The following is an 87712-nucleotide window of genomic DNA, read 5'->3' on the forward strand; positions in this document are numbered from 1 at the left end:
CCCCGGCGTTTCCGCCCCGGGCGCCCGGCCGCGCACAGGAATCACTGACGGGGAGGAAACAACCCGCCGGGAACGATGGGCCCGACGCCCCGGACGCGCGGGGCGCGGGGCGCAGGGACGGGGGGGGGACACCCATGCGGGTGCTGGTGGTGGAGGACGAGCCGCTGCTCGCCCAGGCCGTGGCCCAGTGGCTGCGGGGCGAGGCGCACGCGGTGGACGTCGCGCACGACGGCGCGGCGGCCCTGGAGCGCATCGAGGTGAACGACTACGACGTGGTGGTCCTCGACCGGGACCTGCCCGCCGTGCACGGGGACGACGTCTGCCGGGCGGTCGTGGCGTCGGGGGCCGCGCCGCGGATCCTGATGCTGACCGCGGCGGCCGGTGTCGGCGACCGGGTCGCGGGGCTGTCGATGGGCTCGGACGACTACCTCACGAAACCGTTCGCGTTCGCCGAACTGTCGGCCCGCGTGCAGTCGTTGGGCCGTCGCTCGCGCCCGGCCGCGCCGCCGGTGCTGTGCCGCGCGGGCATCACGCTCGACCCGGCGCGCCGCGAGGTGTTCCGCGACGGCCGCTACGTACCGCTGGCCCGCAAGGAGTTCGCGGTCCTGGCCGAGCTGCTGCGGGCGGACGGGGCGACGGTCTCGGCGGAGCGGCTCCTGGAGAAGGTGTGGGACGAGCACGCGGACCCGTTCACCGGCGCCGTCCGCCTCACCGTCCTCAAGCTCCGCAGGAAGCTCGCCGATCCGCCGGTCGTCCACACCGTCACGGGCGTCGGGTACCGGATCCCGTGAACCGGCGCCCGCGGCGGCGCCGCGTCAGCCTGCGCACCCGGCTCACCCTGATCTACGGCGGGATGTTCCTGGTCGCGGGGGTGGTGCTGCTCGGTGTCACCTACGCGCTGTTCAGCAACCAGCTCACCGGCGTCGGCACCAAGGTCTACAGCAACCAGCGCCTCCCCGGCCCGGTCTCCACAGCGCCGTCCGCCTCCCCGGATGCCACGCCGTCCGCCACTCCGGACAACCTCGTCGTGATCACCGCCGACGGAAAGCGCCTGACCGGCCCCGCCGCCGAGCGCTGGATGCGCGCGCAGCAGCGGGGCCTGCGCGCCGCCGCGACGAGTTCGCTGATCACCCAGGGCGGCATCGCGCTCCTCGTGGTCGGCGCCGCCGCCGCGGGTTTCGGCTGGCTGGTCGCGGGCCGGGTGCTCGCCCCGCTGCACCGGGTGACGGAGACCGCGCGGCGGATCGCCGGGGCCCCGGCCGCCGACCGGGGGCTGCACGAGCGGATCGCGCTGCGCGGCCCGCACGACGAGGTGAAGGACCTGGCGGACACCTTCGACACGATGGTCGAGCGCCTCGACCGGTCCTTCGACGGGCAGCGCCGCTTCGTCGCCAACGCCTCGCACGAGCTGCGCACACCCCTGACGCTCGGCCGGGCCCTGGTCGAGGTGGCCCTGCACCGCGAGAGCGCCTCCGCCGACGTACGGCAGCTCGGCGAGAACCTGCTGGAGATCAACTCGCGGCACGAGCGGCTGATCGACGGCCTGCTGCTGCTCGCGGGGTCGGATCAGGAGATCGCCGTGCGCTCACCCCTCGATCTGGCCGATGTCGTCGAGCACGTGACGGCCCGCGCGGCGGCCGAGGCACGGGCGGCCGGCGTCACTCTCACGGCCACCACGTCGGAGTGCCCCACCACCGGCGACGCACTGCTGCTCGAACGCCTCGTGCACAACCTCGTCGAGAACGGCATCCGCCACAACGCGGGCCCCGGCGGCTGGGTACGGGTCAGCTGTCACCCGGAGAGCGAGCGGATCGTCCTGGAGGTCTCCAACACGGGCCCGACCGTGCCCCCGTACGAGATCCCGTCCCTGTTCGACCCGTTCCGGCGGCTGGGCGGCGACCGCCTGGTGTCCGCCAAGGGCGCGGGCCTCGGCCTCTCCATCGTGCGCTCGGTGGCCACCGCACACGGCGGCGAGGTCACCGCGACATCGCGCACCACCGGCGGCCTGACCGTCCGCTCGACGCTTCCGTCCGACCTGCGTTGAGCCCTTCAGGCGTGTGCTCTCGGCCATGCTTTCCCAACAATTCCAGCACAAGCGGAAGGCCGTAGTCGGCGCGTCCCGCCCCGGGCAACGCGTACACCAGCCGTAATACCGTTGGCCATGGGTCAAGTTCGGCTCTGAGGGCCCGTCAAACGCCTGACCGAATCCACATTGCTGCCACTGTGAAGTTTTCGCGCCCGCTCATACGCTCCGGACGAGGGCGGAACCACGCACCGTGTCCGCCCCTCGGATTCCGCCCCATACGGAAACAGCGCCCCGGACCCCGGCGCGGCCCCGCGTGCACCCCCACGCGACCACGCAGAGGATTCGGTTGGACACCCACAGAGGCACCTCAGTCGGCCCCGCCCGATTCGGCGTCGCCGAGGGCCAGTTCGGCCCACACCACCTTCCCGGTGGGCGTCGGCAGCACACCGACGGCGGAGGCGTAGGCCGAGACCAGGAACAGGCCCCGGCCGCCGGTCTCGAGGAAGTCCGGCGGCTCCGTGGGGATGACCAGGAGCTCGGGGGACGTGTCCGTCACTTCGAGGCGGACGCCCCTGGCGATGCGGGCGATGGCGAGCTCGAAGGTGCTGTCGTCGCAGTGCCGCACATTGCTGCACAGCTCCGTGGCCACGAACGAGGTCTCGTACACCAGCTTGTGCAGGCCCCAGCACCGCAGGCGGGCACCGACGATCCGGCGGATCTGTTCCAGGCGGTGCGGGCTGTACTCCATACGGATCGAGCACGGCCGATCGAGCATCTCCAGCACCTCGATCACATCGATCTCGTCCGTCGACTGGTCCTGCATTACCCCTCCGGGGGTTCCATGGCAGTGAACTCGCTTGTGGACAAAGGGCGTTGCATCGCCATCCTGACGCCGAAACTATGCCTTAGGCAAGTATTACGCACGAGTCGGCATATTGCTGGAGGGGTGAGGCATATGACAGTTGTGTGGCCTGAAGGCGCGGGACATCATGTGCCCATGCCCCAGAGCGAGATGCCCACCATGCGCAGCCGTCGCCTAGGAGCCGAGCTGCGACGACTGCGCTCCGAAGCCGGCCTGAAGGTCAATGACGCGGCGCTGGCACTCGAATGCGGGCAGCCGAAGATCAGCCAGATCGAGACGGGAAGACGAGGCATCCGTCAGCTCGATCTGACAACACTCCTCAATCTCTACGGAGTTGACGACGACCGGCAGCGCACGAATCTCAAACGGCTGGCCCGCGACATCCACAAGGTGGACTGGTGGTCGGGCCAAGGGCCGCTGCTGAGCGACGACTTGCGCGACTACCTCACCCTTGAGGCCGATTCCTCACTCGTGCGTTCCTTCGAGCCCTCGGTGCTGCCGGGGCTTTTGCAGACCGAGGAATACATGCGCGAGATATTCACGGTGGGGGCCGCGGAAGCCCGCGTCGAAACCCTGGTGCAGACCCGGATGCGGCGCAAGAACCTGCTCGACGGGCCGGCGGAATTCCGCCTGAGAGCGGTCGTCGACACGCCCGCGCTGCACCGCATCCCGGGCCCGCGGAAACTGATCCGTCAGCAGTTTGAATACCTGATGGAAGCAGGTCAGCTGCCCAATGTCAGCATTCAGGTCCTGCCGTTGGACATCACCCTGCCGCTCGCGCAGTACGCTCCGTACACGCTGTTCACGATGCGCGGCGAGCCGTCCGTACAGGTCGCGTGGCTGGAGCACATGACCGGCGGCACGCTCCTCGAGCAGCGTCCCGATGTAGAGATGTACGCAAAGGCCTGGGACGACCTGACGGCCGCCGCGCTGTCCCCCGCTCAGTCCCGCCGGTACATCAGTGACCGAATCAAGCAAGAAAGCGGGTCGTGATGCCCCCCACCTACGCCCCCACCGCCTCGCTCGCCGAAGTCGGGTCAGCGGTCTGGCGAAAGAGCACCTTCAGCGGCGCGTCCAACGGATGCGTCGAGCACGCCGAACTCGCGTCGGGCCGGCGCGCGGTCCGCGACACCAAGCACCGGGAATTCGGCGCGATCGTCTTCGATTCCCCGGCGTGGCAGGCATTCGTTTCGAGCCTCAACTCCGGGGCCCTGCCGCTGTGAAGGAGAAGGAGCGGCTCTACGCGCTCGACATCTCCGAGGCGCAATGGCTGAGCGCCCCGGGCACCCCTGCCCAGAGCGGTCCCGTGGAGGTCGCCGCGCTCGGCGGCGGCGCCGTGGCCCTGCGCAATCCGGCCGACCCGCGCGGTCTCGTACTGCGCTTCACCGCCCGCGAATGGGAGGCGTTCAAACTCGGGGCGCTGCACGGCGAGTTCGACTGAAAGCGAAACGCCCCGGCCCGCCGTGAGAACACGGTGGGCCGGGGCGTTTCGTGCGCCGGGGGCCGGTCAGCAGCCGACCAGGCGGCTGGCCAGGTAGCCCTCGATCTGGTCGAGGGAGACGCGCTCCTGCTTCATGGTGTCGCGCTCGCGCACGGTCACCGCGTTGTCCTCGAGCGTGTCGAAGTCGACCGTGACGCAGAACGGCGTACCGATCTCGTCCTGGCGACGGTAGCGGCGGCCGATGGCGCCGGCGTCGTCGAAGTCGATGTTCCAGTTCTGCCGGAGCGCCTGCGCGAGACCCTTGGCCTTCGGGGAGAGCTCCGGGTTGCGGGAGAGCGGGAGGACCGCGACCTTCACCGGGGCGAGGCGGTGGTCGAAGCGCATGACCGTGCGCTTCTCCATCTTGCCCTTGGCGTTGGGCGCCTCGTCCTCGACGTAGGCGTCCAGCATGAAGGCGAGCATCGCGCGGCCGACACCGGCCGCCGGCTCGATGACGTACGGCGTGTAGCGCTCGCCCTTCTCCTGGTCGAAGTAGGAGAGGTCCTGGCCGGAGGCCTTGGCGTGCGCGGACAGGTCGTAGTCGGTGCGGTTGGCGACGCCCTCGAGCTCGCCCCACTCGCTGCCGCCGAACTGGAAGCGGTACTCGATGTCAGCGGTGCGCTTCGAGTAGTGGGAGAGCTTCTCCTTCGGGTGCTCGAACCAGCGCATGTTCTCCTCGCGCATGCCGAGGCCCGTGTACCAATTCCAGCGCTGCTCCATCCAGTACTCCTGCCACGCCTCGTCCTCGCCGGGCTTGACGAAGAATTCCATCTCCATCTGCTCGAACTCACGGGTGCGGAAGATGAAGTTGCCGGGCGTGATCTCGTTGCGGAACGACTTGCCCATCTGGCCGATGCCGAACGGCGGCTTGCGGCGCGAAGTCGTCTGCACCTGGCTGAAGTTGGTGAAGATGCCCTGCGCCGTCTCGGGGCGCAGGTAGGCGACGGAGCCGCTGTCCTGCGTCGGGCCGAGGTGCGTGGAGAGCAGGCCGGAGAACTGCTTGGGCTCGGTGAACGTGCCCTTGTTGCCGCAGTTGGGGCAGGAGAGGTCGGCGAGGCCGTTCTCGGGCAGGCGGCCCTTCTTCGCCTCGTACGCCTCCTCCAGGTGGTCCGCGCGGTAGCGCTTGTGGCAGGAGGTGCACTCGGTGAGCGGGTCGGTGAACGTGGCGACGTGGCCGGAGGCCTGCCAGACCTCGGTCGCCAGGATCACGGACGAGTCGAGACCGACGACGTCCTCGCGCGAGGTGACCATGTAGCGCCACCACTGGCGCTTGAGGTTCTCCTTCAGCTCCACACCCAGCGGCCCGTAGTCCCAGGCGGCACGCTGACCACCGTAGATCTCGCTGCAGGGGTAGACGAAGCCACGGCGCTTGCTGAGGCTGACGATGGTGTCGATCTTGTCGGCGGCCACGGTGCTCTCTTCATTACGACGACGGTGAGCGCGCTGGATACGCGCTCCGGGAGCGAATGCCTCAGGTTACCGGCGGGCCCACCCCCCTAACCAAATCGGTTGTGGGGACAGAGCGGGACCGAGCGTGACGAAGACCTCGATGATCGCGTTGTTGACAACCGTTTCCAGTTTTGTTGAAAATGACTGTCATGAACGTACGACGATCCCGCAAGCTCATACCCGTCGCCGCCGCCACCGCCCTCGGTCTCGGCGCCCTGACCGCGTGCGGCAGCTCCGCCGCCGAGGACAAGGGAAGCGGCGGCAAGCTGAGCGTCGTCGCGTCGTTCTACCCGATGCAGTACCTCGCCCAGGAGATCGGCGGCGACCACGTCGACGTCACGAACCTGACCGAGCCCGGCCAGGAGCCCCACGACCTGGAAGTCAGCGCCAAGCAGCGCGCCCAGCTCGAGGAGTCCGACGTCGCCCTCTCCCTGAAGGGCCTGCAGCCCTCCGTGGACGAGGCCATCGACCAGTCGGACATCAAGACGAAGATCGACGCCGGCTCCCTGACCTCCCTCGAGAAGCACGGCACCGAGGTCGACGGTCACGACCACGGGCACGGCGAGGAGACCCACGACGAGGACGCCGCCGACCCGCACATCTGGCTCGACCCGGTGAAGTACGCCGAGGTCGCCGAGGGCGTCGGCAAGGCCCTCCAGAAGGCCGACCCCGACCACGCGGCCGACTACAAGAAGAACACCAAGGCCCTGGTCGGCAAGCTCGACGAGCTGAACACCAAGTTCGACAAGGGCCTCAAGGACACCAAGTCCTCGACCTTCATCACCACGCACGCCGCCTTCGGCTACCTCGCCGAGCGCTACGGCCTCACCGAGGAGGCCATCAACGGCCTGGACCCGGACAGCGAACCCAGCGCCGCCCGCGTCAAGGAGCTCCAGAAGACCGCGAAGCACGACGGCGTGGGCACCGTCTTCTACGAGACGCTCGTCAGCGACAAGACGGCCAGGACCCTCGCGGGCGACGCGAAGCTCAAGACCGATGTGCTCGACCCGATCGAGGGCATCACGGAGAAGTCCAAGGGCGACGACTACATCTCGGTCATGGAGTCGAACCTGGCCGCGCTGCAGAAGGCGCTGGGCAGCAAGTGACCTCGAAGGAGGGCGACATGGGTGTACGGGACGCCGTCATCTCGCTGAGCGGGGTGACGGCCGAGCTCGGCGGGCGCCCCGTGCTGCGCGGCATCGACCTCGCCGTGCACCGCGGCGAGGTCGTCGCCCTGCTCGGGGCGAACGGGTCGGGCAAGTCCACCGCCGTCCGCAGCGTCATAGGGCAGGTCCCGACCACCGGCGGGGACATCGAGCTCTTCGGCACGCCGCGGCGCCGCTTCAAGGACTGGGCGCGCGTCGGCTACGTACCGCAGCGCACGACCGCCGCGGGCGGCGTGCCCGCGACGGTGGCCGAGGTCGTCTCCTCGGGCCGCCTCTCGCGCGCGCGGTTCGGCCTGCTGCGCAAGGCCGACCGGGACGCGGTGACCCGCGCCCTCGAACTCGTCGGGATGGCGGACCGCGCCAAGGACTCCGTGGACGCGCTCTCCGGCGGCCAGCACCAGCGGGTGCTCATCGCGCGCGCCCTGGCCTCCGAACCCGAGCTGCTGATCATGGACGAGCCGATGGCGGGCGTCGACCTGGCGAGCCAGGAGATCCTCGCGGCGACGCTGCGCACGCAGGTCGCGGCCGGCGCCTCCGTCCTGCTCGTGCTCCACGAGCTGGGCCCCCTGGAGCCGCTCATCGACCGCGCGGTCGTCCTGCGCGACGGCTGCGTGCTGCACGACGGCCCGCCCCCGAAGGCCGTCGGCCAGCACGCGCTGCCCGGCCACGACCACGTGCACCCGCACACCCCCGTGGACGCCGAACCGATCCGCACCGGACTGCTGAGCTAGAGGGCTGGCCACACACTCATGGAACTTCTCTCCTACGACTTCATGCAGCGGGCACTGCTCGCCGCCGTCCTCGTCGGCATCACCGCCCCCGCCGTCGGCATCTACCTCGTGCAGCGCCGCCAGGCCCTGATGGGCGACGGCATCGGCCACGTGGCGATGACGGGCGTCGGCCTCGGCTTCCTTCTCTCCACCTCACCGGTGTGGATGGCGACGGCCGTCTCCGTACTCGGCGCCGTGATCATGGAGTTGATCCGCTGGTACGGGAAGACGCGCGGCGACATCGCGCTCGCGATGCTCTTCTACGGGGGCATGGCGGGCGGCGTGATGTTCATCAACCTCGCGCCCGGCGGCTCCAACGCCAACCTCAACTCGTACCTCTTCGGCTCGCTGTCGACGGTGTCGCAGGACGACGTCCTCGCCATCTGCCTGCTCGCCGCCTTCGTGGTGCTCGTGACGGTGGGCCTGCGCAGGCAGCTGTTCGCGGTGAGCCAGGACGAGGAGTTCGCGCGGGTGACGGGCCTGCCCGTGCGCTTCCTGAACCTGCTGATCGCCGTGACGGCGGCGGTGACGGTCACCGTCGCGATGCGTGTGGTGGGCCTGCTCCTGGTCTCCGCCCTGATGGTGGTGCCGGTCGCCGCGGCCCAGCAGCTGACCCGCAGCTTCAAGGCGACGTTCGTGATCGCGGTGGCGCTCGGCGTCGCCGTGACGCTCGGCGGCACGGCGACCTCGTACTACCAGGACGTGCCGCCCGGAGCGACGATCGTGCTCCTGACGATCGCGGCCTTCATCGTCCTCGCGCTCCTCGCGAAGCCCCTTGCCCGGCGCAGGGCGCGCTCCGTCCCGGTGCCCGCCGGGGACCCGGCCGAGTGCCCGATCCCGGAGCAGGCCGGCGCCAAGGTCTGAGCCACCTACGGCGCCGCCTGGCACAATGGCCGCCGTACGTACGTGGCAGGGATGTGAGGAGAAACCCGTGGCAGCCCCGGTTCGAGGCAGGTCGACCCGCCAGCGCGCGGCCGTGGCGGCGGCGCTCGACGAGGTGGACGAGTTCCGCAGCGCCCAGGAGCTGCACGATGTCCTCAAGCACAAGGGGGACTCGGTCGGGCTGACCACGGTGTACCGGACGTTGCAGTCCCTCGCGGACGCCGGCGAGGTCGACGTGCTGCGGACGTCCGAGGGCGAGGCGGTGTACCGCCGGTGCTCCACGGGCGAGCACCACCACCACCTGGTCTGCCGCGTCTGCGGCAAGGCGGTCGAGGTCGAGGGCCCGGCGGTGGAGAAGTGGGCCGAGGCGATCGCCTCGGAGCACGGCTACGTGAACGTGGCGCACACGGTGGAGATCTTCGGCACGTGTGCGGAGTGTGCCAAATAAGCCCCGCCGGCGATTGAGGCGCGGGGTCCGGGGCAGAGCCCCGGAACCGCAACGCCGTCCCACCGATCCCTACTTACCGGCCTCCAGCTGAAGCAGCACCTCGTTCGGAGTCGCCCCACCGAACCGCCGGTCACGGGAGGCGTACTCCACGCACGCCCGCCACAGGTCACGCCGGTCGAAGTCCGGCCACAGGACGTCCTGGAAGACCATCTCGGCGTACGCGCTCTGCCACAGCAGGTAGTTGGACGTGCGCTGCTCGCCGCTGGGCCGCAGGAACAGGTCCACGTCCGGCATGTCCGCGTAGTACAGGTACTTCGCGAACGTCTTCTCGCTGACCTTCGACGGGTCGAGCCGCCCCGCCTTCACGTCCTCCGCAAGCGCCTGCGCCGCGTCGGCGATCTCGGCGCGGCCGCCGTAGTTCATGCAGAAGTACAGGGTCAGCTTGTCGTTGTCCTTGGTCTGCTCCTGGGAGATCTCCAGCTCCTTGGCGACCGACTTCCACAGCTTGGGCATCCTGCCCACCCAGCGCACCCGGACACCGAGCTCGTCGAGCTGGTCGCGGGTCCTGCGGATGAAGTCCCGGTTGAAGTTCATGAGGAAGCGGACCTCGTCGGGCGACCGCTTCCAGTTCTCCGTGGAGAAGGCGTACAGGGAGATGGCACCGACGCCCATCTCGATGGCGCCCTGAAGGACGTCGAGCACACGCTCGGCGCCGACCTTGTGACCCTCGGTGCGCGGCAGGCCGCGATCCTTGGCCCAGCGTCCGTTGCCGTCCATGACGATCGCCACGTGCTGGGGCACCAGCTCGCCGGGGATCTTCGGCGGCCGCGCGCCCGACGGGTGCGGTTCGGGCGTTGTGTACTCACGGCGGTTCCGTCCGAGGATTCCGCGACGTGCCATGTTCCGGGCCTCTCCCCTAGCTCAGTGCCAGCTCTCGCTAGCTTTTCTCTACGTAGCGCAGCGAGCGCAGTCCGCGCTCCAGGTGCCAGTGCAGGTAGGCCGACACCAGCCCGTTGCCCTCCCGTACGAACCGTGCCTCGCACGTGTCCGCCGTCTCCCAGTCTCCCGTGAGCAGCGCACCGAGCAGGTTCAGGGCCTGCGGTGAGGGTACGACGCTGCCCGGTACCCGGCAGTCGACGCAAACCGAGCCGCCCGCGCCGACGGAGAAGAACCGGTTGGGGCCGGGCATTCCGCACTTGGCGCAGTCGCCGAAGCTGGGGGCGTAGCCGTTGACCGCGAGGGAGCGGAGCAGGAAGGCGTCGAGGACGAGGCCCGGCGCGTGCTCCCCGCGCGAGAGCGTGCGCAGGCCGCCGACGAGGAGCAGGTACTGCTGCACCGCGGGCTCGCCCTCGTGGTCGGTGAACCGTTCCGCCGTCTCCAGCATGGCGGTCCCCGCGGTGTACCGGGCGTAGTCCGTCACGATCCCGCCGCCGTACGCGGCGATGGTCTCACTCTGCGTGCACAGCGGGAGCCCGCGCCCGATCAACTCGCTGCCGCGGGCGAAGAACTGCACGTCGACGTGGGAGAAGGGTTCGAGCCGGGCGCCGAACTTGGACTTGGTGCGCCGCACGCCGCGGGCGACGGCACGCACGCGTCCGTGGTTGCGGGTGAGCAGCGTGATGATGCGGTCGGCCTCGCCGAGCTTCTGCGTGCGCAGCACGACCCCGTCGTCACGGATCAGACTCATGCCACTCATTGTCCCTTACGGCCGGAGCCGGTTTGCGGGAACGGGGGCAGGGGCGCCGCCGGGTCCGCCAGCCACGCGCGGCCGCGCGAGCGCACCGTGTCGCTCAGGCCTGCGCTCAAGTCCGCGACCGTCACGGCCCGCAGCGACTCCCGCCAGGCCCGGTCCGCGTCGTACATGACCTGTGCCACTCCGCAGGGGCCCGTGCACCGCTCGGGCGGGATCGCGCACGCGCCGCGCTGCCGGATCTCGCCGCAGACGAAGGCGGGCGCGGAGCCCTCGACCGCCTCCACCACGTCGAGCACCGTGATGTCCTTCGGGTCGCGGCCGAGCCGGAAGCCGCCGCGCGGCCCGGACGTGGCGATCAGCACACCCGCCGAGGCCAGGGACTTGAGGTGCTTGGCGAGGTAGGCCTCGGGGAGCCCGTAGTACCCGGCGAGGGTGGCCCGGCGCACCGCCGCGCCCGGCTCGGCCTGCACGAGCAGCACGCAGCAGTGCACGCCCCACTCGACGCCCTGCGACAACTTCATGGGACCCGAGATTACCCCTCCATCCACTTGATGGACATTGAATGTCGATGATATCGATGTGGGTCATGGCAGAGACTCGGATCGACACCGGCCCGGCGCAGGCCGCCCCCGCGGGCCCCTCCCCCGCCGACCGCCGCATGCTCGCGGTCGCGCTCACCGCCACGTTCATGGCGAGCTTCGACCTCTTCGTCGTGAACGTCGCCACCGAGGCGCTCCGCGCGGACCTGCGGGCGAGCGACGCGGCGCTGGAACTGGTCGTGTCCGGCTACGCGTTCGCGTACGCGGCCGGGCTGATCACGGGCGGCCGGCTCGGGGACCGGTTCGGCTACCGGCGGACGTTCGTGGCGGGAATGGCCGCGTTCACAGTGACGTCGCTGCTGTGCGGGCTCGCCCAGGGGCCCGGGGAGCTGGTAGTGGCACGGCTGGCGCAGGGACTTTCGGCGGCGGTGATGGTGCCGCAGGTGCTGTCGCTCGTGACGGCCCGCTTCCCGGCGGCGCACCGGGGCCGGGCCACCGGCTGGAACGGGGCGGTGGCGGGCATCGGATCGATCGCCGGTCAGCTCGTCGGCGGCGTACTCCTACAGGCGGACATGCTCGGCCTCGGCTGGCGGGCGGTGTTCCTGGTGAACGTCCCGGTGGGCGTGGTGGCATCGATCGCAGCATGGCGACTGCTTCCGGCCCAACTGTCCGGCCCCCGGCGCCGTTTCGACGCACTCGGCGCGCTGGGAGTCACCGCGACACTGGCGCTGCTCCTGCTCCCACTGACACTCGGCCGGGACGAAGGATGGCCGGCATGGACGTGGCTGTGCCTGGCGGCGGCCGCCCCGGCTGCCTGGGCGACACGGCGATGGCAGCAAGCGCTCCGGGCACGCGGCGGGGACCCGGTCCTCAACCCCACCCTCTTCGGCAACCGCCCGTATCTCACGCTGCTCGCGGCCCTGGGCGCCTTCCAGCTCTACTTCGGCGCGTACATGTTCACGCTCGCGCTGCTGCTCCAGGCGGGCCTGGGCGCGAGCCCGCTGACGGCCGGCGCGGTGTTCGTCCCGCAGGCGGTGGCATTCACGACGGGTTCGCTGCTCAGCGGGCGCCTCACGGCGCGGCGGTGGCCCGTGGTGGGTGGGGCGCTGGTGGTGGCGGGCCTGACCCTGACGACGGTCCAGCTCACGGTGCCCGACGGGGCGATCGACCCGTGGTCCCTGACACCCGCCCTCCTCCTGACCGGCCTCGGCAACGGCCTCCTGATGCCACCGATCATCGGCGCGGCCCTGTCACGGGTGACGCCTTCGACGGCAGGCTCGGCATCCGCAATGCTCAACACGACCCAACAGGCAGCGAGCGCCTTCGGCGTCGCCCTGCTGGGCACGCTCTTCTTCACGGCGTCGGGCCCGTCCCTGCGGGACGCGCGGACGGGGATGGCGACGGTCTCGGGGGCGTTCGCGGTACTGGTGGTGATCTCGACGATCCTGACGTGGTCGACGCGGCGTCGGGCGACCGCTCCCTAGCCCTTCAGGACCTCCTGGGCGACGCGGGTCAGGTCCTCCTCGGTCGGCAGCAGAGCGCGCATCTCCGGGGTGAGGCCGCCGAGCGCGTAGGTGCTGACGGCGAGGGGGCGGTTGCTCGCCCGCATGGCGAGCTGCGAGGCGGCCTTGTTGTGCCGCTTGCAGACGAGGATGCCGAGCGTCTCGCCGTCGAGCGCCGGGTCGCGCACCAGCTCGTCGACGGCGGCCGCGTAGAACCCGAGCATGCCGAAGTGTTCCGGCCGGGCGTCCTTCGTCTTGAGTTCGACGACCACGTACCGCCGCAGCTTGAGGTGGTAGAAGAGCAGGTCGATCCGGTACTCGCGGCCGTCGAGCACGAGCGGGTACTGGCGGCCCACGAAGGCGAACCCGACGCCCAGCTCGGTCAGGAACCGGACGATCTGTTCGACCAGCGCGTCCTCCAGCTGCCGCTCCGAGTGCTCGTCGTCGAGGGTGAGGAAGTCGAGGCGGTACGGGTCCTTGGTGATCTCCTCGACGACGTCGGCGTCCTCCGGGACGGTCGCCGTGAAATTGGAGGGGGCGGCGCGCTTCCTGAGGTGGAGTTCCTGGGCCAGGCACCGCTCCAGACGGTCGCGCGACCAGCCCTCACGGGCGGCTTCGGTGACGTAGAAGTCGCGCTCGGCAGCGGTCTTGGTGCGGCTCATGAGGAGGGCGATGTGGCCCCACGGCAATTGTGCAACGGGCTGTTGCACAATTGATTCCGGCCAGGTGCGGGCCATCTGCTGCATGTACATGAGGTTGCGGCGCGAGAAGCCACGCTGGTTCGGAAACGTCGTCTTCAGGTCGGCGGCGAGCCGCGCCACGACCTTCGTCCCCCAGCCCTCTTCGGCCTGCCGCCGCAGGATATGGGTCCCGATCTCCCAGTACATCTGGACGAGTTCGGTATTCACGGCCCGCTGGGCGCGCAGGCGCGCACCGTCGACCGTCTGCTTGATGTCGCCGAGCAGCTCCCCGTACCAGGAGGGGAGCGACTGGGGCTGGGCCGGCACAACTGCCTTTTTGCTGGTGTCACTTGACATGAGTCGGAGTTTTGCCGGGAGTCGGACGACCGGACCGGGCAATCGACCGTGCGTCGTTCGAACGGGTGAGGGAGTTACGTTCCTTCGTACGCAGGTGGGAGGCGGCCACCCTGCCAGGCACGCGCGTGCCCGGCACCACCCCTGCCGGGCACTTCCCACCCGCTCTACGGCACCTCGCCCCGGCTTCTTCTGTTCTCGTACGCCGTCGCCGCGCTCACCCGCTCCGTCGTCGACGCCACGCGCAGCACCTCCGGCGGGCAGTCCCACTCGCGCCCGCCGCCGAAGGGCCGCAACTGTACGTACGGTCCCTCGTGCCCCATCACTCGTCCCACCTGACCCGTGCTCGTGTCGACCGCGTACGAACCGATCGGCGGTTTCATGGCGTAGCGCTCCTGTCGTCCGTCCCTGCGAGGAGTACGGCGGCGAGCCGGGCCGCCGCGTCAACCGGACAACGCCCCAATTCCACCAAGGGACACGGGGCACTCCGTGCGATTGACCCGGGATCGAGGCCGAGCGAGGGCAGCACAATTCCCGCTCCGGCGAGTGCGGCTCGCAATGTCTCCACCATTTCCTCGGCTTCCTCCACGCACAGCGCGGCGTGCTTCGATTGTCCCGTCACGTGGCTCCCCTGCCTCATTGAATTTCACGCTTTGCACCTCCACGGTGACGTGCCGTCCCTAGAGTGGGGAGAGGTCTGCGCACTACAACTGCGGGGCTTCACTTGGGGGTTGGCCATGGCCAAGGGTTCGCGCCAGGCGGCGTGGGAGTTCTTCGGGATCGAGCTGAAGCGGCGCCGCGAGGACGCGGGGCTGACCCAAGTGGAGTTGGGGATACGGGTATTCGTTTCCGGTGGCTACATCGGCCAATTCGAACAGGCAATTCGCAAGCCGCAGTTGGATGTAGCCCGCAGGATCGATGAGGCGCTGCAAACCGACGGTATTTTCGAGCGGATGTGGCGGGGCCTGATCGACGACCATCGCTACGCGGGGTATTTCGCGGAAGTGGTCGAGCTTGAGCGGCTCGCGACCCGCATCTGTGAGTTCGCGCCGATTGTGGTGCCGGGCCTGCTGCAGACGGCCACGTACGCGCGGGCCGTCACACTCGCGGCGAACCCGTTCGTCACGGACGAATACGTGGAGGAGAAGGTGACCGCCCGCCGGGAGCGGGCGAACATCCTCCGGGACGCTACAAGGCCCGAGTATTGGGTGGCGCTGCACGAGAACGTACTGCGCACGCCGGTAGGCGGGCCGGACACCATCGCTGAGCAGTTGGAGCACATCGCCGACGTGATACGTCGGCGGGTGGCCTTGGTTGTCGTGATCCCGTACGCGGCAGGGGTGTTCCCCTGCATGGGCGGGATGCTCAAGCTTATGGAGTTCGAAGACGCCCCACCGGTTGCCTATACAGAGACGGAGTATTCGGGGACGCTCATCGACGATCCGGCCGTGGTGAAGCATGCGTTACGCACATACGATCTCCTCAGGGGCACCGCGCTGTCGCCGGAGGTCGCCCTGGCCCTGATCGAGTCGGCGGCGGAGGACCACAGACGATGCGCGACTACGACCTGAGCAACGCCCGCTGGCACAAGAGCAGTTACAGCAACGGCGGGGGCGGTAACTGCATCGAGGTCGCCTACGACTTCGCCGGAGCGGCTCGTTGGCGCAAGTCGACGTACAGCAACGGCCAAGGCGGTGACTGCCTCGAAGTCGCCGACGGAGTCCCCGGTGTCGTGCCCGTACGGGACTCCAAGGTCGTCGACGGCGACGTCGTCGTGATCGGCGCGGCGGCGTGGTCCGCGTTCGTGACGGGGGCCAGGGCGACGACCTGAGCGAGGGGCCACCCCGCGGGGCCGAAGCCCCCGGAGGGGGCGGGCGGATGGGAGAAGGCGTGGGCGAATAGCGGCCGGCGCCCGCGCGACGGCCTGCGGCGCGACGTCACCCACAGCCAAGCCGGACCCCGTACGGCCCAGGACGTGACCGGGTCCAGAACGACGCCCCGAGCCAGGCGCCACCCCGCGGGGCCGAAGCCCCCGGAGGGGGCGGGTGGGTGGGAGATGGCGTGGGCGAATAGCGGCCGGCGCCCGCGCGGCGGGCTGCGGGCTGCGGGCTGCGGCGCGGGATCCCCACGGCCGAGCCGGACCCCGTACGGCCCAGACATGACCGAGGCCAGGACGACGCCCCGAGCCAGGCATCACCCCGCGGGGCCGAAGCCCCCGGAGGGGGCGGGCGGGTGGGAGATGGCGTCAACGACGGGTTATCGGGGCCCCGGCGTCGGACGAGGGCCGGCGGATACCCGTGGTGTCCGCCACGCCGTGAGTGCCGCCAGAGCCGCCACCCCCGCCAGCACCGCAGGTACCGGTGCCACGCGTGACGTCAACGTAATGACGTACGGCGTGAACATCCCCACGTACGCCGCCGTCCAGAACCTCGCCGTCCACCCCGCCAACTGGTGCGGCGGAGCCAACGCCACCGTCCGCGTCAGCCCGTACGTGAGCGTCAGCCCGTACCCCGCCCCGAGGACCGCCGCCGCCGGCAGCGCCAGCACCGCGCTCCCGGCCCCCGCCGCCCCCGCAGCCATCGCCGCCCCCACCGCCACCGTCAGCAGCCCCGGCACCGGGGACGCGACCGCGCGGCGCGCCGTCAGCAGCCCCGCCCCGGGGACCACGGCCGTCGCGACCCCCGTGAAGATCAGCCCCGCGTGCAGGCTCCCGGGCAGCGTCACGAAGCCGATGGTCGGCGCCGCGAAGATCCACGGGGCGACCGTCAGGACCTCGCGGCGGAAGGCCCGGCTGGGGTGCCCACCCACGGGCACCGTCACAGCGGCGGGCACGGTCCGCGTCTCCGGCTCCCGTACGGCCATGAGGCCCGCCACCACGCCCAGCACCACATGCGGAACGTACGCCGTCACCATCGGCCACGGCGCCCACTCGGCGATGAGCGCCGCACCGAGGCCACCGGTCGCGAAGCCCGCCGAGACGAAGAGGCCCGAGCGGCGCGGCGAACCGGAGAGTTCCTTGATCCACGCACTGCCCGCCGCGAGCAGCGCCCCCGCGCTGACCCCGGTCAGGAAGCGGCCCGGCAGCAGCAGCCACGTGGCCCCCAGGCCTCCGGCCATCAGCAGGAGCGTGGAGAGGACGTTCAGGGCGAGGGCCGCGAGCGCCACCGACCGCCGCCCCCTGCGGTCCGCCATCGGGCCCGCCACGAGGAGCGCCGGTATGAGCCCCACCACGTACACGGCGAACAGCCCGGTCACCGTCGACTCGGTCAGTCCGAGATTGCCGCGGTAGGCGCCGAGCAGCGCCGAGAACTGGTTGGCGCTCCAGCCGGACGCCAGCATGATCCAGGCGGCCCGGCCGCCTCGGGCCGGAGTCCTGGTGGGTCCGGAGGCGGGCGCCGGCGCGGTCGAGGCGGAGGTCACGGGTCGGGTCATGCCACCAGTGGTACGTGCCCCGCCGCACGGCACGCACCGCACGTTCATGAATCGTGAACGGCCCGTGCCGCCTGCCCGGCTCTCCGCCTACGCTGGATGTATGGCGCTTGACCTGCGGCTTCTGTCGTCGTTCCTGGCGGTCGTCGAAGAAGGGCACTTCGGGCGGGCCGCCGGCCGGCTGTTTCTGTCACCGGCCGCCGTCACCCAGCACCTGCAACGCCTGGAGGGCCAGGTCGGCGCGCGGCTGCTCGACCGGACGGCGACGCCCGTCGTGCCGACCGCCGCCGGGGTGCGCCTGGCGGGGCACGCGCGCGTGCTGCTCGCCGCCGCGAACGCCGCGCTCGACGACATGGCCGAGGTCACCGCCCGGGAGCCGGAGACCGGCCGCCCGCTGCGGGTGGGGATCATGGGGCACGGCTCGGCCGAGCTGACCCCGGCCGCGATCAACGCCTACCGCCGGGCCCGCCCCGAGGTGCGGGTCGAGATCCGCCAGCTGAACTTCACGGAGCATGTGACCGCGCTCCTGGAGGACCGGGTCGACGTCGCGTTCGTGCGGCCGAGCCCGGACGACGAGCGGGTCGTCGCCGATGTGCTCACCACGGAGCAGCGGATCGTGGTGGTGCCGGAGGGTTCGCCCCTGGCGGCGGCCCGCGCGACCGGTGTGGGCGTCACGGACGTGGCCGACCTGCCGTTCTTCCGGGTGCCCCGGCACACCCCGCACACGTTCACCGACTACTTGTACTTCGACGACCGGGCGCGGCGCCGCAGCACCGAGTGCGCGCTCACCCCGCAGGAGGTGCTGACGGGCGTCGTGACCGGGCGGTCCGCGGGGTCGGGTCTGCGGTCCTTCGCGCGGTACTACGCGTGGCCGGGCGCGGTGTTCGTGCCGGTGCTCGACGCCCCGTGGGAGAGCAGCTATCTGGCGGCACGGGCCGACGAGGACAACCCCGAGGTGCGGATCTTCCGGGCGCTCGCCACGGCGCTGGCGAAGGATCTGGGCCCGGTCATCAACTCGCGTCCGCTGTCCGGTGCTTGACCGTCACCGGGCGACCGGGGCCGGGCGGGGTGCCGGCCACCCCGCTCTCGCACAGGACCATCGCCATGTCGTCCCGCAGCGGTCCGCCGGTGTGCGCGGTCACCTGCGCGTACAGCTCGTCGAGTGCCTCCCACGGCAGGGCCTGGGACAGGGCCTTGTGGGCGCGCTCGAAGAGCGGGAACTCCCGGCCCTGCCCGTCCCGCGCCTCCACGAGGCCGTCCGTGTAGAGGAGCAGCCGGTCGCCGGACTGCAGCCAGTACCGGGACTGGGCGGGCGCGCAGCCGAGGCCCAGGGGCAGTGAACAGGTCACCGGGTCGAGGAACTTGGGCCTGGCGCCCATCCGCAGCGGCGGCGGATGCCCGCAGTTGACGAGCCTGACCTCGCCCGGGGCGAACTCCGCGAACACGGCCGTGACGAAGTCCTCCGGGCCGAGCGCGGGGGCGATGCGGGCGTCGAGGCGCCCGGCGAGTTCCGTGAGGTCCGCGGTGACGTAGGCGAGGTCGCGGAAGCCGTCGGCGACCGCCGCGTTGACGCACACCGCGTCGAGCCCGTGCCCTCGTACGTCGCCGATGAACACCCGCAGTCCGTACGGGGTGTCCGCCACGGCGTAGACGTCGCCGCCGACCGTGGCGGAGGCGACCGCGCAGTGGTGGCGGGTGTGCACGTCGATGTCGCCGAACCGCGCGTCGACCGGGCGCAGGAGCGCCGCCTGGGTCGCCTGCGCGACGGCCCCGAGCTGGCGCAGGCGGGTCGAACGGGCCGCGGACACCCGGGCGATGCGGACCGCGGCGAGGCAGCCGACGAGCAGCACCAGGTACTCGACCACGAGCTGCGGCCCCGCGTCCGCACGCCGGACGACGCCCACCGCCACGGCGAGGGCCAGGGCCCAGGCCGCCGTGCCGAGCGTGGCCCGCACGCCGAGCCGGGCGCAGGCCAGGACCGGCCCGATGAGCAGCACCGATACCGCCGGATGGGCGGGATGCCAGGCGCCGGCGCAGGCCGCGAGCACCGTGCACAGGCCGAGGAGGGCACCGCACGGCATGTGGGCTCCCCATCGCCTACGTAGCATTTCCCGACCTCGCCGCTCCGCCCGCCCCGCGTGAGTGAACGGCCCACTATGACCCACCGCACCGCCCCGCACGCGCCGTTGACCCGCACCGGACAGGAGCGGACCGGAATTGGTCACTCTCCGTCGCATTCCGTCCGGTATCCGGGGTCGGCCGCCCTGTAGGCGCTCAGCTCATCGGATTCCCGCGAGTCCGGCCCCCGGGCGGAGCAGACTGTGACCGTGGAGAACCTGCCCGTCGAGGCCACCCAGTTCATCGGCCGTGAGGCCGAACTCGCCTACCTGGAGCAGGAGCTGAGCGACCATCGGCTGCTCACGCTCACCGGCGTCGGCGGCGTCGGCAAGACACGGCTCGCCGCGCGCCTGGCCCTGCGCACAGGACCGCGCCTCGCGGACGCCGTGTGCTTCGTGCCGCTCTCCCCGCTGCGCGACCCGACGCTGCTCGGCAACGTACTCCTGGAGGAGCTGCGGCTCGCCGACAACTCGAACGAGGACGCCACCGACGTCGTCGCCCAGTGGCTCGCCGACAAGCGGGTGCTGCTCGTCCTCGACACGTGCGAGCACCTGCTGGCGGACTGCGGCCGCCTGATCCGCAAGCTGCTCGACGTCGCGCCGGGCCTGCGCGTCCTGGCGACGAGCAGGCAGCCGCTGGGGATCGAGGACGAGCACCGGTTCACGGTCGCGCCGCTGCCCGTCACGGCCGAGGGCGACGCGGGGCGGCCAGGCGACGCGGTCGCGCTCTTCGCCGACCGGGCGGCGCTCGCGGCCCCCGGCTTCCGGCTCGGGCCCGCCGAGCGGGACGTCGCCGAGGCCGTCTGCCGGCACCTCGACGGCATCCCGCTGGCGATCGAACTGGCGGCGGCCCGGCTCACCGAACTCCCCCTGGAGCGGCTCGGCTCGCTGCTCGGCGACCGCCTGGACGCGCTGACCGCCGCGGAGGGCCACACCGGTCCCCCACGCCATCGCACGCTGCGCGCCACCATCGGCTGGAGCCACGAACTGTGCACGCCGCTCGAACGGCTGCTGTGGGCCCGCCTCTCCGTGTTCACCGGCGGCTTCGACCCGGCGGGCGCGCGGGCAGTGGGCCGCGGCGGACCGCTGCGCGAGACCGAGGTGTCCGGGGCCCTCGAAGGCCTCGTGGCCAAGTCACTGGTGCGGCGCAGGCCCGGCGGGCGCTACGACATGCTCGACACGGTCCGCGAGTTCGGGGCCTCGTGGCTGGAGCAGCTCGGCCCCGAGGAGGCGACGGGCGCGCGGCGCAGGCACCGGGACTTCCACCTGGAGCTCGCGCGGCGGGCCGACGCGGGCTGGATGGGCCGCGAGCAGGAGCAGTGGTACGAGCGCCTCGTCACCGACCACCCCAACTTCCGTACGGCGCTGGACTTCTGCCTGGAGACCCGCGAGGGACCGGCCGCGCAGCAGCTCTGCGGGCACCTGTGGATCCTCTGGTTCCCCTGCGGGTTCGCCCGCGAGGGCCGCCGGTACGCGGAGGCGGCGCTCGCCCTGTCGGAGCGGCCGGGCCCCGAGTACCTGCTCGGCCTGTGGGGCTGCGCGACGGCGGCGCTCTCGCAGGGCGACACGGAGACGGGCCTGAAGTTGGCGGGGAGGTTCCGCGATCTGACGCAGCCGGACCCGTCGCCGGCCCAGGTGATGGCGGTGGCCTACCTGGAGAGCACCTCGCTGTGTCTGATGGGGCGGCTGCGGGAGGCCGCCGATGTCATCGACGCGGCACCCGACCTGCGCGGCTACACCGGCCCCTACGACTCGGCCTGGTGTCTGACGACGGCCGGACGCGCGCTCGTGCACGTCCTGTCCGGCGAGTTCACGGAGGCCGCCGTGGTGGCGCGCAGGCTGGAGGAGGAGTGCGGCCGGCGGGGCGAGCGGTGGTCGCACACCTGGGCCAGCTGGGCGGCGGCCCTCGCCGCCAACGGCCAGGGCCGCCCCGACGAGGCGGCGCGGCAGGCGCTGGCCACCATCGCGGGCAAGTCCCGGTTCCGCGACCGTGTCGGCGTCGCTCTGGCGGTCGACGCCCTGGCCTCCTCGCTGAGCACGCTCGGCACTTCCCACCGCGCCGCACGGCTGCTCGGCATCGGCCAGCGCATGTGGGAGGGCCTCGGCCGTCCCCAGTTGGGCTCACCCGAACTGGTGGCCACCCGCAACAGCACCGAGCGCCGCATCCGGGAATCCGTCGGCGACAGCGCCTACGAGGCGCAGTACGCGGCGGGCCTGGGGATGGAGACCGCGGACGGCATCGCCTACAGCCTGGCCACGGAAGCCGGTGTCGACACCGGCTGACGGCGCCCCCGCCCCACTACGCTCGCCCGCATGATCACAGGCGCGCACACGATCCTCTACTCCACCGCCGCGGACGCCGACCGCGCCTTCCTGCGGGACGTCCTCGGCTTCCCGCACGTCGACGCCGGGGGCGGCTGGCTGATCTTCGCGGCGCCGCCCGCCGAGATCGCGGTGCACCCGACGGACGGCCCGCCCAAGCACGAGCTGACGCTGATGTGCGACGACGTGGACCGCACGATCACCGAACTGACCGCCAAGGGCGTCGAGTTCACGTCCCCCGTCCAGGACCTGCGCTGGGGCCGCCTCACATCGCTGCGCCTGCCGGGCGGCGGCGAACTGGGCCTGTACGAGCCACTGCACCCGACGGCGCACGGCTCCTAGGGTCTGTCGCCCTGGCGGGACGGGGCCACGAGCCCCGACTCGTACGCGGCGATCACCAGTTGCGCCCGGTCCCGGGCCGCCAGCTTGCCCATGATCCGGCTGACGTGGGTCTTGGCGGTGAGCGGGCTGAGCCCGAGGGCCTCCGCGACCTCCGTGTTGTTGAGCCCCCGCGCGACGAGCGCCAGCACCTGGCGCTCGCGCTCCGACAGCTGCCCCAGGGCGTCGGCCGACGACGGCGCGGGCGCCTCGGGGGCGCGCAGCACCCGGGCGATGAGCCGGGCGGTCGGGCCCGGCGACAGCAGCGAGTCGCCCGCGGCCACGACCCGGATGGCGTCGAGGAGTTCGGCGGGCCTGGTGTCCTTCACGAGGAACCCGGAGGCCCCGGCGCGCAAGGCCTCGACCACGTGCTCGTCGGTGTCGTACGTGGTCAGCACCAGCACCTTCACCCCGGCCAGGTCCTCGTCGGCGGCGAGCAGCCGGGTCGCCTCGATCCCGTCGAGCTCGGGCATCCGGATGTCCATGACCACGACATCGGCCCTGCCCTCCCGGGCCAACGCGACGGCCTCCCGCCCGGTCCCGGCCTGCCCCACCACATCCATGTCGGCGGCGGACTCGACCAGCATGGCGAAGGCGGCCCGCACCAGCGCCTGATCATCGGCGAGCACGACCCGAACAGCCGTCACCGACCGCTCCCTTCAAGATCAAGCCCCTGCGGCGATTGAGCAGCGGGGTCCGGGGCAGAGCCCCGAGGCCGCAACGCCGGTTGGGCGCGCTCAACACCCGACGACGTCAACGGCAAGCTGGCCCGGACCTCGAACCCGCCGCCCCCGGTCCGCGGCCCCGCCTCCAGCACACCCCCCACGCTCCGCACCCGCTCCCGCATCCCCACCAACCCGAACCCCGGCTCCGCCGTACCCGAACCCGTACCCACCCCGTCGTCCACCACGGAAACCTCCACCGCCCCCGGAACCGCGCGCAGCGCGACCCGCACCGACAGGTCCGCCCCACCGTGCCGCACCGCGTTGGTCAACGCCTCCTGAACGATCCGGTACGCCGCCGCCCCCACCGCCGCCGGCACCTCGGGCGCCTCCAGTTCGCACCGCACCGACACCCCCGACGTCCGCGCCGCCTCCGCCAGCTCCGGTATCCCGTCCACGCCGGGCAGCGGCTCCCGCGCCTCGTCCGGCGACGACCGCAGCACCTCCAGCGTGGCGCGCAGCTCCCCGCGCGCCGACCGGCACGTGTCCGCGATGTCGTCGAGCGCCTTGGCGACGGCGGCCCGGTCTAGCCGCTCGGGGTCCGCGCTCAGGACGTGCGCCGCGACGGACGTCTGCACCCCCACCAACGTGATGCTGTGCGCGAGCAGATCGTGCAGATCGCGGGCCACCCGCAACCGCTCCTCCGCGACCCGCCGCCGCGCCTCCTCCTCCCGCGTCCGCTCCGCCCGCTCGGCCCGCTCGACGACGGAGGCGAGGTACTGCCGGTGCACCCGCACGTACACACCGAACAGGACGACGGTGACGATCCAGCCGGAGACCCGCAGCGCCTGCGCCCCCTCGGCCATGCCGTGGCTGAACTTCACGAGGACCATCAGCCCGATGACGGCGGAGCCGACCAGCACGGACCGCAGCGGCCGCCCCGTCCGGGCGACGGTGAACAGGGCGACCAGGGAGACGGCCACCGGCGCCGAGTCGGTGAAGCCCATCGCGTGGTACGGAACGACGAAGGCGGCCACGCCGAAGAGCGAGCGGAGCGGGGCGCGGCGCCGCCAGATGGCGGGGACGTGCGCGGCGAGCAGCAACGCCCAGCCCACCGCGTCTGGTTGGCGGCCGTCCGACCGCACGGAGAGCGCCAGCGCCGCGGCACCGGCCGCAAGCAGCGCGGCGAGCACCGCGTCCTGGCGGAGCACCCGGCCGGGGTCCGGCGGTCCGGCCGGACGCGCGGGCCCCGGGGTCACCCCGGGCAACAGGAGCAGTCGTTGGACGTCCACCGGTTCATCTTCCGTCAGGAAGGCGCCCCTCCGGGAGGGAGGGGCGCCCTGATGTGCGTTCAGGGGGTGCGGGTGAGGGCGGGTTCCTCGGCGGGCGGCGCGGCGGGCGCCGCGGGCCTTCGGGACAACGGCCCTGGCCACCACACCTTCCGGCCGAGCGCGTAGGACGCCGACGTCACGAGGTACGTCCGTACGAGGAAGGTGTCGAGCAGCACGCCGATCGCGATCACGAAGCCCAGCTCGACGAGTTGGACCAGCGGCATGCTGGTGAGCACGGCGAACGTGGCCGCGAGCACCAGGCCCGCCGACGCGATCACCGCCCCGGTCGTCCGCAGCGCGGTGAGCGCCGCGGCCCCGGTCGGCGCCCCGCCGAGCACCTCCTCGCGCATCCGGTGCATCAGGAAGATCCCGTAGTCCACACCGAGGGCGACGAGGAACACGAAGGACAGCAGCCCGAGCCCGGGGTCGGTGCCCTCGAAGCCGAACAGCGGCCCGAAGACGAGCCCGCCGATGCCGAGGGCCGCTCCCCATACGGCGACCACGGCGGCGAGCAGCAGCAGCGGCGCGACCAGGCTGCGCAGCAGGACGACCAGGATCAGCAGCACGGCGGCGAGCACGATCGGCACGACGACGAGCCGGTCGCGGGCGTTGGTGTCCTTCAGGTCGAGCTGCTCGGCGCTCGGCCCGCCGACGTAGGAGCCCTGCCCGTCGAGTCCGTCGCGCAGCGCCTCGATGGTGGCGGTCTCGGCGGCGGTCTGCGGGACGGCCTTGGCGACGACGTCGATCTCGGTCCAGCCGCCGCCGCTGCGCCCGCGCGTGGCCTCGGTGACGCCGTCGGTGCCGCGTGCGGTCGCGAGGGCGCCGGCGGCCCTGCCGGTGGGCGCGATGACGGTGATCGGCTGGCTGCTGGCCTCCGGGTAGGCGGCGGCGAGGATCCGCATCGCGACGATCGAGTCCGGCCGGTCGGTGAAGGAGTCCTCCTGCTTGAGGCTGCCGGGCAGCGCGAACGAGCCGAGCGCGAGCGCCCCGAGCAGCACCGCCCCGACGCCGAGGACGGTGCGCGGCCTGCGCCCCGCCGACGAGCCCATCGCCGTGAACAGCGACCTGCGCTGCTTCGGCCGCGAGCCGAACGCGGGGACCAGCGGCCAGAACACCCGCCGCCCGAGCAGCACGAGCACGGCCGGCAGCAGCGTCAGCATGGCGACGAGCGCGCACAGCACGCCGACGGCACCCAACGGGCCCATGCCGCGGCTGGAGTTGAGGTCGGCGGCGAGCAGGCACAGCAGTCCGGCGGCGACGGTCGCGGAGGAGGCGAGCACGGCGGGCCCGCAGCCGCGCAGGGCCGCGCTCATGGCGTCGTACGGCCGCTCGAACCTGCGCAGCTCCTCCCGGTACCGCGACACGATCAGCAGCGCGTAGTCGGTCCCCGCGCCGAACACGAGGATCGTCATCACGCCCTGGCTCTGCCCGCTGATCGTCGTCCCGAAGGCCTGGTTGAGGCCGTACGCGACGCCCATCGACAGGAAGTCGGCGACCCCGGCGACGGCGAGCGGCACGAGCCACAGGAACGGGCTGCGGTAGATCAGGATCAGCAGCAGCGCGACGACGGCGACGGTGGTGTAGAGCAGTGGCCCGTCGAGCGACTGGTACACCTCGGACGCGTCGGTGGCCAGCGCCCCGGGCCCGCCGACGTCGACGCCCATCCCGCCGGTGTCGTGCGCGATGTCCCGCACGTCGTTCACGAACGCGTCGCGGGCCTTCTCGTCCGTACCGGGCCCTGTGCTGGCGACGGGATACATCACCGTGTCACCACTCTTGGACGGCACCGCTTCGGGCGCCCGTACGAGATTCAACTCCCGGTCGATGTCCGCCACTTGCTCCGCGGCGGCCGCGCGATCGGCCGCGCCGAGCCCGCCGTCCCGGTGGTACACGAGCACCAGCTCGGTGGTCTCGCCGCCCGGCAGCCGCTCCTGGATCTTCGCGACCTGCGTCGAGTCGGCGCTCGCGGGCAGGTAGTCGACGGCCCGGTTGTGCTGTACGTCGCCGAGCTTGCCCGCGAACGGCCCCGCGAGGGCGAGCACGGCGACCCACAACGCGAGCACCCCCCAGGCAACCGCGATCCGCCTCATGACTTGACCCCTCTCAGGTCCCGAAATCCGATGCGTCCAGATTCCGACCCGGAGGGGCCCGATACGTCGACCGAGGGACCGACTTGGGGGGTACTGCGGGGGGCGTCAGAGGCGGCCCACTACTCCCTGGGGAGTATCAACGGGACCCGACAGCGGAAGTCCGTATTTCAAGCCCCTGCGGCGATTGAGCAGCGGGGTCCGGGGCAGCGCCCCGAGACGTAGCCCCGCCTCAGCTGGGCGTCCGCGCCGCCGCAACCAACAACTCGCCGACCTCATCCGTGCACAAGGTCAGCGCCGCGCCCACCGTGCCGAGCACGTCCCGCTCCCCCGCCGCGTACATCCCGTCCGCGAGCGCGATCCGCGCCCCTTGCAGCAGGATCGACTCCCGCCCCGCCGGAGCGAGATGCTGCGCCAGCGGGTCAAGCGCCTCGTGCAGCTCTATGGCGAGCCCGGCCCCCGCCCCGCACTGCTCGGCGACCCGCCCCGCGTCGGTGACCAACGCATCGACGAGCGCGGCGAGTTGTTCCTCGGAGGTGTTCTCGAACCCGGCGTCCCGCAGCGTGCCCACCGCGCATTCGAGCGCCGGCGCGGACGTTCCGCCGCCCGCGAGGACCGCAAGGACCACCGTGTGCACGGCGTCCCGCAGCATCGCCGAGAAGCGGTGCGTGGTCGGGTGGTCGAGCGCGTCCGTGCCGAACCGGCCCTCGCAGGCCGCGCATTCGACGACCGGGCCGTCCTGTCCGCGCGGCACGACGGGCACACCGAGCAGCACAAGGCGGCGCTTCCCGGTCCGCCGCTGATAGTTGCGATCGCCGCCGCAGCCAGGACAGAAGAACTCGCCGTCACCCACGGTGGTCCATATGGTGTGCACCCCGAACACCCGCGAGAGCCCGGTCAGTCCCATGCGTCCATGATTCGGCAGCACGTCGCACACCTCCCGTCGTGGCGCCGCATCATCGCGGCGTTGGCGTGATGTTAGCCACATTGTTGATGCGGCGTCAGTACCTTGGTCACGCCGAGGTCACGGAACTTGTCGTTCCTGGCCTGGATGCGACGCGGCCCCGCACACCCACAAAAGGTGCGCGGGGCCGGAAAACCGCAGATCAACTGCCTCAGCGGCTCGCGCGGTTGACCGCGGAGACGACCGCCTTCAGCGAGGCACGTGTCGTGTTCGCATCGGTGCCGATGCCCCACAGAACCTTGTCCTCGATGGCGACCTCGATGTACGAGGCGGCGACCGCGGAGGCGCCCTCGCTCATCGTGTGCTCCTGGTAGTCCAGCAGCCGGGCGTCGATGCCGATGCCCTGCAGGGCGTGGAAGAAGGCGGAGATCGGGCCGTTGCCGGTGCCGACCAGTACCTGCTCGACGCCGTCCACCTCGGCCTCGACGGTCAGCGTGTCCACGCCGTCCGTGTCGGTCGTGGTCTGGCCCGTCTTGACCTGGATGCGGCCCCACGGGTTGGACGGGTTGGGCAGGTACTCGTCCTGGAAGACGGCCCAGATGTCCTTCGGCGTGACCTCGCCGCCCTCGGCGTCCGTCTTCTGCTGGATGACCTTGGAGAACTCGACCTGCATACGGCGCGGCAGGTCCAGGTTGTGGCCGTCCTTCAGGACGTACGCGATGCCGCCCTTGCCGGACTGCGAGTTGACGCGGATGACGGCCTCGTAGGAGCGGCCGACGTCCTTCGGGTCGATCGGCAGGTACGGGACGGCCCACTCGATGTCGTCGACGGTGACGCCCTTGGCCTTGGCGTCGGCCTCCATGGCGTCGAAGCCCTTCTTGATGGCGTCCTGGTGGGAGCCGGAGAAGGACGTGTAGACCAGGTCGCCCACGTACGGGTGGCGCGGGTGGACCTCCATCTGGTTGCAGTACTCCCACGTGCGACGGATCTCGTCGATGTCGGAGAAGTCGATCTGCGGGTCGACGCCCTGCGAGAACAGGTTCATGCCCAGGGTGACCAGGTCGACGTTGCCGGTGCGCTCGCCCTGCCCGAACAGGCAGCCCTCGACGCGGTCGCCGCCCGCCATGACGCCCAGCTCGGCGGCGGCGACGGCGGTGCCGCGGTCGTTGTGCGGGTGGATGGACAGGCAGACGTACTCGCGGCGCGACAGGTTGCGCGACATCCACTCGAAGCGGTCCGCGTGCGTGGACGGCGTCGAACGCTCCACCGTGGCGGGCAGGTTGAGGATGATCTCGCGGTCCGGGCCCGGCTGGTAGACGTCCATGACGGCCTCACAGACCTCCAGGGCGAACTCCAGCTCGGTGTCCGTGAAGATCTCGGGGCTGTACTGGTAGCCGAACTTCGTCTCCGGGCCCAGCAGCTTCTCCGCGTACTTCATGACCAGGCGGGTGCCGTCGACGGCGATCTGCTTGATCTCTTCCTTGGAGCCGCGGAAGACGACGCGGCGGAAGACCGGCGCCGTGGCGTTGTAGAGGTGGACCGTGGCGTTCTTGGCGCCCTTCAGGGACTCCACGGTCCGCTCGATCAGGTCCTCACGGGCCTGGGTCAGCACGGAGATCGTGACGTCGTCCGGGATCGCGGCCGGGTCCTCGATGATCGAGCGTACGAAGTCGAAGTCCGTCTGCCCCGACGCGGGGAAGCCGACCTCGATCTCCTTGTAGCCCATCTTGACCAGCAGGTCGAACATCGCGCGCTTGCGGGCGGGCGACATCGGGTCGATCAGCGCCTGGTTGCCGTCACGCAGGTCGGTGGAGAGCCAGCGGGGGGCGGTGGTGATGCGCTTGCCGGGCCACGTGCGGTCCGGGATGTCGACCTGGTCGTACTGGCCGTACTTGTGGATCGGCATGGAACTGGGCTGCTGGCGGTTTGCCATGATGCGTGGGCTCCTCGGAGGTGGCCTTGAAGGCGGCCGACGGCGCAACACCAAACTCCGCGGGGAGGGAGCCGGCCTTGTCTACAGGCCCTCGCCGCGGCAGCTAAGGAGAAGCAGCCCGAAACGCATGATGCACCGCACCTTAGTCGAGTCTCGTCGTTCGCGAAGGCCCGTATCAGTATGCGGGACCGTGGACAGGTAACGGGTAAGAGGTGATCAATACCTCTATTTCGTTAATCATGGTGGCAGGTAGTGACAGCGGCATGACCCAGTGCCACATTGCCTCGCATGACCGCGAAAACCACGGGGAACCCAGCGGGGTTCGAGCCCGTTTTCTGCACCATCGTGCCGCCCCACGTCCTCGACAAAGCAGCTCGCAGCGAGGACTCCGCGATCGCCGCCCGCGCCCGCCGCTCCCTGGAGCGCGACGCCTTCGAGCGCACGCACCGCCGGATGACGACCGTCATCGGCGCGCCCTCCGTCGCCCCGCCCGCGGGCCTGGAGGGCCAGAAGCCGCACCGCACCATCTACGACGCCCGGCACCGCACGGAGCTGCCGGGGCGGAAGGTGCGCGGCGAGGGGGACAAGCCGGGCAAGGACGCGACCGTCAACCGCGCGTACGCGGGGCTCGGCGCGACGTTCGAACTCTTCCTGGAGAAGTTCTCCCGCTACTCGATCGACGGCGACGGTCTGCCGCTGAACGCGACGGTGCACTACTCCGAGGACTACGGGAACGCGTTCTGGAACGGCGAACAGATGGTGTTCGGCGACGGCGACGGCGAGCTCTTCCTCGACTTCACCATCCCCGTCGACGTCATCGGCCACGAGCTGACCCACGGCGTCGTCCAGTACACGACGAACTTCACGTACTTCGGCCAGCCCGGCGCCCTCAACGAGTCGATGGCGGACGTCTTCGGCTCGCTGATCAAGCAGCACACGCTGGGCCAGACCGCGTCCGAGGCCGACTGGCTGATCGGCGCCGGGCTGCTCGCGCCGCGCGTCACCGGTGTCGCCCTGCGCTCCATGAAGGCCCCGGGCACGGCGTACGACGACGACGTCCTCGGCAAGGACCCGCAGCCGGCCGACATGGACCACTACGTGAAGACGGGCCGTGACAACGGCGGCGTGCACATCAACTCCGGCATCCCCAACCACGCGTTCTACATCCTGGCCGAGTCGCTCGGCGGGCACGCGTGGGAGCGGGCCGGGCAGATCTGGTACGACACGCTGACCGCGGGCGGCCTCAAGGAGGACTGCCTCTTCCCCGACTTCGCCAAGGCGACGGTGAAGGCGGCGCAGGCCCGCTACGGCGGCGGCGAGGAGTACCAGTCGGTGCTCAAGGCCTGGGAACAGGTCGGCGTTCCTACCCAGTAGGCGCGGGTTGGAGTAGACAGGGACCCATGCGTATTCACGTAGCGCGCACGGGCGGATTCGCCGGCATCGACCGGCACGCCGAGGTGGACACGGCGGGCCGGTCCGATGCCCACGAGTGGCACGCCCTCGCCGAGAAGGCGATGGCCGCCGGCCGGAGCACACCGCCGATAGGGGTGCCCGACGGCTTCAGCTACACGATCACGGTGGACGACACCACGGTGTACTGCGCGGACCCCCGGCTGACGGAGGAACAGCGCAGGCTGATCTCGCGGGTGCTGAAGGAAGGGGCGTAACAGGCCCCGGCCGCACGGGCGTTGACTTCCTACCGACGGGTACGGATGATCGCGCCCATGACCGCGACCGAGGCACCGCTCCCCGCTTTCCCGCCCGGTTTCCTGTGGGGCGTCTCCACATCGGCCCACCAGATCGAGGGCGCCGTCGACGGGCGCGTGCCCTCGGTCTGGGACGCGTTCGGCGCCGAACCCGGCCGGATCAAGGACGGCTCGACGGCTGAGGTGGCCTGCGACCACGTGGCCCGCTACCGGGAGGACGTGGCGCTCGTCCGCGACCTGGGCGTGGACGCGTACCGCTTCTCCGTCTCGTGGCCCCGGGTGCTCGCCCCGGGCGGACTGGACTTCTACGACCGGCTCGTCGACGAGCTGTGCGCGCAGGGCGTACGCCCCGTCCCGACGCTCTTCCACTGGGACCTGCCGCTGTCCCTCCAGGAGGCGGGCGGCTGGCTGGAGCGGGACACCGCGTCCCGCTTCGCCGAGTACGCGGCGACGGTCGCGGCCCGGCTCGGCGACCGCGTCGGCAAGTGGATCACCCTCAACGAACCCGCGGAGCACACCCTGCTCGGGCACGCGCTCGGCGAGCACGCCCCCGGCAAGAAGCTGCTCTTCGACGCGCTGCCCGTGGCCCACCACCAGCTCCTCGCCCACGGCCTCGCGGCGCGGGCGCTGCGCGCGGCGGGCGCCCGCGACATCGGGATCGCCAACTCGCACGGCCCGACCTGGCCCGCCTCCGCCGACCCGGCCGACACCGGGGCCGCCGACCTGTACGACATCATCCTCAACCGGCTCTTCTCCGACCCGCTGCTGCTTGGCCGGTACCCGGACGGGTTCGGGGAGCTGATGCCCGGCGCCGACGTGGCCGCCGACCTGAAGGTGATCTCCGAGGACACCCTCGACTGGTACGGGATCAACTTCTACCAGCCGACGAAGGCGGGCGCGCCCGGCGCCGCCGACGTGGACTTCGCCGGCATCACCATCCCCGCCGAACTCCCCTTCTCCGTAAGGGAGATCGAGGGCTACCCGACGACGGACTTCGGCTGGCCCGTGGTGCCCGACGCGCTCACCGAACTCCTCGTCGGCTTCCGCGAACGCTACGGCGACCGGCTGCCGCCGCTCGTCATCACGGAGAACGGCTGCGCGTACGAGGGCCTCGACGACCAGGACCGCATCGCGTACCTCGACGGCCACATCCGGGCGGTGCACCGGGCCGTCACGGCGGGCGTCGACGTGCGCGGCTACTTCGTCTGGTCGCTGCTCGACAACTTCGAATGGGCGGAGGGCTACACGAAGCGCTTCGGGCTCGTGCACGTCGACTATGCGACGCAGCGGCGCACCCCGAAGGCCTCGTACGGCTGGCTGCGGGACGCGCTGCGGGCGCGCCGGGCATGACGGCCCCCGCCCTTCAGGAGCCGGGCGAGCGGGTCGGACGCGGCTGGACGGCGGCCCTCTCGCTGGCCAACGGGGCGATCTGGGTCGGCTGGTACGGGCCGCTGCAGATCCTGCTCGCCCGGCAGTCCGAGCACTTCGCGCCGGGCACCGGCCTGTCGAAGGAGTCGCTGCTCGCGTGGGTGACGGGCGTCGGCGCAGTGGTGTCCCTGGCGGCGAACCCGCTCTTCGGCGCCCTCTCGGACCGCACGGTGTCCCGGTACGGGCGGCGCACGCCGTGGATCGTGGCGGGCGCGGCGGGCGGCGCCCTGTCGCTGCTGCTGCTCGGGGGCGCGGGCGCGGTGTGGGTGCTGTTCGCGGGCTGGTGCCTGGTGCAGCTGGCCCTGAACGCGGCGTTCGCGGCGGTCACGGCCGCCGTCCCCGACCGGGTGCCACGGCGGCAGCGGGGCGCGGTGGGCGGCTGGCTCGGGGCGGCGCAGATCCTCGGCGTGGTCGTCGGCACGGGGCTCGCGACGGTGGCGGGCGGGGTGGGCGCCGGGTACGCGGCGTGCGCCGCCTTCACGCTCCTCGGCGTGGCCCCGTACGTGCTGCGCCACCCGGACCTGCGGCTCGCGCCGCACGACCGCCCGGCGTGGTCGTGGCGCCGGTTCGCCGCGGGGTTCTGGCTGAGCCCGCGGCGCTACCCGGACCTCGGCTGGGCGTGGCTGACCCGCTTCCTGATCAACCTGGGGAACGCGCTGGTCCTGCTCTACCTCTACTACTACCTGCGCGACCGGCTGCACCTCGACGACCCGGACTCGGGGGTCCTCGTGCTGACCGCGGTGAACGGGGTGACGCTGCTCGCCACCGTCGTGGTGGGCGGCGCCTGGTCGGACCGGGTGGGGCGGCGCAAGCCGTTCGTGCTGTGGTCGGGCGTGCTGATGGCGGCGGCGACCGGGATGCTCGCCGGCTGGCAGACGTGGACCGGCGCGATCGTCGCGGCGGCCGTCCTCGGCGTCGGCTTCGGCGTGTTCACCTCGGTCGACTTCGCGCTGATGACCGATGTCCTGCCGAAGGCGCTCGACCGCGGCAAGGACCTCGGTGTCATCAACATCGCCAACTCCCTCCCCCAGGTCGCCGCCCCCGCGCTCGCCGCTCCGCTGGTGAACCAGCTGGGCGGGTACCGGGTGCTGTACCTGGTGGCGGCGGGGGTGGGGCTCGCGGGGGCGCTGCTGGTGCGGCGGATCAAGGGCGTGGCGTAAGGCGCCGCCCGCGCTACATCACCCCGGCGTCCCGAGCCGTCCACACCGTCGGGTGGACCGGGCGGAAGCCCAGCTCGTGCCGGATGCGGCCCGTCGACATCACGGAGTGCCACGGGTCCGGGGTCTCCTTCTCGTACACCTCCGGGGGCACCGGGAGATCGCCGAGCTGGAACAGGTCGACCGTGGTCACCGGGGCGTCGTCGGCGATGTTGTAGACGCCGGACGCCCCGGCCGCGTACAGCAGGCGCCGCAGGCCCTGGGCCACATCGGCGTGGTGGCCCATGTGGAGGCGCTGCATGGCGGGCCAGGACGGCGCCCACGCAAGGACGTCGTCCAGGTGCGGGTCACCGTCGCCGTACACGAAGGGCAGCCGTCCGATCCGCAGGTCGTCGAGCCCTTCCATGGCGCCGAGCGCCCGCTCCGCCTCCCACTTGGACTGCGGGTAGGCGCCCCACAGGTGCCCGCCCGGCCGCGTCTCGTCGTCCTCCACCAGCGGCCTGCCGCGCCCCGCCCCGTACACGAGCCCCGTACTGACCTGCACGAACCGTCGTACGCCCGAGGCCGCCGCGGCCCGGCCGAGCTCGATCGCGGCATCCCGGTTGACCGCCTGCGCCTCCTCGTCCGGCACTCCCCGGAAGGCCGCGGCCACATTCACCACGGAATCCGCCCCGGCCGTCGCCTTGCCCAGCGCGTCCACGTCCCGCAGATCGCCGACGACCACCTCGGCGCCCAGCTCCGCGAACCGCTCGCCGCGCGCCGCGTCCCGTACGAGCACCCGCACCCGGTCGCCCTGCGGCGCGCCCCGCAGCAGCCGGGGCACGAAGCGCCGCCCGACCTGTCCCGTCGCACCCGTCACCAGTGTCAGCATGGCCGCCTCCTCGATAGCGATGTCGTAGCCATGCCTGAAGCCTGTGCCGACGGCGGCCGCGGCGGGAGAGACGCGTTCATCCAGGGACCGGCACTCCCTGGGTACGCACTGGATCGCGGCCCGGCGCCGGGCGATCCTGGAGAGGTGAACCGATCCGAGCTCGCCGACTTCCTGCGCCGCTGCCGCACCCGGCTGAACCCGTCCGACGTGGGGCTGACGGCGGGGCCGCGGCGCCGCACGCCGGGGCTGCGCCGCGAGGAGGTGGCGCAGCTCGCCGGGATGTCCGCGGACTACTACACGCGGCTCGAACAGCGCCGGGGCTCGCATCCGTCGCGGCAGATGCTCACCGCGCTGGCCCGCGCGCTGCGCCTGACCGACGCCGAGCGCGACCACCTGTTCCATCTGGCCGGCGAGGAGCCGCCGCGGCCGGGCGGCTCGTCCGTGCACGTGCGGCCGGGGCTGCTGCTGATCCTGGACCGGCTGCACGATCTGCCGGCGAGCGTGCTGAGCGACTGGGGCGAGATGCTCGCGCAGAACACGATGTCGGTGGCGCTGACCGGCGACCACACGGGGACCAACCTGATCCGCCGCTGGTTCACGGACCCGGCGGGCCGCACCCTGGCCCCGGCCGAGAAGCACGCGGAGCACAGCCGGGCCCACGTGGCGAGCCTGCGGGCGGTCAGCGCGGCCCGCCCGAACGATCCGGGCCCTGCCGCGCTCGTGGCCGAGCTGCGGGCCGCGTCGCAGGAGTTCGAGGAGCTGTGGGCCTCGCACGAGGTGGTGGTGCGCCGCCCGTCACCGAAACGGTTCCTGCACCCCGTGGTCGGCGCCCTCGACCTGGACTGCGAGGTCCTGGTCGGCGACGGGCACAGCCAGCAGCTCGTCGTGCACTCGGCGCGGCCGGGCACGGAGACGTACGAACGGCTCGAGCTGCTGCGGGTGATAGGGCTCCAGGACCTGACGCCGAGCGACCCGGTCCAGCCGTAGAGGGTCAGAAACCGAGCTTGCGCAGCTGGCGCGGGTCGCGCTGCCAGTCCTTGGCGACCTTGACGTGCAGGTCCAGGTAGACCGGCGTGCCGAGGAGCGCCTCGATCTGCTTGCGGGACTTGATGCCGACGTCCTTGAGCCGCTTGCCCTTCGGGCCGATGATGATGCCCTTCTGGCTGGGCCGCTCGATGTAGACGAACGCGTGGATGTCGAGGAGCGGCTTGTCCTTCGGCCGGTCCTCGCGCGGCAGCATCTCCTCCACCACGACGGCGATGGAGTGCGGCAGCTCGTCCCGCACGCCCTCGAGCGCGGCCTCGCGGATCAGCTCCGCGACCATGACCTGCTCGGGCTCGTCCGTGAGGTCGCCCTCCGGGTAGAGCATCGGCCCCTCGGGCAGCATCGGGATCAGCAGATCGGCCAGCAGGTCCACCTGGCCTGCCCCTCTCCCACCACCGCCCTTGTTCGAGGAACTACGTTCCACCCCTTCTTGATGGCCGACCGCCGACACCGGCACGATCTCCGCCCACTCGATGCCCAGCTCCTTGCCGAGCTGGTCGATCGCGATGAGCTGCTCGGCGAGCGCCTTGCTGTCGACGAGGTCCGTCTTGGTGACGATGGCCACCTTCGGCGTCTTCTTGATCGACGCGAGTTCCTTGGCGATGAACTTGTCACCGGGGCCGAGCTTCTGGTCGGCGGGCAGGCAGAAGCCGATCACGTCGACCTCGGCCCACGTGGTGCGCACCACGTCGTTGAGGCGCTCGCCCAGCAGGGTGCGCGGCTTGTGCAGGCCGGGGGTGTCCACCAGGATCAGCTGCGCGTCCTCGCGGTGCACGATGCCGCGCACGGTGTGCCGCGTGGTCTGCGGCTGGTCGGCGGTGATGGCCACCTTCTTGCCGACCAGAGCGTTCGTGAGGGTGGACTTGCCCGCGTTGGGGCGGCCGACGAAGCAGGCAAAGCCGGCGCGGTGCACGGGCTCCGAGGAATTCGACGACTGGGACTGCTGGGTACGAGCGCTCATGGCGCCCATTGTCCCCGATGGCGGGGGTGCCGCAGCACAGTGAGGCCCCGGTAACCGCCCGGCAACAAGAAACACGGCGGAAACCCGAGCGTGCGGTTCCGGAAACGCGCACCCGTGACGCTGATCCGCATGCCTGCCACGACCGTGCCCCTGGCCGCCCCCGCACTCGACACCGGCGACACCGCCTGGCTGCTCGCCGCCACCGCGCTCGTCCTGCTCATGACACCGGGGCTCGCGCTCTTCTACGGCGGCATGGTCCGCTCGAAGAGCGTCCTCAACATGCTGATGATGAGCTTCGTGTCGATCGCCCTCGTGACGGTGGTGTGGCTGGTCGCGGGCTACTCGCTCGCCTTCGGCGACGACGCCTTCGCGGGCCTGATCGGCGGCCTGGAGCACGCGGGCATGGTGGGCATCGGCCCGTCCGACGTGACCGGCACGGTCCCCACCTTCCTCTTCACGACCTTCCAGCTGACCTTCGCGATCCTCACCGCGGCGCTGATCAGCGGAGCGGTCGCGGACCGTACGAAGTTCGGGGCGTGGCTGGTCTTCGTACCCGTCTGGGCGCTGCTCGTATACGTTCCCGTGGCGCACTGGGTGTGGGGCCCGGGAGGCTGGATCAGCACGCAGCTCGGCGCGCTGGACTTCGCGGGCGGGCTGGTCGTGGAAATCGCGTCCGGCGCCTCCGGTCTGGCCCTCTGCCTCGTCCTCGGCCCGCGCATCGGCTTCAAGAAGGACGCGATGCGCCCGCACAACCTGCCGATGGTGGTCATGGGCGCGGGCCTGCTGTGGTTCGGCTGGCTGGGCTTCAACGGCGGCTCGGCGCTCGGCGCGAACGGCATCGCGGCGGCGTCCCTGTTCAACACCCTGATCGCGGGCTGCACGGGGCTGCTGGGCTGGCTGTTCGTCGAGCAGCGGCGGGACGGGCACCCGACGACGTTCGGCGCGGCCTCGGGCGCGGTGGCGGGACTGGTCGCGATCACCCCGGCCTGCGGGGTCGTGGGCGTACCGGGCGCGGCGGTCGTCGGACTCGCGGCGGGTGTCGTCTGCTCGTACGCCGTCGCCTGGAAGCTGCGATTCCACTACGACGACTCCCTCGACGTCGTCGGCGTGCACTTCATCGGCGGCGTGATCGGCACGGTCCTCATCGGCCTCTTCGCGACCTCCGCGATGACCGGCTCCGCCACCAAGGAGGGCCTCTTCTACGGCGGCGGGTTCGGGCAGCTCGGCAAGCAGCTGCTCGCGGTGGTCGTGGTCGCGGCCTACACCTTCCTCGTCACGTACGGGATCGGGAAGGCCATCGACAAGCTGATGGGCTTCCGGGCGGCGGCCGACGAGGAGCTGACCGGGCTCGACCAGACGGCGCACGCGGAGAGTGCGTACGATCACGGCGTCCTGAGTGCCGCCCCCGTCTCCCGAAAGGTCGCGTCATGAAGCTGATCACCGCGGTCGTGAAGCCGTTCCGCCTCGACGAGGTCAAGACCGCGCTGCGGGAGCTGGGAGTGGACGGCCTGACCGTGACCGAGGCCAGCGGCTACGGCCGTCAGCGCGGGCACACGGAGGTGTACCGGGGGGCCGAGTACCAGGTCGACCTGGTGCCGAAGGCGCGGATCGAGGTCGTCGTCGAGGACGCGGACCTCGAACCGGCGATGGACGCGATCGTGCGGGCCGCGCGGACCGGGAAGATCGGCGACGGCAAGGTGTGGGCGGTCCCGGTCGACACGGTCATCCGCGTCCGCACGGGCGACCGCGGCCCGGACGCGATCTGACCTCCGGTCCAGCGCAGGTCCGGTAAATCAAGCCCCTGCGGCGATTGAGCAGCGGGGTATGGGGCAGAGCCCCAATCTTTCGCCCCGTCGGGGTTGACGTCTCGGGGCTCTGCCCCGGACCCCGCGCCTCAATCGCCGGCGGGGCTTAAGTGGCCCCGGTCAGAGGCCCGCCTTCGCGCCGCAGACCGGCCACGCGCCCGGGCCCTGGTCCGCGAGGACCTTGTTGGCCACGGACATCTGCTCCTGCGGAGTGGCCTGGTGCGCAGCGGACGCGTACTGCGTACCGCCGTACGCCGCCCACGTGGAAGGCGTGAACTGGAGCCCGCCGGAGAACCCGTTCCCCGTGTTCGCGGCCCAGTTCCCACTGGCCTCGCACTGGGCGACGGACTGCCACTGGGACGCCGACGCCCCGGTGGCGGCCGACGCGCTGCCGGTACCGGCGAGCACCAGCATCCCGCTGGCACCGGCCAGCACGGCGGCGGTGCCCAGACGGCGGGTACGGGACATACGGGCGGTGGGACGACGAAGCGCGGCGGAGAACACGAAGCAGAACCTTTGTTTGGGGACGTGGTGGGTCGCCCGGCACGGCGGCCGGTCGGTCGGCTGCCGCAGCGGGCGACCTCTCCACCGTGAGCCACGCCGAACCCCCGTCCCATGGGCCGCCCGTCCCACCGGACCGCCCTTCGGTCCCCGCCCGGGGCCCCGCCCCGCCGGGACCTGCGCCCCGGGCCGAACGTCCCGCCGGCCGCTCCCCGGGCCCCCGCGCCCCCACGCACGACGCCCGCCGCACCGGGCCGTCGGACCCGGGTGTGCGGCGGGCGTGAGCGTGCTCACAAAGCCTTGCGCGGCAAGGGAGTTCAGCCGGCCGGCAGCGTCTCCTTCACGGCGCCGTCGCCCCCGGCGAGGAACACCGGCGTACCGGCCCCGCCCAGGTCGCGCACGGCCGCGAGGTCCTCCGCCGGAAGCTCGTCCGACGCGGAGACGACGGCCGCCGCCTCCAGGGACTGCGCGCCGGACGCCACGGCCATGGCGACGGCCGTCTGCAGCGCGCTCAGCTTCAGGGAGTCGAGGGCGACGGTGCCCGCGACGTAGGTGCGCCCCGTCTCGTCACGCACGGCCGCACCCTCGGGCACGCCATTGCGGGCCCGCGTGGAGCGGGCCAGGGTGACGATCTTGCGGTCCTCGGGGCCGAGGTCGGTGCTCTCAGTCATGGGGTGAGCATATGGAAGACGCCCACCAGGGTGTTCACCCGGCCACCGGATACATCGCGCCGCGCCGCCCCTCCGGCGACGCCAGCCACTCCAGCTTCGCCGCCGTGTCCGCCTCGGCAAGCGGCGTGTGCAGCACGACCGTCAGGTCCGGCCGCGCGGGGATCTTCATGGCGGTCGACTCCAGGTGAAGCAGCCCGGCCACGGGATGCGTCAGCTCCTTGCGGACCTGCCCCTGCGCCTTGATGTCGCGGCGCTCCCACAGCTCCACGAACTCCGGGCTCACCGCCTTCAGTTCGGCGACCACCTCCTGGAACCCCTCGTCGTCCGGGCACTCCGAGCAGGCGGCACGGAACTGGGCGACGACCGTCGCCGCGTTCTGCTCCCAGCTCTCGCTGCGGGCGCGGTAGAGGGAGTCGGTGAAGAAGTCGATGACGCAGTTCTGCCGGTTCTCCGGGCGCATCGCGAGGACGATCGACGCCGCGTCGTTGTACATCACGCAGTTGTAGTACGCGTCCATGATGTGCGCGGGGAACGGCATCCAGGCGTCGATGAGCCGCTGCAGCCCGTCGCACATCTGCTGATCGCCCGGCTCCACCTCGTACGCGGGCGGGTTGAGCCCTGCGAGCACATACAGGTGGCGCCGCTCGGAACTGCTCATCTTCAACACCCGCGCCACGGCGTCGAGCACCTGCGGCGACACCGAGATGTCCCGGCCCTGCTCCAGCCACTGGTACCAGGAGGCGCCGACGCCCGCGAGCACCGCGACCTCCTCGCGGCGCAGGCCCGGCGTCCGCCTGCGGGCACCACCGTCGGGCAGGCCCGCCTCGGTGGGCGAGACCCGCGCCCGACGGCTCATCAGGAACTCCCGCAACTCGCTGAGCCGGTGCTTCTTGAGCGCTGCGCTCTCGGCCACGTACAACTCCCCCCGCTTGCCTGGTGGTCCGACCACCAGCATAAGTTCCCACTCTCCACGGATATTCCGGTCGTACGAGGCTCTCGACCATGGCGATCGACACCGCAACCTCCACGGCTCCCCTGCCCCAACCACCCACCGCGCCCCGCCTCTCGGGCCGCGACAAGCTCGTCCTCTTCGTCCTGTGCGCCGCCCAGTTCATGGTGGCGCTCGACTTCTCCGTGCTGAACGTGGCGCTGCCGGTGCTCGGTCCCGACCTCGGCATGAGCACGTCCGCACTGCAGTGGGCGGTGACCGCCTTCGCCCTGCCGTCCGGCGGCTTCCTGCTCCTCTTCGGGCGGATCGGCGACCTGTACGGACGGCGCAGGATCTTCCTGACCGGGCTCGCCCTGTTCGGCGCGGCCTCGCTGCTCGCGACGTTCGCCTGGGACCCGGCGTCCTTCCTCGCGGGCCGCGCGCTGCAGGGCGTGGGCGCGGCGGCGATCGTGCCGACCGGCATGTCACTGCTGACCACGACGTTCCCGGAGGGCCCGCAGCGCGACCGCGCCCTCGGCATCTCCGGAACGCTGCTCTCCCTCGGCTTCACCGTCGGCATGGTGCTCGGCGGCGTCCTCACCGACACCCTCGGCTGGCGCTCCACGATGGGCCTGCTGACGGTCTTCGCGCTGATCGTGCTGGCGCTCGCCCCCGGCCTGCTGCCCGAGTCCCGCACCCCGGACCGGCCGCGCCTCGACGTCCCCGGCGCCGTCACGGTCACCGGCGGGCTGCTCGCCCTGATCTACGCGCTGTCCACGGCGGCGGAGGTCGGCTTCGGCCGCACCGACGTCCTCGTCACGCTGGTCGCGGGCCTCGCCCTGCTCGCCGCGTTCGGCCGCATCGAGTCCCGCAGCGCCCAGCCGCTGGTCTCCCTGCCGATGCTGCGCCGCCGCACCATCGCGTGGGGCAACGTGGGCGGCCTGATCACCTTCTCGATGATGACGACGGTCGTCTTCGTCCTGACCCTCTACCTCCAGGACGTGCTGCACCTCTCCGCCTTCGAGACCGGCCTCGTCTTCGGCGTCCAGGGCGTCCTGTCGGCGGTCGCGGGCGCCTACGTCCCGAAGGTCGTCGGCCGCTTCGGCGCCCGTCGCACCCTGGTCGGCTCGCTCGCCGGACAGGGCGTGCTCGTCGCCGCACTCCTCGGCATCGGCACCGGCGGCGCCTCCGTGTGGCTCGCGACGGCCGCCGTATCGCTGGCCAGCATGTGCCACCTCGGCGCGATCATCTCGTACGGACTCACCGTCACCTCCGGCGTCCCGGACGCCGAGCAGGGCCTCGCCACCGGCCTGGTCACCTCCACCCAGCAGCTCGGCATGACGGTCGGCATCCCGCTCCTCGGCGTCCTCGCGACGACGTCCACGGACCTGCTGACCGGAGTGCACACGGTGATCGCCCTGGACGCGGCGCTCATCCTGGCGGCGGCGGCGCTGGTGGCGCTGGGGCTGCGCACGAAGCGCGCCCAGCGCGCCTAGGACCGGTCGAGGCGCAGCCGCTCGGCACGCGGCAGACCCGCCACCACCAGGTCGTACGAGTCCTCGATGAGCTCCCGGACCACCCGGTCCGGGAGCTCGGCGGGCCGGTCCACGGTCACCGTGTTCCAGTGCCGCTTGTTCATGTGCCAGCCCGGCACGACGACCCCCTCGTACTCGCCGCGCTGCCGCAGCGCGTCCTCGGGGTCGCACTTGAGGTTGACGGTCAGCGGGCGGCCGTCCAGGTGCGAGAGCGCGAACATCTTGCCGAGCACCTTGAAGACGGAGATCTCCGGACCGAACGGGAAGTCCTCCACCGCCGCGTTGAACGACAGGCAGAACGCTCGCAGCTCCTGAGGAGTCACCCGGTGACCTCCTCCTTGTCCTCGCCCACCGGCTCCGAGAGCACGGTCACGATCTTGTTCCGGCGGCCCGCCGCGGCCTCCGCCGTCAGCCGCAGCTCCCGCCCGTCGGGCAGCGTGACCAGTGATGACGCCCCGGCGATAGGAACCCGGCCGAGCGCCTTGGCGAGCAGCCCGCCCACCGTCTCCACGTCCTCGTCGTCGAACTCCTCGATGCCGTACAGCTCACCGAGGTCCCCGATGTCGAGGCGGGACGTCACCCGGAACCGCTCGTCGCCCAGCTCCTCCACGGAGGACACCTCGCGGTCGTACTCGTCGGTGATCTCGCCGACGATCTCCTCCAGGATGTCCTCGATGGTGACGATGCCCGCCGTGCCGCCGTACTCGTCGATGACGACGGCGACGTGCGTGCGCAGCTGCTGCATCTCGCGCAGCAGGTCACCCGCGTTCTTGGTGTCCGGCACGAAGGTCGCGGGCCGCATCGCGGTGGACACCAGCTCGGCCTCGGCATCGCGATTGATGTGCGTCTTGCGCGAAAGATCCTTCAAATACACGACGCCGACGACGTCGTCCTCGCTCTCGCCGACCACCGGTATACGGGAGAAACCCGACCTGAGCGCGAGCGTGAGCGCCTGCCGGATCGTCTTGTACCGCTCGATGACGACGAGGTCGGTGCGCGGCACCATCACCTCCCGCACGAGCGTGTCACCCAGCTCGAAGACGGAGTGCACCATGCGGCGCTCCTCGTCCTCGATGAGGGACTCCTTCTCGGCGAGGTCGACCATGGCCCGCAGCTCGGCCTCGGAGGCGAACGGGCCGCGCCGGAAGCCCTTGCCGGGCGTCAGCGCGTTACCGATGAGGATCAGCAGCGGCGGGATCGGCCCCATGATCCGGGCCAGCGGCAGCAGCACGTACGCCGCCGCCGTCGCGGTGTTCAGCGGGTGCTGCCGGCCGATGGTGCGCGGCGACACCCCCACGGCCACGTACGACACCAGCACCATCACGCCGATGGCGACGAGCAGCGCCTCCCACGTCTCGGGGAACTCCTCCAGGCACGCGTACGTGACGAGCGCGGCGGCGGCCATCTCGCAGGCGACGCGCACCAGGAGCGCCACGTTCAGATAGCGCGTCGGGTCGGCGGCCACCTGCGAGAGCTTGGCGCCGCCGCGCCGCCCGGACCGCACGGCCTCCTCGGCACGGAAGCTCGACACCCGCGCGAGACCGGCCTCCGCGCAGGCCGCGAGCCAGGCGATCACGACCAGCGCGACGGCCCCGGCGATCAACGAGAAACTCATGACACGGTCGGCGCCGGCGACGGCCCCGTCAGCCCCTTCTCCGCACGCCAGCCGTCCACGATGCCCGCCTGAAGCCCGAACATCTCGGCCTTCTCGTCGGGCTCCTCGTGGTCGTACCCGAGCAGGTGCAGCACCCCGTGCACGGTCAGGAGCTGGAGCTCCTCGTTCATGGAGTGCTGCGTCGGCGCGTCCTCACCCTGCTTCTTGGCGACCTCCGGGCACAGCACGATGTCACCGAGCAGACCCTGCGGGGCCTCCTCCTCGTCCTTCATCGGCGGCCGCAGCTCGTCCATCGGGAACGACATGACGTCCGTCGGCCCCGGCAGGTCCATCCACTGCACGTGCAGCTGCTCCATGGCGTCGGCATCCACGACGATCACGGACAGCTCGGACAGGGGATGGATCCGCATCCGGCCGAGCGCATAGCGGGCGATGTCGAGGATCGCCTGCTCATCGACCTCGGTTCCGGACTCGTTGTTGACGTCGATCGACATGGCGCTGTTGTTCTACTTCCCTCTGGGGCGGCTCTTGCGGGAGCCGTTCTCCGTACCGTGCTCGGTGTCGTACTTCTCGTACGCGTCGACGATACGGCCGACGAGCTTGTGCCGGACGACATCCTGCGAGCTGAGCCGCGAGAAGTGCACGTCGTCGACCCCGTCCAGGATGTCCTGCACCTGCCGCAGACCACTCTTCGTGCCCCCCGGCAGGTCGACCTGCGTCACGTCACCGGTGATGACGATCTTCGAGTCGAAGCCGAGGCGGGTGAGGAACATCTTCATCTGCTCGGGGCTGGTGTTCTGCGCCTCGTCGAGAATGATGAATGCATCATTCAACGTCCTTCCACGCATGTATGCCAGCGGCGCCACCTCGATGGTCCCCGCCGCCATCAGCCGCGGGATCGAGTCCGGGTCGAGCATGTCGTGCAGGGCGTCGTACAGCGGGCGCAGGTACGGGTCGATCTTCTCGTAGAGCGTCCCCGGGAGGAATCCCAGCCGCTCCCCCGCCTCCACCGCCGGGCGAGTCAGGATGATGCGGTTGACCTGCTTGGACTGGAGGGCCTGCACCGCCTTCGCCATCGCGAGGTACGTCTTTCCGGTACCGGCGGGGCCGATGCCGAAGACGATCGTGTGCTTGTCGATCGCGTCGACGTAGCGCTTCTGGTTCAGCGTCTTGGGGCGGATGGTGCGGCCGCGCGACGACAGGATGTTCTGCGTGAGGACCTCGGCCGGGGTCTCCTGGCCGTCACCCCCGCCGTTCTGCGTCGTCTTCAGCATGGCGATGGAGCGCTCCACGGCGTCCTCGGTCATCGGTGCCCCTGTCCTCAGGACCAGCATCATCTCGTCGAACAGGCGCTGGATGAGGGCGACTTCCGCCGGCTCTCCGGTCGCGCTGATCTCGTTGCCCCGGACGTGGATGTCGGCCTCCGGGAAGGCCTTCTCGATCACTCGCAGCAGCGCGTCCCCGGATCCCAGCACCTCGACCATGGGGTGCTTCGGCGGAACGGTGAACTGTGCGCGGGCGCTGGATGGTGTCTGCGTCATGAGCCGGGCCGGTGGCCCTTGCTTCCTCCCCGTACGGGACTTTCTCAGCGGTGTCTTCTGCGGTGCTGTCCTGCACCGTCAAGGGTACGGCGCGGGTACGACAACGCCGAGTGGGTTTCGGATACGGGTGGGGCCTGGTGGCAGGTGCCGGCTACGCCGACCGTCCGAAGCCGATCGTGGGGACCGCGCGGCGCAGGGGCCAGGCCCGGGAGGTGTCCGGGAGGACGGGGTCCAGGAAGGTGTAGCGGTCCAGGGCGCAGCTGTTCTGGTGGTCGTTCGAGCGGGCCTCCTTCCACCAGGCCGCGATCTCCGACCAGCCCGGCGCCGACAGGGAGCCGCCGAACTCCTGGACGGAGAGGGCCGCGGTGAGGCCGGCGAAGGCGAGGCGGTCGGCGAGCGGCCAGCCGGCGAGGGTCGCGGTGACGAAGCCGGCGACGAAGACGTCCCCTGCCCCGGTGGGGTCGAGGGCCTCGACCTCGATGGCCGGGACGGAGGCCGTCTCGCCGGTCCGCCCGTCCACGGCGTACGCACCTTCGGCGCCGAGCGTCACCACGGCCACCGGCACGTGTTCGGTGAGCGCGTGCGCGGCGGCGCGGGGGCAGGACGTGCGGGTGTAGCGCATCGCCTCCTCGGCGTTCGGCAGGAACGCCTCGCAGTGCCGCAGGCCGGGCAGCGCCGCCAGGTCCCAGCGGCCGGTGTCGTCCCAGCCGACGTCGGCGAAGATCTGCGTCCCGGAGCGCGCGGCCGTCGCGACCCACGGTTCCTCGGTGCCGGGGACGAGCGAGGCGACGGCGGCCCTGGCGCGCGGCGGGCAGTCGGGCGCGGGCTCGACGGGTGGCGGCTCGTGCCCGTGGCTCACCATCGTGCGTTCGCCCTCGTACGCCATGGACACGGTGACGGGCGAGTGCCAGCCGGGCACGGTCCGCGCGTAGCTGAGGTCGATGCCCTCGCCGTGTTCGAGGGCGTCCCAGCAGTACTCGCCGTAGTGGTCGTCGCCGAAGGCCGCGGCGAGCGAGGTGCGCAGGCCGAGCCGGGCGAGCGCCGTCGCCATGTTCGCGATCCCGCCGGGGCTCGACCCCATGCCGCGCGCCCACGACTCCGTCCCCCGCACGGGCGCGCTGTCGAGGCCGGTGAAGATGATGTCGAGGAAGACGGTGCCGGTGAGATAGACGTCGTAGGGCGGGTCGGCCGTGGTGCGCAGCGCCGCGAGGGGGTCCGTTCTGGGTCGTGTGGAGGTCACGTCGCGCTCCCTGCAGTGGTACGGGTCCGGACAGTGTGCACGACCGGTCCCCGTACCCCGGGGGACGACATCAACCTGTCACGAAGCGGCTCCAGGAGCTCGCCGACGAACTCGCGGTGCCGCGCAGCTCCATGTACGCGCTGCTGCAGACGCTCATCGAGCGCGGCTGGGTGCGCACGGACGTGACGGGCTCGGCGAGACGATCCACCTGGGGCGGCTCGACGGCTTCGACGTGGCGTATCTGGCGACCCGCGAGTCGCACGAATACCTGCGGACGTTTCGTCGGGTGGGCCACAGGAAAAACGCCACTCCTGCCCGGCGAAACACCCCCCAAACCAAATGTGTCGCGCGTCACAGGATCCCGCCTTCATGTACCCCTCATGGACTTGATACAAATTGGCCGCGCCCACGTCCCCGGTTCGGTCCCGTTCGCAAAGACGTCGCGCTCCCAACTCCCCTGCCGTAGCACCCCCTTGCCCAAAACAGCGTCCAAGGCAAGGGGCCGTTCATAGGAACGCCCGTGTCCTCGCGTACGTCCCGGCCCGCGCTCATAGCCCTCTTCACGGCCGGCTACCTCGCCGCCTATCTCCTGCCCACCATCGTCGGCAGAGTCGCCGCCGACCTGCGGCTCTCTCCCACTCAGGCCGGTCTCGTCGGCAGTGCGCTGCTGCTGAGCTCGGCCGCCGCGGGGCTCACCCTCGCGGCCCGCGTCGAACGGGTCGGCGCCCGCCGCGCGGCCCGCGCCGGACTGCTGCTCGCCGCCGTCGGCTACGGCACCGCGGCCCTCGCCGCCACCACTCCGCTGGTCGTCGCGGGTGCGATGCTCGGCGGCTTCGGCTCGGGCACGGCGACGGCGGTCGCGGCCACCGGGATCGCCGCCCAGAAGGACCCGCACCGCGCCTCGACGCTCGGCCTGCTGACCGTGTCCGCGCTCGCGTGCGGCCTGTACCTGACCATCCCGCGGATCAGCGAGGGCAGCGCCCTGCCGTTCGCCGCGCTCGCCGCGACCGCGCTCACCGTGTGGCCCGCGACGGGCCGGCTCGACGGACCGGCCACCCCGGACAACCACGCCGCACCGGCCCCCAAGTCGCCGCTCCCCCACGCCCGTTCGGGCCTGGTCCTCGCGGTGACGCTGGTCTGCTGGTCGATGGCGCAGAACGCGCTGTGGGGCGTCAGCAGCCGCATCGGCACCGAACAGGCCGGCCTGTCCGAGGTCGCGGTCGGCTCGGTCTTCGCGGTGGCGCTCGGCGTCGGGCTGCTCGGAGTGATCGGCGCGGGCGCGGTCGGCGTCCGCCTGGGCCGCGCGCTGCCCATCGGCGTGGGCACGGCCGCCATCGCCGCTTGCGTCCTGATCAGCGCCCGCGCGGACGACCTCGCGTCCTTCGCCACCGGCGAGATCGCCTGGAACACCCTCTACCCGGTGGTCCTGTCGTACGTCCTCGGTCTCGCGGCCTCCCTCGACCCGCGCGGACGGTGGGCGGTCCTGATGGGTTCGGCGTCCTCGCTGGGCACCGCGTGCGGTCCCCTGGCGGGCAGCCTGCTGGCCCAGTCGGCCGGCTTCCCGGTGATGGGCGCGGTGCTCGCCGCCGCGCTGCTGCTGCTCGCGGTGCCGCTCACCGCGGTGACCCTGCACACCGGTGGCCGCCCGCTGTTCGCGGGGGCGGTACGGCGCCACAGCGGCGCCCCGGTCGGCGCGACGGTGCCGCCGTCGGGTGTGCTGGAGCAGCCGGTGGTCGAGCTGTTCGACATCGAGACGACCGTGGAGACGCCCGCGTACACGGCGTTCACGGCGGTGGGCCCCGACGGCGTCGAGCCGGAGCCCCTCGCACAGGATCAGCCGGAGATGTCGTCCAGCTCGTACGCCTCGACCTCGGCGATGTAGCGCGCCCGGAGCGCTTCCTCCGCCTCGCTGCCGTCGAGGAAGGACGCCACGAACGAGTTGCGGGCCAGTTCCCGCACTCGGTCGTGGTCGAGGCCCAGCGCCTCGTGGACGGCGTGGAAGGTGTCTCCGACGTAGCCGCCGAAGTAGGACGGGTCGTCGGAGTTCACGGTGCACAGCAGGCCCGCGTCCATCATCTTGACCAGCGGGTGGTCCTCCAGCATGTCGATGGCGCGCAGCCGCACGTTCGACAGCGGGCACAGCGTGAGCGGGATCCGGTCCCGGACGAGGCGGGTCACGAGCTCCGGGTCCTCAAGAGAGCGCAGGCCGTGGTCGACGCGCTCGACACCGAGGATGTCCAGGGCCTCCCACACGTACGAGGGGTCGCCCTCCTCGCCCGCGTGCGCGACCTTGCGCAGGCCCAGCGCGTCGGCCGCCGCGTACACCTCGCGGAACTTGGACGCGGGGTTGCCGACCTCCGCGGAGTCGAGCCCGACGCCGACGATCCTGTCGAGGTACGGCTTCGCGGCCTCCAGGGTCTCCATCGCCGACTCGGCCGACTGGTCCCGCAGGAAGCACATGATGAGCTTGGTCGAGATCCCGTGCCGCTCCTCGCTGCGGGCGAGCGCCCGGTGCAGCCCCTCGACGACGGTCCCCATCGCGACGCCGCGCGCCGCGTGCGCCTGCGGGTCGAAGAAGATCTCTGCGTGCCGCACGCCCTGCTCGGCGGCGCGCGCGAGATAGGCGTCGGCGAGCGCCTCGAAGTCGTCCTCGGTGACGAGGACGGCCATCAGCGAGTAGTAGAGGTCGAGGAAGGACTGCAGGTCGGCGAAGAGGTACGCCTTGCGCAGTTCCTCGGTGTCGGCGTACGGCAGGGTGATGCCGTTGCGGCGGGCGAGTTCGAAGGCGAGCTCGGGTTCGAGGGTGCCTTCGATGTGCAGGTGGAGCTCGGCCTTGGGGATGCGCGCGAGTGGTGCGAGTGACATCCGACCAGCGTACGGCGGGCCCCGGCTCAGCGGCGCTTCGGCACGGGGACGCGGTCCAGGTCGCGGGCGACCGTCAGCTCGCCCTCGAACCCGGCGGCGCGGGCCTGCCGCGCGAACTCCTGCGGGTCGGTGTAGCGCTGGCTGAAGTGGGTGAGGACGAGGTGCCGGACTCCGGCGTCGCGGGCGACGCGGGCGGCCTGGGACGCGGTCAAGTGGCCGTGGTCGGTGGCGAGTTGCTCGTCCTGGTCCAGGAAGGTCGACTCGATGACGAGCAGGTCGCACCCTTCGGCGAGGGCGTCGACTCCTTCGCACAGCCGGGTGTCCATCACGAACGCGACGCGCTGCCCGCGCCGCACCTCGCTCACCTCGTCGAGGGTGACCCCGTTCAGGACCCCCTCCTTCTGGAGCCGGCCCACGTCGGGCCCCTTGATGCCGTGCGCGGCGAGCCGTTCGGGCAGCATGCGGCGCCCGTCGGGCTCGACGAGGCGGTAGCCGTACGACTCGACGGGGTGCGACAGGCGGCGGGCCTCCAGGCGGTACGCGGGGGTGTCGGCGAGCACCGCGCCCTCCCCGTCCACCGGTTCCTCCGCGATGTCGACGGTCTCCTGGTACGCGGTGGAGTACCGCAGCCGGTCGAAGAACCGCTGCCCGGACGCCGGGTAGTGGGCGGTCACCGGGTGCGGCACCCGGTCGAGGTTGATCCGCTGGATGACGCCCGCGAGGCCGAGGGAGTGGTCGCCGTGGAAGTGCGTGACGCAGATCCGGTTCAGGTCGTGCGCGGCCACACCGGCGCGCAGCATCTGCCGCTGGGTGCCCTCGCCGGGGTCGAAGAGGATGCCCTCGCTGTCCCAGCGGAGCAGGTAGCCGTTGTGGTTGCGCTGCCGGGTCGGCACCTGGCTCGCGGTGCCGAGCACGACGAATTCACGGACGGACATGAGGAATCGACTATCCGGGGGGCCACTGCAGGCCACGGCCGCCGAGGACGTGGGCGTGCGCGTGGAAGACGGTCTGGCCCGCGCCGCTGCCGGTGTTGAACACGATCCGGTAGCTGTCCAGCTTCTCGTCCTTGGCGACCTCGCCGGCCTCGCGCAGCACGTCGGCGGCGATGGCCGGTTCGGCGGCGGCGAGCGAGGCGGCGTCGGGGTGGTGGACGCGCGGGATGACCAGGACGTGGGTGGGGGCCTGGGGGTTGATGTCCCGGAACGCGACGGTGGACTCCGTCTCGCGGACCAGGGTGGCGGGGACGTCCCCGTTGGCGATCTTGCAGAAGAGGCAGTCATCCATGCCCGCATCGTATCGATCAGCTGAGCCTGATCTATAGAGCCCCTGCGGCGATTGAGCAGCGGGGTCCGGGGCAGAGCCCCGAGAGCGCAACCACTACTCCGCCGAAGCCCGCGGCAGCGCAGGCGCAGCCTTCGCCGGGTTCTCCGCCAGCGCCGCCAGCGCGATGCGGATCGCCTCGTCCAACTGCGGGTCACGGTCGGCCGCCGCGTCCTGCGGGGTGAGGACCACCTCCACGTCCGGATCCACCCCGTGGTTCTCCAGGCCCCAGCCGTAACCCTCCATCCAGGTCGCGTACTTGGGCTGCGTGACCAGCGTCCCGTCCACCAGCCGGTACCGGCTGTCGATGCCGATGACCCCGCCCCACGTACGTACGCCCACCACGGGCCCGATACCGAGCGCCTTGATCGCCGCGTTCACGATGTCGCCGTCCGAGCCGGAGAACTCGTTGGCCACGGCGACGACGGGCCCGCGCGGCGCGTCCATCGGATACGTGAAGGGGCGGCTGCCGCGCGGCAGGTCCCAGCCCACGACGCGGCGCGCCAGCTTCTCCACGACGAGCTGCGACGTGTGCCCGCCCCGGTTCTCCCGGACGTCCACGACGAGGCCCTCCCGCGCGACCTCCACGCTCAGGTCCCGGTGGATCTGGGCCCAGCCCGGCGCCTGCATGTCGGGGACGTGGAGGTAGCCGAGCCGCCCCTGCGACTGCTCGTGGACGTACGCCCGCCGGTCCGCGACCCACGCGTGGTAGCGCAGCGGTTCCTCGTCGTCGAGCGGCACGACGACCACATGGCGCGGGTCGCCGCCCCCGGCCGGCGAGACCGTCAGCTCGACCGGCTTGTCGGCCGTGCCGACCAGCAGCGGCGCGGGCCCTGTCACCGGGTCGACGGGCCGCCCGCCCACCGCCACGATCGTGTCCCCCGCGCGCACCGCGACGCCGGGCGCGGCGAGCGGGGAGCGGGCGCGCGGGTCGGAGGTCTCGGACGGCAGCACCCGGTCGACGACCCAACCGCCGTCCGCGTGCCGGGAGATGTCGGCGCCGAGCAGCCCCTGGCGGCGCGCGGCGGAGCCCCGCCCGCCCCTCGGCGTCACATACGCGTGCGAGGTCCCCAGCTCCCCCTGCACCTCCCACAGCAGGTCGACCAGGTCGTCGTGCGTGGCGACCCGGTCGAGCACCGGCCGGTACCGTTCGAGGACCCCGTCCCAGTCGACGCCGTTCATGTCGGCGCGCCAGAAGTTGTCCCGCATGAGGCGCCCCGCCTCCGCGTACATCTGCCGCCACTCGGCCGCCGGGTCGACGCTCTGGCTGACCCTGGAGAGGTCGACGGTGATGTTGGTGTCGCTGTCGTCGTCGTGGGCCGGGCGCCGGTCGCTGGGGACCACCTTCAGGACCTCGCCCGTCCACAGCAGGACCCGCTTGCCGTCGCCGCTGACCTCGAAGTGGTCGGCGTCGGAGCCGATCTCCTCGATGCGCTGCTGGACCAGGTCGTAGCGTTCCAGGCGGGTCTTGGGCTCCGGCGCGTCGAGCCCGGCGCGGGAGTCGCCGAGCACGCCGCGCACCGGGTGCCGCAGCCACAGCACGCCGTCCTTGGCCGTCCGCAGCCGGGAGTAGCGCGCCGCCTCCACCGGGAACGGCACGATGCGGTCGAGCAGCCCCTCCAGGTCGACGCGGGTCGCGGGCGCGCCCTCGCTGTCGGGCGTCTCGTCCTTGTCGGGGGCATCGAAGGGGCGGCCGTGGCGCTGCGGCCCGAACGGCGACGGGGTCGTCGCGGCGAGCGTGATCAGGTGCGGCCGTGAGCCGCTGAGGAACGCGAGGTCGAAGGCGTGCTCGTCGTAGACCGGGTCGAAGGAGCGCGCCGACAGGAAGGCCAGGTGCTTGCCGTCGAGCGTGAACGCGGGCGCGTAGTCCCGGAACCGCAGCGGGGTCGCCTCGCTGACGGAGAGGTCGGTGGTGTTGGCGAGCTTGAGCTGGCGCAGGTCGTGCGGTCCCGGGTGCGACCAGGCGAGCCACGCGGAGTCCGGGGAGAACGCGAGGCCGTTCGCGTTCCCGTCCTCGCTGCGGTCCACTTCCCGTACGTCGCCGCTGTCCCGCTCGACGAGCAGCACCCGGCCGTCGTGGGAGGCGACGGCGACCCGGCCGCCGTCGGGCGCCACCGTCAGGGCGAGCACCCGGCCGAGCCGCCCGGCGCCGAGCCTGCGCGGGGTGGCGCCGGGCGCGGCGCCGGTGGCGGGCGCGAACTCCAGGGCGTCGTCGCCCTCGGCGTCCGTCACCCACACGACGTGTTCCTCGCCGTCGACGCGGAAGGTGTGCGGGAGCCGGGCGCGTACGCCCGGTTCGGCGGCCAGCGCCCGGGCAGGTCCTGCGCGGTGGGTCACCCAGTGCACGGCTCCGCGCACGTTGACGGCGCTGCCGCGGCCGGTGTGGTCGGGGGACGCGGCGCCGAACCAGTTCGCGGCGTCGACGGGCCGCGGTTGCAGGTCGACGCGCTGGCCACCGAGGCCGATGTCGAGGCGGCGCGGCTCCACGCCCTCGTCGAGGCCTTCGACGAGCCACAGTTCACCGGCGCTCGCGTAGACGACCCGCTCGCCGTCGGTGGCGGCGTGCCGCGCGTAGAAGCCGTCCACGGCGCTGTGCCGCCGCAGGTCGGAGCCGTCGGGGAGGGACGAGTAGAGCGCGCCGACGCCCTCGTGGTCGGACAGGAACGCGACGCGCTCCCCCACCCACATCGGGCACTCGATGTTCCCGTCGAGCTCGGCGTGCAGCCGCCCGAACTCGCCTTCGCCGCTCCGGTCGACCCACAGCTTGCCCGCGGTGCCGCCCCGGTACCGCTTCCACCAGGCGGCCTCCCGGCCCATCGGCGCGGACAGCAGCAGCACGTGGGACTGCGGCCCGAACGCGACGCCGCCCACGGGCCCGTACGGCAGCGTCTCGGCCGGTCCGCCGTCGAGCGGCACGGCCCGCGCCCAGCTGCGGCGCAGCGAGGCCTGGCCGTACGCGGAGGTGGCGAGCACCCGCCCGTCGGGGGTCCAGCCGCGGACGTTCGTCGTCCAACTCCCCCAGTGCGTCAGGCGTTTGGCGGGGCCGCCGGCCAGCGGGGCGATGTGCACCTCCGGCGCTCCGTCGCGGCGCGAGGTCCAGGCGACCGTCTCGCCGTCCGAGGAGAGCCGGGGGTGTGCGACGGGCATGTTGTCGGCGCTGACCCGCCAGGCGCGGCCGCCGTCGAGGGGCGCCGCCCACACGTCGTCCTCGGCGGTGAAGACCACCAACTCGCCTTGCAGGTGCGGGAACCGGAGGTACGCAGGAGTCGTCACCCGGCCCAGCCTAAATTTGGCCGCGTGCCACGTCAGCCCGTCTGATCACTTGTTGCGGAAAGTCGGCGTCACTTGCCCTCGAAGGTGGGCGGCGGCCCGGTGACCGTGACGGTCTCGGTGACCGTGCTGGTGGAGCCGGGCTGCGGCTCCTGCGGCTGCGGATCCTGCGACGGCGCCGGCTGCTGCCACTCCCGCGGGGCCGAAGTGCCGCCGGTCGCCGCGCAGTTGCCGAGGACGGCGTAGCTGAACCACACCTTGTCGTCGATGCGGGCGACGGTCTTCCCGCGTACGCACTTTCCGGAGACGACCCCGTAGATCCACCCCTCCACGGTGATGTCCTTGCCGTCCTTGGTCTTCCCCCGGCAGTCGACCTTCACCTCGCTGGGCGCCGACTCCCCGGAGGGCGTGGGCCCGCTGTACACGGCCGTACAGCTCAGCCAGGCGACCTTGCCGCGCTGCCGGTTCAGCTCATCGGTGGCCTGCTGGTCGGTGGTGACCGCGACCGCGGACGGGTTGAGGTCGCCCTCGATCGGCTGGCACGCGACGCCCGTGGCGACCACGGCAGCGACGAGGACCAGCCCGCCGAACCCCTTCGATCCCCGCATGCACGGCAGAATGCCAGCGGACGTACAGCGTCGGTAGTGCGGTTGCGGCCACGATCGGGACAACTTCCGGGCGGGTGTCTACCCCCAGCGTCCCGTGCGTCCCAGCAGCAACGCCACCGCCGCCGTTCCGGCCGTCGAGGTGCGCAGGACGCTGCGCCCCAGCCGCATCGGAAGCGCCCCGGCCTCCTCGAACACCGCCAGCTCCTCGGGCGATACGCCGCCCTCGGGGCCGACGACGAGCACGATCTCGCCGCTGTCCGGAAGTGCGGCCGAAGCCAGCGCCCCGCTCGGGGCGTCCCGGTCCTCGTGCAGCACCGCCGCGAAGTCCGCCCCGGCGAGCAGCGCCGCGACCTCCTTCGTCGTCGCGGCCTCCCCGACGACCGGAAAGCGCACCCGCCGCGACTGCTTCCCGGCCTCGCGCGCGGTGTTGCGCCACTTGCCGAGCGCCTTGAGCCCGCGGTCGCCGCGCCACTGCGTGATGCACCGGGACGCGGCCCACGGCACGATCGCGTCGACGCCCGTCTCGGTCATGGTCTCCACGGCGACCTCGCCCCGGTCGCCCTTCGGCAGCGCTTGTACGACGGTGATCCGGGGCCGCTCCTCGGCCTCGACGTGCACGGGGCCCGCCTCGACCGCGAGCCGGTCCTTGCCCTCGCTGCCGGTGACGACGGCCTCGCACCAGGAGCCGAGCCCGTCGGTGAGGGTCACGGTCTCGCCGGCCCGCAGCCGCTTCACGGAGACGGCGTGCCGCCCCTCGGGCCCGTCGAGCACATACGGGCGGTCGCCGGGGACGGCCCCCTCGACGACGAACACGGGAGCGGTCATCAGGCGGCACCCCGCTGCGTCAGAGCGGCCCTGGCGGCATCGAGTTCGGCGGCGAGGACCTCCACGAGCTGCCCGGCGGGAAGCTCCCGCGCGAGCCGGTGCCCCTGCCCCGCCCACAGCGCCATGCCCTGCGGGTCACCGGCCTTGGCGGCGGCCTTGCGCAGCGGCGACGTCATGTGGTGGACCTGCGGGTACGCGGCGGGGGCGTACGGGCCGTGCTCGCGCATGAACCGGTTGACGAGGCCGCGCGCGGGACGCCCGGAGAAGGCCCGCGTCAGCTCGGTCCGGTGGAACAGCGGGTTGGTCATGGCCTGCTTGTGCGGCTCCGGCGCACCGGACTCCGGGGTGACCAGGAACGCGGTGCCGAGCTGCGCGAGGTCGGCACCGGCCGCGAGCACCGCGGCGATCTGCGCGCCGCGCATGATCCCGCCTGCGGCGATGATCGGCAGCTGCACGGCCTCGCGGACCTGCGCGATCAGCGAGAGGAGACCGATACCGCTGCCGTCGGCCTCCGGGTTGTCCCGGTGCGTGCCCTGGTGCCCGCCGGCCTCGATGCCCTGTACGCAGACCAGGTCGGCGGCGGCCTCCTGCGCGGCCTGCGCCTCCTCCACCGTCGTGACGGTGACGCCGACCTTCGTGCCGACGCGCTGCAGGGCCTGGACGACCGCGCGCCGGGGGCAGCCGAAGGTGAAGGTGACGAGCGGGACGGGGTCGTCGACGAGGATCGCCAGCTTGGCGTCGTAGCCGTCGTCGCTGCAGCTGTCGGTCTCGCCGAGCGGGGTGCGGTACCAGGTGGCCTCGCCGGCCAGCTGGTTGCGGTAGACCTCGACGGTGGCCGGGTCCGCGTGCTCGGTCTGCGGCATGAAGAGGTTCACGCCGAACGGGCGGCCGGTGAGCGCCCGCACCTGTTTGATCTCCTGGTACATCCCGTCGGCCGTTTTGTACCCGGCGGCGAGGAACCCGAGCCCTCCGGCCTCGGCCACGGCGGCGACCAGGGCGGGTTGCGAAGCGCCGCCCGCCATGGGGGCCTGCACGATCGGAAGGGGGCAGAGATCGGTCAGTGCGGAGGACATGCCCGCATCGTGCCACGTCCCCTCCGGGGCGCCGAATCGACCGGGCCCCCGTCCCCCCACGCCTCGGGGCTCCGCCCCGGACCCCGCGCCTCAATCGCCGGCGGGGCTTGATTTGGTCGACCATCTCAAGCCCCTGCGGCGATTGAGCAGCGGGGTCCGGGGCGGAGCCCCGAGGCCGTAACGCCGGTGCGGCGTACACGGGTGGCTCAACGGCCGTTGAACGCGTCCTTCAGACGGGAGAACAGGCCCTGCTGGCCCGGCTGGAACTGCCCCGTGGGCCGCTCCTCGCCGCGCAGCTTCGCCAGCTCCCGCAGCACCCGCTCCTGCTCCGGGTCCAGCTTCTGCGGCGTCATGACCTCGACGTGCACGATGAGGTCACCGCGGCCGCCGCCCCGCAGATGCGTGACACCGCGCCCGTGCAGCGGAACCGACTGGCCGGACTGGGTGCCGGGCCGGATGTCGATCTCCTCCGTGCCGTCGAGCGTCTCCAGCGGCACCTTCGTGCCGAGGGCCGCCGCCGTCATCGGGATGGTGACCGTGCAGTGCAGGTCGTCGCCGCGCCGCTGGAAGGTCGGGTGCGGCAGCTCGTGGATCTCCACGTACAGGTCACCGGCGGGGCCGCCGCCGGGGCCGACCTCGCCCTCGCCCGCGAGCTGGATCCGCGTGCCGTTGTCCACACCGGCCGGGATCTTCACCGTGAGCGTGCGACGCGACCGGATGCGGCCGTCACCGGCACACTCCGGGCACGGCGTCGGGACGACCGTCCCGAAGCCCTGGCACTGCGGGCACGGCCGCGAGGTCATGACCTGGCCGAGGAAGGACCGCGTCACCTGCGAGACCTCACCGCGACCGCGACACATGTCGCAGGTCTGCGCCGAGGTGCCGGGCGCCGCGCCCTCACCGCTGCAGGTCGTGCAGACCACAGCCGTGTCGACCTGGATGTCCTTGGTGGTGCCGAAGGCCGCCTCGTCCAGCTCGACCTCGAGCCGGATCATGGCGTCCTGACCACGGCGCGTGCGGGACCGGGGTCCCCGCTGCGACGCCGTGCCGAAGAAGGCATCCATGATGTCCGAGAAGTTCCCGAACCCGCCGGCGCCGAAGCCACCGGCCCCGCCGCCTCCGCCGGCCTGCGACAGGGGGTCGCCCCCGAGGTCGTAGACCTGCTTCTTCTGCGGGTCGGAGAGCACCTCGTAGGCGGCGTTGATCTCCTTGAAGCGCTCCTGAGTCTTCGGGTCCGGATTCACATCCGGGTGAAGCTCACGCGCCAGCCTTCGGAAGGCCTTCTTGATTTCGTCCTGGGAAGCGTCGCGGCGCACGCCGAGTACGGCGTAGTAGTCCGTGGCCACTTACGACTCCGCCAGGATCTGTCCGACGTAACGTGCCACTGCGCGTACTGCTCCCATCGTTCCCGGGTAATCCATGCGGGTCGGGCCGACCACGCCGAGCTTGGCCACTGCCTCGCCGCCCGAACCGTAGCCGACCGACACGACGGACGTGGAGTTGAGTCCCTCATGGGCGTTCTCATGACCGATCCGTACGGCCATGCCCGAATCTCCCAGCTCGCCAAGGAGCTTGAGGAGCACGACCTGCTCCTCCAAGGCTTCCAGAACGGGCCGGATGGTGAGGGGAAAATCATGTCCGAAGCGAGTGAGATTGGCGGTACCGCCGATCATCAGCCGCTCCTCGGTCTCCTCGACGAGTGTCTCCAGAAGAGTGGAGAGCACCGTGGAGACCGTGCCCCGGTCCTCCTGCTCGAAGGCTTCGGGCAGGTCCTGCACCAGCTGCGGCACATCGGCGAACCTGCGGCCCGCGACACGGCTGTTCAGCCGGGCCCGCAGATCCGCGAGGGACGTCTCACCGAAGGGTGCCGGGCAGTCGATCATCCGCTGCTCCACGCGCCCGGTGTCCGTGATCAGTACGAGCATCAGACGGGCGGGCGCGAGCGAGAGCAGCTCGACATGGCGCACGGTGGACCGGGTCAGGGACGGGTACTGGACGATCGCCACCTGCCGCGTGAGCTGCGCGAGCAGCCGCACGGTGCGGCCGACGACGTCGTCGAGATCGACGGCGCCGTCCAGGAAATTCTGGATGGCGCGCCGCTCGGGCGCGGCCATCGGCTTCACGGCGGTGAGCTTGTCGACGAACAGGCGGTAGCCCTTGTCGGTGGGGATGCGCCCGGCACTGGTGTGCGGCTGGGCGATGAACCCCTCGTCCTCCAGGGCCGCCATGTCGTTGCGCACGGTCGCCGGCGAGACCCCGAGCTTGTGCCGCTCGGTGAGCGCCTTGGAGCCGACGGGCTCCTCGGTGCCGACGTAGTCCTGGACGATGGCGCGCAGCACTTCGAGCCTGCGTTCATTGAGCATCGGCGCACACCTCCAGAAACAGCCGTTGCGTTCGTTGCCTGCGATCTTCCTGCTTTGGCACTCCCTGTGGGCGAGTGCCAATCGTCCCCGGCTCAGTGTACGGCCGGTGGGTACGGGCCCGGCAAGGGCGCTAGCGTCGAGGTATGGAGTTCGCGCAACGTATCGATTGGGCCTCGCCGGGCTGGGAGGGGCTCGCGCCGAATGTGGGGCGGGTGCGGCTGCCCGGCTGGGACTGCACGACCGGCCTCGTGGTCGGTGAAGACGCGGCGCTCTTGATCGACACCGGATCCTCACTGCGTGAAGGCGCCCGGCTGCGCGCCGACGCCCGCGCGCTCCTCGGGGCACACGGGAGAGTGACGCATGTCGCTCTGACCCATCCGCATTTCGACCACGTCCTCGGCACGGCCGCGTTCGCGGGGGTCGAGGTGTACGGGGCGGTGGGCATCGACGCCCTCTTCGCGCGCGGCGCCGAGGGGCTGCGCGCCGACGCCGTGCGCCACGGGGTGCCCCCGGAGGAGGCGGCCGAGGCGGTCGACATCCTCGTCACCCCGCCGCACCGGGTGTGCGGGGAGTGGACGCTCGACCTGGGCGGCGGTGTGACGGTGCTGCTGGCGAACATCGGCCCGGCGCACAGCGGCCACGATCTGGCGGTGCTCGTCCCCGGCGGGCCCGGCGGCCCGGAGGTCGTCTTCTGCGGCGACCTGGTGGAGGAGTCGGGCGAACCGCAGGCGGGCCGGGACGCGGCGCCGGGCCACTGGCCCGCGGCGCTCGACCGGCTCCTCGACCTCGGCGGCGAGGACGCGGTGTACGTGCCGGGGCACGGTTCGGTGGTGAATGCGGAGTTCGTCCGCGCGCAACGCGCCACATTGGCGACGCGTTTCGGCGTGTCGTAGGCGCGACCTGCGCGTCTCTCTTATCGTCTGCCGGATGCGCCAGTACACCTCTGACCTGACTCCCCCGTGGAAGCGGAACAAGCCGGCCCCCGAGGTGCCTGCCGAACCCGACCTCGTCGTCGAGGAGGTCACCACGGGCTTCTGCGGAGCGGTGATCCGAGTCGAGAAGACGGCGCAGGGGCCGACGGTCACCCTTGAGGACCGCTTCGGCAAGCTCCGGGTGTTCCCGATGGAGCCGCGCGGCTTCATGATCGACGGCAAGGTCGTCACCCTCGTACGTCCCTCGGCGCCGGCCCCGACCGGGCCGGCCCGCAGCGCGTCCGGTTCGGTGGCGGTGCCCGGCGCCCGCGCCCGGGTGGCCCGCGCGGGCCGCATCTACGTGGAGGGCAAGCACGACGCCGAGCTCATCGAGCGGGTCTGGGGCCACGACCTGCGCATCGAGGGCGTGGCGGTGGAGTTCCTGGAGGGCGTCGACGACCTGCCGGCGGTCGTCTCCGAGTTCGGCCCGGGCCCGGACGCGCGGCTCGGGGTGCTGGTGGACCACCTGGTGCCGGGCTCGAAGGAGTGGCGGATCGCCCAGTCGGTGACGAGCGAGCACGCGCTGGTCGTGGGCCACCCGTACATCGACATCTGGGAGGCGGTGAAGCCCGCCTCCGTGGGCATCGAGGCGTGGCCCCGGGTGCCGCGCGGGCAGGACTGGAAGACGGGGGTGTGCCGGGCGCTCGGGTGGCGGGTGGCGAACACGGGGGAGGCGTGGCAGCACATCCTGTCGCGGGTCCACTCCTACAAGGACCTGGAACCGGAACTCCTCGGCCGCGTGGAGGAACTGATCGACTTCGTGACGGCCCCGGAGTAACGCACCACGGCACCGGGGTTGCGCCCTGGGGCTCCGCCCCGGACCCCGCGCCTCAATCGCCGGCGGGGCTGATTTGCCGCACCGGCGTTGCGCCCTCGGTGCTCCGCCCCGGACCCCGCTGCTCAACCGCCGCAGGGGCTTGATTTACCTGCCCGCACCGCCCCGTTCCCCCGCCCAATTTCCCACCCACACGCCCCCTCCGGGGGCGTCGGCCGCACGGGGCGCCGGGTGCCGCCCCGCCTAGCAATCCGCCGCCCACCACGGCTCCCCACCCGTGACGGCCGGGTGCCGCCCCGCCTTGGGCAATCTGCCGCCTTGGGCGGCAGGGTGGGCAAGGCGGCGCACGGTGCCGCGCAACAAGGACGACGGGCCTCGCCACGGCACCGTGCCGCAACAAAGACGACGGCCCGAGGTCAGTCGACCAGGTCGCGGACCACCGCATCCGCCAGCAGGCGCCCCCGCAGCGTCAGGACCGCGCGGCCCGCGGCGAACGGGTCCGCCTCCAGGAGCCCGTCCCGCAGCGCGCCCCGCGCCGCCGCCAGGCCGTCCGGCCGAAGCAGGGACAAGGGGCAGCCCTCACGGAGCCGCAGCTCAAGGAGGATCCGCTCGACCCGGCGGTCCTCGTCGGCCAGGATCTCCCGCCCGGCCCCGGGCGACCGCCCACCCGCCAGCGCCGCCGCGTACGCACCAGGATGCTTCACGTTCCACCACCGCACCCCGCCCACGTGCGAGTGCGCCCCGGGCCCCGCGCCCCACCAGTCGGCCCCCCGCCAGTACAGCTCGTTGTGGAGGCAGCGCCCGGCCTCGGACGTCGCCCAGTTCGACACCTCGTACCAGTCGAACCCGGCCCCGCCGAGCACCTCGTCGGCGATCAGATAGCGGTCCGCGTGCACGTCGTCGTCGGTCATCGGCACCTCGCCGCGCCGGATCCGCCGCGCGAGCTGCGTGCCCTCCTCGACGATCAGCGCGTACGCCGACACATGGTCGGGCCCCGCCCCGAGCGCCGCGTCCAGCGTGGCCCGCCAGTCGTCGTCCGTCTCTCCGGGCGTGCCGTAGATCAGGTCCAGGTTGACGTGGTCGAACCCGGCCGCCCGCGCCTCCGCGACACAGGCCTCGGGCCGCCCCGGCGTATGCGTCCGGTCGAGGACCTTCAGCACGTGCTGCCGGGCGCTCTGCATGCCGAACGAGATCCGGTTGAAGCCGCCCTCCCGCAGCGTCTCCAGGTACGCCGGGTCCACCGACTCCGGGTTCGCCTCGGTCGTGATCTCCGCGTCGTCCGCGAGCCCGAACTCGTCGCGGATCGACGCCAGCATCCGTACGAGATCGGCGGCCGGAAGGAGCGTCGGCGTACCGCCCCCGACGAAGACCGTGCGCACCGGGCGCGGGTCGTCGCCGAGGACCTTGCGCGCGAGGCGCACCTCGTCGACCAGTGTCTCGGCGTAGTTGTCACGGGACGCGAGCACGCCGCCCGTGCCGCGCAGCTCGGTGGCCGTGTACGTGTTGAAGTCGCAGTAGCCGCAGCGCGTGGCGCAGTACGGGACGTGCAGGTAGAAGCCGAGGGGTCGGGAGCCGGACCCGGCGAGGGCGGACGCGGGCAGCGAACCGTCGTCGGGCACGGGCTCACCGTCGGGAAGTGCGGAAGGCATGACCCCATTGTCCCGCCTCTTCGGGCAAACCCCGCCTCACTGCGCCTGGAGCACCAGCAGCGCCAGGTCGTCGTCCGGCGGGCTGTCCCCGAAGGCGTGCACGAGCCGCCTGATCCGCTCCGCGAGGAGCTGCGCCGTCAGGCCCGCGCACCCGGCGAGCGCCTGCGCGAGCCCGTCGCCGTCGTCGAACTGGAGGGCCCCGCGGCGCCGCTCCGTCACCCCGTCGGTGACGCACAGGAGCGTGTCTCCGGTGTCCATCATGAAGGTCTCGCTCGTGTAGTCCGGGTCGTCGACGACCCCGAGCAGCACCTGCGGCGTGGCCGCGGCGGTGACCTCCCCGCCGGGCCGCATGAGCAGCGGCAGCGGATGCCCGGCGGAGGCGAGCGTGCAGATCACGCCACCCTCCTCGGTGAGCGTCAGCTCGCCGTAGAGGAGGGAGAGGAAGCGGGAGGTGGAGCCCTCCGGCGGCACGCCCCTCCCGTCGACGGCGGCGAGCGCGCGGGCCGCCGCGTCGGAGGCCTCGGTCGCGTCGTCGAGCAGCAGCCTGTTCAGCCGGTCGAGGACCTGCGCGACCTGGTACTCCTCGCGGGCCAGGAGCCGCAGCCAGGGGCGTACGAGGCCGATGACGACGGCGGCCTCGGGGCCCTTGCCCTGGACGTCGCCGAGCGCGAAGCACCAGCGTCCGTCGCCGGCCGGGAACACGTCGTAGAAGTCGCCGCCGGGGCCGCCCGCCTCCTTCGGCTCGTACACGAGGGCGGTTTTGACGCCGGGGATCTCGGCCATGGACGTGGGCAGCAGGCCGCTCTGCAGGATGCGGCTGATGGTGGCCTGCCGGGTGAACCTGCGGGCCGCGCTGACGGCGAGGGCGACGCGCCGGCTGAAGTCCTCGACGAGCCCGGTGATCTCGTCGGGGAAGCGGTGCAGTCCGGAGCGGCCGATCAGCAGGATGCCGAGGGCGCGGCCGCCCGCGGAGAGCCGGTAGGCGAGCGCGGAGCCCGAGCCCTCGGTGCCGAGGCCGCCCTGCGTGTCGAAGGGCCAGGGCACGGGGACGGCGCCGGAGAGTCGGTCGGGCAGCCGCGGGGGCTCCTTCTCCAGGAGTCCGCGGAGCTCCTCGGTCCGCTGTTCGTGGGTGTGCCAGACGCGGGCGAGCCGGGGCAGCTGCATCGGGCCCCCGCCCAGCGCGTCGTGCTCGACGACGCCCGGCAGGCCGCGGCCCTCCTCCTCGTAGAACCAGATGGCGCACCAGTCGGCGAGCCGGGGGACGAGGAGCTGGCCGACGAGGGCGGCGACCATGTCCTCGTCGAGCTGGCCCGCGAGCAGGTCGGAGGCCTCGGCGAGGAAGGAGAGCGCGCCGCGGTTGATCCAGTCCTGGTCCTGGGGGGCGCGCCGGGACGCGGGTGCCAGGATCTCCGCGGCGCGCAAGCCCCTTTGCAGGCTGCGCATGCGGGCCGGGGTGTCGGGAGTTTCGGCGGCGGCCGTCGGGGCGTCGGCGGGGATGCGGGCCCAGACGGTCTTGGTGCCGTGCCCGTACGTGATGCCCCACAACTCGGAGAGGGAGGCCACGAGTTGGAGCCCGCGGCCGTACTCGGGGGTCTCCGGGGAGCGGAAGCCCCGGTCGTTGCGGACGGCGCGGGCCGGGTGCCGGTCGGTGACCTCGACGACGAGCCCGGCGGTGGCGCTGCCGTCGGGGGCGGGGCCCTCCAGGCGGCACAGGAGGTCGACCCCGGTGCCCGCGTGCACGACGGCGTTGGTGACGAGTTCGCTGAGCACGACGGTCGCGTCGTCCATGAGGCGGCCGTCGAGGGTCAGGGACACCGACAGCTCGGGCAGTTCGGTCCAGTCGGCGAACGCGGCCCGCAGGAAGCGGCGGGCGGCCGCGGGCGCGAGCGGGTTTCCCGGCAGCGACGTGCGCGCGACGATCGGCTCCCCGGCCGGCTGGTCCGGCACGTCCGGGTGGCCGAGAGCGCTCTCCCGCTGGATCGGAATGGAACCCACGTTTCGGCTCCTGAGTAGTTGTGGCAAAGACGCCTCAGGCGACACCGACAGAGTGACAGACTGACCACGCCCATAAGCGCGGAGTTACCTAAGTAGGCCGCTATGAGTGAGAACAGTGGTATGCGTGCACCTCAGAAGGGCTACGGTGACGAAGCCATCCGCCCGAGCGATCTCCGGCCGTTGTTGGCCGCGCTGACGGCTGCCCGGGACGGCACGTTCACTCATGTGCCGTCCACCGCGGACGGGCTGGTCGGTGAACTCGGCGCGACGTTCAACCAGCTCGCGGACCGCAGTCTGCACTTCAATTCCGAACTCGCGCGCGTGCGCAGAGAGATCACCCGGCACGGCCGCCTCGACGAGCGTCTCGACGCCAGTCCGGGGCAGGGCGCCTGGGTGACCCGGGTCGGCGATGTGAACACCATCATCGACGCGCTCGTCGCGCCGACCGCGAACGCCACGCGGGTGCTCGAAGCGGTGGCGGGCGGCGATCTGACCCAGCGTGTCGACCTGCACGACGGATCCCGTCAACTCCGGGGCGATTTACGGCGGTTGGGGCGTTCGGTCAACAAGATGGTGGACCAGCTGTCCCTGTTCACCGGTGAGGTGACGCGGGTGGCCCGCGAGGTGGGCACCGAGGGCAGGCTGGGTGGGCGGGCCAAGGTGACGGGCCTGTCCGGGAGCTGGCGCGATGTGACCGAGGCGGTCAACACCATGGCGTCGCGTCTGACGGCGCAGGTGCGGGACATCGCGCTCGTGACGACGGCGGTGGCGCAGGGCGACCTGACGCGCACGGTGACGATCGAGGCGACGGGCGAGCTGCTCGAACTGAAGCTGACCGTGAACACGATGGTCGACCAGCTCTCCGCGTTCGCCGACGAGGTGACGCGGGTGGCCCGCGAGGTCGGCACCGAGGGCCAGCTGGGCGGGCGCGCCCAGGTCCGCGGCGTCTCCGGCGTCTGGAAGGACCTCACCGACAACGTCAACTTCATGGCGTCGAACCTGACCTCCCAGGTCCGCAACATCGCCCAGGTCACGACCGCCGTGGCCGACGGCGATCTGAGCCAGAAGATCACGGTCGACGCCCAGGGCGAGATCCTGGAGCTGAAGTCGACGATCAATACGATGGTCGACCAGCTCTCCGCCTTCGCCGACGAGGTCACCCGCGTGGCCCGCGAGGTCGGCACCGAGGGCCAGTTGGGCGGGCGCGCCCAGGTCCGCGGCGTCTCCGGCGTCTGGAAGGACCTGACCGACAACGTCAACTTCATGGCCGACAACCTGACGTCGCAGGTGCGCAACATCGCGCTCGTGTCGACGGCGGTGGCGCAGGGCGACCTCGGCAAGAAAATCACCGTCGAGGCGAAGGGCGAGATCCTCGAACTCAAGTCGACGATCAACACGATGGTCGACCAGCTCTCCGCCTTCGCCGACGAGGTCACCCGCGTGGCCCGCGAGGTCGGCACCGAGGGCAACCTCGGCGGCCAGGCGCAGGTCCGCGGCGTGTCAGGGGTCTGGAAGGACCTCACCGACAACGTCAACTTCATGGCGTCGAACCTGACCTCCCAGGTCCGCAACATCGCGCAGGTCACGACCGCCGTGGCGCAGGGCGACCTGTCGAAGAAGATCTCGGTCGACGCGCGCGGCGAGATCCTGGAGCTGAAGGACACCGTCAACACGATGGTGGAGCAGCTGCGCGGCTTCGCCGACGAGGTGACCCGGGTGGCCCGCGAGGTCGGCACCGACGGCCGGCTCGGCGGGCGAGCGACCGTGCACGGGGTGTCGGGCGTCTGGAAGGACCTGACCGACAACGTCAACTACATGGCGGACAACCTGACGTCGCAGGTGCGCAACATCGCGCAGGTCGCCACCGCCGTGGCCCAGGGCGACCTGTCGAAGAAGATCGACGTCGACGCGCGCGGCGAGATCCTCGAACTGAAGACGACGATCAACACGATGGTCGACACGCTCTCCTCGTTCTCCTCCGAGGTGACCCGCGTGGCCCGCGAGGTGGGCTCCCAGGGCCAGCTGGGCGGCCAGGCCCGGGTCGAGGGCGTGTACGGCACGTGGAAGCGCCTGACGACGAACGTGAACGAGCTGGCGCTGAACCTGACCACGCAGGTCCGTGCCATCGCCGAGGTCGCCTCCGCGGTGACCTCGGGCGACATGTCCCGCTCGATCACGGTCGACACGCAGGGCGAGGTCGCCGAGCTCAAGGACAACATCAACCTGATGGTGGCCAACCTCCGCGAGACGACCCGCGCGAAGGACTGGCTGGAGTCGAACCTGGCGCGCCTCGCCGCCCTGATGCAGGGCCACCGCGACCTGATGGAGGTCGCCGACCTGATCCTGCGCGAGCTGACCCCGCTGGTGAACGCGCAGTACGGCGCCTTCTACCTCGCGGAGGAGGACGAGGACGGCACCCGGCAGCCGAAGGCCGTTCCGGCCAAGGGACTTGCGTACATCGCGGGGTACGGCTCGGGCTCCGCCTCGGTCATCGACACGGGCGGGATGCCGGTCCACGGCCTCGTACGGCAGGCGGCGCTCGAGAAGAAGCGGATCCTGGTGGAGGAGGTGCCGCCGGACTACATCAACATCAACAGCGGGCTCGGCGAGGCGGCGCCCGCGTCGCTCGTGATCATCCCGATCCTCTTCGAGGACACCCTCCTCGGCGTGATCGAGCTCGCCTCCTTCTCCCGCTTCTCCGACGTCCACCTGGCGTTCTTCGACCAGTTCGTGAACACCATCGGCGTCGCCATCAACACCATCATCGCCAACTCCCGTACGGAGTCCCTGCTCGGCGAGTCCCAGCGGCTCGCCATCCAGCTCCAGGAGCGCTCGGACGAACTCCAGCGCCAGCAGGCCGAGTTGCAGCGCTCGAACGCCCAACTGGAGGAGAAGGCGGCCCTGTTGGCGACCTCCTCGCAGTACAAGTCGGAGTTCCTGGCGAACATGTCGCACGAGCTGCGCACCCCGCTCAACTCCCTGCTGATCCTGGCCCGGCTGCTCTCCGACAACCCGGACGGCCACCTCAACGACCAGGAAGTGCAGTTCGCGACGACGATCCACCGCTCCGGCTCGGACCTGCTCCAGCTCATCACCGACATCCTCGACCTGTCGAAGATCGAGGCCGGCCGGATGGACGTACGCCCCAAGAAGCTCCCCCTCATCAAGGTCCTCGACTACGTCCACGCGACGTTCCGGCCCCTCACCCTCGACCGCGGTCTCGCCTTCGAGGTGTCGGTCGGCGAGGACGTGCCGCGTGAGATGTTCTCCGACGAGCAGAGGCTCCAGCAGATCCTGCGCAACCTCCTGTCGAACGCGATCAAGTTCACCGCGCAGGGCCGGGTCGAGCTGCGGGTCCGCCGGGTCAAGAGCCCCGAGGGGGCCCAGCTGGGCGACAGCGACGACCTGCTCGCCTTCGCCGTCACCGACACCGGGATCGGCATCCAGCGCGACAAACTGGCCGTCGTCTTCGAGGCGTTCCAGCAGGCCGACGGCACGACGAACCGCAAGTACGGCGGCACGGGCCTCGGCCTGTCCATCAGCCGGGAGATCTCCGCGCTGCTGGGCGGCCACATCGTCGCGGAGAGCGAGCCGGGCGAGGGCTCCACGTTCACGCTCTACGTCCCCGTGCGCTGCCCGGGGCACGAGCTGCCGCCCGGACAGGAGCAGGAGCCGCCCGCCCTGGCGCAGGCGTCCCCGGTGCCCGAGCAGGGCGCCCCCACGGACGCGTACGCGACCTCGCAGCAGCCGGAGCAGGAGGACAACTGGCCGGCGACGACGAAGCTGGAGCAGTGGAAGACGGGCAGGCCGGGCCAGGTCCTGCCGGGCCGCCGCGTCCTGATCGTCGACGACGACATCCGCAACGTCTTCGCGCTCACCCATGTGCTCGGCCGCGTCGGCATGCCGGTCCTGTACGCGGAGAACGGCCGCGAGGGCATCGAGACGCTGGAGAGCCACCCCGATGTCGAACTCGTCCTGATGGACATCATGATGCCCGAGATGGACGGCTACGAGACGATCTCCGTCATCCGTGGCACACCGAGATGGGCCGGCCTGCCCATCGTGGCGCTCACCGCCAAGGCCATGCCCGGCGACCGCGAGAAATCGATCGCCAAGGGCGCGAACGACTACGTACCGAAACCGGTGGACGTCGACCAGTTGCTGAACGTCGTGTGCGAGCTGCTGGCCCCCGAGGAGGCGGAATTGTCCGTCCCCGAGGCCTCCGGTACTCCGGCGACCACTGAGTGAGGCACCGTCAACATGACCACTGCAGAGTCCACTTCGGCGGATCGGGCCAGCATCCTCCTCGTCGACGACATGGAGGACAACCTGACCGCCCTCGAAGCCGTCCTGGGGCCGCTCAACGAGCCGCTGGTCAGGGCCCGTTCGGGCGAGGAGGCGATGAAGGCGCTGCTGCGCAGGCAGTTCGCCGTCGTGCTCCTGGACATCCGGATGCCCGGCATGGACGGCTTCGAGACGGCGACGAACATCAAGCGTCTCGACCAGACGAAGGACGTGCCGATCATCTTCCTGACCGGCACGGAGGCGGACACCGGCTACGCCTTCCGCGGATACGCGACGGGCGCGGCGGACTATCTGACCAAGCCCTTCGACCCGTGGGTGCTGCGCGCGAAGGTCACCGTCTTCCTCGACCTGCACCGCAAGAACCGCCAGTTGCAGCGCCTTCTGACGCGTGAACACCAGCAGTTGGACGAGCTCACGGCCCGCATGGCGACGATGGAGCGCCGCCTGTCGGAGAACGTGGACCCCGATGTGCGTGAACTCCGCCACGACATCGGGGAGATGAAGGAGACGCTGCGGCTGATGCGCCGGGGTTAGGGCCCGGGATCAGGGCCCTGGCGCGTCCGTTCAACCGCGGCGCCTCCTCGGGGCGTCAGCCCTCGCGGCTGCCGGAGTACATCTCGTCGAGCAGTTCCTTGTACTCGCGCTCGACGACCGGGCGCTTCAGCTTCAGGCTGGGTGTCAGCTCGCCGTGCTCGATGTCGAGGTCGCGCGGCAGGAGCCTGAACTTCTTGATGGTCTGCCAGCGCTGCAGGCCCTCGTTCAGCTCCTTCACGTAGCCCTCGATGAGCTGCACCGTCTGCGGGGCCGCGACGACCTCTGCGTAGGAGGCGCCGCTGAGGCCGTTCTCCTTGGCCCATTCCAGGATGGACGGCTCGTCGAGGGAGATGAGCGCCGTGCAGAAGTTCCGGTCCGCGCCGTGCACCAGGATGTTGGAGACGTACGGGCACACGGCCTTGAACTGGCCCTCGACCTCGGCCGGCGCGATGTACTTGCCGCCGGACGTCTTGATCAGGTCCTTCTTGCGGTCGGTGATCCGCAGGTAGCCGTCGTTGGACAGCTCGCCGATGTCGCCGGTGTGGAACCAGCCGTCGGGCTCCAGGACCTCGGCCGTCTTGTCGGGCAGGCCGTGGTAGCCCTCCATGATGCCGGGGCCGCGCAGCAGGATCTCGCCGTCGTCCGCGATCCGCACCTCGGTGCCGGGCAGCGGCTTGCCGACGGTGCCGGTGCGGTAGGCCTCACCGGGGTTCACGAAGGAGGCGGCGCTGGACTCGGTGAGTCCGTAGCCCTCCAGGATGTGCACGCCCGCGCCGGCGAAGAAGTAGCCGATCTCGGGGGCGAGCGCGGCGGAGCCGGACACACACGCCCGCAGTCGCCCGCCGAATGCCTCCCGCAGCTTGCCGTAGACCAGGCGGTCGGCGGCCTTGTGCTTCGAGGCGAGCTTGAACGGCACCGAGGCGACGCCCGTGCGCCGGAAGTTGTCCTGGCTGACCTTCGCGTACTCGCGCGCGACCCCGGCCGCCCACTGGAAGATCTTGAACTTGGCGCTGCCACCGGCCTTCGCCTTCGCGGCGACGCCGTTGTAGACCTTCTCGAAGATGCGCGGCACGGCGGCCATGTACGTCGGCTGCACGACCGGCAGATTCTCGATGATCTTGTCTACGCGGCCGTCGACCGCGGTGACGTGCCCGACCTCGATCTGGCCGGAGGTGAGCACCTTGCCGAAGACGTGCGCGAGCGGCAGCCACAGGTACTGCACGTCCTCGCCGCTCACCAGGCCGGTCGCCGCGATGGCCTTCGCCATGTACGACCAGTTGTCGTGCGGGAGGCGGACGCCCTTGGGGCGGCCGGTGGTGCCGGAGGTGTAGATGAGCGTGGCGAGCTGGTCCTTCTCGATCGCCGCGACCCGCTCGGTGACGACGTCCGGGTTCTTCTCCAGGTACGCGGCGCCGCGCGCCTCCAGGTCCTCCAGGGTGAGCACCCAGCCGTCGGGGTCGGCGGCGTCCGGCTCGACGCCGGTCGCGTCGATCACCACGACGTGCCGCAGCTCGGGCAGCTCGGAGCGGCGGGCCCGCGCCTTGGCGAGCTGCGCGGCGTCCTCCGCGACCATCACCTTGGACTCGGAGTCCGACAGGATGAATGAGGACTCGTCCTCGTTGGTCTGCGGGTACACGGTCGTGGTCGCCGCGCCCGCACACATGATGCCGAGGTCAGCGAGTATCCACTCGACACGGGTCGAGGAGGCGAGCGCCACCCGCTCCTGCGGGCCGATGCCCAGCTCGACCAGGCCCGCCGCGATGGCGTACACGCGCTGCGCGGCCTGCGCCCAGCTCAGCGACTTCCAGTCGTCGGGGCCCGTGCCGGTGGCCGAGGGCACCGGGTAGCGGTAGGCCTCGGCGTCCGGCGTCGCCGCCACGCGCTCCTGGAAGAGGTTCGCCACGGAGGGCGGACGGTTCTCGATCAAGGTCTGTGTGTCGCTCACGACGTCCTCCGGGCCCGCGGCAGTGCGGCTTGTTTCAGCGGCTTGTTTAACTGGTGAGTAACCATTGGGCAGTGATCAGGGTAAGGGTCACCCGCCCGCCGCGTAAGGGGCTCCGGCCTCCGACTTCACCCGACTGCGCGCTTCGCCCCCACCCCTCACAGGGCTTACACAAAAGCAGGGCCCGGCGGCGCGAACGCCTGCCGGACCCTGTGTGGTCAGTGGCTCACTTCTTGCTCTTGGAGCCGCCGCCGTCGTCACTGGAGAGCACCGAGATGAAGGCTTCCTGCGGCACCTCGACGGAGCCGACCATCTTCATCCGCTTCTTGCCCTCCTTCTGCTTCTCGAGCAGCTTGCGCTTACGGGAGATGTCACCGCCGTAGCACTTCGCGAGAACGTCCTTGCGGATGGCGCGGATGGTCTCGCGGGAGATGACCCGGGACCCGATGGCCGCCTGGACGGGGATCTCGAAGGCCTGCCGCGGAATGAGCTCCCGCAGCTTGGCCACCAGGCGCACGCCGTACGCGTACGCGGCGTCCTTGTGCGTGACGGCGGAGAACGCGTCGACGCGGTCGCCGTTCAGCAGGATGTCGACCTTCACCAGGTCGGAGGCCTGCTCGCCGGTGGGCTCGTAGTCCAGGGACGCGTAACCGCGGGTCTTGGACTTCAGCTGGTCGAAGAAGTCGAAGACGATCTCGGCGAGGGGGAGGGTGTAGCGGATCTCCACCCGGTCCTCGGAGAGGTAGTCCATGCCGAGGAGGGTGCCGCGGCGGGTCTGGCAGAGCTCCATGATCGCGCCGATGAACTCGCTGGGCGCGAGGAGCGTGGCGCGCACGACGGGCTCGTAGACCTTGTCGATCTTGCCCTCGGGGAACTCGCTCGGGTTCGTGACCTGGTGCTCGGTGCCGTCCTCCATGTCCACGCGGTAGACCACGTTGGGGGCGGTGGCGATGAGGTCGAGCCCGAACTCGCGCTCGAGCCGCTCACGGATCACGTCGAGGTGCAGCAGACCGAGGAAACCGACGCGGAAGCCGAAGCCGAGTGCGGCCGAGGTCTCCGGCTCGTAGACCAGCGCGGCGTCGTTGAGCTGCAGCTTGTCGAGGGCCTCGCGCAGGTCCGGGTACTCCGAGCCGTCCAGCGGATACAGGCCCGAGAAGACCATCGGCTTCGGGTCCTTGTAACCGCCGAGGGGCTCGGTCGCGCCCTTGTGCAGGGAGGTGATCGTGTCACCGACCTTGGACTGACGGACGTCCTTCACGCCGGTGATGATGTAGCCGACCTCGCCGACGCCGATGCCGTCGGCCGGGGTCATCTCGGGGGACGACACACCGATCTCGAGCAGCTCGTGCGTGGCGCCGGTCGACATCATCCGGATCCGCTCACGCTTGTTGAGCTGGCCGTCGACGACTCGTACGTACGTCACGACGCCGCGGTAGGAGTCGTAGACCGAGTCGAAGATCATCGCGCGGGCGGGGGCGTCCTTGACGCCGACCGGGGCCGGGACCTCGTGGACGACCTTGTCGAGCAGCGCCTCGACGCCCATGCCGGTCTTCGCGGAGACCTTCAGCACGTCCTCGGGGTCGCAGCCGATGAGGTTGGCGAGCTCCTCCGAGAACTTCTCCGGCTGGGCGGCCGGCAGGTCGATCTTGTTGAGCACCGGAACGATCTTGAGGTCGTTCTCCATCGCCAGGTACAGGTTGGCGAGGGTCTGCGCCTCGATGCCCTGCGCCGCGTCGACGAGCAGGATCGTGCCCTCACAGGCCGCCAGCGAGCGCGAGACCTCGTACGTGAAGTCCACGTGGCCCGGCGTGTCGATCATGTTGAGGATGTGGGTACTGCCCTTGTCGGGCCCCTCGGTCGGGGCCCAGGGCAGCCGCACCGCCTGGGACTTGATCGTGATGCCGCGCTCTCGCTCGATGTCCATCCGGTCGAGGTACTGAGCACGCATCTGCCGCTGCTCGACCACACCGGTCAGCTGGAGCATCCGGTCGGCGAGCGTGGACTTGCCGTGGTCGATGTGCGCGATGATGCAGAAGTTGCGAATCAGAGCCGGGTCGGTGCGGCTCGGCTCGGGCACATTTTTAGGGATCGCGGGCACGCAGGGTCCTGTCTCTTGAGGCCTTCTGCCTCAGGTCGGCCTCGGTTGGGATCAATACGTAGCCTCCATGGTCCCATGAGCGGGGGGCTGCGCTCGGTTTGGGCCGCCTGGATGACGGCTGATACCGTGGGCAGCTGTGTCTCTTGCCCTCTCAGCGCGAGGCACGCACTCAGTGACAATCACCGGTACGGGTCCCTCAACTGATCCGTGCCTGAACCTGAAAAGGCTCATTTCGTGGCGAACATCAAGTCCCAGATCAAGCGGATCAAGACCAACGAGAAGGCTCGGCTGCGCAACAAGGCCGTGAAGTCCTCCCTCAAGACCTCGATCCGCAAGGCCCGCGAGGCCGCTGCCTCCGGTGACGTCCAGAAGGCCGTCGAGGCCCAGCGCGCTGCCGCGCGTCAGCTCGACAAGGCCGTCTCCAAGGGCGTCATCCACAAGAACCAGGCCGCCAACAAGAAGTCGGCGCTTGCTTCGAAGGTCGCGTCCATCCAGGCCTGAACCTGACCTGACCTGATCGACCGTCGGTGGGACCCGGGCGGGCCCTCTCATCCGCCCCCGACCGACACCCAGAGCCCGCACGCGATCTGCGTTCGCCACGCGGGTGCGGGCTCACACCAAGCTTGACCCGAAGCCCCGCCCTTCCCCAGGGCGGGGCTTCGGTGCGTTCCGGTCCGTTGGGCGCCTTATTCCAGCCCGTCCGGGCACTCATCTCCAGCCCGTCCGGGCACTCATCTCCAGCCCGTCCGGCGTTTGAGGACACGGCCGAGCGCCCATCTCCAGCCCGTCCGGCGCTTGAGGACACGGCCGAAGGCCGCCAGGGGGGTCTGGGGGCGCAGCCCCCAGGGATGGGACGGGTAGGGGCGGCGGGGGCGACCTCTATCGCCCGCGCGCACGGGCAGCCCGCGCCACGGTCACCACGGCCTTCTCCAACGCATACTCGGGATCATCCCCGGCCCCCTTGACCCCGGCATCCGCCTCGGCAACAGCCCGCAACGCAACAGCGACCCCGTCCGGCGTCCACCCCCGCATCTGCTGCCGCACCCGATCGATCTTCCACGGCGGCATCCCCAACTCCCGCGCGAGATCCGCCGGCCGCCCCCCACGCGCGGACGACAGCTTCCCGATCGCCCGCACCCCCTGGGCCAACGCACTGGTGATCAACACCGGCGCCACCCCGGTCGACAGCGACCACCGCAGCGCCTCCAGCGCCTCGGCCACCCGCCCCTCCACGGCCCGGTCGGCGACGGTGAAGCTGGACGCCTCGGCCCGCCCCGTGTAGTACCGCCCGACGACGGCCTCGTCGATGGTCCCCTCGACATCGGCGGCGAGCTGCGACACGGCGGACGCCAGCTCCCGCAGATCGCTCCCGATGGCGTCGACGAGCGCCTGCGAGGCCTCACCGGTGGCGGACCGCCCGAGCGCCCGGAACTCGGCCCGCACGAATGCCAGCCGATCCGACGCCTTCGTCATCTTGGGGCAGGCGACCTCCCTGGCCCCGGCCTTGCGCGCCGCGTCAAGGAGGCCCTTCCCCTTGGCGCCGCCGGCGTGCAGCAGCACCAGCGTGATCTCCTCGGCGGGCGAGCCGATGTACGCCTTGACGTCCTTGACCGTGTCCGCCGAAAGGTCCTGCGCATTGCGTACGACGACGACCTTGCGCTCGGCGAACAGCGAGGGACTGGTCAGCTCGGCCAGCGTCCCCGGCTGGAGCTGATCAGGGGTGAGGTCCCGTACGTCGGTGTCCGCGTCCGCGGCGCGCGCGGCCGCCACGATCTGCTGCACCGCGCGGTCGAGCAGCAGCTCCTCCTGCCCCACCGCGACGGTGAGGGGAGCGAGCGGTTCGTCGTTTGCACTCTTCCTGGCCATCGCGCCCAAGCATCCCACGCGCCACTGACAACAAGGGGCCTACGGGACGGGCCACGGGCCGGCCCGACGGAGGCGGGCGCCGGCCCCACGGAGGGGGCGAGCAGGCGCCGACGGCCGAACAGGCAGGTACCGGCGCGCGCCCTAAGGCTCCTCGCGCCACCCGTCCCACTCGCCGGCGAACCCGTCCAGCTCCTCGGCGGCCAGCCGCCCCGCCGCGTCCTCGACGACCACCAGCCACTGCGCGTCCTCGGCGTCGTCCTCACCGGCCAGGGCGTCCCGTACGAGCTGGGGCTCCTCGGTCACCCCGAAGCGCTCCCGGAGCGCCTCCACGGCCTCCTCCGCGGCGTCGCGGTCGGGCAGCACCAGTACGTGTCTCACATCGCTCACGCCACCATTTTCCGGTACGCCGACGGCGCCGCGCCGCACGGGGTCAGCCCTTGGGCACGACCTGTATGTCGAGGTCGATGCGGACGCTGGAGCCGACGACGGCGATGCCCTTCGCCAGCATGGTCTGCCAGCTCACGGTGAAGTCGTCGCGGTGCAGCTCCGTGCTCGCGCGGCAGGCGGCCCGGGTCTCGCCCTCCATGCCGGTGCCCACGCCCAGGTACTCGGCGTCCAGCGTGACCGTCCGGGTCACACCGTGCAGCGAGAGGGCCCCGGTGATCGCCCACCGGTTGCCGCCCTTGTGCACGAAACGGTCGCTGTAGAACTCCAGCGTCGGGAAGCGCTCGACGTCGAGGAAGTCCGCGGACCTGAGGTGGTCGTCGCGCATCTTCACGTTCGTGTCGATGGACGAGGCGTCGATGACGACGTGCATCGCGGAGTCCTCGGGCCGCTCGGCCACCCGCAGCACCCCCGCGAAGGTGTTGAACCGGCCGTAGACCCGCGCCATCCCGATGTGCCGCGCCGTGAACCCGACCGAGGAGTGCGTCGGCTCGACCTCCCAGTCCCCCGGCGTCGGCAGCGGCGGCGGCGCGGAGATCTGGAGCGTCACGTCACCGAGCGCCGCCTGTTCACCTTCGGCCACGGTGATCCCGCCGCGGAACGGCGCGTACCCCTCGGCCGAGACGGCGAGCCGATACTCCCCCGCGGGCACGGTCGCCACGAACGAACCGAACGGGTCGACGCCCCCGCTCACCACCTTGCGCCCCATCGCGTCGTTCACCGAGAATTCGGCACCGCGCACCGGCTCGCCGACGGCGTCGATGATCCGGCCGCTGAGCACCCCCGCACCCGGCGGCATCGCCGTCCCCGTGAGGGAACTCGAACCTACTGACCGGTTAGTGCGGTTTCTGCGCCAACGACCGAACATGCCCTACCCACCCCAGAACGCCTGTACAACTACCTGATCTTCTGTATTCGACAGGCATTCGATCATCGTGGGCAGTTTCGAGGCAACATGTGCCCACATGGCAAGAACTCGACCCTGCGTCCGCGCCCGCGGTGCTATGGGAAGACCCGGAGCGCGTCCCCACCCCCTCCCACGACCGCGACCGCCCCGTCCCGGTCCGTCCTGAGCACGGCGGTCCCGCGCGCCCGCAGCGCCGCCAGCGTGCTGGGGGCCGGGTGACCGTACGGGTTGTCACGGCCCACCGAGATCAGCGCGACCCGGGGCCCGGCCCTGCGCAACAGCCCCGGATCCTGGTACGCCGAGCCGTGATGGGCGACCTTGAGCACGTCGACCGGGGGCAGCCGGGCCCCGGCGGGCGTTCTCAACAGGGCCCGCTGCGCGGGTGGTTCGAGGTCGCCGAGGAGCAGCAGGGTCATCCCCGCGACGCGGACGAGCAGGGTCACGCTCGCGTCGTTCGGCCCGTCCGGCGTCGCGGCCGGGTCCGGCGGGGGCCACAGCACCTGCCAGTCGAGCGGGCCGGCCCTGCGCCGCTCCCCCGCCGCCGCGCGCACCACCGGGACCCCGCGCACGGCTGCCTCCCTCCGTACGAAGGCCACCTGGCCCGGCGGCTCCTCGAACCCGGTCGTCTCGATCTGCCCGACGGCCCGCCCCCGCAGCACCCCCGCGAGCCCGGCCACGTGGTCCGCGTGGAAGTGCGTGAGCACCACCGCCGGGATCCGGGTGACGCCCAGCGAACGCAGACACCGGTCGACGAGCAACGGATCGGGTCCCGCGTCCACCACCACCCCGCTCCCCGCCCCCGCCGCGAGCACCAGCGCGTCGCCCTGCCCCACGTCGCACACGGCCAGACGCCAGCCGGCCGGCGGCCAGCCGGTGACACCCCGCACCAGCGGCGCGGGCCGCGTGACCACCAGGACGAGCAGCAGCGCGCAGATCCCGCAGATCCAGGGCGACCGGAGCACCCTGCGCCCGGCGAGCACGAGGAACACCGTGCCGAGCGCGAGGAGGGCCCCGCCGCGCCAGCCGCCCGGCCAGTCCACCCCGCTGCCGGGCAGGGCGGCCCCGGCCCTGGCGAGGTCCGCGATCCACCCCGTGGGCCAACCGGCACACCAGGCCAGGGCCTTCGCCACCGGCATCGCGAGCGGCGCCGTCGCCAGCGCCGCGAACCCGAGCACGGTCGCGGGCGCGACCGCGAACTCCGCGAGCAGATTGCACGGCACCGCCACCAAGCTCACCCGCGCCGCGAGCACCGCGACGACCGGAGCGCACACCGCCTGCGCGGCAGCGGCGGCCCCCAGCGCCTCCGCGAGCCGCCCCGGCACCCCGCGCCGCCGCAGCGCCGCGCTCCACCGCGGGGCCAGCGTCAGGAGCGCGCCCGTGGCGAGCACCGACAACAGGAACCCGTAACTCCGCGCCAGCCACGGGTCGTACAGGACGAGCAGCAGCACCGCCGTGGCCAGCGCGGGGATCAGGGATCTGCGGCGCCCGGTCGCCACGGCGAGCAGCGCGATCAGCCCGCACGACGCCGCCCGCAGCACGCTCGGCTCGGGCCGGCACACCACCACGAAGCCGAGCGTGAGCGCTCCACCGAGCACCGCGGTCGTCCGCAACGGCAGCCCGACCCGGGGCGCGAGCCCACGCCGCTCCACGAGTTGGGCGGTGCCGGGCGGGCCGATCAACAGGGCGAGCAGAATCGTGAAGTTGGCCCCACTGACGGCCATGAGGTGCAACAGGTCCGTCTCCTCGAAGGCGACGTGCAGCTCCGGTGTCACGCGCGCCGTGTCGCCGACGACCAGCCCGGGGAGCAGTGCGCGCGCGTCCGCCTCAAGCCCGTCCGTGGCCTCGCGCAGCCCCGCCCGCAGCGCCCCGGCGACCCGCTGCGACCGGCTCGGCGCCCCCACGACCCACGCCCGCTCCCCGCTCCCGACCCGCAGCACCGCCGCGACCCGGTCCCCCGCGACCATCGGCGGCGCGAGGCTGCCCCGCACCCGCAACCGGGTGCTCGGCAGCACGGCAAGCCATGAACGGCCGCGCACCTGCGGCGGCTTGTCGGTGGCGCCCGGGGAAAGGGCATCGCTGGTGGCTCCCGGGGAAAGGGCATCGCTGTCACCCTTTGCCGCCCTGTCCTCCTTGCCTCCCCCGCTCACCACGACCAGCACCGGCGCCCGTGTCCGCGCTTCGCCCCCGTCCGTCCCCGTCACCCGCACCACGTCCGCCTCCACCAGCACCGACGTCGGCGCCGCGTGGTCCCCGCGGACCCTCGGCCGGGTGAGCCGGGGATCGGAGGTCACCTCCAACTCGGCCTCCACCCGGGCGAATCGGGACCCGAATTCGGGCACGGGACCGCGCCGCAGGTCGGCCCCGTGCAGACCGGCGGAGGTCGCGGCGGCGGCAATGCACAGGAGCAGCGCCGCCGCCGACGGACCCCGCCAGCCCGGCACCCCGCCCCGGGCCCCACCGCGCCCCGCCAGCAACAACCCCGCCCCACCGACCGCACACACCACCGCCACGAGCCCCGCCCACCACGGCGAACCGGTCACCGCCAGCGCCGCCGTGCCCCACGCCGCGAGCGCGGGCGGCACCAACCGCAGGTCCAGCGGCCCCTCTTGACGCGGATGCGCGTCACCGAGCCGGCCCGCCACGGACGGCGCCTCCCGCTCACCCCTCAAGGCCGTGCGGTTCATGGCCGTGCGGTTCATGGCCGTGCGGTTCATGGCCGCACGAGATTCTGCAGATCCTCGAAGCGGCGGTCGCCGATGCCATTGACCTCGCGCAGTTCGTCGACGGAGCGGAAACCGCCGTGCTCCGTGCGGTAGTCGACGATGTGCTGCGCCAGCACGGGGCCGACGCCCGGCAAGGTGTCGAGCTGTTCCAGGGTGGCCGTGTTGAGGCCGACCGGGCCCGCCGGCTCCGACGCTCCCGCGGACCCACCCGCGGGCGCTGCGGCCGCCGTCGCGGGCTCGCCCACCAGGACCTGCTCGCCGTCCACGAGGAGCCGCGCCCTGTTGAGCCCCGCGGTGTCCGCACCGGGCCGCACCCCACCGGCTGCCCGCAACGCGTCCGCGACACGGGACCCGGCGGGCAGCCGACGCACCCCTGGCCTGCGGACCTTCCCGCCGACGTCCACGACGACCCCGGCGGCACCGGTCGCCACGGGCCCCGGCCCCGAAGCGCCCGGGGAGACGCCGCCGCCCGGTGGCTCCACGGCTCGCGGCGCCGCCGCCCGCACCGTCTCGGGCGCCCGCACCTGCTGCGTACGCCCCGCCCAGAAGTGCTGCACGGCGAAGAGCCCCACCACCGCGACGAGGACGGCCAGCGCAACGGCCCCGCGCCGCTCGACACCGCACCGCGTCTGCACCCACAACGGCAACCGGTCCCGCACGGCGAGCACGGCACGCTGCCTCGACGAGGGCACCGACGCCGCCCGTTCCGGTGGCACCACCGCCTCCGGTGACACCGACGCCGATTCCGACGCCGCCGCCGACACGACACGTCCCGGTACCCCCGCCGACGGCGGTGGCGCGAACAGCGCCTCCGCCCGCACCCGGGTCCGCTCCGCCTCGACGCGCCTGCGCCGCGCGCGCCGCCGCGCCACGTGCCGCTGCCGGGCCCGGCTGTCGGAAGTGCGGCCGTCGGAAGTGCGGCCGCGCCCCGGCCCGCTGGATGCGTACGTCGCCCGTGTCCGTGATCGAAGTTCCATGACACGAGACGTTAGGCAGCACGCCACCCACGAGTGGATCTTGCTCAATTCCCGGGGAGAACCCGGCAGTTGTGGAAAACCCCGCCACTCACACGAGCGACGACGGAGCGCCCGTCATCGGGCCGCCTCCCTACGTCCTGGGCGAGACCACGGCCCCCAGCAGCCCCGGCCCCGTGTGCGCCCCGATCACCGCGCCCACCTCGCTGACATGCAGCTCGGCCAGGCCCGGCAGCCGCTCGCGCAGCCACTCCGCGAGTGCCTCGGCCCGCTCCGGCGCGGCCAGATGGTGCACGGCCACGTCCACCTGCGCGCTGCCCGCCCGCTCGGCCACGATCTCCTGCAGCCGCGCGATCGCCTTCGACGACGTGCGGACCTTCTCCAGGAGTTCGATGCGGCCGCCGTCGAGCTGGAGCAGCGGCTTGACCGCGAGCGCGGACCCGAACAGCGCCTGCGCGGCGCCGATCCGGCCGCCCCTGCGCAGATAGTCCAGCGTGTCGACGTAGAAGTACGCCGAGGTGCCCGAGGCCCGCTTCTCCGCCGCGTTCACCGCCTCGTCGACGGTGCCTCCCGCCTCGGCCGTCTCCGCCGCCGCGAGCGCGCAGAAGCCGAGGGCCATGGCCACCATTCCGGTGTCCACAACGCGGACCGGTACCGGGGCCTCGCGCGCGGCCAGCACCGCGGCGTCGTACGTCCCGGAGATCTCGGCGGACAGGTGCAGCGAGACGATGGCGGTGGCGCCGGACTCGGCCACCTCGCGGTAGGTCTCGGCGAACAGCTCCGGGCTGGGTCTCGACGTCGTCACCGACCGGCGCTTCTGCAGCGCCTCCGCGACCGAGCGGGCGGAGATCTCCGTACCCTCCTCGAGCGCCCGGTCACCCAGGACCACGGTCAACGGCACCGCCGTGATGCCGTGGCGCTCCATCGTCCGCTGCGGCAGGTAGGCCGTTGAATCGGTGACGATCGCGACATGGCGGGACATGCACCGGAGATTACCTGCCGCGGCCGGTGCACGGCAGCCCGGCCCCTACCCTCCGGCATCGGTTCAAGTCGTGCTCTCCGGGCGGGGTTTCTTCTCCCACGGGTACACGGGGCGTACACCTGGCGGAGTGATCGCGGCCCGGTTCCGCTCCCTGTCCCGCTCCTGCGCGGGGCCGGGACCGGCGGCCGACTCCTGCGCGGGCTCCGACGTCCAGTGCCGCAGCGCCCCGGCCTCCAGGTCGATCTGCGAGCTCAGCGCGTCCAGGTCGTCGCTCGCGAACCGGCCGGCCCGGTCGCGGGCCGCGTGCCGCAGCGCGTCGGCGGACCGCGTGATCTGCTCCGTACGGGTCCTGAGCTCCGGCAGCACCCGCGCCACCTGCCCCTTGTCGGGCTCGCCCTCCAGACGCTTGAGCTCGGCGTCCACTTCGTGCCCGTGCGCGCTCAGGCGCTCGAAGAGGCCGAGGGACTCCTTGAGCGAGGGGTCCTCGGCCACCCGCTCGTGCAGCGCGTCCTGCGTGGCACGCATGGAGGTGCGCAGCTTCAGCCGCAGCTGTGCCACCTCGGCCGCCGCGCCGGGCTGCGCGAAGCTCTTCGCGCGCAGCGTGGTGTCCTCCACCGCCCGCCGCGCCTGCTCGACCTTGCGGTCCACCCCGCGCTTGGCGGCGCCGACGGCCTTCACCGTCATGTATCCGCCGAACGCCAGGAAGGCGACGAAAATCAGCGCCATGATCACTAGCACGGTTTCCATCGCGCTCTCCTTCAGGTCGCCCCGCTCAACCGGTCTCTCCACCGTAAACGGAACGGGCAGGCCGAGGGTTCCAGCGGAACCCCCAACCTGCCCGTAGGGAACAACCCCGAGACCGTTGCGCGCAGACGATCACGCGCTGACGGTCACGCGCTGACGGTCACGCGCTGACGATCATGCAAGGACGCTTACGCGGGCACGATGTTCACCAGCTTCGGCGCCCGCACGATCACCTTGCGGATACCGGCACCGTCCAGCGCCGCGACGACCTTCTCGTCGGCCAGGGCGATCTTCTCCAGCTCCTCCTCGGAGATCGCCGGGGAGACCTCCAGGCGGGCCTTGACCTTGCCCTTGATCTGGACGACGCAGGTCACGGCCTCGTCGACCACGTACTCGGGGTCGGCGACCGGGAAGTCCTGGTGGACGACGGAGTCGCTGTGGCCCAGCTTGCGCCACAGCTCCTCGGCGACGTGCGGGGCCAGCGCCGCGACCAGCAGCACCAGGCGCTCGGCGACGGAGCGCGGCAGCGGGCCGCCCGCGTACGACTTGACCAGGTGGTTGTTCAGCTCGGTGACCTTGGCGATCGCGGTGTTGAACCGCATGCCCTCCAGGTCGCCGCGCACACCGTCGATCGCCTTGTGCAGGGCGCGCAGCGTGGCCACGTCGATGTCCGCCTCGGGCACGTCCACGACGGTGGCCTCGCCGGTCGTCTCGTCGACGATGTTGCGCCACAGGCGCTGCAGCAGCCGGAACTGGCCGACCACCGCGCGCGTGTCCCACGGCCGGGAGACGTCCAGCGGGCCCATCGCCATCTCGTACAGACGCAGCGTGTCCGCGCCGTACTCGGAGCAGATCTCGTCCGGCGTGACGGCGTTCTTCAGGGACTTGCCCATCTTGCCCAGCAGGCGGGAGACCTTCTCGCCCTGGTAGTAGTACGCGCCGTCGCGCTCCTCCACCTCGGCGGCCGGTACGGCGATCCCGCGCGCGTCCCGGTAGACGTACGCCTGGATCATGCCCTGGTTGTACAGCTTGTGGAACGGCTCGGCCGACGAGATGTGGCCCAGGTCGAACAGCACCTTCGACCAGAAGCGCGCGTACAGCAGGTGCAGTACGGCGTGCTCGGCGCCGCCGACGTACAGGTCGACGCCACCGGTGGGCATGCCCTCGCGGGGGCCCATCCAGTACTGCTCGATCTCCGGGTCGACCAGCTTGTCGCTGTTGTTCGGGTCCAGGTAGCGCAGCTCGTACCAGCACGAGCCCGCCCAGTTGGGCATGGTGTTGGTCTCGCGACGGAACTTGCGCGGCCCACGGCCGTCACCCAGGTCCAGCGTGACGTTGACCCAGTCCTCGTTGCGCGACAGCGGCGTCTCGGGCCGGGTGTCGGCGTCGTCCGGGTCGAAGGTGCGCGGGCTGTAGTCCTCGACCTCGGGCAGCTCCAGCGGCAGCATCGACTCGGGCAGCGCGTGGGCGATGCCGTCCTCGTCGTAGGCGATCGGGAAGGGCTCGCCCCAGTAGCGCTGGCGGCTGAACAGCCAGTCGCGCAGCCGGAAGTTGACCGTGCCCGTGCCGATGCCCTTGCGTTCCAGCCACTCGGTCATGCGGGCCTTGGCGTCGGCGACACCCAGGCCGTCCAGGGAGATGTCCTCGCCGGCGGAGTTGACCAGCTTGGCGTCGCCCGCGACGAACGCGTCGTCCCACGTCGCCGGGTCGGTGCCGCGGTCGTCCGACGGCTCGACAACACACCGCATAGGCAGCTCGAAAGCGCGCGCGAAGGCGAAGTCGCGGCTGTCGTGCGCCGGGACGGCCATGATCGCGCCGGTGCCGTAGCCCATCAGCACGTAGTCGGCGATGAAGACCGGGACCTGCTCGCCGCTGACCGGGTTGGTCGCGTACGCGCCGGTGAAGACGCCGGTCTTGTCCTTGGCCTCGGCCTGGCGCTCGACGTCGGACTTCGAGGCGGCCTGCTTGCGGTAGGCGGCGACGGCCTCGGCGGGGGTCGCGTGACCGCCCGTCCACACGTCGTGGGTGCCCTCGGGCCAGGCGGCCGGGGTGATCTTCTCGACCAGGTCGTGCTCGGGGGCCAGCACCATGTAGGTGGCGCCGAACAGGGTGTCCTGGCGGGTCGAGAAGACGGTGATCTTCTCCTGGCCGGAGCCGTCGGCGTCCGGCACCGCGAAGTCGATCCGCGCGCCCTCGGAGCGGCCGATCCAGTTGCGCTGCTGCAGCTTGATCGCCTCGGGCCAGTCCAGGCCGTCCAGGTCGTCGATCAGGCGGTCCGCGTAGGCCGTGATGCGCATGTTCCACTGGCGCAGCTTCGACTTGAAGACGGGGAAGTTGCCGCGCTCGGAGCGGCCGTCGGCGGTGACCTCCTCGTTGGCCAGGACGGTGCCCAGGCCCGGCGCCCAGTTCACGGGCGCGTCGGAGGCGTACGCCAGGCGGTACTCGCCCAGGATGTCGGCGCGCTCGCGCTCGCTCAGCCCGCTCCAGGAGCCGCCGCCGGGAACGGCGCGCTCACCGGTCTCGAACTGCTGGACCAGGTCGGCGATCGGACGGGCCTTCTTCAGGTCGTCGTCGTACCAGGAGTTGAAGATCTGCAGGAAGATCCACTGCGTCCACTTGTAGTACTCCGGGTCGATCGTGGCGAACGACCGGCGCTTGTCGTGGCCCAGGCCCAGGCGGCGCAGCTGCGCCTTCATGTTGACCATGTTGGCCTCGGTCGACGCGCGCGGGTGCGTGCCCGTCTGCACGGCGTACTGCTCGGCGGGCAGGCCGAAGGCGTCGAAGCCCAGGGTGTGCAGCACGTTATGCCCGGTCATGCGCTGGAAGCGCGCGAAGACGTCGGTGGCGATGTAGCCCAGCGGGTGGCCGACGTGCAGGCCCGCGCCGGAGGGGTACGGGAACATGTCCATGATGAACTTCTTGGGCCGCGACGCGACCGCCCGGTCGGCCTCGGTGGACCCGGCCAGGTCACCGCTCGGGTTGGGCGTCTCGTACGTGCCGTCGGCGTCCCAGAAGTCCTGCCAGCGTGCCTCGATGTCGGCGGCCATGGCCGCCGTATAGCGGTGCGGCGCGACCGCCGCCTCGGAAGCGGCGGCGGTGTTCGTCTCGCTCATGATCCTCAAAGCTCCATCGATCGTCTCTGCCAGCGGCCAGTGCTCAGGAAGTCCCGTGCTTAGGAAATGAAAAAGCCCCTCGCACAGGAGGGGACGCCGCGCCGATTCCGACCACTCACCCCGGGGGCGGGTCGGGACTGATCAGCGCGGCTCGCTAAGCAGAAGGCGTACGGCACGCATGGCGTCAGGGTACCGCAGCCCTCGTCCGGCCCGCGACGGGCTTCCCCGCGGCCCGCCGTACCCCAGGGATTACTCGGCGTACCGCCCTCTATCAGGACAACGCAGAGAGCAAACATCTCGTAGATAACAGCGAGATAACTCAAACCCCGTACTGCCCGGTATGCCTCGATCTAGAGTGCGGGCCGTGGGACCACCGTGCCGAACCGTTCGGAGTCACCCCCATGAACCCTCGAACCTCTCGCTCCCTGAACTCCCTTCGTACGCCGATGAGTTCACGTAACCCCGGCACCGGCCGTCGCAGGAGAACGGGGCTGCTCATCGCGGGCGTCCTCCTCCTGTTGCCCGTACTGGTGTCCATCGGGAGCGACGCCGTGCGGGCGACGCTCGACTTCGGCGCGGGCGTGCTCTCGCTGGTCTCCCTGACCTCGTCCGTCGTCTGGGGCCTGGTCGCCTCCGACCGGGTCTTCCTCACCTCGCGGCAGCGACTGCTCGCGCAGGCCGTGCACCGGATCACCGCGGTCGCCGCGCTGGTCTTCCTGCTGCTGCACATCAGCGTGAAGCTCGCGCTCTCGCACGTGACGCTGCTCGGCGCGCTGATCCCGTTTTCCGGGGGCTTCAGCGGCAGCGCGGGCCTGATCGGCCTGGGCGTGACCGCCGGACTCCTCATGATCACCACAGGGGTCACGGGCGCGCTGCGCAGCTCCATGGCCTCCCCCGCCCGGCTCGCCGCCCGCTGGCGCGCGACCCACATGCTCGCCTACCCGGCCTGGTGCTTCGCCCTCATGCACGGCCTGTACTCGGGCCGGCCCGCGAAGGGTTACGTGACCGTCCTGTACTGCCTGGCGCTGGTCGCGGTGGCCGGCGCGATCGCCCTGCGGGCGTCGCCGCAGGCCGTGCGCCGCAAGGTGGCGGTGCGCATCCTCGAATTCCTGGACGCGGGACCGCGCGCGAGCGGCACCAGGCGGGCCGGTTCCCCCCTCCCGCAGCCCCGCCCCGAGCCCGCACCGCGCACCTTCGATCCCGCTCCCCCGATACCGACACAGCCACCGACGCCGACACCTACGCAGTCCGACATCGGCTTCGCCGCCGCCTACCGCGCGGTGTCGGCCCTCCCCCGCTCGGAGCTGCCCACACAGTCGGTCCCGTACGTGGAGCAGCACTCGGCCCCCTACGTGGAGCAGTACGCGCAGCCCACGGCACCCGCACCCACCGAACGCTGGCCCGCCCCCTCCCCGCCCCCACCGGCCCAGGCCCCACCCTCCCTGTACGACCCGACGTACGACACCCCCTACGGAGGCGTTCCCGGCTACCCCGCCTCCTACGGAAACAGCACGAACCACGGCGCACACGAAGCCCCCTACAAGGAAGCGCCCGATCCCACCGAACCGCTCCCCGGCCCCTACCAAGCACCCGCTTCCGGCGAGCCCTGGACCACGCCCTACGGAGGCACGCAGTGAACACCGCACTGCCCGACGTCCCGGAAGTCCGGGTCGTCGGTCTTCCCCAGCTCACTTCGGGGTTCGACCTCGTGGAGCGGCTCGACCTCGACATGCACCTCAAGGTGCACGGACCACTGGAGCCCATGGCGGGCGAACAGCTCGCGCAACTGGCCCAGGCGATATCCCTGCGCGGCCGCGGCGGCGCAGGCTTCCCCTTCGCCAAGAAGCTCCGCGCGGTCGCCGAGTCGGCGATCCGGCGCGGGGTGCGCCCGGTGGTCGTCGTCAACGGCAGCGAGGACGAGCCCGCCTGCCGCAAGGACACGGTCCTGATCAACCGGGCCCCGCACCTGATCCTGGACGGCGCCCTGCTCGTCGCGGAGGCGATCGGCGCGCGCACCCTCGTCGTCGGGGTGACCCGCGACTCCACCGAGGCGTCGATGCAGGCGGCGCTCGCCGAGCGCGGCCTGTCGAACCGCCGCAATTCGCCGCTACGCGCGCGTGTGCAGCGCAATCCGGTGCGCATGGTCACCGGCGAGTCCTCCGCCCTGATCCGCTCGGCGGACGGCGGCCCGCCGATGCCGCCGGGCCGCAAGGTCCGCGCCTCCGACTCCGGGGTGGGCGGCGCCCCCACGCTGCTGTCGAACGCGGAGACCTTCGCCCAACTCGCCGTCGCCGCCCGCACGGGAGCCGAGCGCTACTGCCGCACGGGCCTGCACGACGAGCCCGGCACGGTCCTGCTGACGCTCTCCGGGGCGGTCGCACGCCCGATGGTCCTGGAAGTGCCGTCCGGCGTCCCGCTGCGCTACGTACTCCAGCTCGCGGGCGCTCCCCCGCTCCCCCAGGGCGTCCTCACGGGCGGCTATCACGGCAAGTGGCTCGACGGGGTCGGCGCACAGGACGCCATCGTCTCCCGCGCCTCCCTGGAGGCCTCTGGCGGCGCGCTCGGCGCCGGGGCGATCCTGCCGATCGGGCCCGACACCTGCCCGCTCGGCGAGGCCCTGAAGGTGGCGCAGTGGCTGGCCTCGGAGAGCGCGGGCCAGTGCGGCCCCTGCTACCTGGGGCTGCCCGCGGCGGCGCGCGGCCTGGAGGACGTGCTGAACGGTGGCGGGCCGGCCGCCCTTGAGGCGCTGCGCGAGGTCACGCGCGCGGTGAAGCGGCGCGGGGCGTGCAAGCACCCGGACGGTTCGGCGGCGTTCATCGAGTCGACGATCTCGGCGTTCACGGACGACCTGGCCGCGCACGTCCTGGGCGCCGGCTGCGGCCGCCCGGTGCTCGGTGTGCTGCCGCTGCACGCGGAGGCGCCGGCGAGCTCGACGCCCAGCGGGAAGCGGCTCGCCGTCGACTGGACGCTGTGCCGGGGGCACGGCCTGTGCGCGGACATCGTGCCGGAGCTGCTGCAGTTGGGCCCCGACGGCTTCCCGACGGTCGCGGAGGCGGCGGTGCCCGCCTACTCGGAGGCGAACGCGGTACGGGCCGTGCGCCGCTGCCCCGCGCTGGCGCTGCGCATCGAGGAGGACGCGTCGGCGGCCCCGCTGGACCGGCGGCCCGCGCGCCCCGCACTCCCGCCCGGCCGCAGCCGGGCCCGGCGGTAACGGGCCCCGGGCGCACAAGAAGGCGGGGCCAACCAATAGGTAGTCACGACAAAACATTTATGTGGGGCTAATGAGTAAAGAAATCCATAACAACATAAATAGATTAACGCGGGCAAACCACAGAAGTATAAACCAAAA

Annotated in this window: 76 protein-coding genes and 1 pseudogene; 32 read left to right on the forward strand and 45 right to left on the reverse strand. The window is 71.7% G+C overall.

Annotation, left to right across the window (positions count from 1 at the left end; genetic code table 11):
- The first annotated feature begins 134 nt into the window (after positions 1 to 134).
- Positions 135 to 791 (forward strand): response regulator transcription factor, encoded by a 657-nt coding sequence (locus ACFV9W_RS08570; RefSeq protein WP_385756912.1) that lies wholly within the window; start codon positions 135 to 137, stop codon positions 789 to 791.
- The gene (locus ACFV9W_RS08575; RefSeq protein ID WP_385756914.1) at positions 788 to 2044 is read left to right on the forward strand and encodes a sensor histidine kinase; all 1257 of its coding nucleotides are present in this window, start codon (positions 788 to 790) and stop codon (positions 2042 to 2044) included. The genes ACFV9W_RS08570 and ACFV9W_RS08575 overlap by 4 nt, the downstream gene beginning before the upstream one ends.
- A 349-nt stretch (positions 2045 to 2393) precedes the next feature.
- On the opposite strand, the gene ACFV9W_RS08580 is transcribed toward ACFV9W_RS08575, so the two are convergent.
- Positions 2394 to 2849 carry an ATP-binding protein gene (locus tag ACFV9W_RS08580; RefSeq protein ID WP_385756916.1) on the reverse strand — a complete coding sequence of 152 codons (456 nt, stop codon included), beginning with the start codon at positions 2847 to 2849 and terminating at the stop codon, positions 2394 to 2396.
- Positions 2850 to 3023: 174 nt separating this feature from the next.
- Here ACFV9W_RS08580 and ACFV9W_RS08585 point away from each other — a divergent pair, with 174 nt between their 5' ends.
- Genes ACFV9W_RS08585 through ACFV9W_RS08595 form a run of 3 tightly spaced genes read left to right on the forward strand, consistent with a single transcriptional unit; the run spans position 3024 to position 4329 of the window.
- Complete coding sequence (locus ACFV9W_RS08585; RefSeq protein ID WP_385756918.1) at positions 3024 to 3881, forward strand: helix-turn-helix domain-containing protein; 858 nt, start codon at positions 3024 to 3026, stop codon at positions 3879 to 3881.
- Positions 3881 to 4111: a DUF397 domain-containing protein gene (locus ACFV9W_RS08590; protein WP_385756920.1), complete on the forward strand. Its 231-nt coding sequence runs from the start codon at positions 3881 to 3883 to the stop codon at positions 4109 to 4111. The genes ACFV9W_RS08585 and ACFV9W_RS08590 overlap by 1 nt, the downstream gene beginning before the upstream one ends.
- Positions 4108 to 4329 (forward strand): DUF397 domain-containing protein, encoded by a 222-nt coding sequence (locus tag ACFV9W_RS08595; protein ID WP_385756922.1) that lies wholly within the window; start codon positions 4108 to 4110, stop codon positions 4327 to 4329. The genes ACFV9W_RS08590 and ACFV9W_RS08595 overlap by 4 nt, the downstream gene beginning before the upstream one ends.
- A gap of 66 nt (positions 4330 to 4395) precedes the next feature.
- Here the strand turns inward: ACFV9W_RS08595 and ACFV9W_RS08600 are convergent, their stop codons facing one another.
- On the reverse strand, positions 4396 to 5778 hold the full coding sequence (locus ACFV9W_RS08600) for a glycine--tRNA ligase (protein ID WP_385756924.1): 1383 nt from the start codon (positions 5776 to 5778) through the stop codon (positions 4396 to 4398).
- Positions 5779 to 5966: 188 nt separating this feature from the next.
- On the opposite strand from ACFV9W_RS08600, the gene ACFV9W_RS08605 reads away from it, so the two are divergent.
- The 4 genes from ACFV9W_RS08605 (at position 5967) to ACFV9W_RS08620 (ending at position 9083) form a co-directional block, all read left to right on the forward strand.
- The gene (locus tag ACFV9W_RS08605) at positions 5967 to 6923 is read left to right on the forward strand and encodes a metal ABC transporter substrate-binding protein (RefSeq protein WP_385756925.1); all 957 of its coding nucleotides are present in this window, start codon (positions 5967 to 5969) and stop codon (positions 6921 to 6923) included.
- Positions 6924 to 6940: 17 nt separating this feature from the next.
- Positions 6941 to 7714 (forward strand): metal ABC transporter ATP-binding protein, encoded by a 774-nt coding sequence (locus ACFV9W_RS08610; protein WP_385756927.1) that lies wholly within the window; start codon positions 6941 to 6943, stop codon positions 7712 to 7714.
- Positions 7715 to 7732: 18 nt separating this feature from the next.
- Complete coding sequence (locus tag ACFV9W_RS08615; RefSeq protein WP_385756929.1) at positions 7733 to 8617, forward strand: metal ABC transporter permease; 885 nt, start codon at positions 7733 to 7735, stop codon at positions 8615 to 8617.
- A gap of 67 nt (positions 8618 to 8684) precedes the next feature.
- Positions 8685 to 9083: a Fur family transcriptional regulator gene (locus tag ACFV9W_RS08620; RefSeq protein WP_385756931.1), complete on the forward strand. Its 399-nt coding sequence runs from the start codon at positions 8685 to 8687 to the stop codon at positions 9081 to 9083.
- Between the two features lie 69 nt (positions 9084 to 9152).
- On the opposite strand, the gene ACFV9W_RS08625 is transcribed toward ACFV9W_RS08620, so the two are convergent.
- The 3 genes from ACFV9W_RS08625 to ACFV9W_RS08635 are packed head-to-tail and all read right to left on the reverse strand — an operon-like array spanning position 9153 to position 11297.
- Positions 9153 to 9983, reverse strand: coding sequence for an isoprenyl transferase (locus tag ACFV9W_RS08625; RefSeq protein WP_385756933.1), 831 nt, complete (start codon positions 9981 to 9983; stop codon positions 9153 to 9155).
- A 37-nt stretch (positions 9984 to 10020) separates the two neighbouring features.
- On the reverse strand, positions 10021 to 10770 hold the full coding sequence (recO, locus tag ACFV9W_RS08630; protein WP_385756935.1) for a DNA repair protein RecO: 750 nt from the start codon (positions 10768 to 10770) through the stop codon (positions 10021 to 10023).
- A gap of 5 nt (positions 10771 to 10775) precedes the next feature.
- Entirely contained in the window at positions 10776 to 11297 is a 522-nt protein-coding gene (locus ACFV9W_RS08635; protein ID WP_385756937.1) for an RrF2 family transcriptional regulator, read from the reverse strand.
- Between the two features lie 65 nt (positions 11298 to 11362).
- Here ACFV9W_RS08635 and ACFV9W_RS08640 point away from each other — a divergent pair, with 65 nt between their 5' ends.
- Positions 11363 to 12799 (forward strand): MFS transporter, encoded by a 1437-nt coding sequence (locus ACFV9W_RS08640; RefSeq protein ID WP_385756939.1) that lies wholly within the window; start codon positions 11363 to 11365, stop codon positions 12797 to 12799.
- Here ACFV9W_RS08640 and ACFV9W_RS08645 read toward each other — a convergent pair.
- Both ACFV9W_RS08645 and ACFV9W_RS08650 read right to left on the reverse strand, forming a co-directional pair.
- A complete protein-coding gene (locus tag ACFV9W_RS08645; RefSeq protein ID WP_385756942.1) occupies positions 12796 to 13854 on the reverse strand; it encodes a YhcG family protein in 1059 nt (352 codons plus the stop codon). The genes ACFV9W_RS08640 and ACFV9W_RS08645 overlap by 4 nt on opposite strands.
- A gap of 164 nt (positions 13855 to 14018) precedes the next feature.
- Positions 14019 to 14234, reverse strand: coding sequence for a hypothetical protein (locus ACFV9W_RS08650; protein ID WP_385756944.1), 216 nt, complete (start codon positions 14232 to 14234; stop codon positions 14019 to 14021).
- Positions 14235 to 14588: 354 nt separating this feature from the next.
- Between ACFV9W_RS08650 and ACFV9W_RS08655 the strand changes: the two genes are divergently transcribed.
- Together ACFV9W_RS08655 and ACFV9W_RS08660 are read left to right on the forward strand one after the other, a co-directional pair.
- Entirely contained in the window at positions 14589 to 15422 is an 834-nt protein-coding gene (locus ACFV9W_RS08655) for a Scr1 family TA system antitoxin-like transcriptional regulator (protein ID WP_385756946.1), read from the forward strand.
- On the forward strand, positions 15404 to 15682 hold the full coding sequence (locus ACFV9W_RS08660) for a DUF397 domain-containing protein (protein WP_385756947.1): 279 nt from the start codon (positions 15404 to 15406) through the stop codon (positions 15680 to 15682). The genes ACFV9W_RS08655 and ACFV9W_RS08660 overlap by 19 nt, the downstream gene beginning before the upstream one ends.
- A 425-nt stretch (positions 15683 to 16107) precedes the next feature.
- Here the strand turns inward: ACFV9W_RS08660 and ACFV9W_RS08665 are convergent, their stop codons facing one another.
- Positions 16108 to 17283 (reverse strand): MFS transporter, encoded by a 1176-nt coding sequence (locus tag ACFV9W_RS08665; RefSeq protein WP_385756949.1) that lies wholly within the window; start codon positions 17281 to 17283, stop codon positions 16108 to 16110.
- Between the two features lie 100 nt (positions 17284 to 17383).
- Here ACFV9W_RS08665 and ACFV9W_RS08670 point away from each other — a divergent pair, with 100 nt between their 5' ends.
- Positions 17384 to 18319: a LysR substrate-binding domain-containing protein gene (locus ACFV9W_RS08670; protein ID WP_385756951.1), complete on the forward strand. Its 936-nt coding sequence runs from the start codon at positions 17384 to 17386 to the stop codon at positions 18317 to 18319.
- Here the strand turns inward: ACFV9W_RS08670 and ACFV9W_RS08675 are convergent.
- Positions 18291 to 19361: a PP2C family protein-serine/threonine phosphatase gene (locus ACFV9W_RS08675; RefSeq protein WP_385756953.1), complete on the reverse strand. Its 1071-nt coding sequence runs from the start codon at positions 19359 to 19361 to the stop codon at positions 18291 to 18293. The genes ACFV9W_RS08670 and ACFV9W_RS08675 overlap by 29 nt on opposite strands.
- A 240-nt stretch (positions 19362 to 19601) precedes the next feature.
- Between ACFV9W_RS08675 and ACFV9W_RS08680 the strand changes: the two genes are divergently transcribed.
- Entirely contained in the window at positions 19602 to 21680 is a 2079-nt protein-coding gene (locus ACFV9W_RS08680; protein WP_385756955.1) for an ATP-binding protein, read from the forward strand.
- Positions 21681 to 21710: 30 nt separating this feature from the next.
- Positions 21711 to 22061, forward strand: coding sequence for a VOC family protein (locus ACFV9W_RS08685; protein WP_385756957.1), 351 nt, complete (start codon positions 21711 to 21713; stop codon positions 22059 to 22061).
- Here ACFV9W_RS08685 and ACFV9W_RS08690 read toward each other — a convergent pair.
- The 5 genes from ACFV9W_RS08690 to leuA form a co-directional block, all read right to left on the reverse strand.
- Positions 22058 to 22744 carry a response regulator gene (locus tag ACFV9W_RS08690; protein WP_385756959.1) on the reverse strand — a complete coding sequence of 229 codons (687 nt, stop codon included), beginning with the start codon at positions 22742 to 22744 and terminating at the stop codon, positions 22058 to 22060. The two genes, ACFV9W_RS08685 and ACFV9W_RS08690, sit on opposite strands and share 4 nt — an antisense overlap.
- Positions 22741 to 24051, reverse strand: a complete 1311-nt coding sequence (locus tag ACFV9W_RS08695; RefSeq protein ID WP_385756961.1) for a sensor histidine kinase — start codon at positions 24049 to 24051, stop codon at positions 22741 to 22743. Before ACFV9W_RS08695 ends, ACFV9W_RS08690 begins: the two co-directional genes overlap by 4 nt.
- 59 nt (positions 24052 to 24110) lie before the next feature.
- Positions 24111 to 26180: an MMPL family transporter gene (locus tag ACFV9W_RS08700; protein ID WP_385756963.1), complete on the reverse strand. Its 2070-nt coding sequence runs from the start codon at positions 26178 to 26180 to the stop codon at positions 24111 to 24113.
- 229 nt (positions 26181 to 26409) lie between these two features.
- Complete coding sequence (locus ACFV9W_RS08705) at positions 26410 to 27105, reverse strand: TerB family tellurite resistance protein (protein ID WP_385756965.1); 696 nt, start codon at positions 27103 to 27105, stop codon at positions 26410 to 26412.
- Between the two features lie 187 nt (positions 27106 to 27292).
- Positions 27293 to 29014 carry a 2-isopropylmalate synthase gene (gene leuA, locus ACFV9W_RS08710; RefSeq protein WP_385756967.1) on the reverse strand — a complete coding sequence of 574 codons (1722 nt, stop codon included), beginning with the start codon at positions 29012 to 29014 and terminating at the stop codon, positions 27293 to 27295.
- A 288-nt stretch (positions 29015 to 29302) separates the two neighbouring features.
- Between leuA and ACFV9W_RS08715 the strand changes: the two genes are divergently transcribed.
- The 4 genes from ACFV9W_RS08715 to ACFV9W_RS08730 are packed head-to-tail and all read left to right on the forward strand — an operon-like array spanning position 29303 to position 33308.
- A complete protein-coding gene (locus tag ACFV9W_RS08715; protein WP_385756969.1) occupies positions 29303 to 30388 on the forward strand; it encodes a M4 family metallopeptidase in 1086 nt (361 codons plus the stop codon).
- Positions 30389 to 30414: 26 nt separating this feature from the next.
- Positions 30415 to 30681, forward strand: a complete 267-nt coding sequence (locus ACFV9W_RS08720; RefSeq protein WP_385756970.1) for a protealysin inhibitor emfourin — start codon at positions 30415 to 30417, stop codon at positions 30679 to 30681.
- Between the two features lie 57 nt (positions 30682 to 30738).
- Positions 30739 to 32070 (forward strand): GH1 family beta-glucosidase, encoded by a 1332-nt coding sequence (locus ACFV9W_RS08725; RefSeq protein ID WP_385756972.1) that lies wholly within the window; start codon positions 30739 to 30741, stop codon positions 32068 to 32070.
- Entirely contained in the window at positions 32067 to 33308 is a 1242-nt protein-coding gene (locus ACFV9W_RS08730) for an MFS transporter (protein ID WP_385756974.1), read from the forward strand. Before ACFV9W_RS08725 ends, ACFV9W_RS08730 begins: the two co-directional genes overlap by 4 nt.
- Positions 33309 to 33321: 13 nt before the next feature.
- Here the strand turns inward: ACFV9W_RS08730 and ACFV9W_RS08735 are convergent, their stop codons facing one another.
- On the reverse strand, positions 33322 to 34176 hold the full coding sequence (locus ACFV9W_RS08735; RefSeq protein ID WP_385756976.1) for an NAD-dependent epimerase/dehydratase family protein: 855 nt from the start codon (positions 34174 to 34176) through the stop codon (positions 33322 to 33324).
- A 144-nt stretch (positions 34177 to 34320) separates the two neighbouring features.
- Between ACFV9W_RS08735 and ACFV9W_RS08740 the strand changes: the two genes are divergently transcribed.
- Positions 34321 to 35163 carry a helix-turn-helix transcriptional regulator gene (locus tag ACFV9W_RS08740; protein ID WP_385756978.1) on the forward strand — a complete coding sequence of 281 codons (843 nt, stop codon included), beginning with the start codon at positions 34321 to 34323 and terminating at the stop codon, positions 35161 to 35163.
- 4 nt (positions 35164 to 35167) lie between these two features.
- Here the strand turns inward: ACFV9W_RS08740 and ACFV9W_RS08745 are convergent, their stop codons facing one another.
- Positions 35168 to 36190: a GTPase Era gene (locus tag ACFV9W_RS08745; protein ID WP_385756980.1), complete on the reverse strand. Its 1023-nt coding sequence runs from the start codon at positions 36188 to 36190 to the stop codon at positions 35168 to 35170.
- Between the two features lie 120 nt (positions 36191 to 36310).
- On the opposite strand from ACFV9W_RS08745, the gene ACFV9W_RS08750 reads away from it, so the two are divergent.
- Positions 36311 to 37612, forward strand: coding sequence for an ammonium transporter (locus tag ACFV9W_RS08750; protein WP_385756982.1), 1302 nt, complete (start codon positions 36311 to 36313; stop codon positions 37610 to 37612).
- Positions 37609 to 37947, forward strand: coding sequence for a P-II family nitrogen regulator (locus tag ACFV9W_RS08755; protein WP_326023216.1), 339 nt, complete (start codon positions 37609 to 37611; stop codon positions 37945 to 37947). The genes ACFV9W_RS08750 and ACFV9W_RS08755 overlap by 4 nt, the downstream gene beginning before the upstream one ends.
- Before the next feature lie 159 nt (positions 37948 to 38106).
- Here the strand turns inward: ACFV9W_RS08755 and ACFV9W_RS08760 are convergent, their stop codons facing one another.
- The 3 genes from ACFV9W_RS08760 to ACFV9W_RS08770 form a co-directional block, all read right to left on the reverse strand.
- Positions 38107 to 38454 (reverse strand): transglycosylase family protein, encoded by a 348-nt coding sequence (locus tag ACFV9W_RS08760; RefSeq protein ID WP_385756984.1) that lies wholly within the window; start codon positions 38452 to 38454, stop codon positions 38107 to 38109.
- A 350-nt stretch (positions 38455 to 38804) separates the two neighbouring features.
- Positions 38805 to 39158, reverse strand: a complete 354-nt coding sequence (locus ACFV9W_RS08765) for a cytidine deaminase (protein WP_385756986.1) — start codon at positions 39156 to 39158, stop codon at positions 38805 to 38807.
- A gap of 34 nt (positions 39159 to 39192) precedes the next feature.
- Complete coding sequence (locus ACFV9W_RS08770) at positions 39193 to 40113, reverse strand: helix-turn-helix transcriptional regulator (RefSeq protein ID WP_385756988.1); 921 nt, start codon at positions 40111 to 40113, stop codon at positions 39193 to 39195.
- Positions 40114 to 40160: 47 nt separating this feature from the next.
- Here ACFV9W_RS08770 and ACFV9W_RS08775 point away from each other — a divergent pair, with 47 nt between their 5' ends.
- On the forward strand, positions 40161 to 41582 hold the full coding sequence (locus ACFV9W_RS08775) for an MFS transporter (protein WP_385756989.1): 1422 nt from the start codon (positions 40161 to 40163) through the stop codon (positions 41580 to 41582).
- Here the strand turns inward: ACFV9W_RS08775 and ACFV9W_RS08780 are convergent.
- The 5 genes from ACFV9W_RS08780 to ACFV9W_RS08800 all read right to left on the reverse strand — a co-directional run bounded on the left by ACFV9W_RS08780 (position 41579) and on the right by ACFV9W_RS08800 (position 46017).
- Positions 41579 to 41944 (reverse strand): MmcQ/YjbR family DNA-binding protein, encoded by a 366-nt coding sequence (locus ACFV9W_RS08780; protein WP_385756991.1) that lies wholly within the window; start codon positions 41942 to 41944, stop codon positions 41579 to 41581. The two genes, ACFV9W_RS08775 and ACFV9W_RS08780, sit on opposite strands and share 4 nt — an antisense overlap.
- Entirely contained in the window at positions 41941 to 43236 is a 1296-nt protein-coding gene (locus ACFV9W_RS08785; RefSeq protein WP_385756993.1) for a hemolysin family protein, read from the reverse strand. The genes ACFV9W_RS08780 and ACFV9W_RS08785 overlap by 4 nt, the downstream gene beginning before the upstream one ends.
- On the reverse strand, positions 43233 to 43730 hold the full coding sequence (gene ybeY, locus ACFV9W_RS08790; RefSeq protein WP_385756994.1) for an rRNA maturation RNase YbeY: 498 nt from the start codon (positions 43728 to 43730) through the stop codon (positions 43233 to 43235). The genes ACFV9W_RS08785 and ybeY overlap by 4 nt, the downstream gene beginning before the upstream one ends.
- Positions 43731 to 43742: 12 nt before the next feature.
- Positions 43743 to 44777, reverse strand: a complete 1035-nt coding sequence (locus ACFV9W_RS08795) for a PhoH family protein (RefSeq protein WP_385756996.1) — start codon at positions 44775 to 44777, stop codon at positions 43743 to 43745.
- A gap of 151 nt (positions 44778 to 44928) precedes the next feature.
- Entirely contained in the window at positions 44929 to 46017 is a 1089-nt protein-coding gene (locus tag ACFV9W_RS08800) for a carbohydrate kinase family protein (protein ID WP_385756998.1), read from the reverse strand.
- 86 nt (positions 46018 to 46103) lie between these two features.
- On the opposite strand from ACFV9W_RS08800, the pseudogene ACFV9W_RS08805 reads away from it, so the two are divergent.
- Both ACFV9W_RS08805 and ACFV9W_RS08810 read left to right on the forward strand, forming a co-directional pair.
- Positions 46104 to 46315 (forward strand): annotated as a pseudogene (locus ACFV9W_RS08805) (helix-turn-helix domain-containing protein); the annotation flags it as partial.
- Between the two features lie 222 nt (positions 46316 to 46537).
- The gene (locus ACFV9W_RS08810; RefSeq protein ID WP_385757000.1) at positions 46538 to 47899 is read left to right on the forward strand and encodes an MFS transporter; all 1362 of its coding nucleotides are present in this window, start codon (positions 46538 to 46540) and stop codon (positions 47897 to 47899) included.
- Here ACFV9W_RS08810 and ACFV9W_RS08815 read toward each other — a convergent pair.
- The 9 genes from ACFV9W_RS08815 to hrcA all read right to left on the reverse strand — a co-directional run bounded on the left by ACFV9W_RS08815 (position 47851) and on the right by hrcA (position 58341).
- Positions 47851 to 48882 (reverse strand): adenosine deaminase, encoded by a 1032-nt coding sequence (locus tag ACFV9W_RS08815; protein WP_385757002.1) that lies wholly within the window; start codon positions 48880 to 48882, stop codon positions 47851 to 47853. The genes ACFV9W_RS08810 and ACFV9W_RS08815 overlap by 49 nt on opposite strands.
- 26 nt (positions 48883 to 48908) lie before the next feature.
- Positions 48909 to 49817 (reverse strand): ribonuclease Z, encoded by a 909-nt coding sequence (locus ACFV9W_RS08820; protein ID WP_385757004.1) that lies wholly within the window; start codon positions 49815 to 49817, stop codon positions 48909 to 48911.
- Positions 49818 to 49827: 10 nt separating this feature from the next.
- On the reverse strand, positions 49828 to 50166 hold the full coding sequence (locus ACFV9W_RS08825) for a histidine triad nucleotide-binding protein (RefSeq protein ID WP_385757005.1): 339 nt from the start codon (positions 50164 to 50166) through the stop codon (positions 49828 to 49830).
- A gap of 93 nt (positions 50167 to 50259) precedes the next feature.
- Positions 50260 to 53475 carry a PDZ domain-containing protein gene (locus ACFV9W_RS08830; protein WP_385757007.1) on the reverse strand — a complete coding sequence of 1072 codons (3216 nt, stop codon included), beginning with the start codon at positions 53473 to 53475 and terminating at the stop codon, positions 50260 to 50262.
- 68 nt (positions 53476 to 53543) lie between these two features.
- Positions 53544 to 54080 (reverse strand): hypothetical protein, encoded by a 537-nt coding sequence (locus ACFV9W_RS08835; protein WP_385757009.1) that lies wholly within the window; start codon positions 54078 to 54080, stop codon positions 53544 to 53546.
- 78 nt (positions 54081 to 54158) lie between these two features.
- Complete coding sequence (locus tag ACFV9W_RS08840; protein ID WP_385757011.1) at positions 54159 to 54905, reverse strand: 16S rRNA (uracil(1498)-N(3))-methyltransferase; 747 nt, start codon at positions 54903 to 54905, stop codon at positions 54159 to 54161.
- Positions 54905 to 55978: a nitronate monooxygenase gene (locus ACFV9W_RS08845; RefSeq protein WP_385757013.1), complete on the reverse strand. Its 1074-nt coding sequence runs from the start codon at positions 55976 to 55978 to the stop codon at positions 54905 to 54907. The genes ACFV9W_RS08840 and ACFV9W_RS08845 overlap by 1 nt, the downstream gene beginning before the upstream one ends.
- 206 nt (positions 55979 to 56184) lie before the next feature.
- Positions 56185 to 57324, reverse strand: coding sequence for a molecular chaperone DnaJ (gene dnaJ, locus ACFV9W_RS08850; protein WP_385757015.1), 1140 nt, complete (start codon positions 57322 to 57324; stop codon positions 56185 to 56187).
- Entirely contained in the window at positions 57325 to 58341 is a 1017-nt protein-coding gene (gene hrcA, locus ACFV9W_RS08855) for a heat-inducible transcriptional repressor HrcA (protein ID WP_385757017.1), read from the reverse strand.
- Positions 58342 to 58484: 143 nt separating this feature from the next.
- Between hrcA and ACFV9W_RS08860 the strand changes: the two genes are divergently transcribed.
- Entirely contained in the window at positions 58485 to 59234 is a 750-nt protein-coding gene (locus tag ACFV9W_RS08860; protein WP_385757019.1) for an MBL fold metallo-hydrolase, read from the forward strand.
- Between the two features lie 34 nt (positions 59235 to 59268).
- Positions 59269 to 60090 (forward strand): DUF3097 domain-containing protein, encoded by an 822-nt coding sequence (locus ACFV9W_RS08865; RefSeq protein ID WP_385757020.1) that lies wholly within the window; start codon positions 59269 to 59271, stop codon positions 60088 to 60090.
- A gap of 413 nt (positions 60091 to 60503) precedes the next feature.
- Here the strand turns inward: ACFV9W_RS08865 and hemW are convergent, their stop codons facing one another.
- Together hemW and ACFV9W_RS08875 are read right to left on the reverse strand one after the other, a co-directional pair.
- A complete protein-coding gene (hemW, locus tag ACFV9W_RS08870; RefSeq protein WP_385757021.1) occupies positions 60504 to 61736 on the reverse strand; it encodes a radical SAM family heme chaperone HemW in 1233 nt (410 codons plus the stop codon).
- Positions 61737 to 61772: 36 nt separating this feature from the next.
- Positions 61773 to 63731, reverse strand: coding sequence for a SpoIIE family protein phosphatase (locus tag ACFV9W_RS08875; protein ID WP_385757022.1), 1959 nt, complete (start codon positions 63729 to 63731; stop codon positions 61773 to 61775).
- A gap of 102 nt (positions 63732 to 63833) precedes the next feature.
- Between ACFV9W_RS08875 and ACFV9W_RS08880 the strand changes: the two genes are divergently transcribed.
- Positions 63834 to 67979: a HAMP domain-containing protein gene (locus tag ACFV9W_RS08880; protein ID WP_385757024.1), complete on the forward strand. Its 4146-nt coding sequence runs from the start codon at positions 63834 to 63836 to the stop codon at positions 67977 to 67979.
- A 12-nt stretch (positions 67980 to 67991) separates the two neighbouring features.
- The gene (locus ACFV9W_RS08885; protein ID WP_385757026.1) at positions 67992 to 68570 is read left to right on the forward strand and encodes a two-component system response regulator; all 579 of its coding nucleotides are present in this window, start codon (positions 67992 to 67994) and stop codon (positions 68568 to 68570) included.
- A 55-nt stretch (positions 68571 to 68625) separates the two neighbouring features.
- On the opposite strand, the gene ACFV9W_RS08890 is transcribed toward ACFV9W_RS08885, so the two are convergent.
- Positions 68626 to 70515, reverse strand: coding sequence for an AMP-dependent synthetase/ligase (locus ACFV9W_RS08890; protein WP_385757028.1), 1890 nt, complete (start codon positions 70513 to 70515; stop codon positions 68626 to 68628).
- A gap of 223 nt (positions 70516 to 70738) precedes the next feature.
- Positions 70739 to 72610 carry a translation elongation factor 4 gene (lepA, locus tag ACFV9W_RS08895; RefSeq protein ID WP_385757030.1) on the reverse strand — a complete coding sequence of 624 codons (1872 nt, stop codon included), beginning with the start codon at positions 72608 to 72610 and terminating at the stop codon, positions 70739 to 70741.
- A 234-nt stretch (positions 72611 to 72844) separates the two neighbouring features.
- Between lepA and rpsT the strand changes: the two genes are divergently transcribed.
- A complete protein-coding gene (rpsT, locus tag ACFV9W_RS08900) occupies positions 72845 to 73111 on the forward strand; it encodes a 30S ribosomal protein S20 (protein WP_385757032.1) in 267 nt (88 codons plus the stop codon).
- A gap of 378 nt (positions 73112 to 73489) precedes the next feature.
- On the opposite strand, the gene holA is transcribed toward rpsT, so the two are convergent.
- The 8 genes from holA to leuS all read right to left on the reverse strand — a co-directional run bounded on the left by holA (position 73490) and on the right by leuS (position 84363).
- On the reverse strand, positions 73490 to 74476 hold the full coding sequence (holA, locus tag ACFV9W_RS08905) for a DNA polymerase III subunit delta (protein WP_385757033.1): 987 nt from the start codon (positions 74474 to 74476) through the stop codon (positions 73490 to 73492).
- Between the two features lie 141 nt (positions 74477 to 74617).
- Positions 74618 to 74863 carry a hypothetical protein gene (locus tag ACFV9W_RS08910; protein ID WP_385757035.1) on the reverse strand — a complete coding sequence of 82 codons (246 nt, stop codon included), beginning with the start codon at positions 74861 to 74863 and terminating at the stop codon, positions 74618 to 74620.
- Between the two features lie 43 nt (positions 74864 to 74906).
- The gene (locus ACFV9W_RS08915; RefSeq protein WP_385757036.1) at positions 74907 to 75788 is read right to left on the reverse strand and encodes a YceI family protein; all 882 of its coding nucleotides are present in this window, start codon (positions 75786 to 75788) and stop codon (positions 74907 to 74909) included.
- 134 nt (positions 75789 to 75922) lie between these two features.
- Positions 75923 to 78511 (reverse strand): ComEC/Rec2 family competence protein, encoded by a 2589-nt coding sequence (locus tag ACFV9W_RS08920; RefSeq protein WP_385757067.1) that lies wholly within the window; start codon positions 78509 to 78511, stop codon positions 75923 to 75925.
- A gap of 26 nt (positions 78512 to 78537) precedes the next feature.
- Positions 78538 to 79527 (reverse strand): helix-hairpin-helix domain-containing protein, encoded by a 990-nt coding sequence (locus ACFV9W_RS08925; RefSeq protein ID WP_385757038.1) that lies wholly within the window; start codon positions 79525 to 79527, stop codon positions 78538 to 78540.
- 130 nt (positions 79528 to 79657) lie between these two features.
- Positions 79658 to 80506, reverse strand: coding sequence for a DegV family protein (locus ACFV9W_RS08930; protein WP_385757040.1), 849 nt, complete (start codon positions 80504 to 80506; stop codon positions 79658 to 79660).
- A gap of 63 nt (positions 80507 to 80569) precedes the next feature.
- Positions 80570 to 81253 carry a hypothetical protein gene (locus tag ACFV9W_RS08935; protein ID WP_385757042.1) on the reverse strand — a complete coding sequence of 228 codons (684 nt, stop codon included), beginning with the start codon at positions 81251 to 81253 and terminating at the stop codon, positions 80570 to 80572.
- A gap of 185 nt (positions 81254 to 81438) precedes the next feature.
- Complete coding sequence (gene leuS / locus ACFV9W_RS08940) at positions 81439 to 84363, reverse strand: leucine--tRNA ligase (protein ID WP_385757044.1); 2925 nt, start codon at positions 84361 to 84363, stop codon at positions 81439 to 81441.
- A gap of 446 nt (positions 84364 to 84809) precedes the next feature.
- Between leuS and ACFV9W_RS08945 the strand changes: the two genes are divergently transcribed.
- Together ACFV9W_RS08945 and ACFV9W_RS08950 are read left to right on the forward strand one after the other, a co-directional pair.
- Positions 84810 to 86000: a cytochrome b/b6 domain-containing protein gene (locus ACFV9W_RS08945; protein ID WP_385757046.1), complete on the forward strand. Its 1191-nt coding sequence runs from the start codon at positions 84810 to 84812 to the stop codon at positions 85998 to 86000.
- Complete coding sequence (locus tag ACFV9W_RS08950; protein WP_385757048.1) at positions 85997 to 87574, forward strand: NADH-ubiquinone oxidoreductase-F iron-sulfur binding region domain-containing protein; 1578 nt, start codon at positions 85997 to 85999, stop codon at positions 87572 to 87574. The genes ACFV9W_RS08945 and ACFV9W_RS08950 overlap by 4 nt, the downstream gene beginning before the upstream one ends.
- The last annotated feature ends 138 nt before the right edge of the window (positions 87575 to 87712 follow it).

This window comes from Streptomyces sp. NPDC059897 (assembly GCF_042730865.1).
GTDB lineage: Bacteria > Actinomycetota > Actinomycetes > Streptomycetales > Streptomycetaceae > Streptomyces.

What these genes read in the sequence shown, in the direction of transcription:
- ACFV9W_RS08570 (WP_385756912.1), top strand. Translation starts at nt 135, where the DNA reads ATGCGGGTGCTGGTGGTGGAGGACGAGCCGCTGCTCGCCCAGGCCGTG.
- ACFV9W_RS08580 (WP_385756916.1), bottom strand. Translation starts at nt 2,849, where the DNA reads ATGCAGGACCAGTCGACGGACGAGATCGATGTGATCGAGGTGCTGGAG.
- ACFV9W_RS08585 (WP_385756918.1), top strand. Translation starts at nt 3,024, where the DNA reads ATGCCCCAGAGCGAGATGCCCACCATGCGCAGCCGTCGCCTAGGAGCC.
- ACFV9W_RS08590 (WP_385756920.1), top strand. Translation starts at nt 3,881, where the DNA reads ATGCCCCCCACCTACGCCCCCACCGCCTCGCTCGCCGAAGTCGGGTCA.
- ACFV9W_RS08605 (WP_385756925.1), top strand. Translation starts at nt 5,967, where the DNA reads ATGAACGTACGACGATCCCGCAAGCTCATACCCGTCGCCGCCGCCACC.
- ACFV9W_RS08610 (WP_385756927.1), top strand. Translation starts at nt 6,941, where the DNA reads ATGGGTGTACGGGACGCCGTCATCTCGCTGAGCGGGGTGACGGCCGAG.
- ACFV9W_RS08615 (WP_385756929.1), top strand. Translation starts at nt 7,733, where the DNA reads ATGGAACTTCTCTCCTACGACTTCATGCAGCGGGCACTGCTCGCCGCC.
- ACFV9W_RS08625 (WP_385756933.1), bottom strand. Translation starts at nt 9,983, where the DNA reads ATGGCACGTCGCGGAATCCTCGGACGGAACCGCCGTGAGTACACAACG.
- recO (WP_385756935.1), bottom strand. Translation starts at nt 10,770, where the DNA reads ATGAGTCTGATCCGTGACGACGGGGTCGTGCTGCGCACGCAGAAGCTC.
- ACFV9W_RS08635 (WP_385756937.1), bottom strand. Translation starts at nt 11,297, where the DNA reads ATGAAGTTGTCGCAGGGCGTCGAGTGGGGCGTGCACTGCTGCGTGCTG.
- ACFV9W_RS08640 (WP_385756939.1), top strand. Translation starts at nt 11,363, where the DNA reads ATGGCAGAGACTCGGATCGACACCGGCCCGGCGCAGGCCGCCCCCGCG.
- ACFV9W_RS08645 (WP_385756942.1), bottom strand. Translation starts at nt 13,854, where the DNA reads ATGTCAAGTGACACCAGCAAAAAGGCAGTTGTGCCGGCCCAGCCCCAG.
- ACFV9W_RS08650 (WP_385756944.1), bottom strand. Translation starts at nt 14,234, where the DNA reads ATGAAACCGCCGATCGGTTCGTACGCGGTCGACACGAGCACGGGTCAG.
- ACFV9W_RS08655 (WP_385756946.1), top strand. Translation starts at nt 14,589, where the DNA reads ATGGCCAAGGGTTCGCGCCAGGCGGCGTGGGAGTTCTTCGGGATCGAG.
- ACFV9W_RS08660 (WP_385756947.1), top strand. Translation starts at nt 15,404, where the DNA reads ATGCGCGACTACGACCTGAGCAACGCCCGCTGGCACAAGAGCAGTTAC.
- ACFV9W_RS08665 (WP_385756949.1), bottom strand. Translation starts at nt 17,283, where the DNA reads ATGACCCGACCCGTGACCTCCGCCTCGACCGCGCCGGCGCCCGCCTCC.
- ACFV9W_RS08670 (WP_385756951.1), top strand. Translation starts at nt 17,384, where the DNA reads ATGGCGCTTGACCTGCGGCTTCTGTCGTCGTTCCTGGCGGTCGTCGAA.
- ACFV9W_RS08675 (WP_385756953.1), bottom strand. Translation starts at nt 19,361, where the DNA reads ATGCCGTGCGGTGCCCTCCTCGGCCTGTGCACGGTGCTCGCGGCCTGC.
- ACFV9W_RS08685 (WP_385756957.1), top strand. Translation starts at nt 21,711, where the DNA reads ATGATCACAGGCGCGCACACGATCCTCTACTCCACCGCCGCGGACGCC.
- ACFV9W_RS08700 (WP_385756963.1), bottom strand. Translation starts at nt 26,180, where the DNA reads ATGAGGCGGATCGCGGTTGCCTGGGGGGTGCTCGCGTTGTGGGTCGCC.
- leuA (WP_385756967.1), bottom strand. Translation starts at nt 29,014, where the DNA reads ATGGCAAACCGCCAGCAGCCCAGTTCCATGCCGATCCACAAGTACGGC.
- ACFV9W_RS08715 (WP_385756969.1), top strand. Translation starts at nt 29,303, where the DNA reads ATGACCGCGAAAACCACGGGGAACCCAGCGGGGTTCGAGCCCGTTTTC.
- ACFV9W_RS08720 (WP_385756970.1), top strand. Translation starts at nt 30,415, where the DNA reads ATGCGTATTCACGTAGCGCGCACGGGCGGATTCGCCGGCATCGACCGG.
- ACFV9W_RS08725 (WP_385756972.1), top strand. Translation starts at nt 30,739, where the DNA reads ATGACCGCGACCGAGGCACCGCTCCCCGCTTTCCCGCCCGGTTTCCTG.
- ACFV9W_RS08730 (WP_385756974.1), top strand. Translation starts at nt 32,067, where the DNA reads ATGACGGCCCCCGCCCTTCAGGAGCCGGGCGAGCGGGTCGGACGCGGC.
- ACFV9W_RS08735 (WP_385756976.1), bottom strand. Translation starts at nt 34,176, where the DNA reads ATGCTGACACTGGTGACGGGTGCGACGGGACAGGTCGGGCGGCGCTTC.
- ACFV9W_RS08745 (WP_385756980.1), bottom strand. Translation starts at nt 36,190, where the DNA reads ATGGGCGCCATGAGCGCTCGTACCCAGCAGTCCCAGTCGTCGAATTCC.
- ACFV9W_RS08750 (WP_385756982.1), top strand. Translation starts at nt 36,311, where the DNA reads ATGCCTGCCACGACCGTGCCCCTGGCCGCCCCCGCACTCGACACCGGC.
- ACFV9W_RS08755 (WP_326023216.1), top strand. Translation starts at nt 37,609, where the DNA reads ATGAAGCTGATCACCGCGGTCGTGAAGCCGTTCCGCCTCGACGAGGTC.
- ACFV9W_RS08760 (WP_385756984.1), bottom strand. Translation starts at nt 38,454, where the DNA reads ATGTCCCGTACCCGCCGTCTGGGCACCGCCGCCGTGCTGGCCGGTGCC.
- ACFV9W_RS08765 (WP_385756986.1), bottom strand. Translation starts at nt 39,158, where the DNA reads ATGACTGAGAGCACCGACCTCGGCCCCGAGGACCGCAAGATCGTCACC.
- ACFV9W_RS08770 (WP_385756988.1), bottom strand. Translation starts at nt 40,113, where the DNA reads ATGCTGGTGGTCGGACCACCAGGCAAGCGGGGGGAGTTGTACGTGGCC.
- ACFV9W_RS08775 (WP_385756989.1), top strand. Translation starts at nt 40,161, where the DNA reads ATGGCGATCGACACCGCAACCTCCACGGCTCCCCTGCCCCAACCACCC.
- ACFV9W_RS08785 (WP_385756993.1), bottom strand. Translation starts at nt 43,236, where the DNA reads ATGAGTTTCTCGTTGATCGCCGGGGCCGTCGCGCTGGTCGTGATCGCC.
- ybeY (WP_385756994.1), bottom strand. Translation starts at nt 43,730, where the DNA reads ATGTCGATCGACGTCAACAACGAGTCCGGAACCGAGGTCGATGAGCAG.
- ACFV9W_RS08795 (WP_385756996.1), bottom strand. Translation starts at nt 44,777, where the DNA reads ATGACGCAGACACCATCCAGCGCCCGCGCACAGTTCACCGTTCCGCCG.
- ACFV9W_RS08815 (WP_385757002.1), bottom strand. Translation starts at nt 48,882, where the DNA reads ATGTCACTCGCACCACTCGCGCGCATCCCCAAGGCCGAGCTCCACCTG.
- ACFV9W_RS08820 (WP_385757004.1), bottom strand. Translation starts at nt 49,817, where the DNA reads ATGTCCGTCCGTGAATTCGTCGTGCTCGGCACCGCGAGCCAGGTGCCG.
- ACFV9W_RS08825 (WP_385757005.1), bottom strand. Translation starts at nt 50,166, where the DNA reads ATGGATGACTGCCTCTTCTGCAAGATCGCCAACGGGGACGTCCCCGCC.
- ACFV9W_RS08835 (WP_385757009.1), bottom strand. Translation starts at nt 54,080, where the DNA reads ATGCGGGGATCGAAGGGGTTCGGCGGGCTGGTCCTCGTCGCTGCCGTG.
- ACFV9W_RS08840 (WP_385757011.1), bottom strand. Translation starts at nt 54,905, where the DNA reads ATGACCGCTCCCGTGTTCGTCGTCGAGGGGGCCGTCCCCGGCGACCGC.
- ACFV9W_RS08845 (WP_385757013.1), bottom strand. Translation starts at nt 55,978, where the DNA reads ATGTCCTCCGCACTGACCGATCTCTGCCCCCTTCCGATCGTGCAGGCC.
- hrcA (WP_385757017.1), bottom strand. Translation starts at nt 58,341, where the DNA reads ATGCTCAATGAACGCAGGCTCGAAGTGCTGCGCGCCATCGTCCAGGAC.
- ACFV9W_RS08860 (WP_385757019.1), top strand. Translation starts at nt 58,485, where the DNA reads ATGGAGTTCGCGCAACGTATCGATTGGGCCTCGCCGGGCTGGGAGGGG.
- ACFV9W_RS08865 (WP_385757020.1), top strand. Translation starts at nt 59,269, where the DNA reads ATGCGCCAGTACACCTCTGACCTGACTCCCCCGTGGAAGCGGAACAAG.
- hemW (WP_385757021.1), bottom strand. Translation starts at nt 61,736, where the DNA reads ATGCCTTCCGCACTTCCCGACGGTGAGCCCGTGCCCGACGACGGTTCG.
- ACFV9W_RS08880 (WP_385757024.1), top strand. Translation starts at nt 63,834, where the DNA reads ATGAGTGAGAACAGTGGTATGCGTGCACCTCAGAAGGGCTACGGTGAC.
- ACFV9W_RS08885 (WP_385757026.1), top strand. Translation starts at nt 67,992, where the DNA reads ATGACCACTGCAGAGTCCACTTCGGCGGATCGGGCCAGCATCCTCCTC.
- holA (WP_385757033.1), bottom strand. Translation starts at nt 74,476, where the DNA reads ATGGCCAGGAAGAGTGCAAACGACGAACCGCTCGCTCCCCTCACCGTC.
- ACFV9W_RS08915 (WP_385757036.1), bottom strand. Translation starts at nt 75,788, where the DNA reads ATGTTCGGTCGTTGGCGCAGAAACCGCACTAACCGGTCAGTAGGTTCG.
- ACFV9W_RS08920 (WP_385757067.1), bottom strand. Translation starts at nt 78,511, where the DNA reads ATGAACCGCACGGCCTTGAGGGGTGAGCGGGAGGCGCCGTCCGTGGCG.
- ACFV9W_RS08925 (WP_385757038.1), bottom strand. Translation starts at nt 79,527, where the DNA reads ATGGAACTTCGATCACGGACACGGGCGACGTACGCATCCAGCGGGCCG.
- ACFV9W_RS08930 (WP_385757040.1), bottom strand. Translation starts at nt 80,506, where the DNA reads ATGTCCCGCCATGTCGCGATCGTCACCGATTCAACGGCCTACCTGCCG.
- ACFV9W_RS08935 (WP_385757042.1), bottom strand. Translation starts at nt 81,253, where the DNA reads ATGGAAACCGTGCTAGTGATCATGGCGCTGATTTTCGTCGCCTTCCTG.
- leuS (WP_385757044.1), bottom strand. Translation starts at nt 84,363, where the DNA reads ATGAGCGAGACGAACACCGCCGCCGCTTCCGAGGCGGCGGTCGCGCCG.
- ACFV9W_RS08945 (WP_385757046.1), top strand. Translation starts at nt 84,810, where the DNA reads ATGAGTTCACGTAACCCCGGCACCGGCCGTCGCAGGAGAACGGGGCTG.